Here is a 111,490-nt window from a genome sequence, read left to right on the forward strand (position 1 = left end):
GTTGTTCAGCTGAGCGGCTTCGTTGCTGCCCAGGACAGCATCGCTACCGCCGGCAAGGTCGCACGCGACGTCAAAGGTGTGAAGTCGGTGAAAAACGACATCCGCATGAAATAAGCAACAAGCAATTCAAAGAGGTTCAAGATGAAAACAATCAAGCAACTGGTCATGAGCGCGACACTGGTCACGGTGGCGCTCGGTTTAGGTGGCTGCGCAGGCATGTCGGCCCAGGATAAGAACACGGCCATCGGCGCCGGTGCCGGCGCAGTGGTCGGTGGCGTCCTGACCGGCGGCAGCGCGGTCGGCACCGTTGGCGGCGCAGCCGTCGGCGGCGTGATCGGCAACCAGGTCAAGCCACCGAAATGATCGGTTTGCCTGATTGAGAAAAACCCCGCTTGCGGGGTTTTTTTACGCCTGCTGTTTTATGATGGAGGAAAACGCCTGCCGATGGGAAGTTGTCGATGCTGGCGCGAATGTATCCACGTACCGTCGAGGACCCGGAGATCGAGGTCGCCAGACAGCCGTTATCGATGGGTCGGCATAAGCGCCCCCGCTCCTATGTTTCATCTTTCACGATGGTCATGAACGATAATCTTTTGATCCAACTCAGCCGGGCAGATCTGCAAGCAGTAGCAAGTTATGCGGCGACCTGTGCAGGATATTCCTTAGGAATTTTTGAGCGGGACTTTCCTAAAGATATGCGTCCTCGTTCAGCGATCCAGGCTGCACTGCTGTGGTCAAGTTATTTCGGACACAACGATAGGTTCGCGTACTGCCATTTTCCGTTCGTAGACGGCGGGCGACAGATTGCCCAATGCTGAATTGATGCGTTTGCAGTTGTAAAAGCCGACGATGTAGTCGGTGATGTCGGCCTTGGCCTCGGCATGATTGGCATATTGGCGCTGCCAGACACGCTCCATCTTGAGGTTCAAGAAGAAGCGCTCTGCAACGGCGTTGTCCCAACAATTTCCCTTACGACTCATGCTGCAAACGAAGCCGTGTTCTGCCAGCAGATCCTGGTAAAGCTCGCTCGCGTACTGGCTGCCTCGGTCCGAATGGACGACGAGTCCCGGTGCCGGTTGCCGCTGTTGAATGGCCATGTTCAATGCGTCGCAGACCAGCTTAGCAGGCATGCTCGGTGCCATGGCCCAGCCGACCACCTTGCGCGCGTACAAGTCCAGGACTGTGGCCAGGTACAACCATCCTGCGCCGGTGCGAATGTACGTGATATCGCTGACGTATGCCAGATTTGGGGCCGTTGGATTGAACTGCCGATTGAGCACATTGGCGGCAATAGGCAAGTCGTGCTTGCTGTCTGTCGTGTGAACGAATTTTCGCTTCCAGACGGGCTTCAAGGCCGCCTTACGCATCAAACTGCGCACCTTGTAGCGCCCGATTTGGAAGCCTTCGCCAGCCATGGCCGTGACCAACCGACGGCTGCCGTAGCTCTGATGGCTTGCCATGAACAAAGCCTTCAGGTGCACGGTTTCCTTGCAGACAACTGGCTTGATGGAGCGGCGCTGCGACGCGTAAAAACCGGACCGGCTGACGTCGAGGATGCGGCAGCTGCTCTGAACCGGAATGGCCTCCTTTTGCAGTTGAACAATGAGCTGATGCATCATTTCATTTCGCGGGCAAAGAAGGCCGAGGCCTTTTTTAAGATAGTCACATCCTGTCTCAGCTGCAGATTTTCCGCCTCCAATTGCCGGATCCTCTGCTGCTCGGCAGTGAGTGGCTTGCCGATGCCCGGCTGGCCGCTCTGCTCAGCACCGTACTGGGTCAGCCAGCGGCGAATCGCGGTCTGGCCGATGCTCATGCTCTCGCTGACGTTCTGAATGCTCTGTCCCTGCTCTTTGATCATTCGAACCACTTCCAGCTTCAGGCTGGGATCGAATGTCTTCCGTTTTCTTGTTGCCATGTATTACTCCTCAGATGGTGGATTTTCCACCTATTGAGGTGTCCGGGCAAATTAGACCACAGCAGATATCCTCCCGCGCCTCCCGGTGGGGGACGGGTGGGGGAGCTAATTCGAGCGCTAGACGGATCACTAAGATGATTTATGTACGCTCGTTGGCACCGGCCGAAAACTGACCCCCCTGTACGCATTGTGTCGACCTAAAACTGAGCCGGATCCTACTACTCCCCTGTCTGATCATTAACGGCAACGCTACCGACTTGTTTTACATCTGGTTTTTACCAAGCCGCAGTATAAAGACCATTAAAAATACCATGAACGACGTGCGGCTGAACAAGCGCATCCGAACAGCGTCCGGGCTAACATTGCCCACCTTCCGGAAATTCGTCTTTGTGACGTGTAATAAGACAGGGGGCCACGGCGCTTGCACCTCCCCCTTCGCCAGCGCGCGGGCGGGCGGGCGGGCGGCGGGATTGTCGCCCCCCATCGTCGAGCTGCCCCTGCGCCATGGATGGCAAGCGATAAATACCTCGGCCGGCACTTTCCTGGAGCAAATGCCGGTTCCGGAACAAGGATTGACGCAATGGATGGCGTACCGCAAGCAGGTACTCGGACAGCGGCAAGACCCGTAGGCCGGCGCTGCCCGGCGGGTCAGACGAAAGCGGTGGACAGCGCGCTGGCGCCGGCTTCCTTGACGATCTCGTAGCATTTGCAGGAGGCCGCGGCCAAGCCCTGCACGTCGAGAATTTCGATATTGCCGCGGCTGTAGATGATCAGCCCTTGCTGCTGCAAGGCGCTGGCGGCCTTGGTCACGCCGACCCGGCGCACGCCCAGCGCATGGGCCAGGAATTCGTGCGTAAGGTGGAATTTGTCGGACTTGAGGCGGTCGCGCGTGATGAGCAGCGAGCGCGCCAGGCGTGCTTCGAGCACGTGAAAACGGCTGCACACGGCGATCTGGATCGCCTGCGCCAGCAAGGTATCGGTGTACCGGTACAGCACCCGCTGCAGCGCCGGATTGCGCGCGAACTCGGTGCGGAACTTGGCGCTGTCCATGCGGCTGGCGCACCCGGCGCGCTGCACGATGGCGCGCGTCTGCGCCGTGTCGTGCCCGAGCGCGACGGTGGCGCCCAGCATGCCTTCGCGTCCGACCAGGCCCACTTCGAGCGTCATGCGCCCTTCGGCCACGCCCAGCAGGGAGATCAGGCTATCGTGCGGAAAATAAATAAAGCGCACCGGCTCAGCCGGCTCGTACAGGACCTCGCCCACTTCCACCTGCACCGGTTCGAGCAAGGGAGACAGACGCGCCAGATCGTTATGCGGCAGGGCGGCGAGTAACTGGTTGCCGTTCGGGTGGTCGAGCTCTACGGCGGAAACGTGATTCATCGCTCCCTCCGGCAAGCAAAGCGTGTGGTCGACCATAAGTCAAAACGGATAGCGATCATTAGATAGGTAAGGCCAGGTAAATACTGCGGATACATTTACAAACAATTTCAATCAGCGTAACGGCAATAATAGGCAAAGTATGTACGGTGACGCACGGAAGCACCGCCGCATCCTCGGGAGAATGGCCTGCATCAACCCGACCGTGCAGCAGCGCACATTCAATCCAAAGGAAACACCATGAGTAGTCCCATTTCCCCCGCGGCGCCGAGTGCGCGGCATCCCCTGCTGCTCGCCGCCGCGGTCGCCGTCATCGTGTTTTGCGGCACCGGCACGGCCGCCATCCTGGGCTGGATTCCGTCCTCCATCGGCAGCACGCCCGCCGCGGCCGAACTGAGCGAAATCGACCGCGCCGTGCTCGCCTCCAAACTGCAGGGCACCACGCCGCCCCAGCCGGCCGCGCTCGATCTGCGCGAGCTCGACCACGACGGCGACCGTGAACGCGACCGCGACCGCGCGGCCGATCGCCTCGCCGCGCGCGAACGCGCCGCCGAACGCGCCGCCCTCGACAATGCGGCGCCGCAACGCAAACCGGCCCCGCGCTTGGCCGCGGCCGAACCGGTGAAGGAAAGCGGCTGGTGCGCGCACTGCGGCAATATCGAATCGGTGCGTGAAGTGAGCCAGCGCGCCGAAGGCAGCGGCCTGGGCGCGGCCGGCGGCGCCCTGCTCGGCGGCCTGCTGGGCAACCAGGTCGGCGGCGGCAACGGCCGCAAGCTGGCCACCGTGGCCGGCGCGGTTGGCGGCGCTGTGGTCGGCAATCAGGTCGAAGGCAATATGAAGGCGACCCGCAGCTACGAAATCCGCGTGCGCCTCGACGATGGCGGCGCGCGCACCTTTCATCAGCAGAGCGCCGCCGGCTGGCGCGCGGGCGACCGCGTCAAGATCGTCAACGGGACCTTGCGCTCGGCCGCCTGATCCCGAACAGCAGTACAAAAAAACAACGCCCCTGGCTGAAAAGCAAGGGGCGTTGTGTTTTCTTCTTTGCAATGTGTGCCAGCGAACCGATCTCCTGATGAGCTGGCGGGAGAATGGCTTCACGCCTGCAGCAAACGGCGCGGCAGTATCACCAGAGACGAGGGATTTATCATGAACCGCATGGTTTGGATCGGCATTTTAGCTTGGGGCATTATCGTGACGCTGTTCGGTTTCAGCGCCGCGGGACCTGTCGCGGCGGGCAGCAGCGTCACGATGCAAGCCCAGGATGTGGTGTTCCTGATTGCCGGCGGCCTGGTGGCCTGCCTGATCGGTCTCGTTGGCCTGGCTGGCGTATTGGGATGGTTGCCAGCCTTGCGAAACGAACAAAAAAGTTATTCTTAATGTACGCCAGCGTACGGAGCGGCATGCAAGAGTTCTGCATACTGCAATCACGACATACCAGTCGTCTATAAAAACCCACCGAGGACAATATCATGCTCTATACAATCGCCGTCGTACTTCTTATCCTGTGGCTGCTTGGTTTGGTCACTTCCTATACAATTGGCGGCTTCATCCACATTTTGCTGGTTGTCGCAGTCATCATGATTCTGGTTCGCCTGATCAGCGGCCGAGGTATCTAGCTGACGCATGATCCGGCCATCGACCGATGTCCGATCCGTTTCGCGGTCGCGCCTGGCATAGCCTGGTGTGACAGCGAAACGGATTAATTACTTTTGGAGCCACACTATGAAAAAGAACCTGAGCAAATCCCTGATTGGTATCACCATCGTCGCCATGTTTGCCACCGGTTGCGCCGACATGTCGCCGACCCAGCGCGGCACCGCCACCGGCGCCGGCGTTGGCGCTGGCCTCGGTGCCATCATTGGCGCCTCCGCCGGCAGCGGCGGACGCGCGGGCAAGGGGGCCCTGATCGGTGGCGCCGCCGGCGCGATCATCGGCAATATCTGGTCGAACCGCATGGAACAGCAGAAGCAAGCCATGGAACAAGCCACGCGCGGCACCGGCATCCAGGTCAGCCAGACCCAGGATAACCGCCTGAAGCTCGACGTGCCTGCCGACGTGTCGTTCGACACCGGCCGTTCCGACATCAAATCGAATTTCCGTCCGGTGCTCGAACGCTTCGCCGCGACCCTGCAGGACAATCCTGCGACCACCGTGACCATCATCGGCCACACCGACAGCACCGGCGGCGACGCCGTCAACCAGCCGCTGTCGGTCGACCGCGCCGCCCAGACGCGCGATTATCTCGCCTCGCGCGGCGTCTCGCCGAACCGCATCATGATCGATGGCCGCGGCGAACGCGAACCGGTCGCCTCGAACGATGACGCTTCCGGCCGCGCGCGCAACCGCCGCGTCGAGATCTACGTCGCCGAGCCGAACCGCCAGGGTTAAGCCCCCGCTGCACTACCCCAAAAGCCGGCATCGCGATGCCGGCTTTTTTACGCCGGCGCCACGTGCACCGTCACGCCGAGCGCGCGGTAGCGCCCCAGCAAGGCGTCGTCGGTGCCGTGCGCCACCACCAGCGCGGCAATCTGGTCGGCGCCGGCGATGCGGTAGGGCGAGGCGGTCGCCAGTTTTTCGGGCGAGGCCAGCACCACGGTCTGCGCGGCCGCGCGCAACATGGCGCGCTTGACGGCCGCCTCCTCGACGTCGCCGGTGGACAGGCCGGCATCCGGGTCGATACTGCTCACGCCCAGGAAGCACAGGTCGGCGCGCACCTGGGCGATCGCTTCCAGCGTGGCCGCGCCCACCCCCACCACCGAATGGCGGTACAGGCGCCCGCCGAGCATGATCACCTCCACCTGCTCGTGCTCCAGCAGCGCCAGCGCCACCGAGGGACTGTGGGTGAGCACCGTGGCGCGCAAGTCCGGCGCCAGGGACCGCACCAGGTGGCCTGACGTGGTGCCGCCATCGATGAACACCACCTGTCCCGGCACGATCAGCGCGGCGGCGGCGCGGCCGATAGCCGCCTTGGCGTGCGCCGACATGTGCGCACGGGCGCGGAAGTCGGCCAGCGCCGGCGAGGCGGGCAAGGCCGGCAGCGCACCGCCGTGCACGCGCTGCAGCAAGCCTTCACGCGCCAGCTCGCGCAGGTCGCGCCGGATGGTGTCTTCCGACAAACCCAGTTCCTCGCTCACGGCCTTGGCCACCACCTGCCCGTCGCGCCGCAACAGGTCCATCAGATATTGTTTTCGCTGGGTCGTCAGCATGACTGCTCCTGCACGTATTTTCTTGACATTGCACGATTTTGCACGATATTCTAAAAAACACCAAGCACAATCACGGAGAAGCGCCATGCAAGAAACACGGGTACGCATCGACCAGGAAGAACTGCTCTCTGACAACTGGTACATCTTGAAGCGCCTGACCTTTTCGCTGCGCCGGCGCGACGGCAGCTGGCAGAGCCAGACGCGCGAAGTCTACGACCGCGGCAACGGCGCCGTGATCCTGCTGTACAACCTGCGCCAGCGCACGGTGCTGCTCACGCGCCAGTTCCGCATTCCCGCTTTTGTGAATGGCCACGACGGTTTTCTGATCGAAGCGGCCGCCGGCCTGCTCGACAATGCCAGCCCCGAGCAGCGCATCCGCGCGGAAGCCGAGGAAGAAACCGGTTACCGCATTCACGACGTGAAAAAAATCTATGACCTGTTCATGAGTCCCGGTTCGGTGACCGAACGCCTGCACTTTTTCATCGGTGCCTACGAGCCGGAACACAAGGTGGGCGATGGCGGCGGCCTGGCCGCCGAAGGTGAAGATATCGACGTGCTCGAACTCGGTTTCGACGACGCGCTGGCAATGATGGCCAGCGGCGAGATCATGGATGGCAAGACGGTCCTGCTGTTGCAATATCTCCAGTTGCACCTGATGTCGGCGCAAACCTAGCGCCAGATCAATACATCGGCGTGGGAGGCACGCGATAGTTGCACCTATGAATGCACATACCTCCCTCTCAGAGAACCCGGCAGCGCGCGCCGCGCGGCGCGACACGCTGTGGAACCCGGACGCCGCCGCCTGCTGGAGCCTGCTGCTCACGCCCCTGTTCGGCACTTACCTGATCATCCGCAACTGGGAAGCGCTCGGCGAGCCCGGGCGCGCCGTGCGCGCATGCTGGTGGTTCGCCCTCAGCCTGGTGATGCTCATCCTCAACTTCTACTATTCCTTGCTGTGCGGCGAGTCCTTGCCCATACGCATGAGCAACGTGATTTTCTTGCTGGTCTGGTATATCGCCGAGGCCAGTCCCCAGGAGCGCTTCATCCGCGAGCGCCTGGGCACCGATTATGCGCGCCAGTCCTGGGCCGTCGCCCTGCCCTGCGCGCTGGTGCTGTTCATTGCGTACGTGTTCGGCTACGTCCGGCTGCTCGCCTTGATCACGCAGGTGCATTGAGATGGACGCCGTCCGCATTGGCGTCGCAGTTGGCGGTACCCACTTTTCGCAGGTTGACCACTCGCACAGGAGCACGGTATGAGCACGGAGCGTTTTGCCCATTTTTTGGATTCTCTGCAATCCTGGAGCGCGGAAGCGCCCGCACCGGCCACGGCGCCGGCGACCTCCACCGGCCAGACCAACGCCAACCAGAGCGCGCGCGTGCGCCGCGTCAAGGGTTTGCTGGAAGCGGTTGGATCGGATCCGTCCTGGCGCGCGCGCGGCGACGTCCAGGCCGGCAACGACAGCGCGGCGAACCATGCCGACCAACGCGATGACGAGCTCGACGACCTCGACGAAGAAGGCGACGACGAGTTCAACTGATCGGCTTGCCGGCCGACGGCGGCGGCGCGGCCCGCCGTTCGCCTGCGTGTTCTATTAACAACATCCAGTGCGCGTTTCGCGATAAACTCGCGTATTCACACTGGAGACACCATGAACCCACGCCTTCGCCTGACCGCCCTCGCCATCGTTTCCGCCGCGACCTTGTCGCTCGCGCCCGCCAGCGCCGCCACCCAGAACATGAAGCCCGGTCTCTGGGAAAACACCAGCAAGTCGACCTCGCAAAACGCAGAGATTGCGAAGGCCATGGCAGAGATGCAGAAACAGATGAAATCCATGCCGCCGGAACAGCGCAAGGCGATGGAAAAAGCGATGGGCAACTCCGGTGCGTCGAACTTCAAGCTCAACGACGACGGCAGCGTCACCGTCAAGATGTGCATCACCCAGAAAATGATCGACGATTCGGCCGGCAACCATCTTGGCCAGCTCAACGGCAAGTGCACCCACAAGAAGGGAGCGCTGGTGGGCGGCACGCAAAGTTTCTCTTACACCTGCGTCAACCCGCAAGCCAGCGGCGAGGGCAAGATTTCGTACCAGGCCGACTCCTACAGCTCGACCGTGACGATGACGTCCAGCGCCGCCGGCGCCATGGGAAACATGACCATGGAATCGACGGGCAAGTATTTGGGCGCCAACTGCGGCGACGTCAAGCCGGTCGATCTCAAGCCGGCCGCCGGCAAATAAGGCATCCGGCGGCGCGGCCGGCAGTGCGTTACGCCGCGCCCGAAAACGCCAGGTAGCGCTCGCGCGCCAGGGTCGCCACCGGTCCGATGGCCAAGGTGCGCCCTTCGTAGCGGATGCACGGGGTGACCTTGCCGTAGTTGCCGGTGTTGAAGATTTCCAGCGCCGTTAGCAGCTCGTCCGGGTGCACGCTGCGCTCTTCCACCGCCACGCCGGCCTCGGCCAATAGCCCGATCACCCGGGCGCGCGTAATGCCGGCCAGGAAAGTGCCATTCGGCACCGGCGTCACCACCTTGCCCTCGGGCGTGACCAGGAACAGGTTCGAGGTCGCGAACTCGCCCACATTGCCGTCGCTGTCGACCACCACCGCATTATCGAATCCGCGCGCGCTCGCTTCGCGGATCGCGCGCGTGGTGTTGGCGTACAGGGCCGAGGCCTTGGCATCGGTCGGCGCCATGCTGGCGTCCGGCCGGCACAGGCTCGACAGGCAGGCTGAAAAACCGGTGAACGGCGGCATCGGCGCATCGAACAAGGTCAGCGCGAAACCGCTCTTCTCGGGCACCGGCACCAGGAAACCCTCGGCGCCGAACACCAGCGGGCGTACATACAGTTCTGCATCGGCCGGAAACTTGCCCACCCCTTCGCGCACCAGCGCTTCCATCTCGTCCACCGTCAGCGGACATTGCAAACCGAGCCGCTCGGCCGAGTGAATCACGCGCTGCAAATGCAGGCGCAGATCGGGCAACTGGCCGCGGATGGCGCGCGCGCCATCGAATACCGACGAGCCCAGCCACACGCTATGGTCCATCGCGCCGAACAGCGGCACATTACCTTCGGCCCATTGCCCTTTGAAATAAGTCAAATACATACTTGCCCCTCAGTCATTGTTCTGCGTTCCAGTTTAACCGAACTTAGAGGTGGTGCTCCATCACGGGCCCGGCAATATGCCGGCCTGAACTGTTAGCATTGAGAATGTTGCAAAGATACATTTAACTTAACGCAGTCCAATTCGCGAACGTCATATTGATGAGCCATGCCCACTGATCCTCTTCCTCCCCGGCTTCCCACGCGCTGGATCACCATCGGCCTCGTGCTCGGCCTGCATGCGGCCCTGTTGCTGGCGTGGCGCCATACGCGCGAGAAAGCCCCGCCGCGCGAGGACGACAGCGGCCCGCGCATCCAGTGGATCGAGGCCATCGCCGCCAAGCCCGTCCAGAGCCCGCCGCAGACGCGCGTCAGGCCGGCAGCCAGCGTGACCCCTGCTCCCGTGCGCGCCGCGCGCCAGCGCCCCGACGCACCCGCGCCGCCAGCCCCGTCCGTGCCCGCTCCCCAGCCCGAAGCGCCGGCGATCACCGTGGTGCCGCCCGATCCCTTCGCCGAGCCCGCCCCTGCCGCGCCGCCCGGCGGCGCCGACGCCATCCGCAAACGAGCCATGGCCGACCTGGCCAAAATCGACAAGGACTTGCGCAAGCAATCGCTCAACAAGTTCAGCGTGCCCGACGATTCGCCCCAGAAGCGCCTGATCGCCGGCATCCAGTCGGCCCGGCGCGCGCCCACCCTGCTCGAAAAGGCCGAGGTCGAGGAAATCACCACCGGCAACGCCGATGCCGGCGGGCGCAGATACAAGATCAAGACCGCGCTGGGCACGTATTGCATCACCTACCCCTCGGTCAATGACATCCATGGCAGCCGGGACAAGAAATACACCATCTGCCCCGATTAAGCCCGGCTGGCCCGTGTGTTCGCTAGCGTACAAAGTTTCTGAGCGTCATCAACGTACACTACGCCTTTAGTATCTGTTGCTCCGGCTATTTTTCATGCTTTCAACCTTAGAACGAATCGATCCCCACAGCGACCGCATTGACATCCTGGTCGACCTGGTCGAACAACTGCGCCCGCGGCGCCGCGCCGACATTGCCACCAGCGCCGACCGGGTGCGCACCCTGTGCCAGCTACTGAGGGGCAATCCCGCCCAGGCCTCCGCCCTGCGCAGCTACGTCACGCGCGTGCTCGACAGCCGCCGCCACGCCAGCCTGTACACCGACATCGGGGTGCTGTCCAACGATGGCTTCTTCACCGAATTGAAGCGCCGCATTTCCTACCGTTTCCTGCCGCCCGCGCTGGGTGATGTGTACCTGAGCGACGCCATCGACCAGGTGCTGTACGTCAAAACCGACTACCGCTGGATTCGTACCGTCCCGGCCGCCGACTGGCTGGAACTGTTCGACGTGGTGTCCAATGCCACAGCCGCGCCGCACGCCAGCCCGGCCAACGCGCGCCGCACCACCGCGCTCGGCATGCTCGAAGCGATCCGCACCCTGTCCTGCCGCGTGTGCGCGCTCGGCTTCGAGCCGCGCCTGATCAGCAGCCACGCCGACATCGAAAATTTCGATTCGCCGTTCCTGATGCAAAACATCGAGGTCAACAATTACCTCGACGGCTATGCACGCCTGCTGACCGGCGAAACGGCCAGCATGGACGATGCGCGCCATCTGCTGGTCATGCTCGACCAGTGCGACAGCGTGGTGGCCAAGATCCGCAAGAATGCGCTCAGCCACGGCACCAGCGTCGCCCTCACCTATTTGCTGCTGGCCCTGACCCAGAGCATCGACCGCCTGCGCAAGCTGCTGTTCCTGGTCGACGTCAGCGGCCACTTGCCGGCCGCGCCCAGCGTCGACCTGGAAACGCTGGCTAACGAGGCCACGCCCGACTACGCCCCGCCGACCAGCCTGCGCCGCGCCGGCGCCATCGCCCTGGCGCAGGAACTGGTCGAAGCGCACAACAACAAATACACGGTGCGCGACCTGTTCGCCGACAATATCGACCTGCTGGCCCGCAACGTTACCGAAAACGCCAGCCGCACCGGCGAACACTACATCGCCGACACCCGCGCCCAGCTGGGCGGCATGTTCCTGTCCTCGGCCGGGGCCGGCCTCATCGTCGGCTTCATGGCGCTGTTCAAGATTTTGCTGGGCACACTGCGCGCCGCGCCGCTGGTCGAAGCGTTTTTGTTCAGCCTGAACTACTCGCTCGGCTTCATGCTGATCCACGTGCTGCATTTCACCGTGGCCACCAAGCAACCGGCCATGACCGCCTCGCGCATCGCCGCCGGCCTGTCGAGCAAGGATGGGCGCAATATCGACCTCGACAGCATGGCTGCGCTCATCAACAAGGTATTCCGCACCCAGTGCTTCGCCGTGCTGGGCAACCTGGCCACGGCCATTCCGACCGCCTGGCTGATCGCCATGGGCTACCACTACGCCACCGGCCGCCACCTGGTCACGCCCGACAAGGCCATGCACCTGCTGCACGACATCGACCCGATCCACAGCCTGGCCCTGTTCTACGCCGCCATTGCCGGCGTGTGCCTGTTCGTGGCCGGCCTGATTTCTGGCTACTTCGATAACAAGGCGCTGTACACCCGCATGGCGCAGCGCGTCTACCAGCTGCGCGGCCTGGGCCGCCTGCTGGGGCCGGACCGCCTGCGCCGCCTGTCGATGTACATCGAGAACAACCTGGGCAGCCTGATGGGCAACCTGTATTTCGGCATCCTGCTCGGCACTATCGGCACCCTCGGCTTCCTGTTCGGCCTGCCGCTCGACATCCGCCACGTCACCTTCTCGTCCGCCAACTTCGCCACCGCGCTGGTGGCGCTGGACCACAATATGAGCTGGGAACTGGCGCTGACCTCGATCGGCGGATTTTTATCGATCGGCACGGTCAATCTCGTGGTAAGTTTCGGCTTAGCACTTTTAGTTGCGCTTCGCGCGCGCAAGATTCACTTCGAACACGGTATTCTTCTGTTGAAAGCACTCGGACGGCGTTTCCTGGCCGCCCCCATCGATTTTTTCATCGGGCCCAAGGACATGCCGTCGGAGCCGCTCGAAGCCGTACCAATTAGGGGATCAAAATGACAAAACCACGCGTCGCTGCCTGGCTGGCCGTGCTGGCCCTGGCCGTTGGCCTGGCTTCCTGCACCGCGCTGCCCTCGATGGACGGCCTGACGGATGCCCCGGCGGCGCGCTCCACCCCGACGGTGGCCACCGGCAAGGGCCGGATGGACAAGAAAAAGGCCGCCGACCTGCTGGCGCGGCGCTGGGCCAAGGCCACGCCCGACATGAAGGCGCTGGCGGTGCTGGAAGAAGCGGCCACCGGCGTGCCGCTGGTGGCTGGCAACAAGGTTACCCTGCTGTTCGACGGCCCGGCCACCATGAGAGAAATGATGGCCGCCGCCAGCAGCGCCAAAACCTCGATCAACCTGGAAACATATATTTTCGACCAGGATGAAGTGGGCCTGCAGTTCGCCGACGTGCTGATCGAGAAGCAAAAACAGGGCGTCACCGTCAACGTGCTGTACGACAGCGTCGGCACCCTGGCCACGCCCAAGGAATTCTTCGAGCGCATGAAGCAGGCAGGCATTGCCATGGTGGCCTTCAACCCGGTCAATCCGGCGGCCCGGGTCGGCAAGTGGGAATTGAACAACCGCGACCACCGCAAGCTGATGGTGGTCGACGGCAAGGTCGCGTTCACGGGCGGCATCAACATCAGCAGTACCTACGCCAACAGTTCCTTCTTCCGCTCCAAGCGCAAGCCGGACACGACCGACAGCAAGAAAGTTGGCTGGCGCGATACCCACCTCAAGATCGAGGGCCCGGCGGTGGCCTCGCTGCAGTATCACTTCATCGACGCCTGGGTCAACCAGGATGCGGGCGAATTGCCCGAGCGCGAGTATTTCCCGCCCCTGGTGCCGGTCGGCGACAAGATCGTGCGCGTGCTGGCCACCGATCCCGAGCGCGAGTCGGAGATTTACAAGTCGTTCATGCTGGCGATCCAGGAAGCGAAGAAATCGGTGCACATCACCTCGGCCTATTTTGTGCCGGACCGCCAGTTTGTCGATGCGCTGTGCGCGGCCGCCAAGCGCGGCGTGGACGTGCGCCTGGTGCTGCCCGGCGTGACCGATCACGGCCTGGTGTTCCATGCGGGGCGCGCGTTTTACGATGAGCTGCTCAGGAGCGGGGTCAAGATTCACCAGTTGCAGGTAGCGATTTTGCATGCCAAGACAGCGGTGATCGATGGCACCTGGTCGACCGTCGGCTCGGCCAATATCGACCGCCGCAGTTTTCTGCACAACTACGAATTGAACGTGGTGGTGCTCGACGCCGGTTTCGGCACCGACATGGAAAGCGCGTTTTCGGAAGATATGCGCGACTCCAAGGAGATTACCCTCGAACAGTGGCGCGACCGCCCGTGGAGCGACCGCCTCAAGGAATGGGCGGCACGCCTGACCGAATACTGGATCTGACCCGAATGCCGCCAACTTAAGCTCCGTCATTCCTGCCATTGGCAGAAATGACTTCCCGCGCAGCCTCCAGTTTCTAAGAAACTTCTCCAATCCCTTAGAACGAGGCAAGTCCAAAGACTAATGCCGCTAACGTAAGCTTCGTCATTCCCGCGCCAAGGCGGCACTCGGCGGGAATCCAAGTCCGGCGCTGAGCCGACGGCTACGGAACAAAATTGGATTCCCGCCTGCGCGGGAATGACGGTTCTGAAGTTTGTGGTCAGAAAAACGCTGAACCTAAACGCCATCGAGTCCAGAGACCAGTTCCTGGAGAGGCGGGAATCCAATTCCGTAGCGCAGTCACAGGCGGCTCGACCAACTTGGATTCCCGCCGAGTGCCGCCTTGGCGCGGGAAGTCATTTCTGCCAATGGCAGGAATGACGGTTTTGAAGTTTGTGGTCAGAAAACGGCTTAATTGAGCGGCATGAGGATCTGACCCGCTATCGACCGTACTTCGGTCAATGTGTTGTTACACAATGGGATTCCGGTGTGTGCTGAGCGAAACATCATTTACTTAAAAATAGTGTTTCGCTATATTCAAAGCACATAGGGGTCAGCGCCACTTGAGATAAATCAAGTGAAGCCTTGATTCATCGGGCGCGCGCGAGTTCCTTGCAGGGCGCCTTCACATTCTGTTGCGCACCTGAACCGGGGAACTGATCTCATGGCGAATTTCAATTTTCAAAAAAAACAAATGGCGGTCTTGGTCGCCGGTGCCTGTCTGCTGATGGCCAACGCCTCGGCGATCGGCAACCCTTGTCCGGTTGCCAGCGGCGGCATCATTACGGTGGACAACATCACCATCGATAACACCTGCACGATCGGCGCCGGCGAGAGCCTCGACGTCACCGCCACCGGGGTCATCACCGTCCCGCTGGCCAACACGCCAAACAATGGCGTGCAACTCGCTCCCGGCATCACCGCCGGCTCCATCACCAATGCCGGCACCATCAACCCGGTCGCGGTCGCGCTCAACATCGAAGGCACGCTTACCGGCGGCATCACCAATACCGGCACCATCGCCTCCACCGGGCCATGGGGCGGCGTGACCGAGGAAGGCATCCGCCTGAACGGCGCCACCGTCACCGGCGCCATCAGCAACGGCCCGGCCGGCGTGATCAGCGCCGTCAACGGTACCGCGATCAATATCATCAACAGTACTTTGCAGGGCGGCATCAGCAATGCCGCCGGCGGCGACATCCGCTCGGCCGGCGGCTTCGCCGCGCTCAACATCAGCGGATCGCAGATCGGCGCCAGCATTGTCAACCAGGGACACATCGGCCATACGCCAGGGCAAAACGCACGCGGCATCGCCATGTCGACCGCCACCGTCACCGGCGATATCCTCAACAGCGGCACCATCGACACCCAAGGCGGCAGTCCGGCGCTGTCGCTGGTCGCGAGCACCGTCAGCGGCAAGATCAGCAACAGCGGCACGATGGGCAGCTCCAATTCCAACGCCCTGACGGTACAAGGCAGTTCCACTGTCGGCCAGATCGAAAATACCGCGTCGGGCACCATCAACGGCGGCTTCCTGGCGATCTATTCGAGCAACTCCACCATCAGCGGCGGCATCGTCAATGCCGGCACCCTCAACGCCACCCACGCCATCGGCTTGCAGACGAGCACCATCAGCGGCGGCGGCATCATGAACGATACCGGCGCCGAGACGCATGGCGGCCGCGGGATCGATCTGAACATTTCGCAGATCACCGGCGACATCACCAACCGCGGCCTGCTGGACGGCGCCGAAGGCGGCATCGTGGCGTACAACGGGACCACCATCACCGGCAAGATCGTCAACGCGGGCACGATCAACAGCGGCGGCGATTCGATTTCCGTGAGCAATACCCAGATCAGCGGCCCGGTTATCAGCGGCGCGATTATCAACGCCGGCACGATCACCAGCACTGGCGGCGCCGGCATTCACATGATGGCCGGCGCAACGGCGAACTACATCAGCAACAACGCCTCCGGCATCATCAACAGCGCCAACGGCAACAGCATCCATCTCGATGGCACCGGCACCAGCCTGGCGAGCGGGATCTCTAACAACGGCGCCCTGAACGGCGCGCGCGGCGTGTACGTCGGCAGCGGCGCCAACATCGTGGCCGACGGCATCACTAACCAGGTCGGCGCCACCATCACCGCCACCGATATCGGCATCACCGTGCCCAACGGGGAAGTGCATGGCGGCATCACCAACGATGGCACGATCAGCGGCACCAACACCGGCATCGCGATCACGGGCACAAGCGTTCTCGACGGCGGCATCCTGAACAGCGGCACCGGCGCCATCAGCGGCGCCAATGCGCTCAACTTCACCAACAGCGCCAGCCCGTTCACCGTCACCAACCGCGGCAGCCTGACTGGCGCGGTCGCGCTCGGCATCAATACCCTAACCATCCTGGGCAGCACCGCCAGCGTGACCGGCACCGTCACCGGCGGCACCGGCAGCGTGGTCAATATCGGCACCGGCACGCTCAATACCGGCGCGATGACGGCCGGCGGCGATTTTGCCGGCTTGAGCCAGCTCAATATCAGCGCGGCCAGTACCCTGCGTTCGACCAGTGCGCTGAACATCGGTGCGACGACCATGACCAACAGCGGCATCATGTCGGTCGCCGCCGGCCATACCGTCTCGCTGACGGGCGACTATGTCCAGGCTGCCAGCGGCGTGTTCCGCACCGGCCTGACCAACGCCACGACCTACGGCAAACTGAACGTGACCGGCAATGTCGACCTGTCCGCCAGCAGCAACATCGATGTCGACGTTACCGGCGCGCCGGTCCTTGCCAACGGAACCGTCCTGGCCGATGTGATCAAGGCCAGCGGCACCTTGACCACGGCGTCCACCATTCCCGTGACCGACAACAGCTTCCTGTTCAGCCTGACTGGCGTGAAAAATGGCAAGTCGGTCGATCTGGTGATTGCCTCGGCGCCGACGCCGACGCCAACGCCGACGCCGACGCCAACCCCGACACCTACGCCAACGCCGACGCCAACCCCGACACCTACGCCGACACCGACGCCGGTGCCCACACCAACGCCAGTACCGACCCCGACTCCGGTGCCGACACCCACGCCGGTTCCGACCCCGGTACCGACACCGGTTCCGGTTCCGGTTCCGGTGCCAACGCCGGTCCCGACGCCGGTACCGGTGCCAGTGCCGACACCAGTTCCGGTGCCTGTTCCCACACCGGTGCCAGTGCCGACGCCCGTTCCGGTGCCAGTGCCGACACCGGTGCCAGTGCCGACGCCGGTTCCGGTACCAGTGCCGACACCGGTGCCGGTCCCGCCGCCCGTTCCGACACCTGTACCGACCCCGACGCCGCCGATCACTCCGCCGCCACCGGCCAACACCGCCATCTCGGCCATCGTGGCCACTGGCAATTCGTCCGGGGGCGGTGCGGCGCGCGTGTTCGACACCCTGATCGCCAACAGCACCGGCGGCGACATGGGCCAGGTCATCACCGCGCTGGGCAAGCTGTCGACCGCGAAAGAAGTGTCCGATGCGGTCGGCCAGAGCTTGCCGCTGGCAGCCGGCGGCACCGCCGCCGCGCTGGCCCGTACCATGAACCTGACCGACCGCGTGGTGCAGGCCCGCATCGAATCGAACCGCGGCCTGTCGGCCGGTGACGGCTACGGCAGCGATCGCGCAGTGTGGGCCAAGCCGTTCGGATCCTGGGGACGCCAGAGCGAACGCAATGGCGCCCCCGGCTACGAGGCCGACAGCGGCGGCCTGATCGTCGGAGCGGACGGCGTGGTCAGCAGTGCCGACCGCGTCGGCTTCGCGGTGACCTATGCCAGGACCAGTCTGGACGGCACCGGCGTGAGCGCGCAGACGGCCGATATCGACCTGTTGCAACTGATGACCTACGGCAGCCACAACCTGGACGCCGATACCGACATCAGCTGGCAGCTCGACATGGGCACCAACAAGACCGAGGGCCGCCGGCTCATCAGTTTTGGCGGCCTGACGCGCATGGCCAGCAGCGACTACCGCGGCATGAGCCTGCATGCCGGCACCGGCATCGCCCGTGTGCTGCGCCTGAGCGAGCAAACCAATCTGACGCCATCGATGCGCCTGGACTACACCACTGTCAAGAACAAGGCCTACGCCGAAACCGGTGCCGGCGCCCTGAACTTGCTGGTCAACAGCCAACGCGCCAAGCAGTTCATCCTGTACGGCGACGTCAAGTTCAATCATTCGCCATCGAAGGAGTTGACGTTCTCGGCGAACCTTGGGTTCGGTTATGATTTCCTGGCCGAGCAAACCTCGGTCGTGGCGACCTTTGCCGGTGGCGGACCAGCCTTCACCACCAGCGGCATCGATCCCAAGCCGCTGTTTGCCCGCGCCGGCGCCGGCGTGACGCTGCTGCGCACCGGCAGCACCGAACTGACGGCGCGCTACGACGCTGAAGCGCATCGCGGCTACCGCGCCCAAAGTGTGTCGCTGAAACTGCGCAAGCAGTTCTGAGCGGCGCCTCGACCCTGACACAAGGAGACCGATGTCGAACGACGTACCCGCATGGCGTTTGAAAAGCAGTTTGAGCGGCATCGAGTGGCCGGCCGTCCCGGATGTGCGGGGCAGCCTGGTCTACTCCCTGTTCCGCCAGATGGAAACCGAGCAATGGCTGGCCCCGCGGGATATCGCGGCGCGCCAGTCGGTCCAGCTGGAGCAGATCGTGCGGCATGCCGCGCTGACCGTCCCCTGGTACCGCGAGCACTGGCCGCCCGGCCTGCTTGCGCAATGGTGCGACGGCGCGCCCGTCACTGCGCACGACTTTGCGTGCTTGCCATCCTTGTCCCGGCGCGACCTGCAGGCGCAGTTTGCGCAGCTGCAAAGCGGCGCGGTGCCGTCGGAACACGGCCCGCTCGCCGACGGCAGCAGCTCCGGCTCCACCGGTACCCCGGTGCGCTTTCGCAAAACCTACCTGAACCAGCTGATATGGGAAGCGCTGACCTTGCGCGACCATGCCTGGCACCGGCGCGACTTGCTGCAAACGCTGTGCATCATCCGGCGCGGCGACGCCGACGAGGCCGACAACTGGGGCATGCCGACCCGCATGTTCCACACCGGACCGGCGTATCTGTGCCCGGTCAGCGTGGATGTCGAGGCCCAGCTGGCATGGCTGGTGCAGCGCGCGCCCGGCTATCTGCTGACCTATCCCTCGCTCGCCCTGCAACTGGCCAGCCTGGCGCGCCAGCAAGGCGTGCGCTTGCCGGGCCTGCGCGAGGTGCGCACCTTCGGCGAGCCGCTCGATGCGCAGGTGCGCGATGCCTGCCGCGAGGCGTGGGGCGTGCCGGTCAACGATACCTATTCATCCGAGGAATTCGGCTACCTCGCCATCCGCTGCCCGCACAGCGGCCACTATCATGTGCAGTCCGAAAACGTCTTGCTCGAAGTGCTGGACGACGATGGCAATGTCTGCGCGCCGGGCGCCATCGGACGCGTGGTGGTCACCGGCTTGTTGAATTTTGCGATGCCGCTGATCCGCTACGAACTGGGCGACATGGCCGAAGCCGGCCCGCCCTGCTCCTGCGGGCGCGGCCTGCCGGTTCTGACGCGCATCCTCGGACGGACCCGCAACATGCTGGTGACGGCCGACGCAAAACGCTACTGGCCCACCTTCGGCTTTCGCGACAGTGCCACCGGCGAAGGCAGCGGCGGTCCGCGCATCATCCAGCGCCAGGTGGTCCAGACCGCGCTCGACCAGGTGCAGATCCGCTATGTCAGCGCCAGCGCGCTCTCGCCCGAGGAAGAAACCACGCTCACGGCACAAGTGGCGCAGCGCTTACCGCCCGGCGTGAACGTCACGGCGCAGCGGTTGGACGCCATCGCGCGCAGTGCGAACGGCAAATTCGAGGAGTTCGTCGCGGCCATTGCAACGGCGCCGCAAGCGCCGTGACGGCGTTCAGGCGGCCCGCTGTCCCTGCACCATCCATTTGACGTAGCGGCTTTCCGGCGTGGCAGGCCGGTGCCCGGCCAGGTCCTGCGCCGACAGCGGCTCGCAGCGCACGCCGGTGAGGCCGGCAGCGCGGGCATTGCCGGCCAATTCGTCCACCGAGGCCACCGCATGGGTGATCTTGGCCGCGCAGAAGGCGCGCACGATCGATTCGAGTTCATGGTCGGTGAACATGGCCAGGCGCCGCGCAGCAGTGGCCTGGGCCGCCAGGCTGGCAGCGACCATGCTGTCGACCTGCTGCGGCGAATACGCCAGCAGCGACAAGCCATGCTGCGCGCGCACGCTCTGGTACAGCAGCAAGCTGCCCGCCACGTCCAGCCGCGCCGCCAGATGGCCGACCAGCGCGGCGCGCGCATCCGGCGCAATAAAACTGAGCAGGGAATGGGTCAGCACAAGATCGAACCGGCACCCGTCCGGATCGGGCGCCGCGCACAGGTCGTGCACTTCCAGCGTCACCGCAAAGCCCATCGCGCCCGCGTACTGCCGGCACAGCGCCAGCGGCACCGGAGAGCGGTCGGCGACGCGCACGTCGAGCGCCGCGATGCCCTCGCCGAACGCTTCGTGCAGCACCGACAGCAGGCCGCAATCGGCACTGCCGGCGATGTAGACCGAGGCGATAGGCCGCGCGCGCGCCAGGGCCCGCAGATGGCGCACGATCTGCGCGCGCTCGCTGTCCAGGCCACTGATGATGCCCAGCAGTTGCAGCACGACCCAGCCGGTATGGTAGGGCGATTGCATCGCCAGCAAGGCCGGCAAGGCTTGCAGCAGGAGACCGCGCCGCGCCGCATGGTGGTAGGTAGCGCAGGGCGGCGGCGTCACCGCGCGCGTGCCCGTTCGGCCGACAGATCGGCCGAAGCAAGAGAGAAGCGCGCGATAGCCTCCTCGTTCAGCGTGACCCCGAAGCCGGGACCAGGCGGCAGCCGCGCCTGGCCATCCCGGATATCGATGGTTTCGTTGATGATGTCGCCGACGAAGCGTTCGAGCGCGGAACCGTAGCCCACGAACTCGCCGACAGCGGGATGGGCGGCGGCAAAGTGCAGCAGGGCCGCGCTGCCCACGCCCAGGGTATGTTTCGAGCCCAGGTTGCACTGCAGCCCCCCTGCCTCGGCGATCGCCACGATGGCCGAGGAGGCGCGCAAGCCGCCCGATTTTGCCAGCTTGACCGTGATGATGTCGGCCGCGCGCGCGCGCACCACGCGCATCGCGTCGGCCGGACTCAGGACGCTTTCATCGGCCGCGATGGGCGCATGCGCGCGTTCGGTGATCAGCTGCATGGCCTCGATATCCCACCAGGCGCACGGCTGCTCGATGCATTCGAGCTCGCACTCCTGCAAGGCGGCATCGACGGCCAGCGCCGCCTTGCAGTGCCACGCCTGGTTGGGATCGATTTCGATGCGCGCGCTGGCGCCCACGGCGCGCTGCACGGCGCGCGCCATGCGGATGTCGTGGCGCCAGTCGGCGCTGCCTTTGAGGGTGAGCAGGCGATAGCCCATCTCGGCCAGCGTGCAGGCCGATTGCACCGCCGTGCGTTCGTCCGGCATCGCCATGCTGCGCGAGAGGGCAAAGCGTTCGCGGGTCGCGCCGCCGAGCAGGTCGGCAACCGGGATGCCGAGGTGGCGCGCCTTCAGGTCGTGCAGCGCCAGGTCGATGGCGCACAGGGACGTGGGAAAGGCATGGCGTTCCGAGGACAGGCCCGCCAGGGTCTGCAAGATGGTGACGATGCGCGCGCCGTCCTGGCCCAGCAGGAGCGGGCCGGTGACCTCTGCCAGGCGGCGGAACACCGAGTCGGCGCACTCGCCGTCGCGCGCGGGGAAAATGATCGAGGCCTCGCCCAGGCCCACGGTGCCATCGAGCGCGGTCAGGCGCAGCAGCACCTTCTCGCCCACCTCCAGGCGCCCGCGCGAAGACTGCATGGGCGCGAGATACGGCATGCGCACCTTCCATGCCTCGACCCGCACGATGGTCAGCGGCGCGGCACGCGCACTTTCAGGGGAAAAATCAGCCATGAGCAAATCGCGCCAGTGAGGTCGGGCCATCGGACATCCGCTGCGCCGGCGCGTGCTGCACACCGGCACAGGACTTTTGCATCGGCGCCCGCGGGAGCGGCCGCACAGCCTATTGTACCGTCAAGCCGGCTGACTGCGGAGCGTAAAACGGCTCAGATTCCGCTGGCCATCAAGCCTTCGGTATGGCCCGCCCAGATATTCCCGGACCGCAGGAAGGGCTCGGTTTTCATCAGTGAAAACTGCATGCCTACTTCATCCCAGCCATAGCGGTCCACTTCCACGCGCTGGTGTTCGACCCGCACCACGTTGAACGAGTTCACCTCGCCCCGGCCGCGCGTCGACGTCGCCGTGCCCGCCTGCACCACCAGCGCCGCGTACTCGCTCATCTGGTAACGCTCCGACGTGTTGCCGGCATGGCTGGTATGCATGTGGCCCGACAATAGCAAGTCCACCCCGCAGTCGGCAAACGCCTGCATCGCCGCCGGCGCCCGGTCGACCAGGTCGTCGTCATCCTCGGTCTTGGGCAGGTCGAACGGATGATGGGTCACGATGATGCGCGTGATCGCCGGGTCGAGCCCCTTGAGCTGCTTGCGGATCATCGCCACCTGCTCGTCGTTCACGCGCCCATCCTTGAAGGTCAGCGAGCGCGCGGTGTTCACGCCCAGGACCGCGATTTCTTCATCCACGTAGATCGGATCGAGGTCGTCGGTGATGTAGCGCTTGTAGCGCGTCAGGGGCTGCAGGAAGCGCCGGAACACGTTGTACAGCGAAATGTCGTGATTGCCCGGCACGATGATCTGCGGACCGGGCAAGGTGTCGAGCCAGGCCTTGGCCGCCTCGAATTCCTCGCTCTTGGCGCGCTGGGTCAGGTCGCCCGACACCACCACCACGTCCGGCGCGATGCGTTCGACCAGCTCGCGCAGCGGCGCCAGCAGTTTTTCGTCGACCCGGCCGAAATGCAGGTCTGAAAGATGAACCAAAGTACGCATGCTAACTCCTCAAGTTGGGACAACGACCGTCAGCGCGGCCGGACGAATCCGGTAACGCAGCGGAGTCGTCATGACGGTCACTTCGCCATCGGTGGCCACGCGCAAACGCGTGTGGCGGGTGGCAATTTCCATGTTTTCCACCGTAAGTACATCGAAATCGCGTTCCTGCGCCAGGCTGCCCCACAGGGCGCTCCAGCCCAGCCGAAGCAGACCCAGGCGGCCGGGACGCTGCGCCACGTACAGGCTCAGCTTGCCGGCATCGAGGCGCTGGCGCTCGCCCACGCTCAGGCCCTGCATCGTGTATTCGTTATTGCCGATGAAGACGAACGGCGTGCGCCGTGCATGTTCCTGGTCGCCCACGGTCAGGCGCAGGCTGAGAAACGGATAGCGGCGCAGCGCCGTCACGGTGGCCCAGCAGGCCGCCAGCCACTTGCCGCGGCCGAGCCGGCGCTGCTGCTTTTCGCGGTCGCGCACGATGTCGGGATACAGGCCGAGGCTGGAATTGTTCAGGAAAATCGTGCCGTTCACCTCGCCCACATCGACCTGGGTGCGGCGGCCCTGCGCCACGTTGCGGATCGCCTCGTCGAGCGCCAGCGGAATGCCGAGGTCCTTGGCGAAGTGGTTCAGGGTGCCCATCGGCAGCACGCCGAACGCGACCTCGCTGCCGACCAGCTGCGAGGCGACCGCGTTGATGGTGCCGTCGCCGCCGCCGGCCACCACGATCTGCTTGCCGCTGGCGCGCGCCGCCTTGGCCGCCTCGATCAACTCGCTGCCGCCGCGCGCCAGGGTGACGTCCGCGTCCAGGCCATGGGCGGCGAATTTGTCGCGCAGCTCGGCGGCGCGCTCGTCGTCGTGGCCGCTGCCGGCACTGCCGTTGATGATGACTGCGATCGGGGTCAGGATGGAACTCCTCGGGGTGCGTTGAGAGGGAAAGCGATGGCTTACTCGCTGATGCGCGCCGCGCGCCGCCGGCGCAGGGTCGAGCAGGCGGTGATGCACACCGCCAGCCAGCCGCAGCCTTCGACCATGGCGCCCAGCACGTCGCTCAGGTAATGGGCGCCCAGGTAGACCCGGCTCAGGGCCACCAGGGCGACCATCGTACAGGCGCCCAGCACCACCAGGATGCGCACGCGCCAGCGCGGCACCACGCACACCAGGTAGGCCGCCAGCAGGCCGTAGAACACGGTCGCGCCCAGGGTGTGGCCGCTGGGGAAGCTGTAGGTGGACAAGGTCAGCAGCGGCTCGTCGAAGCTCGGCCGGGCGCGCTGGAAAATATACTTGAGCATGACGTTGAGCAGCTGCCCGCCCGGCACCGCCAGCACCAGGCAAATCAGCCAGTAGCGCGCTTTCTTGAGGTAAAAGTAGAGCCCCAGCGCGGTGGCCATCAGCGACACACCCAGCACGTCGTGGGTATTGGTGATGAACAGCATGGGGCCGGTCCAGATGCTGTCCTTGTATCCGTGGAACCAGTTCGCCAGGACGGCATCGAGCTCGGTGATGTCGTCGTGCGAGACGACGTCGGCCGCCAGGTTGCCGAACAGCGCGGCGGCCAGCATCATCAGGATGGCGCCGATGGTGACGTGCAAGCCGAGCTCGCCTTCGGGACTGAGGCGGGCGGCGACGAAGCTGCGTACGCGGGGATGGAAATTGATCACGATTGAAAGTTGGACGACGGCCGGCACCAGCGGCACGGCAACGTTTGCAATCGTACACGACGCGCCGCCCTTCGCAGCGCACAGACCGCCAAACCGGCGCCCTGCCCGCCGCTATTCCAGCGTATTGACCAGCTCGAGCAGCGCGGCGTGATCGAGCGGCTTGTTCAGGAACGCGGTCGCGCCCTGGCGCAGTGCCCAGACGCGGTCCGAATCCATGTCCTTGCTGGTGAGCAGGATGACCGGGATATGCCAGGTGGTTTCATCGTTGGTGATGGCGCGCGTGGCCTGGAAGCCGTTCAGGTTGGGCATGATGACATCCATGACGATCAGGTCCGGCAGCTCGCTGCGCGCCATCGCCACCGCTTCGACGCCGTCGGTGGCGAGGATGACGCGGTGCCCGTGGGCTTGCAGCAGTTCGGCGACGATCAGGCGCTGTACCAGCGAATCGTCGACGACGAGGATTTTTTGACTAGCCATGACAAATCGATTTCAATGGGCCGACGAGGAAGGCACTGCCTCCTCCTCCGCTGCTGCTTTGCGTTCGGGATGATAGCGCCAGTAAAAGGCGTCGGGGCGCAAGCCGAATTCCTTCTGCAATTCCTGGCAGACGATGGTTTCGGCCAGGTACAGTGCCTTCAGGTTGGTCGTGCGGCTTACCGTCACGTACACGCGCAAGGTCTTGGTCGAGCTGGAGTTATGCAGCTCGAGGGCGGTGACGTCGAGTTCCATGCTTCGCAGCTTGTTTCTGACGTAGCGCGCCACGTCTTTCCGCACGGCGTTATACAGCGCAGAATTGACCGCCTTTGGGTCAGGCATGAATAGAACCCCAATCAATGAACAAGCGCCACAGGCTCCCGCGGGACTGCTGACGCCACACAAAACCGGTTTTACCTGGTCCACCGGGCATGGACGTAATAGTCAATATGATACGTCAGATCATATTGCACTACAGCCAGCTTGCGCGCAGTATCGCCCGCGACTTGCACAGTAGTCAATCAAAATGTTGCTGTGCGCCAAATTTTACACCTGGGCCGGCTCAAGCGGCGGCTTGTTGAGCGAACGCACATGCACGAGCCGAGCCGCGTCAAGCGCCGGCGTGAGGCGGGCTAAGCAAGCCCGACGGATGGACGCGAATCAAACCCGCTAGTGGCGCCTTCTTACAAAATCGGCAGAACAGCAGCGCCCCCATCCCTTCCCGCCGGAGATCCTTGTGCGATTGAACCGATTTGCCACCCTCGTTTTCGCGATGGCCGTCTTCTGGTCCTCCTCCACGCCAGCGTCGCTGCTGACCATCACCCCCGCCGTCCAGACCATCACCGTGGCGTCCGGATCGGCCTGGGATGCCACGGGCACCATCACCAACCTGAGCGGATTCGATCTGCTCAGCACGGAGATATTTCTCGAGTTCAGCGGCTACCCGCACCACATGCTGGCACCCCAGCAACGCCTGGGCGGGATTGAATTTACCATCGGCAACAGGACAATCTCAGGCCTGACCGAACTGTTCCACGTCGACATCGCGCCCGATGCGGTGCGCGGCCTGGCTTATTCCATGGACGTGTTCGCGGCCGACATCCATGGCAATTTCAGCGACGTGACCACGTTTTCCTTCCTCATCGAGGGGCCGGCGGCCGCGGTGCCGGAACCATCCACGGTGCCGCTGGTGACCGCCGGGCTCATTGCGCTGCTGGCCGGCGTGGCCCTGGCCCGGCCCCGGGTCGGACATCCCAACGGCTTGAGGGGCTGACATGGCCAAGCCTGCAGCCGCTACCAAGGTCGTGCTCGGTGAGCCGGGGATTGAGCATGTGAACGGACAAGTGTTCCTCAACCTGCACATCATGAACGTGGGCGAAGCGCCGCTGGGCAATCTGCACATCAGCGCGATGACGCTCGGCAGCGCGCGCCGCGCCAGCCCGCCGGGATTCCCCATCGTGATCGAGCACATCGGCGCCAGCTCCACCGCGCATGTGACGGCGCGTTTTTCCAGCGCGGAGTTGACCGTGGGCGGCAAATACCTGTTTACCCTCGGCGGGACCTACACGGTGGGCGGGCTTGCGTATGGGCTGAGCCTGAACCGCTTCATCCGCCTGCCTGCCGCGACGGCGGCCGCGCTGCCGCGCTTCAAGGCGCGGGTGGAATCGTCGTCCCGGGCGCGCTACTGGAACTACACGCTGTTCAACGACGAGCCGGCCGCCAGCCGCAAGTCGATCGCCACCTTGTCCCTGGCGATCGCCGCGCCGGTGGCCGTGACCGGCATTCCCGCCGGCTGGGCGGTGGAAACCGACGGCCAGACCTTCGTGCTGTGGTACGCCGCCGACGATGCGCCGCCCTACCCGCATCAGCTCGCGCCCGGACAGTCCTTGTCCGGATTTCAATTGATGAGTGCCCGAACGCGGTCGGAAGCCAGCCCGGCCGCGCTGACCTCCTGGAACCACGCCAGCGACGAGGCCGGCCCCGTCGTGTCCGACTACGTGATGACACCGTACCGGTTTGCCTGAATCGATTCAATGCATGTAGGACGCGGGAGGGAAGCATGGAAGCCACTCGTTCGGCCATGTCGGCACTGGGGCGCGCGCTGCGCCGCTGGGTGCGCGCGCAGGTGCGCGTCCCAGCGCCGGCCAGCCCCGCCGGAGACGACACCGGCTTCGACCATTTTTCGCGCTCGCTGGGCAGCCAGGTCGCGCGCCGCGACGTGATGAAAGTGGCGCTGTTCGGCGCGGTCTCGGCGCTGCTCGGCAGCGTCGGCATCAGACAGGCGTGGGCGGCGGCCAACTGCCTGTGCGGACGCCAGCTGTACGACGTGACAACCCAATGCTGCACCCCGGCCGGAGTGCGGCCCAAGCATCCGCTGGCAGACCTGGCCTCGTGCCCCGAGCGGGTCGCGCATCCGGGCTACGTCTGCCGTCCGAACGGCTGCGGCGCCGCCGGCGGACAAGCCTTCCCGGGCGCGTTCGGTGCGGCCCGCTTCGGCGCCTGTTGCGACGGCCACGACTGTTGCTGGGGCGGCTGCAACAGTAACCGGCCACGCTGCGACGGCACTTTCATCGATTGCCTGCGCGACGCCTGCGACGCGGCCTACCCGCCGCGCCTCAATGCGCTCGGCCTGGACAGCAACCGGATCCGGCGGTCCTCGTGCCGCGCCACGGCGCGCGCTTACTTCGAGGGCGTCCAGACCGATACCTGGGGCACCCCGGCTTACCTCGCGGCGCAACAGGCGGCCTGCGACTGCTGCGGCACCCAAATCTGCAAGACCTGCCCCGGCGGCACCTGCGAGGCATTGCCCAGCTGCGAGGATCCCGGCTGCGTGTGCTTCCAGACCATTGAAGGCGCCGGATTTTGCCACCGTCCGCAACCGTGCGCGAGCTTGTCGGGCTGCACCTCCAGCGCCAGCTGCCCTCCCGGATGGGCCTGCGTCAGCCTCACTTGCTGCGGAAGTCACCCTGTTTGCATCCAGCCCTGCTTTGTCGTTGGCGGCGCCCGCCTGTCGCCCTTTGGGGCGGCACCGGCGCCGGGACCAACCACGGCGCGACCGGCCACCGCGCGCAGACACTGACCGCGCCATTCACATTCCAGCCACTGACCGGAGGTAAACAATGGGTATCCTGTTCGTCGTATGCGGCATCGCGGTGGTGCTGGTCCTGACCCTGGCCGGCGTGTCCAAGTTCGGCCGCGCTCCCGAGACCGCCAGCGCCATGCGCGAGTTCGGCGTACCCGCGCGATGGGCGGATTGGGCCGCTCCGGTGCTGCCTGCGGCGGAGCTCGGCATTGCCATCTGCCTGCTGACGCCAGGCGTGGCACGGGCCGGCGCGCTGGCGGCGACCGTGTTCATGGCGCTGGTGACCATGCTAGTGACGGCCGCGCTGCTGCAAAACAAACATCCCAGCTGCAACTGCTTCGGACAGGTGCGTGCCGCGCCGGTCAGCTGGGGCGTCGCCCTGCGCAGCCTGCTGCTGACCCTGTGCGCCGCTTACCTGCTGTGGACCGGGCGCGCACAGCTCGATCAGGGGCTGCTGGCAGAAACCAGCAAACTGGCGGCGACACTTGGCGCGGCCGTGCTGGCGTCGCTGGCCGTGGCCTGCATCTTTCTGCTCCAGGGCTGGCTGTCGCTGAACCTGGTGCGCCAGCAAGGGCGGCTGCTCCTGAAAATCGATAACCTGGAGCAGCGCCTGGCCGCGGCCGGCATCCCGGAACACCAGTCCGCGCCACTGACCGGCCCCCTGCCCGGCAGCGCCGCGCCCGCGTTCAGCGCCGTCACCCTGGCGGGGGCGCCGGTCGCCTCAAATACGCTGTTCGGCCACGGCACACCGTCGCTGCTGCTGTTCGTGAGCGCCGACTGCGCACCGTGCAAGGATTTGCTGACCGACCTGCTGGCATGGCGCGGCGCGCATCATCCCCACGACCGGCTGGTGACCGTCACCAGCGGAACGCCCCAGGCCAACCGCGACAAGCTCGGTGGCCTGATCGGCGCCGATGCCCTGCTGCAAGAGGAACGGGAAATCAACGCCCTGTTCAGGGTGGTGGCCACGCCAAGCGCCTTGCTGCTTGCCGCCGACGGCAGCATCGCGGCACCGATCGCCATCGGCAAGGACCAGATCATGGCGCTGGTCCAGGGCACCCGGGCGCGGGACGGCGCCGGCCTGCACGGGCGGCACATCGCCTATTCCTGACGAGAAAGGGGCCGATGCCGCAAAACGACAAACAACTGTTTATTTATACAGTACCTGTGGATTCATACAGTACTTGTGCTATTCTGGATTCACTCGCTCAACGCAAACCCCAAAGGAATTTGTCATGACTCCACTGAACGGTAACTTCGGCCTCGAATACGCTCCAACCCCATTCCTGATGCGCCTCGGCCGCCGCGAAGTACTGGTGACGCGCGATTTCCGCAAGCGCTTCTACCCGGTCAACCCCATCATCGAATGCGATACCGGCGTCGAGCCGGGCCATGTGGAAGTGCTGCTGCTGCGCCGCTGGCTGCTGATTCTCTCCAAGGCACATTAAACGCATATGCAAAGCTGATTTAATTCGTGTTCTTTCCGGTGGGAGCCATTTATGCTGTTTGTTCCCGCATTTCCCACCGAGAGAGCCCACCATGCTGTTAAAAAAAATAAGCCAGTCCCTGATCGCACTGACCCTGCTGTCACAAGCTGCCATCGCCGCTGACGTTACCTTGCTCAATGTGTCGTACGATCCGACCCGCGAGCTGTACCAGGACGTCAATGCCGCGTTTGCCAAGCAATGGAAGGCCAAGACGGGCGACAACGTCTCGGTCAAGCAATCGCACGGCGGTTCGGGCAAACAAGCCCGTGGCGTCATCGACGGGCTGGAAGCGGACGTGGTCACGCTCGCGCTGGCCTATGACATCGACGCCATCGCCGAGCGCGGCAGCGTGTCGCCCCAGTGGCAAAAGCGCTTGCAGCACAACAGCTCCCCCTACACCTCGACAATCGTGTTTTTGGTCCGCAAAGGCAATCCGAAAGGCATCAAGGATTGGAACGACCTGGTCAAGCCGGGTATCGCCGTGATCACGCCGAACCCCAAGACCTCGGGCGGAGCGCGCTGGAACCACCTTGCGGCCTGGGGCTACGCCCTGCGCCAGCCGGGCGCCACTGAAGCGACAGCCAAGGAATTCATCAGCAAGCTGTACAAGAACGTACCGGTGCTCGATTCGGGCGCGCGCGGTGCGACCACCACGTTTGTGGAACGCGGCATCGGCGACGTGCTGATCGCGTGGGAAAACGAAGCGCTGCTGGCGATCAAGGAACTCGGCCCGGACAAGGTCGACATCGTTGCGCCATCGCTCAGCATCCTGGCCGAGCCGCCGGTGTCGGTGGTGGACAAGGTGGTCGACAAGCGCGGCACGCGCAAGGTGGCGGAAGCCTACCTGCAATTCCTGTACACCGATGAAGGCCAGGAAATCGCGGCCAAGAACTACTACCGTCCGGTGGTGCCGAAGATTGCCGCCAAATACGCCGCGCAGTTCCCCAAGGTCAAGCTGTTCACCGTTGACGAAGTTGCCGGCGGCTGGACCAAGGCCCAGAAGGCCCACTTTGCCGATGGCGGCGTGTTCGACCAGATTTACCTGACCGGCAAGAAGTAACGATGTAGCCCGGTCGGGCAACCGTTACATCGCGGAGCCGTCCCCCCGCCAAGTGCCGTCCCGGCGCGAAGGCGATGGCTGCGCGGAGTGTCGGCCCGGTGCGCGTCGGCGGTACGTTGCGACGCGGCGGCTCCGTGCGAGGCTGCCTCGCGCAGCGTCAGCGCTGTGCCAAACGGGGCGACGGCCCGGAACGACGGCTCCCTGCGAGGCGCCGGCAAATCGCGACGCGCCGTGTTTGCGTGCGCAAGCGCTCATCGCGCGCCCTGCAACAGCGGTCCCTCCGTCATGCCCCTCCATCACACCCCTCCTCCACGCCTGTTTCCCCACGCTGTTCCCGCCCTGCATCCTGCCCTTAACCGGGGTATGATCGGATCGCCACGGAACCATTCACGGCCACACCGAAACTACGAGGAGACGTCAACGATGACACGCATGACCGCTAAAGATTTCGATCCCGAAGTGCTGAAGTTATTCGACCAGTACGTACACGGCCAGCTCGACCGCCGCGGCTTCCTGTCGCAGGCCGGCCGCTACGCGGTCGGCGGCGCCACGGCCGCCAGCATGCTCGCTGCGCTCTCCCCCAGTTTCGCGGCCCAGGTCGTGCCGCCCACCGACCCGCGCATCAAGGCTACCTACGTCGAGTACCCCTCGCCCCAGGGCTACGGCACCTTGCGCGGCTACCTGGTGCAGCCAGCCAACGCCAAAGGCAAGCTGCCCACCGTGCTGGTCGTGCACGAAAACCGCGGCCTCAATCCGCACATCGAAGACATCGCCCGCCGCGTCGCGCTCGAGAACTACATCGCCTTCGCCCCCGACGCCCTGTTCCCGCTCGGCGGCTACCCCGGCGACGAAGACAAGGCGCGCGAACTGTTCGGCAAACTCGACCAGACCAAGACGCGCGCCGATTTCGTCGAAGCCGCCGCCATCCTCAAGGCCATGCCCAATGGTACCGGCAAGGTCGGCGTGGTCGGCTTCTGCTACGGCGGCGGCATCGCCAATTACCTGCCGACCGTGGTCAAGCACCTGGCTGCCTCGGTACCGTTCTACGGCGCCCAGACGCCCGCCGCCGAAGTGCCCAAGATCAAAACGCCGCTGCTGATCCACGACGCCGAAAAGGATGCACGCATCCTGGCCGGCTGGCCCGCGTACGAAGCGGCGCTCAAGGCCAACAAGGTCGATTACCGGCACTACATCTATCCCGGCGTCGAGCACGGCTTCAACAACGACACCACCCCGCGCTACGATGAAGCGGCCGCCAAGCTTGCCTGGCAGCGCACCATGGACTTCTTCAAGAAACACCTGGGCTGACCGGCTCGCCATCCCCGCCAGCGCACAGGCGGGGATGGCTCCCCTGCGCCGGAACGTCAGCACCGGCGCCGGCGAACCAAACACCATCCCGCGCTGTCTGTCCTGTGTGAGCTTATTCACGAAAGGATGCCTGATGAAACCCCGACTCAAACCCCTCAAGGACCAGGTGATGGTGCTCACCGGCGCCACAAGCGGCATCGGCCTGACCACCGCGCGCATGGCGGCCGACGAGGGCGCCAGCCTGGTGCTGGCCGCGCGCGGGCGCGATGCCCTCGAACAGCTGGCCGGCGAGCTCCGCCTGCATGGCGCCCAGGTCGTCGCCGTCACGGCCGACGTGGGCGTGCCGCACGATGTGGCGCGCATTGGCCGCGCCGCGATCGAGCGCTTCGGCCGCATCGATACTTGGATCAACAATGCCGGCGTGGCGATTTTCGGCAAGCTGGAAGACGTCACGCTGCAAGACCACCAGCGCCTGTTCCAGACCAATTTCTGGGGCGTGGTGCACGGCTCGCTCGAAGCGCTCAAGCATGAAGACGCGCGGCGGCGCCGTGATCAACCTGGGAAGCGAAGTGTCGGATGTGGCGGTGCCGCTGCAGGGGATGTATTCGGCATCGAAGCACGCCGTCAAGGGCTTCACCGATGCGCTGCGGGTCGAGCTGGCCCACGATAGCGCGCCGGTGTCGGTCACCCTGATCAAGCCGGCCGCGGTCGACACCCTGTTCACGGTGCACGCGAAAAACTATATGGAGAAAGAACCGGCCCTGCCTCCGCCCATCTATGCGCCCGAGCTGGTGGCGCAAGCGATCCTGTATGCGGCGCGCCATCCGCGCCGCGACATCTACGTGGGCGCCGCGTCCAGGCTGATGTCGCTCGGCGGCTTTCACCTGCCGTCGCTGATGGACCGCTACATGCGGTATGCCCTGTTTCGCAAGCAGATGCGCGAGCCGTCCGCCATGCCGGCCACGCAGACCCGGCGCGACGCCCTGCACGCGCCCGATCCGGCCACCGCCATGCGCGAACGCCAGGGCATGGGCATGGTGGCGCAGGTGGCGGAATCGAGCACCTTCACGGCGCTGTCGATGCGCACCCGGCCCTTGCTGAGTGCCCTGTTAGGGGTGGGCGCCCTTTTTGCCGCCTGGCGCCTGTCCCGGCGGGGCGCTGGCCATGAATGCTAGATCGTCCTCGTCGAGCGGCACCGAGGGAATCGATTCGATGTGGTCGACGTCGATGTCGGCGCCATCGCGCACGGTGGTGTCGCGCCCGGCGGCGGCGCGTTCTCCGGTGCCGCTGGAATCGGTATCGCTGTCGAGGTCAGGGTCGCCGATATCGGGACCGGCGCCGCCGGCCGTGCCCGTTTCCAGGTCGGAGGTGGTGCCGCTGCCGAGGTCCAGCACGTCTTCGCGCGCCAGGCCTGATGCGCCGATCAGGTCGCTGCCGCTGTCGGACGAATCGCTGGGGCCGAGTGCGCCGGTACCATGGCCGGAGCCGAGCTTGCGGTCGGGAGCTTCAGGAAAGTTATCGGGGTCGAGCGTGCTGGTGCCTGTCATGGTGCCTCCGGAAATGATTGGATGGTGTGATGACAGCGTAACCAAAATCGGAGAATTGTGTCGCACGGACAAGGTTGACAAATTGCGTCCGAGGATGAGGAGCGAACTTGGGCCCCCGCCTCCGCGGGGGCGACGACTCTACAGGTAGTGGCCGCCCGCGACGGCTTACGGCTGCGCCATGCGGCATCGACAGGTAATGGCCCCCGGAACGCATAACAGCGCCGCCATGCGGCACCATCGGGGCCCGAAGCGTCAGCCCGCCGTCGTTGCCGGCGGCCGCCAGTTCATGCGCTCGGTGATATCCATCCCGATCCCGCGGTACCCCGTGAAGCGGCTCGACGAATCGAACATTGGCTCGCCGCTCACCTGCAGGTATTGCACCGTGCCGTCGGCGCGCGTGCGCGTGAAAATGAAATCGAGGAACGGCGTGCGGCTGGCGATATTGTCTTGCAGCTCGGCGCGCTCGGCCGGGTTCCAGCCGCCGTCGCTGTCGCTGTCGGCGCCGATGCCCAGCATTTCGCTGACGGGACCGGAAAACCGGGTCAGCTGGCCCTGCGCATCCTGCTCCCAGTACCAGTCCGACGACAGCTCGGTAAAACGCTGGAAACGCGCTTCGCTGGCGCGCAGCTCGGCGGTGCGCTCCAGCACCGTCTGTTCGAGCTGGCGGTTGTAATCGGCCAGGCGGCGGTACAGCAGACGCACTTCCAGCATGTTGTGAATGCGCGTCTGCACCTCGACCAGATCGAATGGCTTGCTGACGAAATCCTTGGCGCCAGCCTTGAGCGCGCGCAGCTTGTGCCCCGGCTGGGCGGTAATGACCAGCACCGGCAGATAGCCGCCCCGCTCGATCAGCTTGAGTCCTTCGATCACCTCGAACCCATCCATGTCCGGCATCTGCAGGTCGAGCAGAATCAGGTCGTAGCTGTGTTCGGCGTGCGCGGCGCACACGGTGCGCGGATCCTGAGTCGTGGAAATGTTGACGTAACCCGCGTTACGCAACATTTGTTCAAGCAGCATCACGTTCGCTTCCTGATCATCGACGATCAGGATGTTGCCGCTCAGGATTTCAGAAGGGTCAAGCATGTCGTTCTTTCAAAGTGGTGCATTGGTGCCGGAGTCGACAGTTTCGGCCAGGCCGTTTTCGGCCGCGTGCTGGATGGCGAGGTCGAGCGCATCCATGAATTCGCGCACGCGGATTGGCTTGGTGAGGTAGCGGAAAAATCCCGCTTCCAAGCCCTTTTCAATGTCGCGCGGCATGGCGTTGGCCGACAGCGCCACCACCGGAATATGCGCGGTGCCGCTGTCTTCGCGCAGGATCTTGAGCGCGCCGTAGCCGCTCATGCCGGGCAGGTTGATGTCCATCAGGATCACGTCGGGCTTGCAGGCGCGCGCCATTTCGACGCCATGGTAGCCATCGACGGCGGTGAGCAGTTGCAGGTCGCCGCGGCGCTCCATCAATTGCTCGACCAGCGCCAGATTGGCGGGGTTGTCTTCCACGTACAGCAAGGTCGGCTGGCGGCCGATCTTGCGCGCGGCGGCTTGGCGGCGGTCGCGCTCGAGGTCGTCATCGTGGTCCATCGCCAGCGCGGGCTCGGCGGCACTGGCGAATTCGACCCAGAACACGGTACCGGAACCGACCGTGCTGTCGACGCCGATGCGGCCATCCATCAGTTCGACCAGGCGCTTGGTGACCACCAGCCCGATGCCGGTGCCTTCTTCGGCACTGTTTTCCTGGCCCAGGCGGTTGAACGGCTGGAACAGCTGCGCCAGCTGCGCCGGCGCCAGGCCCGCGCCGGTATCTTCCACGCTCACGCGCACGCGGCCATCGGCCACCAGTTCACAGGTCACGCTCACCGAGCCGCCTTCGCGGTTGTACTTCATCGCATTCGACAGCAGGTTGATCATCACCTGTTTCACGCGGGTGCGGTCGGCGTGAATGTAAAGCTGCTTGTCGAGGATCGGGAAATGCAGACCGAGGTTGCGGGTGGCGGCCTGCGGGCCGATCATGCCCTGGCAGTCGAGCAGCACGTCGCCCAGCGACATCGATTCCTGCGACATCGTCACCTTGCCCGATTCGACCATGGCCAGGTCGAGGATTTCGTTGATCAGGCGCAGCAGATACCAGCCTCCCTTGAGAATCTGGTCGATCGAGCGCTGCTGGTGCGGGGCCGGCGGCGGCACGTCGGATGCCATCAACTGGGCAAAGCCGAGCACGGCGTTGAGCGGCGTGCGCAGTTCGTGGCTCATCGAGGACAGGAATTCGGACTTGGCGCGGTTGGCCTTGTCGGCCGTGGCGCGTGCGCTTTCCAGCTCGACATTGGTTTCCTGCAGCGCGTGTTCGAACTGCTTGCGCTCGGTCACGTCGCGCGCCGCGGCGAACACACCCTGCAGCTTGCGGTCGCGGTCGTAGAAGGTGCTGGCACTGTACGACACCACCGTCTGCGTGCCGTCGCGCGCCACCGCCGTCAGCTCGTAATTGGTCACCTTGCCCTCGCGCAGCACGCGCGTGACGGCTTCCTGCGCCCGTTCCGGCTCGGAAAAATAGCTTTTGAATGGCGCGCCGATCAGTTCGTCGCGGGTGCAGCCGGTCAGCGCTTCCATCTGCTGGTTGACGTCGCTGATGATGCCGCGCGGGTCGGTGGCGATCAGGGCGTCGGTATTCGATTCGATCAGCGAGCGCGTGTAGAACTGCTGGTCGCGCAGGCGCTGGTCGAGCAGGGCCTGTTCGGCCTCGACCTGCTTGCGGGCGGTATTGTCGCTGCCGATCAGCAGGTAGCCGATCACCCGGCCGGGCGCATCGCGCAGGGCCGTGACCGACACCAGCGCCGGAAAGCGGGTGCCATCCTTGCGGATATAGGTCAGCTCGTAAATATCCTCGATGCCGCGCAATGCCTTGAAGATCATCGATTCGAAGCCGGGAGCGATCGGCTCGCCCATTTCATGGCTCAGTTCAGCGGCGCGCGCTTCCAGCTCCTGGCGGTCGGAAATATCGGCCGGGGTCATCTTATCGACCACCTCGCCGGCGACATAGCCCAGCATGCGCGCGGCGCCGACGTTGAAGATCTGGATCACGCCCTGGGCATCGGTGGCGATGCTGGAGAAATTGGCGCTGTTGAAAATCGCATCTTGCAGCGCGCCGGACTTGAGCAGCGGCACCGCGTGCAGCGCCCGTTCGGCCTCGGTGCGCTGGCTGATGGCGCGCTGCACGCGCACGAACAGCAGCGCCAGGAAAATCAGCAGCAGGATGATGCTGGCCTTGATCAGGTTGACCGCGCCTGCCGAGTCCACCGCATAGTTCAGGGCAATGCCGCCGACCAGCAGCAGCACCGTCAAGGTGGCGCCAAAGCCGATCACCATCAGCCGCTCGACCGAGGTGTTGTGCAAGAAACCGGTGCTCATCCGATGTTTCCCTGGCGGTGACGCACGTCCGACAGCAGACGTCCGAATTCCTTCTTGACGACAGCGTAGCATTCGCACACGTCGTCCTCCAGCCCGGCCCGGTCCAGCACGGTGATGTGTCCGCGCCGGTAGCTGATGTAGCCGTAGCCCTGCAGGCGCCCGGCCGCCTCGGTGACGCCCTCGCGCCGCACGCCAAGCATGTTGGCGATCAATTCCTGGGTCATGGTCAGTTCGTTGGACGGCAGGCGGTCCAGGGTCAGCAGCAGCCAGCGGCACAGTTGCTGCTCCACCGAATGGTGGCGGTTGCACACCGCCGTTTGCGACATTTGCGTCAGCAGGGCCTGGGTGTAGCGCAGCAGCAGGCGCATCACATGGCCGCCGCGGTTGAATTCTTCCATCAGGATCGCGGCCGGCAAGCGGTAGGCATGGCCGCGCGTCTGCACCACGGCGCGGCTGGGCGTGCTGTCGCCGCCCATGAATACCGACACGCCGAGTACGCCTTCATTGCCGACCCCGGCAATTTCGGACGAGCCTCCATTTTCCAGAAGGTAATGGAGCGACACGATCGCCGTCGTGGGGAAGTATAAATGATGCAACTTGTCGCCCGATTCCGACAACACGTCGCCAAGCAACAGGGGAATCAGTTCGAGGTGCGGGGCAAGACGATCGAATTCGGCGTCGAGAAGCGCTGCCAACAAATGGTTCTGGTTAGGGTCGTGCTTACTGGACATTGGAGACAACCTATTCTTCCAGTGAATGGTGCGTTGAGTTAATCCGACAGAATATCACGCGCACATTCCATGGCGCAATGTATGACATTCGGAACCTACTCGTCCGTACGGAAGCGTACATACAAACGACACACTTTGGAGTATCGTAGAGCTACGGCCAGATGTGATCGTCGATCACCCGGACGCGTGCACGCAGGAGGTTCGCTGATGGGGAATTTATTGCGCCGGGTGCGCATTTCGATCTCGGTGTCGGCCATCCTGGCGCTGCTGGTCGGGCTGGCCTTGACTGCGCTGCTGTTCGCTTCGGTGCGACGGGTGGAAACCCAGGCGCGCACCGTGCGCTTCCAGCAGGATGCCATGCTGCGTATTAATGCCGTCTCCGGCGGCCTGTCGGACGCGATCGAGCAGCTAATGGTGGTCAACCAGCTGTTCAATACCTTCGGAGTGGTCACCAGGCAACAGTTCCACAGCTTCACCGCGCCCTTGCTGGCGCGTTATCCGGAACTGCACGCCCTCAGCTTCCAGCGCCTGGTCAGCCATGCCGGGCGCCCGGCCTACGAAGCGCAGCAGCGCCGGCGCATCCCGGGTTTTACCATCACCGATTTCATCGGCGGGCAGCACGGGCCGGCGCCGCGCCGCGCGCACTACAACGTGGTCGAGTATATTGAACCGGGGGCCGGCAATGACACCGCGCTCGGGCTCGACACCTCAGCCGTGACGACCTATGGCGACGCCCGCTCGCGCTCGCGCCGCAACGGCCGCGTCACCGCCACCGGCCTGCTCTCGCTGGTGCAGCAGCGCGGATTTCATACCGGCTTCCTGGTGCTCGCGCCGGTCTACCAGCGCCAGGCTCCGCAAGACACCGTCCGCCAGCGCGAACGCGCCGTGATCGGCGAAACAGCCGCCATATTCCGCGTCGACCACCTGATCCATACCCTGCTCGGCAGCGCCAGGCTGCTCGACCAGCCCGGCATGTCGATCAATATCTACGCATCGGGCTCGGCGCAGGCGGCGCAGCTGGCGTTTTCCAACGGCAAGGCGCCGCGCCGGTCCAGCAGCGTCAGCGCCCTGCTGCCCGTCTGGCTGCTGTACGACCACCCCGCCCCGGTCAACGCGGTGTTCAACGTGGCGGGAGAACCGTGGTTCATCGAAGTGACCCAGGAACCGCGCTCCTTCATGGACACGCACGCCGGATCCTGGTATGCGCTGCTGGGCGGCTTGCTGTCGAGCCTGTTGGCGGCCGGCTATGTCTACAGCCTGGTCTCGCGCCACTCGGCGATCGAGCGCGTCGCCGGCGAACGCACCGCCGCGCTGCAGTTCGCCAACCTGCGCCTGACCGAAGACCTGGCCCTGCGCAAACGCACCGAAAAGGCGCTGCGCCTGCGCGAGAAAGTCATTGAAGTGTCGGCCAACGCCGTCATCATCTGCAATGCCGAAGGCCCCGATTATGCCGTCGAGTACGTCAATCCCGCATTTGAATCAATCACCGGCTACAGCGCCGCCGAAGTCATCGGCAAGAGCCTCAAATTCCTGCAGGGCGCTGGACACGACCAGCAGAACATCGACGAAATCAGCGCCGCCCTGCGCGAACAGCGCGAAGGCCACGCCGTGCTGCGCAACTACCGCAAGGATGGCAGCGGCTACTGGAACGACCTGTTCATTGCTCCGGTGCGCGACGACGCCGGCGCGATCAGCCATTTCGTGGTGGCCCAGTACGACATCAGCGCTGTGATGCGCTTCGAGGCCGAGCTGGAATACCAGGCCAATCATGACGCCCTGACCGGGCTGGCCAACCGCCATTTGCTGGCCGAGCGGCTCTCCAGCGCGATTGCGCAGGCACACCGCGCGGGCACCGAACTGTGGGTCGTGTTCGTCGACCTCGACCGCTTCAAGTTCGTCAACGACACGCTCGGCCATGAAGCCGGCGACGCCATGCTGCGCGTGCTGGGCGAGCGCATCAAGGGTGCCGTGGGCGAGGCCGACACGGTATCGCGCATGGGCGGCGACGAGTTCGTGCTGGTCTTGCCCGGTTATCCAGGCGACGGTGGCGGTTTGCGCGTGCTCCAGCGCATCATGGATGCGGTGGCCGAGCCGCTGCGGATCCAGGCGCATGAATTTTTCGTCACCTGCAGCCTGGGCGTGGCGGTGTACCCGGCCGATGGCGGCAACGCCGACACCCTGACCAAGCATGCCGACATTGCCATGTACCGGGCCAAGGAGCTGGGGCGCAACAGTTACCAGTTCTATTGCCCCGAAATGAACGCGCGCACCCTGGAACGCTTGCAGATCGAGGCCGACCTGCGCCACGCGCTCGAACGCAACGAACTGGTGCTGCACTACCAGCCGCAGATCGATGTGAAGAGCGGCGCCATCGTCGGCATGGAAGCGCTGCTGCGCTGGGAGCATCCGGTGCTGGGCGTGGTCTCGCCGCTGCGTTTCATTGCCCTGGCCGAAGAAATGGGCCTGATCATCCCGATCGGCGCATGGGTGATTCGTACCGCATGCCTTCAGAACATGGCCTGGCAGAAGGCCGGACTGGGCCGGCTGCGCATTGCGGTCAACCTGTCGGCGCGCCAATTCACCGGCAAGGATTTGCTGCAATCGGTTGGCGACGCCCTGGAAGAAAGCGGCCTGGAGGCGCGCTACCTGGAGCTGGAACTGACCGAGAGCATGGTCATGGGCGATGTCGACAACGCCATCACCATCTTGCGCATGCTCAAGCAGCTGGGCGTGCACCTCGCCATCGACGATTTCGGAACCGGCTACTCCAGCCTGTCGTATCTGAGCCGTTTTCCCATCGACGTGCTCAAGATCGACCAGTCGTTCGTGCGCGACATTGCGCTGGACGCCGACGGAGCGGCGATCGTGGTGTCGATCATCTCACTGGCGCACAGCCTGCGCCAGAAAGTGATTGCCGAAGGAGTGGAAACCGCCGAACAGCTGGCCTTCCTGCGCGCGCATGGCTGCGATGAAGTGCAAGGCTATTTCTTCAGCCGCCCGGTGGGTGCGCTGGAATTTGAACACCTGCTGGCGCACGCGCCGTGCACCACCGGCTGAACCGCCTGCGGGCGCGCGCGCCGGCCACCACGCTCAATCAGGAGGGGCTACGTTTAAAACGAGTGGCGCATGCCGATGTTGAGGGCCGACCAGCCTTTGCCGCCGTCCGGCGCCGTCATGGCCATGTAGCCCGGTCCGGTACGGTGTTTTACCAGCGAATACGCGGTATAGAAATCGGTGCGGCGCGAGATTTGATAGGTGGCGCCGAAGGCCAGCATGTCCACATCGCGGTTGGCGCGGTCGCGGTCGTTCTTGCGCACGAACGACACCAGGTAGGTCGTGGCGCGCATCGGCACGGCAATGCCGACCAGTACGTCGCGGCTGTCGGTCGACGGCGTGCTGGCCATGGCGGCGCCGTAGGGATTATCAGGATTCCACAACGGCGAAGCACCCCAGCCGCGGTTGGCGCTGTAAGCGGCGTACGCCTTCATATTGCCCAGGTCGACATTGGCGGCGGCGATGGAATTCTTGGCATCCATGCGGGCGCCGAGCGAGGTTGCCGGTGCGACTTTGGCAACACTCTTGTTCTGGTGCGCGAGGCGCAGGGTGACCGGTCCGCCTGAGATACCGACCGACAGGCCCCAGGCGCGGCTGTTCTGGCGGTCGCGTTCAAAGTTGCTGAGGGCAAAGCGGCGCGGTTCGGTCATGTCCTGCAAGCCCATGCGCTTGCCGGGATAGCCGAATACCTTGGTGGCGGTCTCGGGCGTGCCCGAGTCGAATAGATCGCTGACATCAACCAGCGCCAGCCCCTGTTTGGCATCGGACGGCGTGAGGGCGGCCCGGTACACGGAAGTTTGTGTTTGAGCATTCGCACCCGCGGCGCAGGCGCACAAGGCAACAATGGCAAAAGAAGATGTTTTCATGGCGGTACTCCGTACAATTAATTCTACGCTAGTTACGTTATCCTCCAACCGGAATTTTTGTTCTGTCCGTTACCCCACATAGCAGGCTATCATCGCCGATATCGTATTGACCACCGGCCTGACAGGATGTCCACAGTGAGTAACAGCAGCAGCAAAACCTTCCGTTATCCCAAGATGCCAGGCACCTTGCGCGCCGATGTGCTGGCGGTCTTGCTGGCATCGGACGACATGACCGGCATTGAGAGTATTTTCGACCAAAGAAAGCAAAGCTTGAGCACGGTGATCCGCGCGCTGATCCGCAAGTACGGCTGGCCGATCGAGCGCAGGGACTTTCCGACCAACACAGCCGACGGCCGAGCTGGCTGGGCCTCGGTGTATTGCCTGCCGCAAGAGGTGATCGACGCGGCGCTGGCCGGCGCCGGGCGCGACTGGCTCGAGGGTGTGCGGGCGGCCAGATCGGCCCGCCGGCGCCGCCCGCTGCGTTCGCCGGGGGCTGCCAAAGCCAGGGCGGTCGCCGCGCCAGAGGAAGACGATGGCGAATAGGCACTGCCGGAAACGTTGCCGCAGGTCTAAGAAGGCCTGACAAAATCCCTTGCTTGTCAAAACGGCAACAACATCGTACACTGAGCCAGCGCACCCGGCCGTTATCGGCCCAAGAGCGGCCGTTAGAAAAAAAACCAAGCTTACTCCATGAAAATCGATACTCGACTTGCCTGCACAAGGGACAAGGACACCATTTGGACGCTGTACGAAAGCGCGCTGAGAGCTCACATCGAATCCATCTGGGGATGGGATCCAGTCTGGCAGCGAGACTACTTCAGCAAAGCATATGCTGCTGCAGCAAGCTATATCGTAGAGCTTGACACTAAGCTTTGCGGTTATATCCAACTCGACATCGATGACACCGGCGTCTATCTGCGCATGCTCGTTCTGACGCCAACGGTCAGATCAATGGGCATAGGGGCTTCGTTGTTACAGGAAATCCTGCGATGTACTCATCAAGCAGGTCGTCCTCTGCACTTGCGCGTGTTTCGTGTCAATAGCGCCGCGAAACGGTTCTATGAGCGGGAGGGGTGGGTTGTCGAAGCTGAGGATGAGGCATTTTTTACAATGACGCACCCGCTGAACGAGTTCGCCAGCATGAGTGGCTCTACGGTCGCCCTGGTTCCGGAAAGTTTTGAAGTCCGCATGAACGTATAAGCAGGGTCGATGGAAAGCTCGAGGGGCAATGACCACTTCGGGGCATACTGCTCGGAATCCAACCGATCGTGGCAAACTCGGCTGCAAGCATCACGTGCTGGTCGACCAGCGCGGTTTGCCATTGGTGGCCCGGATCCCGGGTGCGCAGGTACACGATTCACGGATGCTCATACCGCTCGTTGAAGCAATTCCGGCTGTCAAAAAGCTTTCAGGGTTCGCTCACAAACGCCAAGGGAAGTTACACACCGACCGTGCTGATTGCTCGCGAGCGTACCGTGCCCGGCTGCGCCGACGAGGTATCGCCGCACGTCTTGCATGCTACGCCGTCGACTCACGGGAAAGGCTGGGCCGCTGGCATTGGGTTGTTGAGCGGACCGTGGGTGGCTTCATCGCTTTCGTAGACCGCGTGTTCATCACGAACGGCCGGCAGATATTCACCAAGCCTTTCTTTCGCTGGCTTGTTCACTCATCTGTTGGCGGTATGTCGAGAGGTTTTGTCAGGCGTTCCAAGTCAACGCGATAAAAAATAAAGGGTGGTATGGGTCCAGAGATTTACAAGGTCGCCGACATTGGGCGCGGGTGCTTGGCAGTGATGGCAAAACCGGTGGCTGGCGAATGGATTGACGACGAATTTTCCGGCATCGCCAGGTATGGCATTACCGGCATGGTCTCCCTGCTGGAGCGGCACGAAATACACGAGCTCGGGCTGGTCGACGCGCCGACGCTGTGCGCGTCGAACGGTATCGCCTTCACGCATTTCCCCATCGCCGACCGCGGCTTGCCCGCCTCGCCGGGGGTTTTTGCACTGGTACAGGTGCTCGGTCAACGCATTGAGGATGGCGAACATATCGTGATTCATTGCCGGGCAGGCATCGGGCGCACCGGATTGATGGCCGCGGCCGTGCTGGTACGGCACGGCTGGACGCCTGAGGACGCCTTCAGGCAGGTGTCGGCGTCGCGCGGCGTCCAGGTGCCGGATACGCCGGAACAGTATGCCTGGGTAGTGACACATCAGAAGCGTTTGCGCGTGGTCTGACCGGTTCACCGTCCTGGCAAGCCGACCCTGGTTTCCTGTGGGAGCGTCGAGCCATGGGCGGGGATGCGTCTGGCTGAGGAGCGGGGGACGCAATTCGGGTCGCAGCTTGGCGTGGAACGCGGAACTTGGGTTCCCGCCGGCGCGGGAACGACGAATACTGGGCTACGGGTGCTAACTTCCTTGCTCCCGCGCCACGGCGGACGCCGCCAGACCCGAGTCGACGTGAAAGCAAAAGAAGCCAACAACCGGCGTGCTGGTGCCAGGCGACAGGCTACGTCACCGCTTGCGCGGGGCATGGATTGCCACTCGTGACGGAGGAACGCAATGGAACAGCATGGTCGACATAACCGTCCGGCCGCACCACGAGCGCCGCCACGCCGTCCAGTTCCGCTGCCCTCCCCGGCACCAGTGCCGTCACCACATTCACCCAGGCGCCGTCCAGCGCAGGCTGATAATGGCCCTGCACCTCCCCGTCCACCTGCAGTACCAGCCAGCGCCCGCTCGCCAGATGCTCGTACAGCGACGATGCCGTGCCGTCGGCATGTTGAAGAGGCCAATCCGGCAACCTGCGCCCGATCCAGCGCGCGCAGCCATCCCCCTCCGGCGCCCCGGAAAGCAGCGCCGCCGGATAGCGGATGCCGAAACCCGACAAGTCATGCGCCAGCGTCGCGTTGAGTTCCGGTCCCTTCATCAGGTCGCTGAGCGTGGCGCGCAGCGCCTGCCCTGCCGGGTCGAAGGAATCCATCATCAGCGCGCTCTGGGCCAGCGTGTTGCGGTATAGCGCCGCCCCCACCGGATGGCGTTCGCCCTCATAACTGTCGAGCAGCGACGCATCCGCCCTGCCCCGCAGCACGCCAGCGAGCTTCCAGCCCAGGTTCATGGCATCCTGCATGCCGACATTCATTCCCTGCCCGCCCGCCGGCAAATGGATGTGGGCCGCGTCGCCCGCCAAAAAGATCCTCCCTTTACGATAAGACTGCGCCAGACAGGTTTGGTTCGAAAAACGCGACAGCCATTCGGGCGAATGCATGCCGAAATCCTCCCCCGCCACGCGCCTCGTCGCTGCCGACAATCCTTCCAGCGTGACCGGAACCTCCACCGGCACATCGATCTCCTGCGCATCGACCACGATCACGCGGTACAGCTCGCCACCGAGCGGCACCACCATCATCCCACCTGCCGAATTGCCCAGGCTGATGGCCCGCCCCGGCGGCGGCGTATGCAGGCGTACGTCGCCCAGCATGGCCGTTTTGGTGGCCGCCAAGCCATCGAAAGCGATGCCGGCCTGGCGCCGCACCAGGCTGCGCGCTCCGTCCGCACCGACCAGATAGCGCGCCGCCAGCCGGAACGGCGATCCCGCCTGCGTGCCGCCGACCCACACGCCATCCTCATCCTGCCCGGTTGCCTCCACCGTGGCCCCGCGCCGCAAGTCGACGCCCAGTTCGCCAGCCCAGGCTTCGAGCAACTGTTCCGTCACGCTCTGGGGAATGAACAGCGTGAAGGGATAGGTGCTGTCGCAGGCGCTGAAATCGAGCCGGGTCGGCAGGCCGGCGAAGTGGCCGCTGGGAATGGGCATGCCGCGCGCCAGGAAACGCCCGGCCACGCCACGCAGCGCCAGCATTTCCAGCGTGCGCCCGTGCATGGTCAGGGCGCGCGATTGCGGCACCGTCTCGGCGCGCCGTTCGAGCACAGTCACGCGCACGCCGGCCACGGCCAGTTCGCAGGCCAGCAACAGCCCGACCGGCCCGGCGCCGACCACGATTACCTCTGCATTGCTTGTCATCGTCATATAAGCTAACATCGTTAGGGAGGCTTCAAAGATAAACCTAACACCGTTAGACTGTCAAGAAAAAGAGGACATCATGGGAATTTCGCGCGAGGCGGTGATCGCCACGGCACTGGGCTTGCTCGATGAGGTCGGGCTGGAGGGATTGACGATGCGCCGGCTGGCCGACGCGCTCGACATCAAGGCCGCATCGCTCTACTGGCACTTTGCCAACAAACAGGTTTTGATGGACGGCATGGCCGACGCCCTGATGGCAGGCGTGGCGCAGGAAGCGGCGCCTGCCTCATGGCGCGACGCCGTCGGCGCCACGGCGCGGGCGGTGCGCGCCGCCCTGATGGCCCGGCGCGACGGCGCGCGCGTGTTCGCGGGCACCTACGTGGTCACCGACAACGTGCTGCGCGTGGCCGAGTCGATGATCGGCCCGCTGCGCACGGCGGGCGCCAGCACACGCATGGCGGGCTGGGGCGCGTTTTCCATCCTGTACTACGTGCTCGGGTTCGTGATGGAGGAACAGGCGCTCGATCCGGCAGCCGCCGCGCCCATCGATGCGGCCAGCCGGCGCGGTCCGTTCGAGGAACTGGCGGCGCAACGCTATCCGCACGTGCTGGCGGCCATGGACGACCTGTTCGACATGGACTTCGAGGCCCGCTTCGAGGCAGGTCTGGACCTGATTCTCACCGGGCTCGACGTCAAGATGAAGGCGGACGCCGGCTAGAACTCTTCCCACTCGTCGGCCTGGGTAGCCGGCTTGGCGGTCCGGGTCGCGGCTGGGGCTGGCGCCTTGGCGGCCGCCTTCGCCACTGGCTTGGCCACCACCCTGGCGCGCGCCGGCGCGGCAACGGCAGTGCGCATCGGTGCGCGCAGCGGCGTTCCCTGCGCATCGTCGCCATGTAGCTTGAACACGCTGACCGCCTCGGCCAGCTGCACCGCCTGCCCCTGCATGCTCGCCGCCGCCGCGGCGGCCTCCTCGACCAGGGCCGCGTTTTGTTGCGTGGCATTGTCCATCGCCACGATGGCCACATTCACCTGCCCGATTCCGGCGCTCTGCTCGGCGCTGGCGGCGGCGATCTCGCCCATTATGTCGGCCACCTGACGCACCGAACCCATGATCTGCTGCATCGTTTCGCCCGCCTGATTGACCAGGGCGCTGCCATTTTCGACCTTGCCCACCGAATCGTCGATCAGCGCCTTGATTTCCTTGGCGGCGCTGGCCGAACGCTGCGCCAGGTTGCGCACCTCGGACGCCACCACCGCGAAGCCGCGCCCCTGCTCGCCGGCACGGGCCGCCTCGACCGCCGCGTTCAGCGCCAGGATGTTGGTCTGGAAAGCGATGCCATCGATCACGCTGATGATGTCGACGATCTTGCCGGAACTTTCCCTGATCGCACCCATCGTTTCAACCACTTCACTGACCACGCGGCCACCCTTGTTGGCGTGCTCGGCGGCGGAAACCACAAGGGTGTTGGCCTGGCGCGCATTGTCGGCGTTCTGGCTGACGATGGACGTCAGTTCTTCCATCGACGACGCCGTTTCTTCCAGGCTGGCGGCCTGGTTTTCGGTGCGCGAGGCCAGGTCCATATTGCCGGCGGCGATTTCGGAGGACGCGGTCGTGATCGTGTCGGTGCTGCTGCGCACGGCGCCGACGGTGCGGGTCAGGCCATCCACCATATCCTTCAACGCCGTCAGCAGGCGCCCGGTTTCATCCTGGCGAGTCACGTCGATGCGGGTGGTCAGGTCGCCGCGGGCGACCGTCTCGGCCAGCGTCACGGCCTCGCCGATGGGAACGGTTACGGACCGGGTGATCAGAAAGCCTGCAACGGCCGAGATCGCGCTGGCCAGCGCCAGCAGCATCAACATCATCAGCGCCGCCGAGCTGGACGCGTCCGCCGCTTCCTTGCCGTCGCGCGCCATCAGCGCGGTCTGGTACTTGAGCACGGCGTCGAGCCGGCCGAAGTAGGCGTTCTGTATCGGAATGACTTCCTTGAACAGGAATTGGACGGCGTCGTCGCGCTCGCCCGCCTCGAAACGCTTGACCGCTTGCGAACGCAACTGGAAATAGGCATCGAAGGCCTTGGCCTGATCCTGGAATAATTGTTTCGCTTCATCGGCGACCATCATCGCGCCCAGCTTGGCGGATGCCTCGGCGCCGGTGCGGTCGGCATCGAGCATGCCGGTCATCAAGGTTTGGGATTGGGCCGGATCGGGCGCCAGCATGGCGTTGCGCAGCGACTGGGCGCCGCGGTTGGCGTAGCTGCGCATGACATTGGTCAGCTCGACCTGGACGTAACGGTCGTTGACGATATGGTCGGTCAGGGAACTGGTGTAGCGGATGCGGCTGATCCCGAACAGGGACATCACCAGCAGGATGCAGATCGTCAAGCCAAAACCGATTGCAAGGCGTGCACCAATTTTCAGATCAGAAAACATCACGACAATCCTCCTTGACGAGCGTTCACATGGCTAACCGATGAGAACGATTGTAAGCCTGCTTCATGCAACGCAGTCAAGGAGTGTTGTTAAGCGGCACACTGCGGCCGCATCGGTCTAGCGCTGGGCCGGCACGAACTCCTGCAGCACGGCCTGGCGCAGCAGCGCAGGCGGCACCAGCCCCTGCGCCAGCACGAAGTCGTTGAAGGCCTGGCGGTTGAACTTTTTACGCAGGGCAACCTCGGCCGCCTGGCGCGTTTCCATCAGGCGCTGGTAGCCGTAGAAATACGAGGTCGCCTGGCCCGGCGCGCGGAAGGTGTAGCGCTGCATTTCCTGGGTGGCCATGCCTTCCGACAGCCCCACCTCATCCATCAGGAAAGCCTTGACACCCTCGGGCGTGATCTCGCCCAGGTTGACCATGGGATCGAGGAAGGCGCGGGCGGCGCGCTGCATGCGGGCTTGCAGCGCGAACAACTGGCCGTCGAGCGGCTCGTAGGGCTGCATTTCCGCTTCCGCGTACAGGGCCCATCCTTCGACGTTGACGCTGTTAAACGCAAACACCGCGCGCGCGGTCGAGACGCCGGTTTCGATCATCTTGGCGAATTGCAGCTCGTGCCCGGGGCGCGCTTCGTGTGCGGTCAGCGTCCAGGTCGCCGCTTCGTGGGTGAAGTCGTCGAAGGCCAGCGTCTTGCCCTTGGCGTCGGGCGGCATGCCGGCGGTCAGCACGAATTCGCCATATTCACCCGTGTTGCCGATCAGGCGCGGCGGGTTCATGTGCGGCGCCGGCTGCGCTGCGCTCTCGGCGGTGCTGGCCATGCGGATGACCGCCTTGCGCGCCGGCAGCGACACGATATTTTGCGCGCGCACGGCCGCTTCGATCTGGACCAGGCGGTCGGCGTACAAAGGCATGACCTGGTCGGGCGCGATCTGCTGCTTTTTCAGCTCGGCCATCACGGCGCGGTAATCGGGATTGGCCAGCTTGCGCTCGCGCGCGATCAGGCCGGCGGTGATATTCATCTGGTTGCGGATTTCGGCGAACGAGGTCAGCGCCTTGGCGATCAACTCCTGCGGACTGATATCGACCCCGAACTGGCGCAGGTTATTGGCATAGACCTCGGCCGGCAAACGGTGGTGGCTGCGCGCGCGCGGCAGGATCTGCTTTTTCACGTGCTCGTTGTAGGCCGTCAGCTGCGTTTCGAGCGCGGCGAAACTTGGCTCCCAGCCTTGCAGGTCGCTCTTGCTCAGCAACTCCTTGATGCCCTTGATCAGGGTCGGGCTGTCGTTGATCGCCTGCTCCACTTCATCCTTGAAAGGACCGATCAGGTTCTTGTTCGCTTTCAGGCGCTCCTGCAGGCGTTCGACCGCCAGTTCGGTGGACGGGCGATATCCCTTGGCCAGGCCGGCATATTTTTGCAGCCGGACCAGCAGCGTCTTCTGGCGCTCCTTGGGAATGCGCGGGTCGAGCGTCTGGCGTACCACGCCGAACAATTGATCGGCCAGCTTATCGAAGGGGATAAAATGCTTGCGCTCCAGAGCGGCCGAGCGCATCTGGTCTTCGGCGCTGCCGATCAGGATATCGATATCCTGGCGGATCTTGGCGTCGGTCTCGGTTTTGCGGCGTTTTTGCAGTTCCGCGATCACGGCGCGGGTATCTTTATTGGTCTGCTCAAAATGGTCGCGCGACAGGTCGGTGATTTGCTCGTCGTAACCGTCGACACCGAGGCCGCTGGCGCCTTCGGGTGCATATTTGGCCATCACGTTAAGCACAAGCTTGGCGTTGGCATTACTTTTGGTGACCCACGCCGGTTCGGCGGCGGAAACAGCGGCGCACAGCGACAGCATGGCCAGGGCGACGGCGGCGCGGATAGTGCGGATGGTGGTGTGAGGCTTCGACATGACGCTCCTTGTAGTTATACATATGCGGCCTGACCGGAAAGCGGCCGGATGCGCGGACCACTGTTTTACCAGATACCGGCCGATTGATCAAAGCTTCCCTTGTCACTCATCGGAGTACACCCTGAATTCAATCGCGATGCCCTGCTTTTCGCATTCAGGCAAGAGCCGCTCGACTTCATCATCGACGAATTCGCCAAGCTTCCATACCAGCTTCTTGTCCAGGAATTGCCGTTCCAGGTTCCATTGCCTGTACCGCTCGCAGCCGTGCAGCAAGCGCTTCATTTTCAGATAGTTTTTGGTCGCATCGCGCGGGTCTGGAAGCGTATAAGTTCCCGAAAATAGAACACTCATCGGAAAGTCCGGGCCGGCTGAAAAAGGTAGTGGACGTGCACTCCATATTCGTGGCCACAAGACTGGCACGTCCAGATCTCCATAGCACACGGTGTGGATGGCCGATCCGCTTTTTCGCTATTGCAAATGGGGCAACTCATAGGGGCCTCTCAAACCATCCAACTGACATGCACGCGGCACGAACAGCGCGATTTTACAGCCTGCCGAATCGCTGCTCGAATGCGGCGAACGTGCCGCTGTCTTTACGATCGAGCACCGCAAACGTCACATGGCTGAACGCGTTCTTGTAGCGCGGGTTATGCAGCAAATGCGCGGCGAACCAGCCCGCCATTTCCTCGGGCAGGTTGCCGAACACACCGCAGCCCCGCGCACCCCTGCGCGGGTTTCTGATTTCCATTTTGCAACTTTTCCCAACGAGCGTGCACGGCCATACCCCTGGTGAAAAATTTTTAAAATGACAAGGCAATATGCTATCGTAAGCCGCAGGTGCGACAACGAGAAAATGGAAAAAGGACGCGGTAAGCCGGGTGCTGTTTTTTGTTTTTGCGGACTTGCTGGTGGTATATGGTACCGCTGCCGGTGGTGCCGGCCCGTCTCGGCTTACGTTCCAAAATCGAAATTCCGGTAAGTCGCCGTCGGCGCGGCGCGGCGCGGCCGTACGGTGCATGGAACAAAGAAGGGAACATCAATGGCCAAGCCTGAAAAGCCCGGTAGCAACGAGAAAGACGTTTCCCCAAGCGATACGGCGCGTCCGAAAAGGGGAGCCATTCCGACTCCAAAGGCGGAAATCGAGCGCGCGCCGCGTTATGTTCCCGGAGCAATTCCGGTCGACGAAGACCTTCCCGACACGCGCAATGCGACTTCGGATTCCAACGAGGAGGGCAGCACCAACGACTAACCACTCCCAAGGCCTTCTTTGGTATCAGATGAACCACCTATCAATGAATCGAGGAGAAACACCCATGCCTGTAAGGTCTCACAAACGCGGCGCAATTCCATCACCGCGAAGTGTGCTAGCTGCCGCCACGCCGCACGTCGCACGCGTCGATCCACTCCCGAACTACCTTGTCGTGCCGAGTCAGATCTCCTATTGGGGCAATGATGAATACGGTGATTGCGTCAGCGCCGAAGAAGCCTTCGCCAAGGCCTGCAACAGTCCGGAAATATTTATCCCCTCGAGCACAGTCGTGAACTGGGCGAAGGGGAACGGACTGCTCCACGGCGCTTACCTCACGGACGTGTTGAATTTAATGCACACCGCCGGCTTCACCTACTCCGGGTGCACCTATAAAGATGGACCGCACACCTCTGTCGACTGGACCAATCCCGCCACCATCCAAAGCGCGATCACCCAGGGACCGGTCAAGCTCGGCGTGGCAGCCGACCAGATCGAGACGGCCTGCAATGGCAGGATGGGATGGTTTGGACTCGGCTTCACAGTTGACGACAGGACTGACCACTGCGTCTCGCTGTGCGGTTACGGCTCCCTTAGCTGGCTGGCGCAGCAACTGAACGTGACTGTTCCGGCTAGCGTTGATGGCGAAATGCTTGGCTATGCCATGTTCACCTGGTGCACCATTGGTATCGTCGACGCGGCGTCGATGGTCAACGTCACCCAAGAGGCGTGGCTGAGGAGCCCAACGACAATGACAGTGGGGGTTCACGGTTTGTATGTCCTGCACCAAGGTACTGCGAACGATCTGCGGTACATCCTCTGGGATGGTCAAAATTGGTATGGCGACCAAATAGTGAGCAATGTGAGCATGGCGGAGAGTCCATCTGCCGTTCTTTTTGGCGGCCAGCTGTATGCATTTCACCAAGACACTAGCAGTGTCTTGCGTTATAGCGTATTCGATGGCGTCAGCTGGGGAACCGACATCCCACTTAACAATGTCGGCATCGTGGGAAGCCCAGCTGCCGTCGTGTACAACAATCAGCTGTATGTCTTTCACCAGGGTACCGGGAACGATTTGTGGTTCAAGCAGTTTGATGGCACCAATTGGTCGGACGATACGAACGTACCCTACGTGGGCGTTCAAGGTAGCCCATCTGCGGTGGTGTATAACAACTTGCTCTATGTATTCCATCAGGGCATGGCGCAAGACCTCCGGTTCAGTGTGTTCAATGGCACTACTTGGTCGACCGATACGCAGGTAGACAACGTGAACAGTCCAGGCAGCCCGTCCGCAGTGGTGGCGGACGGCGCGCTCTATGTCTTTCACCAGGGAAGCGACGGGGTTGGCAATATATGGTACAGCGTGTTCGACGGCGCGACTTGGGCGCCTGACACGACCATCCCGAATCTGACTGGCGCGGCGGGGCAGTCTGCTATCGTGACAAATGGTGAGCTCGATGTGTTTTACGAGTCCGATAATGTTCTTCTGTATGCGACGTTCGTGTTCATAGACGAAACGTGGTTGTTAAACGGGAGTCTTCCCTATTCCAAAATGGTGAATGCACCGTCAGCGGTGTATTGGGTATAGGTCCATCGTCGGGTCTGTCGCGCTTGCGAAGGGCAGCCGGCTGACTGGATGGATGTAAGCGATTAACCCACATCCCGGGCCAGCTCGACCAGCCTTGATCGGCGCTTCATCCATCGCAATAACGCGCGAGCGCCGCACCGGCTCCAGCTGGGGCGCAAGTGTCGGACGTCATCGACGCGATGAAGGTGCATCGCATGCGCCTGGCAAAGGATCAGGGCTTGCGGTAGCCGCGTTCCATTGCCGGCATCACAGGTCCGACAGGCGCTCGCGCGGCACCCATCCCTGAACTTTCCTTCCGCTTTTGGGATTGGTGTAGTTGACATATACGTAGCCGTCGGAGGCCAGGCTGGCGGTCACGCTGTCGCCCGGCACCACGAACACGCCGTGCATAGCGCAGTTGGTATCGGGTGCGCTCAGCAATTGCAAGCGTCCGGGGCCCTTGACGCGGCTGGCAAGCGGCGCCTTCACCGGCGCGGCATTTTTCTGGGCCAGAAACCCGGCTGCGCCGCACAGGGTGGGCGATTCAAACACCAGGATGACGTCATCGCCCTCCCATTGATAGGTTTCGACGCCGGCTTCCGGATCCACCCGACTGTTCAGATGCACCACCGGCTCGGCCCCGGCCATCCCGGCGCCGCCAAGGTCGAGGCATTCTCCGAATTCCTTCGACACCTTCGGCGCACTATCCGACAATGCCAGCAGCCGATACGAGTATTGGCAATGCAAACCAGGGCGACTGCCTTGCACGACGATGTATTCTCGCTCCGTCACGGCGGGGATGCGAAACAGGGATGCACCGCCTGCGCCGATGGTTGCGATTTTCTTGCCAGCGACAAGGAGGTGCGTGGCATCCGTGTCCGCGCTTACGTCTACCCTGCCATGGCGCGTCTCGATACTGGTCTTGGTGTCCGGCGCCGCCGCGAAGGCCAGCAGCGGAACGAACAGGATCGCGGTCGTCAGTTCTTTGATGTTTGTATAGGTCATATGCGCGCCAAAAAGGACATCGTATTCTATCAGCCATGCGAATGCCGGCCGGCGGCCGGTTCGGTTGCGTATCCCAACGCACGCACCTGGGTCATCGGATAGATTATGATGGGGCTATAAAAATTATCGAATTCATATGCAAACTCCTATGCACGAATACACCCTCCAGCAAAAATCGTTTCTGCTCCTTCTCGCCCTGGTCACCATCGGCTTCGGCTGGATCCTGGCGCCGTATGCCGGTGCCGTGTTCTGGGGCGTGGTGCTGGCGATCCTGTTTGCGCCGCTGAACCGCTGGCTGCTCAAGAAGACCAATCACAAACCCAATCTCGCTGCCTTGCTGACCCTGATGTCGATCGTGGTCATGGTGATTTTGCCGCTGTCGCTGATCGCGGTGTCCCTGGTCGACCAGGCCGCCACCGTGTACGAAATGGTCCGTTCCGGCGATCTGAGCGTGGGCAGCTACTTCAAGAAAATCATGGCTGCCCTGCCGCAGTGGGCCGTCAATTTGCTGGAACGTTTCGACCTGACCACCCTGTCGAAGCTGCAGCAGAAAATGACGGAAGGCGCGTCGCAGGTCAGCCAGACCGTCGCGCGCCAGGCCATTCATGTGGGCAGCTACACCTTCGATCTGATGGTCAGCATGTGCATCATGCTGTACCTGCTGTATTTCCTGCTGCGCGATGGCCAGGCGCTCGCTGCGCGGATCAAGAGTGCCGTTCCGCTGAGCCGCAAATATAAACAGCGCCTGTTCAGCAATTTCACCGCCGTCACCCGCGCTACCGTCAAGGGCAATATCCTGGTCGCAGTGGCGCAAGGCGCGCTCGGCGGCCTGATATTCTGGTTTCTGGACGTGCAGGCGCCGGTGCTGTGGGCCGTGGTGATGGCGTTCCTGTCGCTGCTGCCGGCAATTGGCGCGGCGCTGGTGTGGGCACCGGTCGCCGTCTATTTCCTGGTCACCGGATCGGTCTGGGAAGGCGTGGTGCTGAGTATCTTTGGCGTGGTCGTGATCGGACTGGTCGACAATATCCTGCGTCCTATTTTGGTGGGCAAGGACACCAAAATGCCGGACTACGTGGTGCTGCTCTCCACCGTCGGCGGCATGGCGCTGTTCGGCCTGAATGGCTTTGTGATCGGGCCGGTGGTGGCGGCGCTGTTCATCGCGGCCTGGGATCTGTTTGCCTCGGCCACCGAGTTTCACACCGACTAGGTTACATGCTGCAACCCGTGGACGGCGCTCGCACGCATCAGTCGTCCGACTTCGGGTGCCAGCGCTGCAGCGGCGGCTCCGGCGACGTGAGCGCTTGCAGACGCTTGTACAGCAGGCTGGTTTCCAGCAGATTGCAGATGCGCAGCATCGTCTCGATCAGGTCGAACGGCTTGGTCAGGAAATCCTTGGCCCCCAGGGACAGCGCACGTCGCCGGGCTTCCTGGGTCACGTCGGCGCTGATCACCATGACCGGACGAAACTCATTGGGCGGCGTGCGGCGCGCCAGTTGCTCCAGAACCGCATAACCGTCCAGGTCCGGCATCATCAGGTCGAGCAGTACCAGGTCGGGATCGAAAGCCGATACCAGGTCGAGCGTGCGGCGCGGATCGGTGGTGCTGACGACGTTGCGAAACCCTTCTCCCGTCAGCATGTCTTCGAGGATGTTGACGTTCTCGATTTTGTCGTCGACGATCAGGAGCCGCATGGCATGCAGGTCGGATATATTCATGGCATCAATCGGTCCAAAGTAGCAAAAAACAGGCTCACGTCGAGCGGCTTGGTCAGGTAGTCGGCGGCGCCGGCGGCCAGTGCGCCGGCTATGGTCGCAGGCAAGGCGTCGGCGCTGACCACCACCACCGGCGTCTGGCTCAACCCGGGCGTGGCGTGCAGCTGCGCGAGCACGTCGAGTCCGGATACGTCGGGCAGGTGCAGGTCCAGCAGCACCAGATCGGGCCCATGCCGTTGCGCCAGCGCCAGGCCTTCGCTTCCGGTGGATGCGCTCAGCAGGGTGATGTTGGCGCGCTTCGCCAGCAGGATCTCGACCAGCGCCAGGTTGGAGGACTGATCCTCGATATAGAGCACGGTACAGGCGCGCTGCGATGGCGGCGCCGCAATGCTGGCCGGCTGCGCAGCGTGCGCATGGCCGGCCGCAGCGCTCAGCGGCAGCTCGACGCGGAAGGTGCTGCCCTTCCCCACCGTGCTTTCCATGCCGATGTCACCGCCCATGGCGCGCACCATCTGCAGCGACACCGCCAGCCCCAGGCCAGTGCCCTCGCCGGGACGATGCTCGGCGCCCAGCCGGTCGAACGGCCTGAACAGGCGCGCTTGCAAGGATGGATCGATGCCCGGGCCGTTGTCGCTCACGCCGATGCGCGCGCGTTCGGCGTCGGCCTCGACGCGCAGCGATACAGTCCCGTTCGGATGGTTGTACTTGACCGCGTTCGATAGCAGATTGAGCATCACCTGCAGCAAGCGCTTGCGGTCGGCCAGCACGTGCACGCCGGACGATGGCGCTTGGGCGGCCAGGGTCACGCCGCGCTCGCCCGCCATCGGGGCGATTAGTGCCAGCGCTTCGCGCAGCAGGCTGTCCACCTCGACCGGCTCCGGCTCCAGGTCCATATGGCCGGTTTCGATGCGGGCGATATCGAGTACTTCGTTGATCAGCGCCAGCAGGTGACGGCCGCCTTTCAGGATATGGCCGACGTGCTCGCGCTCGGCGGGCATCTTGAGATCACGTTCGAGCAACTGGGCAAAACCCAGAATCGCGTTGAGCGGCGTGCGCAGTTCATGGCTGGTGCGCGACAGAAATTCGGTCTTGGCCTTGCTGGCGCGTTCGGCTTCGCGATAGGCTTGCTCGGCGTCGGCGCTGCGGGCCGCCAGCAGCATGCTGGCATGCTCCATCCGCGCCGCCAGCTGGCCCAGCTCATCGGTTGCCGGTGCGATCGGCGCCAGCGGCGCGCCGCGCGCCAGCCGCTCCGCGTTATCGGCCAGATCGCGCACGCGCCGCCCGATGCCGGTTGAAAACAGCAGCACCACGATGACCGCGCCCAGCACCCCGGCCGCGCTGGCGACGCCGGTGGCGACCATGGTGCGCATGTAGACCTGGTCGGCGAAACGCTCGCTCTCGCGCCGCAGCACGTCTTCTCGCGCCAGCATGGCGTCGATGTGGCCGCGCAGCTCATCCAGCACCACCTTGTTCGATACCAGAATCGGCACCAGCGTTGCCGCCGGCGTGGTGTTGCCGAGGGCGACCAGTTCGCTCAAGCCCTCGCTTTTTCTCGCGGCCAGGGAGGCGACCTGGTCGAGCAAGGCATTCTGCTGCGGATCGCGAATCTGCACGCGCAGCCGGCGCAAGGTGCGCGGCAGCTCGGTTTCGGCAATCCGGTAGCGCTCCAGGAAATTCGCCCGCCCTGTCAACAGATAGCCGCGCACGCCAGTGGCGGCCTCGGCCAGCAAGGTATGCACTTCCTGGATGTCGTGCTGGATCTGCAAGGTGCGCTGCACGCCCTGCTGGGCGCGGCGGCTTTCGGCCCCCATCAGATAGCCGGAGGCGAGCGCGCCCAGCAGGATCACCAGCGGCACCGCGATCAGCACCAGCCCCTTCACGCGCAAGGAGCGGTTCGACCACCATTGGGACCAGCTCGCCAGCACGCTCATGGATTGGTCGCGCCGGAATGGCCGAAGCCGAGTTCGACCGCGCGGGCGGCGACCTGGGTGCGGTCGGCCAGGCCGAACTTGTGGATGATGCGCTCTACATGCACCTTCACCGTGCCGGGCGCGATGCCCAGGCGCAGGGCGATGTCGGCATTGGTCAATCCGTGCGGCAGCAGACCCAGCACCTCGCGCTCGCGCGGCGTGAGCGGAGTGAGCAGCTTGGCCGATTGCGCGGCTGGCACCGCAGGCCGCGCGGCGCCTTGCGGCAAGGCCGAGGCCAGCATGCTCGCCAGGGTGGACAAGGCGGCCAGGTCGGCCTCGCCGGGGACCGGCAGCGGGCGGCGGCTGGCCAGTTGCAGCACGCCCAGCGCGCGCCCCGCTGACCGCAGGGGAAACAGCAGTTCGATGCCGGCCATCGCCCCGGCCGGCAGCAGCATCTGGCTGACGCTGTTGCGCCGGACCAGCACGCCCGCCTCATCCTTCAAACCCGCAGCTAGGGCGCCTTGCGCGGGAAAACGCATGCCCGCGGGCAGAACCTCGCCCCGCGCCGCCTGCACGCGCAGCGCGCCGTTGTCGCCGGCCAGCACGCTGCCGCAGTCGAAGGCGGAAAACGCCAGGGCAAAACCAAGCATCGCGTCGAGCGCGGTGGCGGCCTCGCGCGCGGCGAGCGCCTGGCCAGCTTCGTGCAGCAGACGCAGGCGGGCGGTATTGGCTTGCTGCTCGCGGTAGTGCTCGCGCAGGGTTTGGGCGGAGGGAGATGAGGTACGGGGCATACGCGCAGTATATGCCGAACGGCAGAGCTTGGGCTAGGCCTGGCGGCGGACGCCAAGGCGCTGGCGAGGGGCGATAGTGTGTCTGTCGCAGCAAACAATGCGCCATCCACTTTGACTTAACAGGAGAATTTCATGAATAAACTGATCCTTGCCGCTTCCCTCTTCGCTTGCAGCGTTGCGTATGCCAAGGAGCCGCCGCGGGTGTACGGCAACGAAGCCGTCGCGCCGACCGCCAAGCAGGATCGCGAGATTGCCGGCCTGTTCGACCGCTGGAACGCCGCGCTGGGCACCGGGAAGCCGGCCGAAGTGGTCAAGCTGTATCACCCGAAGGCGGTGTTGCAGCCGACCGTGTCGAACCACGTGAGGCCGACGCCGGCGGAAATCGAGGACTATTTCGTGCATTTTCTGGAACTGAAGCCGCACGGCGTGATCAATTCGCGTCATATTCAGATGCTGAGCAAGGATAGCGCGGTCGACAGTGGCGTGTACACCTTTGACATCGTCAAGGATGGCAAGCCGGCCAAGGTGCAGGCGCGGTACACCTTCGTGTACAAAAAGCTGGGGAAGGAATGGCTGATTCTGAAGCACCATTCGTCGGCGATGCCGGAGCAGGTGGCGTTGAACTGAGACGGGGGACGCTGCGGGCGTGAGGAAGATAGGCCCGTTGCCGGGTCTACGGAATGACCGTGAGCATAAGCGTCTCTGAAGCAGGCGTCAAAGTTGCTTCTACCAACCGATTAGCTGACATGCTGCCTGAGCTCGTGCCAGCTAGGTACTCGGCCACAAACTCAGGAGTCGATTGTACACTGGCGCGGTGGTGGAAAAATAGCGTATATCGTCCGTGTAGGAGCGCAAGGTGGCTTTTGATTGCGCTGCTGAGGCGTATGCGGCTGCCAGCACGGCCAAGTTGCCAGGAGCGGTTCTAAGCGGTCTGGTTGTTGGCGAGTACATTGGAAAGGGGATGGTGAAACGATTTCGAACGTGTTGAAGTTTTCATGGGTCGTTCGGCGGCCGACAATATTTCATTAGAGGAATCTGGCCGAATTAAAAAAGCGGGACACATCGGCCGCCGATCATCGATAAGTCGGATGAGAATTGTTCAATACACATCTGGCGGCAACAGTGTTGTGGACGCGAGGTCTGCTTCAATGATGATCGCAAACCACTCGACGCCAATATGCGCGTACCGTGCTCGATGGCTTCCGTGTTGGCTCGGGCATCGTCGTCGCTGACGGTACCAAAGTCACCGCGCTCATGCCTGTTGAGCAATGTATCAGAATTCACGCCCGTACGGTCCAACCGCTCGAGTGTTCAGGTGTGACGCCGAGAGCCACCAGTGGGACCAGCGCCTTGGCCACTATCAGCGTGGCATTGCTGGTTGTTGGGGACATTTTTTTTTGCTGCATTCTACTTCAGTATTAAAGGATGGATCACGATGGTACGGTCGAATTCTCGATCCGCGTCGTAGGTGTCTATCGCGATGCACAGTTCGGCGCTGGCGCTGATCTTCGTCACTTCCTTCCAGACGCAAAGATCGAGCCGTAGGTTTCGCCTAGGCTTTGCTAGGAAATCGCCGTCGCCCCTATTCCAATACGGACCAGTCTTCGGCAAGCCAAGCGCTTCACCGTTCTTGACTACGTCCTCCAAGGTAGTGCCGCTAAGGAAGGCGATACACGCCAATGCGCATGCGTGGCGATCATTTCTGGGCCAACGTGGGCAAATACTGGTTCAAATCCGGCCGTTGTTGACTTTAGGGTATTTGGAATGGTGGACATGAAAAGGCTCCAGATGTTATAAGAGAATACGCACAGCGACACCGGCCAAGCCAAATATGCAGTAGCGAAATACGTTCGTACTTTTGCTTGCTGGAAGAGCGGTTGTACTTAAACTTCCGGGCCAGCCACTTCAAGAGGAGCGCTGCTTCACGTTCGATCAAACAGAGCCGGCTGGTTGCGGTGTCGCTTCTTGATGCTATATTACCGCTCAAAAAATTACCATAAAACAATAAATTAAGGTTGTACCAAGCGATCATTTCACACTCCGTGAACAAATGTAGCGACGCCAGATGCCCTACGGGTCGCATCTCTGCAGATTCCCCCACCAACGCCAACAAACATTGACAAACGGCAAATAATTTGTGACATTACCAATCCGAACACAACCTTGGTGGGCCAGATGGATATATCGCAAGCGAAAATCCGAGGTTTCATTACGCACTCGGTCGGGAACAAGTTACGTGATGAAGCATTTGTTCTGTCTAATGAAACTGCGAAGCTCGATGAGAACGTTTCGTCAATAATTCTGAAGAACTACCTTGGCGGGCTAAAAAATTCTGACTCGTATAGGTTCTTTCACGAATCAGATACGAATCTCAATGAAATAAGAGTCTTCTCAAATGAGATCTTTAATGGATCAAAAAATTTTGTGGAAGCATCTAATAAGATAGCTAAGCATTTATATAGTAAATCCACTCACCCGAGTGTCCCAGCGGGCGATCTCTTTATAGTCTTGTTCTCTAATCTGACTATTGACGGACAAGAAGTAGATGCACTTGGAATATTTAAGACAGAGACAAAAGAAGATTTTCTATCTGTCTATGAAGAAAATGGCGCGCTGAACGTTCGCGGCAGTCTAGGGATCGATCCGCGCAACTTGCAAAAGGCAGCAATTATCCCCGCTGGTCAAGACATGCTTTTCGCTTTTGAACGCGGATCTTCAACCGCTTATTGGCTTGACGATTTCTTGAAGGTCGAAAAACTAGCAACGAAAAAATCAACAGCGGCTTACGTTGCCCGATTGATTAAGGAAACCGTTAAAGAGATAGGCGAACCGCAAGCTGTGGCTGGCTATCAGGATGAGATCCACCGAGTACTATCCGTTGAAGCACCTACAGTCAGAGACATACTCGATGCTGGGCGGCCGTTTGTCGGTGACGATCAATCGATTAACCTGCGTGGTTCAGTGGACCTCGCCACTGGCCTTACTTTAGATCCAGATCACATACTTGAAGCGAAATTGGTGCAACGAGCAGCCACGAACGCCTTTAAACGCATCCCTATCACCCGTGGCATTCATTTAGTGCTTTCAGGCAAAGGTTTGACGGGAGCGATAAACACGGAATTCTCCGATGACCGTCGATTTGTGACAATTACGATCGAAATGAAAGAGACGAAATGAGCGGAGAAAAATCGAAAAGTTCAGGCGAACACGGTGAAAAGCTTGGGCTTAGCTTCTTAGAAATGATCGTGTGGAGTTCAAGTCTGAAGTCTGTTAGTATCAAATGCAATAACGGAAAACATCGGACTCCCAACGACAACCAAAAAGGCAGTCACGGTGACGATCGGGGATACATTTACAACAATCCATTTTATGACAATAGAACAGATGTTGTGCATATCTCCATCAAGAATAACCTAGACGGGTATTCCGAGCGTGATTCTGAACTCAAAAGTCAGTTCAAGGGTCATCTCGAGGAAGCAAATGAAATTATCGCTTGCGCGCAGTATGATGCAACGTTGTTAGACCAGCTTTCAAGTTTCAATGGCAGACGGCATAAAGAACACTCAGGATTGCTTATTTGGACCAGCACTGATTTAAAGTCTGCTGATCGTAACATTCTGTCAGTTATAAAGAATGTAAGGCTAGATGAAACTTGCACAAAAAATGTCTATTTTTTCGATGGCGCACGAATCGACTTTTTCAAAAAAATCATCGACCATTCCAACACAGCATCAAAGGGGAACTACGAATTTTTGTATCCGGAAACGGGGAATCTTGTCAACAGATTAGACGAACGCCACGGAAAAGTATTACCGTTAGAAATGATTATTGCAGACGTCATTCCGATGAAGGTTGTCATAGACGGGCAAGAGACATTGTTTGTTTATGTCAATCAAGCATTCGAACGCGATGCATACCGTCGAGTGCTTTCCTTAGCCCTCGGCATAGCAGGCGCGTGGCCGCGCGAAGTACGCATCGGCTTTCCCGATTTCAACGTGGCGCATCATGGTAACGAAGCACGCAGTTCAGAATTGCCATTTGTAGCGCGGGAAAAAAAATTCATTCCCTTTTGCTTTATTCCATCCAACTTGGATTCTCTGACAAATGACTGATAGCATTCAAACCAGAGTTGAGGCGGATAATTGGTTACCGCACGGCGAGCAGCTCCGAATTCTGCTCGGTAGCGATCATATCAGCTACGGCGAGGTGGCAAATACATTACGGGCAAAAGGTGTATTCTCAGCAAATACCCATAAAGAAGATACCATCCCAATACTTTCGTCTACTTTGTTGCGTCCCGATGAATTCCTGACTTTACTCGAAACTTCTATCTCGCGGGAGACGAAGCCCAAGGAACAACCTCAAGAAATCAAGTTAGTATCTGGGGATGCTGACTGGCAGTCGTCAATTCGCGAACTAAGCACTCGCCTCGTCGACCTTGTTGATCTCGATAAAATTCATGGCGTAAGATTCACATCAAACCCGACTTTATCTTTTGATGGGACACACACCGCCTCTATTGACTACAAAATAAATCGGCAAGATTACAGTCAAGACTTGCTAGGTCGAGACCTTGATTTTTCCGGAAAAATAGTTATTAGACAACAAGATGGAAATCTACGACTTGAAATCTTATCGCAAGTTTCCTCCAAAGAAACGCAAAAGGTTAATGATCAGATTTTGCGATCCGTCGCTTCAACATTTAAACTTGCCGGCATCTGCACCGAAGCAGAACCATTAAAAATTCTTTTTGGATCTTTCGAAAACAAAAATCGAATACTTTTTCTATTAAGATTGGCGGGGAAGTTTGATGTAAGTAAAGAGCCAGGAACCATCGTAGACGTAACCATACGAAGAAATGAACAAATTAAGTCACTGCCAGATGCTCCAGGCATTAAATGGATGGAAGGCGCTTTTCGGAATCTCAAGATTGACGGCGATAAGCTAAACGACATTGCTCTATTCGCAACTGAAGATCATTACGAATATTTTTTTATCACCAAATTAGTGGTCGATTATATATTTGAATTTGCTCAGAATAAGGTTCTCTGCACCGTTATCTATAATTTTGACCGTATAAAAACCGCCGAACGGATTATGTCCGCACCTTTCATGTATTCAGTAGATCGATTGACGTCAATCGGAAATTCCAACGTCAAAGCGAGCTCCGGCATTCGCCAACAGGTCGCAGACGTAGTGCGAGCCAAAGTAAATATTCTATTTGAAGATCTTTGCATAAAAACGGAAAACGCTGTAGGTTCCCAGCCCGTAGTGGCGTAAATCAAAAGTAAGCTTACCCAGGAAATCTATGCCTTCACTTGATTTTGAATTAGAAAAATACGAGTTCAGAGAATTCTACGAAGCTAATCGAGGACTCTTGGAGGATGCGAAAAACTCATTTATCACTCTAACAAATGCTCTTACCCGCCATACGGGGAATATATCCATTTCTAAAATTGAAGGTAGAGTCAAGGATAAAGAGGAGTGCGTAAAAAAGTTTAACATGAAATATAGGTCAAATTTGGAGACAGACTAAAACCATACAACATTAAAGACCAAATAACCGATTTGATTGGCTTAAGAGTAGTCTGCTTATATGAAGACGATATTGATAAGATTAAAAAATGCTTAGAGGAGCATTTTGACGTAATAGATATAACCGACAAGATTGCAATAATTGAAAATACGGAAGGATCTTTTGGTTATAAAGGCCTTCACCTTGATTTGAAGCTCAACGGTCAAAGAAAACCGCTTCCTGAGTATTTTGTTTACTCAGAGTTCCGGTTTGAGGTTCAAATCAGAACTATCATACAAGACTCTTGGAGCGTCCTCGACCATAAAATTCAATACAAGAAGGAAATTCCAAACAAGCTTCGAAGAAGAATTAATACACTTGCGGCGCTTTTCGAACTTGCAGACAGGGAGTTTCGCGAAATACGGAATTCCACCTATGATGAGATAGAAAAGGCAGAGAAGGAAGAGATTGAAGAGGTAGACGCTGTCCCAACACTGCAAAGAATTGTAGGTGAGGCGGATCAGGACCGAGTCAATTCGCAAAATGGAAAATTGAACGTTTTCAGTTTTCTAAAAATCGCAAAACATTTCTTTGATGGATTTGAATTCGAGTCACATAAAGTTGACGGTTTTACACAAGAAATAGTTAGCTTGATGCATGACGTTACTCGAAAGAAATTTAACTTTTATATGAAGGAAAACATAGCAAAAGTAAAAAAGTATCAGGTGCACTTTGAAATAGAGAATATTAGCGACAAGCTAAATCCGTACACTATTATTCGACATTGCCTTTACTTAGGAGATAAGTCCGTTTTTTCAAAACTCTTAACAAATCTCGCAAAAAATAATTTTGAAGCCTGGCTTAAGGAAAACGGATAATCCTGCACGATATACCAACCTTAATTTCTGCTCAAAAACGAGTACATCTGAAAAGTCGCCTCAGTCGCTTAGGCCACGTCAGTAAGCGCCCTAAAATGGATTACCAATTACGTAGTCAAGAAAGATAACTTTCGGCGCTACGGTGCGATAGCCACTCGGCGTATACCTCGGCCAAAAATGCTTTTACTGGAAAAATTGGCTATATTCAAGAATTTGACAATATTTGAGCAATACCGACTACCCACCAGTTCGCACATATCAGATATGCCGATTATCGCGCACATTGGACGGTTGCGTAGCTACATTGCGAGTCGAACGCAACCCAGCGCGGGGAAATTTGTACTGAGTAAGAAGACCAGCGGGTAGACAAAGCCAAAGTGTGAGGATATCGCCCTCATACATTCGTCGCTCCTCACTTTTAGCGTGCTTCACGCGAGGCCGACACGCGTTTGATAATTAATGCTAAAGTCGTCAACAGCTATATAGAAAAATACCTTGAAAAACAAGGGCTTAACTATATATTTTGGCGGAAGCGGTGTCCGTCAAATCGTAGTCCGCTCAAAGCCGCTTAATCCCGCTACGCCCTTGATTCGCCCCAGAAACTTGATGAAATTGTTCGCATGAGTTCGCACAATCACGCTAAAATCCGCTTCTTACATGTGGGTACAAATGGGGGTAGAGAAATGGCGCGTACAGTCGAAAAGCTCAGCGCTTTGGCGGTCAACAAGACCACAAAGCCAGGATACTATGGTGATGGCGCTGGCCTCTACCTACAGGTATCAAAGTCAGGCACTAAGAGCTGGATATTCCGCTTCACGTTTGCGGCGAGGCAGCGTGAAATGGGCCTCGGCCCTCTCCATACAGTAGGCCTTGCGGATGCCCGTGTCAAGGCGCGCGAGTGCAGGACGATTCTGCTTGCAGGAAAAGATCCACTTGAAGCACGCAGTGCCACCAAGCTCGCGGAAGCACTGGATCGGGCGAAGATGATCACGTTCGATCAATGCGCCAGCGCGTATATAGCTGCCCACCGCGGCAGCTGGAAGAATGCGAAGCATGCGAGTCAATGGGAGAATACCTTGGAGACCTATGCCGGGCCGATCATCGGTGCAATGCCCGTCGCATCAGTCGACACGGCGCTCGTCGTCAAGGTGCTGAATCCGATTTGGCAGGAGAAGACAGAAACAGCCACCAGGCTGCGCGGTCGGATCGAAAGTATTCTGGACTGGGCGACGGTGAGCAAATACCGAGTTGGCGAAAATCCAGCGCGCTGGCGCGGCCATCTTGAAAATCTCTTGGCAGATCCGAACAAACTCGGACGAGTCGAACACCACCCGGCTTTGCCGTGGCAGGAACTGGTGGAGTTCATGGTCAAATTGCGGTCGCGGGAAGGCGTCGCAGCGCGCGCGGTAGATTTTGCAATTCTGACGGCATGTCGTTCTGGCGAGGTGCGGGGCGCCACCTGGGCCGAAATCGATATCGAAGGGGCGCTGTGGACGATCCCATCTGAACGCATGAAAGCTGGCCGCGAACATCGTGTCCCATTATCCAGTTCGGCGGTTGACATCCTCATGCGCATGCCACAGGTTGATGATCTTGTGTTTCCTGGGCGGCGACAGGGTACAGCGCTGTCGGATATGAGCTTGACGGCTGTGCTGCGTCGTATGAGCCGGCCAGATATCACGGTACACGGCTTTCGATCAACCTTCCGCGACTGGTGTGCCGAGTCTGTAGCGAACTCGTTCCCTCGGGAAGTGTGCGAGCACGCCTTGGCCCACAGTTTGCCAGACAAGGTGGAAGCCGCTTACCGACGCGGTGACTTGCTCGTCAAACGCACGATGCTCATGCAGACGTGGGCCGATTTCTGCGCCGGGAAAATAACGGGTTAGTGCCGCGCCTGCCAACAAAGAACAGGAACGGGTTCTCTAACTATCCATCAGCCCGTGTCCGTTTAGTAGCGCTGACCTTGTCTCTCTATCTCCTCTATGCTGATTTGCTGCTTGAGATTCGAAAATACTTCGGCGAAGTCTACCAAGAACCGCTCTGCCGAGAATGCGGGAATGCTATATTCCCCAACTATCTTCGGGACCTCTACTAGCAGCGAATCAATAACCATGGTTTTTCGCGACACAGCTTCTGCATTTACGAAGCCCTCCAGCGGCAGCATAATATCCATATAAAGCTTTTTCTCTTTTTTAGAAAGACGTATACGTCGCTTAAACTTAAGAATGGGATCGCGGCATATCAATACAACCGAAACACCACAAAGACCATCGCCGTAATCTTGATCGGAGAAAAACTGTCGATAACTGGTGCTGGATAGCCAGTTGAGAACTAAGTCAACTCTACTCTCCCAATTAGCGTCCGACACGATATTCAATCTCATTAGCGCCTCTCCTTGTTGCCCGGAGGCAGATGGCCACTTTGCATAATATAGTTGAGCAACTGGCTTATGTATAACGATATGCGCCTATGTGTCGAGCAAGACTTCCTCCCATTCGACTTCCGATAGTATCCATTCCAGCGCATGCCTTCGCTGCTGCACCGAAAGCAAAGTCGGCGTGGAGTTGCCCTGATCAATTTGGCCGCATATATGCAGTTCAGTTTTTGCCGAAGCCAAGCAGTAAAGAAGATCTAGCTCACGAAGAATATCGTCGGTGGATCTGAGCCTAACACGTTGTCGAAATTCAGTGGTTGACTCTGATTTTGAAATACTGGGGAACAACGAGACGAAATCATCTGGCAAAGGGTCCAAGATCGAAACCTGAGTTAAATTAGACGCCCATGCGAGTGCAAACAACGCCTCAACGCGCCACCGCATACTTCCTGCCAGCCCTCCGCTGTTGAACACAAATTTGGACTCTAAGGGGCTCAAGTAATGGGACAATTGCTCATTTTTAAGCCAGGTCCTAATCGCATTTTTCCTCTCATCCCAACCGAATGCGAGGGCGACGACTGCATGAAGACCAAGCAAGCGGCCACCAATTGAATCGCTGTCGCCTCGGATCTCACAATCACCCAGAAACGGCAATGTAGGGGATACTTGGTAGCCGTGGCTACTTAAAATATCCAGTGAACGGCCTCGAACCTCTACAAAAATAGACATTTAAACTTATCTCATTAAGGAAAATTTTGACTATATCCGCCGGCCCCACCAGGCAGCGGGTGTAACAAATCTCTGAATGCTGGATTTTGGTGATCACACTGCCTTATTAGCCAAATTTCTTGGGGACGGTGTACCGGATGGTGCCAGGCGAAGCCAGCGGGATTGCGTAAAGCACCATCACGATAACCGGTCATCTGATTTCTTATCCCGGCGGCAGAGTAGCTGCCAATGCTGCCAGAACCTAGCGAGGTCAAATGTTCATAGAGCTGGTCGTTAGCGCCGCTCCTATGTTGAGGTCGGGTGTTTCCGCCCGCCGTGGATGCAACATAGTAAACCTGCATACAAGGACCACATTGGCGGGAAGAATTTTGTGAATAGGTAAACGGATATGGAGAAACCGTAGGGCCAAGGCTCGGATAAAATCTACCGCCAACCCAAGATCCCGGCCTTCCGCTATATGTGGGCCCTGACGGGCGCGGATTGCCTCCCCTGCGTTGTAACCCGTCTTCATCGGTCCCATTAAGGGGACCGTTCTCAACGTATGAATAAGTATTAATGCCACCGTCTAGGCCGATCGGATCGGATTGGATATACCGCCCGGTCTGCGGATCATAGTCCCTGTGGTAGTTGTAAAATAGGTTTGTGTTCCGGTCGTAGTACTGGCCTGGCATCCGTAAATTGAACGTAAATGTACCTGATCCGTTAAAGTATTCGGTCGGCGGTGTCAGCCCGAACGGATCGCCATTGTCCCAGCGCCAGACGATCTTGTTGTCGAGCGTACGTGTGATCATTCGTGGCGTTCCCAAATGATCCGGATGAATATGGAACACGTTAATCGCCGTGTTTTGGGCAGGTGCCGTACCCGTCACTGTCTGCGTCAGCACAGCCACCGGCAGGTTGCCCAAGTACACCGTCTCGCGCGTCGCCTTGCCGTTTACATAGTTGTACTCACCTACCAACTGTCCTTGCTCATCGTAGACGAATATACCACCGCCGTTAGTCTGGAATACACGCTGTTCCAAGCCGTTGAACAGCTGGTGGGCGGTGACAGCACCATTCTGGATACGGTATGGCCGAGCCCGACCGCTATAAGTAACCACGAGCGTGCCATCAGTGGCCAGATTACCGGCGCCGTCGTATTGATTTGTCTTCGCCGGTCCCGGGCCGGTGGTCGCGCTCAGCTTATTACTAAGAGGATCAATGGTGTTCGTGTAGCTGTTCGCCCCAAATCCAGCCTTGATGCGATTCCCGCTGGCATCGTAGGCGTAGGTCTGGCTGGTGCCGTTGGCGCTGTAGCTGGTCAGGCGATTCAACTCGTCATAGCCAAAGGTCTGGTTCAGGCTGGCAGGGCTGGGCGCCGTTCCTGTGCCGGCATGGGTGTATCCCTTGATACGGCTGGCGGGGTCGTAATTGACCGTGCGTACCACACCGTTCGCTGAAGGGCTTCCCAAGGTGTAGCTGCTGATCCGGCCATCGAGGTCGTAGGCGCGCACATGCGCATACTGGTTTGCTGGAACGCTACTACCCCACTTCCAACCGGTGGTTCCGCCAAACGGTGCGTAGGTGATATTGTTCAGCAAAACAATGCTGCCGGTGCTCGTGCCGGTACCGTTGGCTAGCACCGGGTTCAGCGTGATGCTGGTGACCTGGCCCGCCTGGTTGTAGCCATAGTTAACGCGGTTCCCGCTCGGGTAGGTCATGCTCACCAGCCGGCCATGCGCATCGTACGCATAGGCAAGCGTATGCGTGTTGGTGTAGCTCCCCAAGCCAGTCGTGGTCTGGGCTTTGGTGGCGAGCCGCCCGAATGCGTCATAGGTATAGGCCGTATAACCCGATTCATCCGTCATCCGCGTTATTTTGCCAGCGGCAGTCGGCGTCAGCTTCGCGTCGCCGTCATACTCGAACGTGGTGCCGATGGTGCCCGTATAGTCGATCCGGGTCAGACGGTTGAGCGCATCATAAAAATAGGTATTCGTTTTACCGCGGCCGTCGATACGCGTTTTCAGATTGCCGGCGGCATCATAGGTCGACTTGGTCAGGCCCGTGTCTGGGCTTCCCAACTCGCTGCGGTTACCAAGGCCGTCGACGGCGTAACGCGTCTCCAAGTTGCGCGGATCGGTCACCGTCGCCACTTGGTCTATGCCGTCGTAACCGTACTTGATGGTCGGGCGTGCGCCGTTGGTCAGCGGCTGTTCCACCTGCTTTACACGGTCGAGTGGATCGTAAGTAAGGTTCGTCACCCGTCCCAGCGGATCGGTTACCTCCTTGAGGTTGCCTACCAGGTCGTACTTGTAGCTGGTGGCCGCTTCCGGCACTGACTGCGCCGATGCGAGGGTGCCGGTATAGGCACCCAGCAGCGGGGTGTACGTCATGACAACAACTAGTGCGCCGGACGTCAAACGGCTGAGAATACGGCGGGTCATCGTGCAGCTCCGATTTGGCTCGTCAGACGGCCGGTTTTGTCAAAGGTACGGGTAACCTGGCGCACAAGGTTTCCTTTGTGGTCGCGCACTTCTTCCTTGATCCGGTTGCCGGTGAGGTCGAGTGTATAAATGATGCTTTCGGTGCTCTCGTCAGGACCGCTGACGACGGAGGTCAGCCGGTGGGCTGCATCGTAGGTGTACTTCGTCACGCTGTTGTCGGGAAACGTGACCATCTCGATCTGACCTGAAGGCGTGTAGGAGTATGTGGTCGTCTGCGAAGGCTTATTTTCGTCTATGCCGCTTGATACGATTTTCGACTTGACCCATCCGCGCTCGGTGTAGTCCAGCTTTGTCGTGACGCCGTCAGGCGCGCGTATCGTGTGAACCCGGCCGTGGGCGTCATAGCCCCCGTAAGTCGTCGCTTTGCCGACGGCGTTCGTTACTGTGACCAAGTCGCCCGTCTTCGAGTCATAGTCGTACTTGGTGACGTCGGCGATGTCGGTACGCGGACCGGTCACGGTAGTCAATTGCCCTTTATCGTATGTGTATGCCCATTTCCGGACGCTTCCCGTCAGAGGCGCGTTCACTCCCTGCGCCCCTGTCAGGTCGGTGGTGGCCTGCTCGGTCTTGGTCAGTACATTGCCGGTTTTTACGTCGTACTGGTATTTTGTTATACGCTTGGGTTCGGCGATGGTCTCCGGCATGCTAAGTTCCGCGTGCCATTTGGTCGTGGTTTTACGTGCTGGCGAAGCAAGTGTCTGCGCGCCAAGCAGCGATTTACAATCAGAAGTCGACGCGCCTTCAACGCGCGACGTTTCAAGATTGCGCCCAACCACATATTCGAAGCAGCTGTAATTGTTGTTGAAATCCTTCGTCATTGCGACGTTTCCAATCGCGTCATATTTACGTTCGGCGATCGTGCCGCATTCCACGCATGGCTCGTAAATAGTGGTGGTTTTAGCAACTCCAAGCACATAATCCTTTTCAAAGTAGCTCACCGACGTAACCGGTTTTTCCTTCGGCCCCACATAGTGGCTCACAATTGCCAATGGCGGCCCCCCTGTATCAGGCTTAGCGACATAGGCAACCGTGACCTTGTCGATCTCTTCGCCGAGTTGCGAGGACGTCGCCCGCCCGGCGCAGTCGTACGTCCAGCTGATGTGGCGCTCTTCATTTTCATCGACCAGGCCAGTCATCAGGTTTCTGAAAGCCGTGGGGCCAAAACCATTTCCGGTTACTTTGGTCAGGAATTTGCATTCCGCGTCGTCATTGGTTTGGATTTTGCTCGCTTCGTTATACCAATACGTCTGGCTTTTTCCGTCAGGGTAGGTCACCTTGGTCAGATTGTTCGCCTTGCAGGCGACGGTGGATTCATTGCCTGGGATGCAGCCGCCGGAGGCCCCGTCGTATTCATAAAGAATGGACTTACCCGCCGGATCGATCATTTCGGTAATGCGGCCTTTCACGTCATACCTGAACTGGAGCTGGCGTCCCCAGTTGTTCGTTACGCAGAGCAGGCGGCCAGCTGGGAGTACGTCATCCGGATGTACGCTGGCGCACGCGGGTGCGGCTGCTGGGAAATGGCTGACGCTGGTGTTATTGCTGACGCCGTCGCTATACGTGAATACTTGCTTGAGTCCGCTGCGTTCCGTTACGGACAACAGCAAACCCTTAGCGTCGAAACGTTCCGTGCGGTCATGCTGCGCACTCGTAAGAATCCATTCTTTTACGGCCAAGTTATCCGCCGCCATGACTGGCGACAGTCTGTCGCACACATCGGCCGAACTGGTGTATTTGCCGTCGGCGGCACGCTTAAACATCGTTTGCTTGCCGTCAGGGTGGCTGATGGAGACTCTGCCGGGGATAGGTTCATCGCTCCGGAAACCGGACGAGCATTCAAAGGAACCGTCTTCGGCGACGCGCCAGCAAGTGTTGCCATTGGCGTATTGTTTTTCTGGCCTGAGCGATTTGTTATACGAATGGGTCCAGCGTACGCCAAATCCACGAATCACAGCCGGGTCCGGATAGGTGGGCGCACTGTTATAGATACGGCTCAGCGTCAAACTACTCGCGCTTTTCGACGCCTGGTAATCCGTGATGACGTGCCACATATTGCCGGTGGCGGGTTGAATCGGTTGGCCGACGGTCGGTCCTTTCGTGGGTGGACATCCCTCTCCGATGTTTTTCCCGTCCGAGTCTTTGTTGGACTCAGGTTTGTCCTCGACGCATGCATTTTTCTCAGCTGAATAACGCAACTTGTCCGCTGCGCTGCATCTCACTCGCTCGCGCTTCATAGTAAATATACCGGGTCCGTATTTCGTCACATTGGTGCATGCGCCATGGTCCATAGTATAGTAGTAAGCGTCTATCGGCTTGCTTGAATAGGCGGCGTTTCCGGAGGAACTGATAGTTTCAGGTCCATAAATTGATGACACAGGTGGTATAAAATCCACCTTACAAAGGACCTTATTCACGTCCGGGTCTCGTACAAACTTAATCGCCGTTTTTATTGCACCTTCCTCATCCAAGTCACTACTTCCACCAAAAATAGTATATTTATACGGACCAAAGGTGTCGGGCGCAGGTGCAGGCTCAGCGGCCGGCGCATGGAGCGTGATGCACAGAAGAATTACACTGATCATTGCGAAAAAAATGCGGTGGGGCGATAGGCGCAATACAAATGTAGTGCTTGGGAAAGGAAAAGCCATCTCATACCTTTGATTTTTTAAAGTTGCAAAATTATCTCATGGCATGTCAATACCTATATACAGTCACCAATATATATTTGTTAACGTTGTAATTTTGCACTACCCTACCCTCAACTGTCGCCGCTGGCCGCAATAGAAGCTTTCGCCATATTCTTGAAATTTAGAGTGGGCCTGTGCATGCAGGACGACGGTGAGTTGACTCGTCCACGCTTCTGACGGACCGCCGATCCGGCACATCTCAAGGAACAGCGGCCGGCCCCGTCGCTCACAAGCACCCCGCGATCACGGCTTCAAGCGTTTCCTCGTACTTGAGGTGCAGCGGGAGGTCGCGTGCCAGGGCGAGCACCTTCTCGCCGTCGCTGGCATCAGGCGCGAGTGTGCGCGTGGCGAACGTCGGCCGGTCCGGCACCGCCGTCACGCATGCGCGGTACACCGGCACCTTCACCTCTTGGACGCCCGGCGGCGCGGCGCAGGCGGTGAGCAGCACCAGGATCAAAAGCACGGGCCTCATCGCACGGAGTCCAGGATCAGGTTCACGGTCGGCATGGCCTCGTCGCAAGTGGTCGCGCGCGCGCTCGCGACCTTAGCTAGCGCGGATCGAGGCGCCGGCCATTGGCTGCAGCCTGCTGCTGAGCGGCCTTGCCGCGTACCTCGGCCAACAGCTTGGCGTCGCCGGCGGCCTCGACCGCCCGATTCTGTTCGCGGATGGAGGTGCGCAACGCCTCGCTGACGACCTTCTCGGCGGCCAGGTCGGCCAGCGCCTGGTCTCGCGCGCTGGCGATCATCCACCAGCCGGTACCGCCAGCGGACAGAACCGCGATCAGCACCGCCACCAGCAAGATGGCCGCGATCTGCCACAGCCCGCCCTTGACGCTGGCGGCCAGCGTGCCCAGGGCGCTCATTGAGCCGCCACGCACTGCGCATGCGAGCGCTGACGATCCGTCCACAGTCCAGCACAGCGCCGGTTACCAGGCGTCGAGCAGTCATAGCCAGCGGCGAAGCGGTACATCAGGATCCCGTCGCACGCGCCCCGGTAGTCGCCCACATTCAGGCGCTTAACGATGGTGCTGTTGCAGAACGCGGTCGACCCGATGTTGTAGGTCAGATCGACGTACACGTCGTATTCCGCCTGGGTCAGGGGCGCGCGCACGCATTGCTTTACTGCGCCTTCGTACTTGCCGACGTCGAGCAGCGCCCGCTGCGCCGCCTTGACCGGCGTGGTGCGGTCGCCGGCCTTGACGCCGCCAGTGGTGCCGAAGCCGATTGTCGGCACATCGCCCTTGGTCGGTATTACGACGCCGTCCGTGTATCCCTCGCGCGTCAGGACGCCCACGAAAGCCGCCGCGCTCAGCACGAGCCCGGCGATTCCCATGCGGACTTTATTTGTCGTTGCCATGTAATTCCTTCTGCGCCATCAGGCGCGACACGTTTGCGAAAATGGAGACAGCCGCGGCGCCTCCAGCGAATACCCCGTTCGGCACGCCCTCCGGCTGCCAGATGGCCACGGCCACCTCGGCCGCGCCGAACATGGTGGCGGCCACGTTGAATTTCACGCTCCAGGCTTTGCGCAGCACCGTGCGCCAGTCGTCGATGAGCCTCATTGCTTCACCGTGATCTTCAGTGCCTGCCACATGGCCAGCGCTACCCAGCCGGCGCCGGCCAGCGCGCCCGCCTGGGTGACCTTGATCAGGGCCTCGCGCACCAGCCTGTTGCGCAGCTCGCGCCACTCGATCACCGCCTCGTGGTAGCGCCGATGCCCATCGGTATCCCCAGAGGGGAACGCTGTCAGGATTTGCTCGGTCTTGCGGGTGTTGTCGGCGAGCGCCGTCTTGATCGACACCAGCATGTTGTCGCGCTCTTGATCGTTCATCATTCGTGGCCTTAAATAAAGAAAGGCCACCCGAAGGCAGCCATGGTTTGCAGGAGTGCGGAGGGCTTACTGGTAGTAGTTGATCGTCACCGATCCGCCTGGCGGCACCACGATGGAGTATCCGTTGCCAGGAGTGACGGCGATGTTGTAGTGCGTGGAAGTCGGCGCAACGCCGCCGCTGATGCCGCCGGCAAAGGTGTAGCCGAGCGCGGTACTATCGCTGCCGTTCGTCGGCGAGCCGTAGTAGTTCCAGCTGACCGTGGCCGACCAGTTTTGCGAAGACCCGCCGCCAGCGATATTTCCGCTGCTCAGCCAGCCGGTTTCATACACAATCGTGGCCGATCCCGCGACCACGCCCGACAGTGAGTAGCCAGCAGTGGCAACCGTGTACGTGTTGTTTGAATGCTGGCTGATGTTGTAGAAGGTGTAGCTCGGGCTGCCGCCGGCGTTGATCGCGTTACGCTGGGAAATTGCCGAATTCGTTGCTGATGCCCAGTCATAGTTGCCGGAATTTGTGCCACCACTGCCGATGTACCAGAACACCGTTGCTACCGTCGTGCTTGCGCTGAGCAGGGGCGCCGCGCCGCCGTTACTGCCTTTGCCGACCAGGCTGTCAAGCATCGCGGTCGACGCCGGCGCCGTCCAGGTGCCGCTGCTGGTGAAGGTTTGCGTGACGGGCGTGCGTGCGCGCCTCCCATAAAACGCTGCCCGGCGCGCGTCGATAGGCGTCATCATTAACCCCGCTGGACCGAAACAATAAGCGTCGTGCCGCCGTCACGGGTCGATACCATCACGTAATCGGTACCGCTCGACAGCCAAGCAATATTCGCTGCGGCAGCCGTTGTCTGAAGCACTCCGTCATACCGAATGAAGCGAGTACCGCCGGGCCATGTCGGCGTGCCGCCCAGTCCAATGTTCACCAGTTCGAGGAATTGACTTGCCTGCTTACCACTGGCGGGCCAGTTAGTGAAGGTAAGCGCCTTCGCCCCAGAGGGTGGTGCAACGCGCTGGGTACCGCCGTTGTTGTAATTGACTGCCGGGCTGGTCCCATTATCGTAGAAGGTCATCGACCGAACGAATTCTTGCAGGTCGGAGAGGAGTGCGATAGTGCCGCCGGCGGCGGGTACCGTCAACGGGACCACTGTGCCCGTTGGGATCAGCGTGTCGCATTCGAAGCGCACTTGTTTCGATGCGTCGGAGCTCCCCTTCGCAATCGAGTTAGAGTCGACGAAGGCCACGATTCCGCTGGCCATGGCCGCGCTCCCAGCCGCAGCGTCACGGGCCTGCTCGGCAAGACCCTTGGCAATCTCCGCAAGGCCCTTCGCGGTCTGGGCAGCGTCGCGCGCGGTTTCCGCCGCGCCCTTGGCTAAGTTTGCGTTGGTCAGCGATGTGCCTGCGCTGGTCGCGCTGGCAGCAGCGTCGGTGGCGTTGCCAAAAACGTTGCTGGCAAGGGCGCCAAACTGCGTAACTGCCAAAATGAGCCAGGTGACGAAGGCGTCCACTCGGTTGGAAAATGTCGTACGATCGTTGCGTTGAATTACAGGCGTCGGTACGGGCGTGATTGTTGGAGGGGGAACAACAGCCATTAGATAAATCCTTTCACATCAAGGGAAACGGTACAGAGGTCGGGGCCGTCGAACGATAGGGTTGGGGTCGGCAATCCGAAGACACGAAGAGGCGAGTAATCCACGAGATCAGTCGCGATTACAACGCAAGGAACCGACTGGACCTCTTTCAACGTTGCGTATACAGCTGCGGCCTCCGCGATTCCGAGCTTGGCCGTCAACGTCATATCTGTCGTGTTGGCCCCAGGGGTGATCGTGGTTCTTCCGAATCTGTCGACATCGATAAAGCTGTAAGAATTTGGCGTTACCTTCGCTCCGTACTCCGTCAGCCCGATAGACTTCATATCCCCAAGCGCAAGCAGCCCACACTTAGCAAGGCCAGTAACCCGGGTCAGCGTTACCATTATTTCCGCGTTGTTAAAAGCGGCCAGGTCAGTCGCCACGAAATCGGTTTGGGGCTTGAACCGATCAAAGAAATATTCGTAGTAGTCGCCTGGCGCCGATCCTTCCAGATCATCGGCATAGCTGTAAATCACGTTGCCGCCCGGTGCGTCGCGCACCGTGATGCTCAGCCCGTCCGCCTCCAGCCCGAACAGTGCAACGGAATTAAACGAGCCCGGGCGCAGGGTTATAGACAAGGGCGATGCCGCGCTTTTCGTCGAGACGTAGCCGTCGAACATCGCCCACAAGTTAGTCGGTCCTTGGTCGACCCACCACGGGACTGAGCCGAACTGATTGATGAGGTCGCTTGGGTCGTGGCCCACGTTGGACGACGCGGAAACACTTTCGTATATCCGGTGCGTCACGGTACTGATGCACCGCTCACCCAGGGTGTACGCTTTCAGCATCGAAAACGTAGCGTAATCGGTTTCCGGTACGGTCGAGCTTACGATCATGGCGCCGGTAATGGCTACCGGCGCCAGAATGCTGCAGGGTTGGCTCATGCGGGAATCACTTTCACTCTAACTACGTTTCCGCCGGCGCTGACGTTGTTGAACTGCTTCGCCAACTGGTCAGTGCTGCCGGCGGACTTGCCAGTGGCCACGGCGGTCTGTTCCATTGGCACGCGCAGCTCAGCGAGTTCGCGCCGCACCTCGCGCAGCTCCGCGACGACATCGGCGTTACCCCCACCGCCCAGCATCGAGCGGGTCTGATCTGCGTTGAAGATTCGCGCCGGCCCGGTCGCCTCAAGTTCAGGGCCGCGCTCGCCCACCAAGCGCAGGCCACCGCCGAAGTCGCCGCCATTGGCATACCCAGGAACGCCGTGCGTGCGCAGAAATTCAGCCAAAGTGCCGTTCTTGCGCGCATCGAGTTCCGGCCGCGCCGCCTTCATAAAGTCGGCCAGCTCGGTGTTGTCGACAGATTCGCCGTACGCTTTTTTCCAAAAGTCGATACCGCTCTGCTGCCCTTTGCGACCCAGTACCTTTTCGAACAGCCCTTCAACGGAAAGCGGTGCGGGGGTGTCCTTCACGCTCTGCACAGCGATCCCGAACGCACGAAGCGCATCAGCGATCGACAAGAGGGTCGTATTCTGTCCGCGCGCCTGGTCGAGCTGCGCCTGGGCAGTCGTGATGATGCTGTCCTGCGCCGCCATCGCCGCCTTGTGCTGATCTGCCATGATCCGGAGCTGCGCCTCGCCCCCGGCCTGCGCAGCACCTGCGGCTTTGTTGATGGAGTCGACTGTCAGCGCAGCAAAGTCGATCTCGGCCGCAGCGTTTGCCTTGAGCGCGGCGATGTTGCTGCCGGTACGGGCCTGATCACGCGCCCATTCTTCAAAACTCCCGAACAGTTGCTGCGATGGTTTGGCGATGGTGGCCAGCGCCTCGTCCAGGCCCTGAATATCGGCCGTGCCACCGCCGCGCGTGGTGATCGCCGCGCGCGCCAGCAGCTCTTGCGCCGAGCGGCGTTGCGCACGGTCGAAGAAGGTCGTTTCGATGACAGTCGACGCCAGAGCATCGTTCAGTTTGCCGAGGACTCCCCGCACTGCATCAGCGCGCGCGTTGATTGCGCTGATCTGTTCCTTCGTTCCGTCCGCCACAGCTTTCAGGTCCTCGACCTTTCGCTGATACTCCGCCTCGAGGAATCCCTTGTCGCGTTCCACTGCGGCCTTGACATTGCCCAGGGCGGTGTTGGCGCCGGCGACGGCGCTGTCCGCCGCAGCCGCCTGGTCCTGCAGCGCGTTCCGGTTCCTGATGAGCGCCGCCGTCAAGGCGCCCAAGCCGACCAGCTCGTCTGCCCGCGCGGCAGCCACAGCACCGAGCTTGTTGCCGCTCAGCTCCATGATCTGGATCTCGATCTTTCTGTCCGTGGCAGCCAACGCTGCAGCAGCGGCCTCATCCTGCAATGCGTTGCGTCGCTTGATGATTTTGGCAGTGAGTGGATCTAAGCCAGCGATCTCGTCGGCACGCGTTGCAGCCAAGGCGCCGACCTTATCACCAGCTAATTCCATGTTCTGGATTTCCAGCGCCCGGTGCTTGTTCGCCAGTTCAAGCTTGCCCACTTCGTCGTAGACATCCCAGTTCGATGCATCGACTTTGCCCCGGCTCTTCGTTGCCAGTTTCTCCGGGCTCATCGTCAGTTCGTCACGCCGATCGATCAGGCTTTCGCGCTCGCTCAGCTTATCGGCGGCCGTCTTCGTTTTCTCAAGCTCTGGCACCACCGCAGCAAATGCTTCCTGCAGGGCCATCAATCCGGTGTACGTTTCCGATCCTGCCTTTGTGGCAAGCGCGCCGCTCTCGGACAGCCCAAGCACGGCCGCCTTGAAATCGTCACGCGTTTTGATGCCGGCCCGTCCAAGCCGCGCCAACTCGTCGGTCACGTATTTTTGAACAGGGGCCAGGCGTTCCGCGTCGCTGAGGAAGTTGGTTGCGAAAGCGTTGGTCTGCTCGGACAACTTGTCAATGCCCCCGGCCATAGCGATCAGATTCTCGCGCGCAGCCAGGCTACCAACGCCAGTCGCGCCAAACGTCATGCCAATCGAGGATAGCGTATTGTCCAGTGTCGCGTAGTTCGAAGACAAGCGAACAATCGTCTCGGTGTACCCTTCGCCGACCTGACGGAAAGCCTCCATGTCTGGAAACACTGCAGCGCTCATTTCGTCCATCGCCTTCGAGAGCGAGGCATTCAGCGCTTCGGTCAGCGCGCTCCCCGTCAAGCCCTTGATGGAAATCTTCGTCATGTCGATGTTTAAGGCGTCGAGGGTCTTGGTCACGTGATCAGCTCCGATGCCAAGCACCACGGCAGCCTCTGAAAGCTCAGTTTCGACATCCTTGAAGATCAGGCCAAACTGCGCCGGAAGCTCACCGCCCAACGCAGCGGTTTGCGGGGTATTTGTCGTGCTCTTTTTCAGCCCAAAGAAGCTCGATTTCGTAACATCGACGCTGGCGTACTGATCGAATCCCCTGCCGCCTTGCAGGTCGCGCACGTTGCCGCCGAACTGGATGCCGCTGTCCACGATGCTCGATTTCGTTTTCCCCCACAAGTTATTGACGAAGCCGGCGATCCTGTCGCCCAGGCCCGGCCCGAACACGCCCTTCGTGACTTCGGTCATTACAGTAGAAATTCCATCGACCGGTTTGCCGATGTTGAGTTGGCCGGTCTGGATGCCAAGATTGGTGCCGTTGGCGACGCCTGGCGCGCGCACGATGAGGTTCGTCAGTCCTTTCATTGACGCCTCGATCGCGCGCAACGCAGCGAGCATGCCTCGGTTGATCGGGACCAAGCTGCCGCTGTGATCCTCCAGCATTTGCAGCGAGCGTGCGATCGATTCCGACTTCCCATCGGTATCGCCGAAAACCGACCCGGTACCCTGGAGTTTTTGCGCATCCGCGGCGGACTGCCCGCCGCCACTGCCGCCGCCTCCGGCGACTGCAAAGCCCAGTGAGGCCATCAGTGCGGCCATGGCAGCCATACGCGCCCACGCCGTGTATGGTTCGCCCTGCGCCTGCGTTGCGACGCCCACTGCCGCTGCGGCAGCGCCCTTTGTCATCGATGCCGCCACGTCGGGGGCGACGCTGGCCACCGTCGCCGCTGTTTCAGTGGCCTTACTGGTGACGAACATGCTCGTGAACGCTGTCAACAGCCCGCTCTTCGTCAGCATATTTTTTATTGCAAGCGCCATTTCGTAAGCACGGAAAGCCTTTTCGGCGCCGTGCAATACCTTGTAACCCACCGTGTTCTCCTTGAAGAACCCCTTCGCGGCGCTGGCCATGTCGCCATACGAACGCACCTGCAGTTGCGCTGACCGCTGCGCTGCGAGCGCGTTGGCGCGTTGAATCATGGCCTGGTCGCCGCCGGCATCCTTGGTCGATTTTTTCAGCTCAGCATCGATGGCAGCCTGAGCGCGCGCGTAGCCAGAAAGCGCCGTCGTCAGCCCACCAATGGCCGTGCCGACGCGGCCAAACGACTCGGCCATTCCCGCTGCGGCCGACTTGGTTACCTCGTCGATCGCAGTCATGATTTCGAGCAGATCCTTGGCCGCCGCAACGCCGCCGGCGCCCCGGTCGAGCGCGACCTTCTTGCCGGTGAGTTCCTTGATTTTTTCCAGCTTCGCAATCTGATCGTTCAGGGCGAACAGTTCGGCGTATGTGGCCGGGCCGGCGTCGAGCGCCGCCTGGGCTTTTGCAATCGCCAGGTCGACGACGGCAACTTCGGTCAGGCCGTATGCGTCGATCTGTTGCTGAAGCGCCTTGGTCTGGTCTTCTAGCGCCTTCTTTTCGCTCTTGATACGGTCGAACATTTCATCATCCGATTTCTCCGATGCCCTCGCAACGCCTTCTTTCAGTGCCAAGGACTGTGCCTGTGCGGCGATGGCGTCCTCCTGCAGCGACATCATGGCGATCTCTGCACGTGCACCCTGAATCGAGGCTTTCGACAGCGCACTTTTCCCGGTCTTGATCTCGGCGTTCAGCTTGATCGTCATCTTCTGCGATTCGGACAGTCTGTTGTTGCCGTCCAGTTCGAGTTTGTTGGCGGCGATTTTCTCCGCGATCGACGTCATCAGATTCTGGTACGCCGTCGCTTCCGCTTTGATCGCTGCCACGTTGCCTTTGTCAGCGTACTTATCCCGAATGCGCTTGACCATCATGTCGTATTCTGCTGTTTTTCCCTTGAGGTCTTCGATCGCCTTCAGTTCGGCCCTCATTTGCTCGTCCTTGGTCGCGTACTCCTTTTTGAATGCGGCCACGCGCTCGCTGGCCGATTGGGCCGCCACAGCGGCGCCAGTCTGCTCAGCTTTCTGCATTTTCTGGGTCAGCTCCGCGATATTCGCCATCGTCTTTTCGCGTTCGCGGTCGATAGCGTTGTTGCTCATCCCCGTCTTATTAGGATCGAACTCGCCCGTGCGCGTGTTCAGGGCATTCAAGCGCCTCGATGCGGCGCCTAGTTGCTCAGTCACCGGGATGGCCTTTTCGGCGCCGGCGGTGCTCATACCGAGATTCTTCAGGCGCAGCAGTTTTTCGTTCTTGTCGATCTGTTCGTCGAGGCCCTTGACGATGCGCGCGTGGGCATCGTCAAACGACTCAAGCGCGGTTTCGTTGGATTCCTTGGCATCCTTGCCCCACTTCGACCAAGCAAGAGCGCCTGCGCTGAGGGCGATGATGATCGCGCCAATGGGGCCGCCCACGAGTGCCAGGCCGCCGCGCAACAGGCCCATTGCACGCGTGGCCAGGGTAGCCGCGCCCGCCTGCGCGGTAATAGCAGCGGTATTGGCGATTGACGCCGTGGTGGCGCCGCCTGCGGCGACGGCCTGCGCCGCGAGTGCGACGGCATGCGCCTCGGCGGCAGCGGCAGCGCGTGCCTGCGCCGGGATCAACCCGTTCTGCGCAATAGCTAACTGGGTCGCACCGGCTGCGCCCAGTACGGCAGCGCGCAGCTCGGTCACGCGTGCTGTCGTGAGGGCGGCGGCGCTCGCCGTGGCCTGTACGTTGGCCTGAGCTTCCGCCAGCTTTGCGGCTGCCGCGACCGCTGCCGCCTGGGTGGTTGCGACGGCGGTTTGCAGGGTGGCTGCGGCCATCGCTCGCTTGGCCGCAGCGGCCGCGTACGCATCGGTGGCCAGACCGACGATCCAGTTTGTAGCCTTGATCGCAATCATGGTCGACATGGCCCACGCCACGCCTGCGAGATTGCTGGACAGCAGACCTATCGCACCGGTGAGCCCGGCCACCGCGCCACTGGCATTGGCCTGCATGCCGACCAGTTCCATGATGTTGTTCTTGAGCACGGTGAATGCGCCGCCGATGGTTTGCACCTGGGCCGCTTCCACCCGCAGTTTCTCAAGGGCGTCGGGCAGAACGGTTGCCATGACCTTTGAAGTGATTTGCCCTTCCTCGGCCATCTTTTTCAGGGCACCGACCGGCAGCCCCATACCGTCGGCAAGCGCCTTCATCAGCCGGGGCGCCGCCTCGTTCACAGCATTGAATTCCTCGCCCCGCAGCGTCCCGGAAGCGAACGCTTGGGCCAGTTGCAGCTGCGCCGATGCCGATTCGGTGGCAGTCGCTCCGGAGACCTTGAGGGACATGTTCACGACTTCGGTGATGGCGGCGACCTGCTTCTGGGAGGTGCCCAGCTCACGCGTGCCGTTGGCGATCCTGGCATACAGCACACCGGTTTCCCCGAGCGCCTGCTGGGATGCTGTCGCAATCCGCTTGACGTCAGCGTACGCCGCTCCATATTCGCGCGCCGACGCTGACGCCAGGCGTAGCTGCGCCGTAAACTTTGCATACGCGTCGGACATTTGAATGAGCTGGGACAAGCCGGCTCCAGCAGCGATACCGGCGAGTGCTGCCTTCGCCATGTCAGCAGCGCGGCTGATGCTCGTGGTGGCGTCGCCGACCACGCGGCGCGCGCTGTCCATGTCGCGCTGCAGCCGGGCGATGTCTGCCCTCAACCGGATTTCCATATCGCCGACGATCATGCTTTTCCTTTAATTTTTGGGCAAAGAAAAGGCCAGCGCGAAGCTGGCCTATCCGTCGAGGAAACTCCTCATTTTTCGCTGATGCTCAGCGCGTCTTACCTGCTCCCCTTCCGTCGATTCGGCAAACGGCGGCTTGCAATCACGCTTTGTCGCGCGATGTGATTCTCCGAAATACTCGCGCGAAAGCTTGATAAGCGTCTCGGCCTCCCATGCGGACAGCTCGATACCGGTGTTTATCTGGCAGTAGCTGATCTCTTGATGCGTAAGCGGGGAATCGCCCATGCTGCCGCACATGGTTGGCCCCCAACTCCACAGCAGGCTGACCAGATGCTCGCCGCAGTCAAGCGGCGGCATCGCCGGCTCGAAATCGTCGCCGAACCTCACCCGCAGCACTTGCAGTCGGGACTTGCCCGGCTCCTTCGATTTGTCGCTTTCTTCCCGTTCGAGCACCGCGCCGAGCCAAGCCGAGTGCCGAACGTAGAGACTTAGGCAGTCGGCGACGCCTTTGTAAAATTTGCGGTATCGCTCAGCAGCTTATCCAGTTGTGCCGGGATGAAGCACAGTTCGAGATCGGTATAGACCGCCATGTGTAGCGCCTTGTCCGTCAGCTCGTCAACCTCGACGTTTTCCAGGCGGTCCGTGCAGGCCGCCAGAAATTCGGCGGTGTCGTTGGTCTGGTCCTCGGCGGTCAAGTCCGACTTACCCTTCTTTTTGTAGCGGTCCATGTTGCGGTTCGACTGGGCGGCCTTCGCCTTCGCGTAGACCTTGGTGCCGGGGCCGAACATGTGAGCACGCATCGGCTTCGATTCATCGGGCTGGCCGTTCGGGCCGTCTGCGTACATCAGTTCGTCGTTGCCGTCGCGCAGGTGGTGAACAGCGGTAGGAACGAGTGCGTATTTTTTGAGGTTGGTCATGGTGATTCCTTTGCGTGGGTAATAAAAATGCCCATGCCAGCGACTGCTCCCACGAAGGAGACAGGCGACAGCCGGTGCTAGTGATGGCCAGGTGGCCGTGATGGTTAAACGGTGACGGTATCGGTCTGGCGCAGCAGGGTCGTACTGCCCTTCAGTGCGTCATTACTCGTGCCGCCATTGCGCTTGAAGGTGCTGACCTGCGCGGTGAAATAGTTGATCCCCAAGTCCTGATCGACGAGCTTGAACGAAGGCACCGTGTAGTTTTTTGAAGCTGCTTTTGCGAGAATTTGCCCGGCGTCGTCCGGCAGCCATGCAAATTCAAATTCTGCGTTTGGCAATTTGAACGAGCCCTTCTTCTCGCGGTCCTGAGCATCGCCAACGGTGGAAAGCGTCGCCATTGAATACTCGCGCCCTTCCACGCTGCCGATGCTTGTCAGGCCGGAGAACTCGACCCAGGTGAGCAGTGCGAATGCCGCTGCGGCGCCCGCGCCCTCTGTTACGGTTGGAGCGCCGTCCGCAATGTAGAGCTTCGTCCCGGCGATAGTGTCAAAATCAATGCCTGCCATGATGTAGAACCTTTCAATGAAAAAAGCCCGCTCGCTGGATTGCGAAACGGGCGGGCTGATAAAACTGTGAACCTGCTGGATAGATCAGATTGGCTCGATGTACGTGACCATGAAATCGCGGCTCTGCTCGAACGTCGGGATCGCGTCGTCTCCCATGTCAGGGCCAATCAGGTCGCGCAGTACGCTGCGTACCGCGCACCCGGCGATCGGCCCCGTGTGCACGCCGGCGCCAAGCTTGGCGGCTTTGAGCACGGCCTTCTGCTGCGGATAGGACGACGCATACACGGTGACCTGAACGCGCGAGGTGACCAGGCTGTTCCCGGCGCGCGCCACCGTGTCATGTTCGTTGCCGCCGACCTCCGTGATGCCGATCGCCGGTAACGCGCCAGCGGGGACCGTGCCGGCGACGATGCGCGCGGCGGGAACCAGGGCGAGGATGGGCTCGTGGGCGAGCAACAGCGCCCGAACGATTGCAACCGCGCTCATTTCTTGCGCGATGCCTGTTTCGGTTCCGGCGCCAGCACCGATCCAGTGCGGCCCAGGGCCGGAACTGCGACACCCTGCTTGATGTGGTACTTCGCCAGGCGATCGCCACGCGGGCTGTCAACAGTGTCGTACTCGGTTCCCGCTTTCAGCTCATGCACGGTTACGCCGTCAAGCGAGCCTTGTACGGTTTTCATCATCAGAATTTTCATGATTACCCTGCGTCTGGAAGGTTGATGCCTTTGGCAGTCAGCCGCGAACGGATTTCTGTGCCCACGGCGGTTGCCGCGCGCGCTGCCCTGGCGTCGAATGCCGGGCGCGCGAACGGGCGCGGCCGGGCACCAGGGTGGTCGGCGTCGGCAACGACATAACCAGCGATTCGGAGCGCCTTGGCGCCGCGTGGCGTGATCTTGTGCGCGCGAGTGCCAAACTCAACCATCTGTGCGTACCAAGCCTTCTTGTTGCCGATCTTGACCGACGCAGTTACGCGGCCGCCCTTGGCATTTGTAGTGACCCGTACACTGCGCCGCAGTGCGCCGCTGTCGACCGGTATGTTGGCCTTCACTTCTTCCTTGAACTCGTTCGCGCCAACACGCAGCGCGCCACGCATGACTTTCTTTTCAAACTTGGCCGAGAACTGCTGCAAAAATGCATCCAGCTCCCGGCCGCCGGTAATATTTTGATCAGCCATTTGCATATCCCTCCAGTTGAAACTCTGTGTGAACCCGGTCATCCAACAGCGCCGGCCCAGCGATGATCTGCATTACGCGGTCACCACGGCTGTGCAAGATGACGCGCATGTCGCCAGTGACGGTGTGGGCGCCCTGCATGCGCAGCCGGGTGCGTTGGACCGATTTACCGAGCCCGTTTTTTGTCGTTTCCGCGCGGCTCGGCAATTCGTCCTGCACATTGGCCCAGTAGCGCACCAGCATCGGAACCCATGTTTTCGTTTCGGTGCCGTACACCGGGTCAGGCTCTCCGACAAGCTGCTCGATCGTGACCTTTTCGTCGCACTTGAAAGGAGCGGCCATCAGCTGTGCACCTTCAAACAGTCGAGCCCTCGGATAAGGTGCGGTGATTCTGGCGTCCCAGCCGGCGCAAAATACTCGCGCACCTTCGCTAAGATGAAGCCCTTGAACGCCGCCGGCGTGGTGGTCTCGTCGGGTCCGTATCCGCAGATCACCGTCAGAATCACAGCCTGGGGATGCGCCCTCGTCGCCGGCCAGCTCGCGCCAGCTGCGAGCGCGACGAATCCCGGCTCGATATCACGCTCGATGACATAGGCGTCTTCGCTCAGCGTTTGCGTGGCGCCGTCGACGTCCAAGTATTCCAAGCTGACCACTTCCACCAGCGGCGAGGACGGCAGCGGAATTACCCCCGCGAAGCCTGGCGCCGTCACCGCATACGTGCGGTTAATGATCGAGCGGCCGGTGAAGTGCTCGGCCTCGGCGGTCACCGCGCGCACGCGGATTTCGATTTCCGCGTCGTGGTCGGCCCCATTGGCACGCGCGCTCGCGCTCGCATCGGCCATGGACACCGCCAGCGCGATATCAGGGGTAAGCAGTCGGATTGCCATCGTTGGTCATGCAATAGAGTTCAAATACGCGGTCAGCACCGGCGCGAGGATCGTTTCGATTGCCAGGTCATTCGGATGGATGCCGTCCGCTAAGTGGTTGTATGCCGCCGCCCAACGCTCAGGCACAGCGCCATCACCAAGGCCAGGGAACGACAAGGTGGTAACGCCCGGAATAGTGGTCAGCCACGAATTGAACTCGACCCGGTATTCTTCTTGCGCAACGGTGTTCGTGTTGTAAGGAAACAGCGGAATAAAAGCGAGGTTGTTGATGCCATTTGCGCGAGCGAATCGCACGATCTCCAACGCGCGCGCCTTGTGATCACTGAAAAGCCGCGCCAGGTTCGCCTGCAAGTACCCATCATTGACCGATGCCGGGCTGATCACCAGCACGTCAGGGACGATGCCAGCGGCGACGAGTTCCTGCGTACGAAGCCAATACTCGGGCGCGCCTTTCGAGCTTGCCCCCATGTTCACGTAGTTGACTGGACGGGCAGGCGTCGAGGCGTCCGCGCAACCACGGAAGCCCCAGGACGTGAACACATCGGCTACCAGCGCATCGTCTTGGGTAATCGAATCGCCAGCCACCACGACAGTCAGCGATGGCACCGCGTAGTGAAAGATCGGGAAGACCAGATGCGACTCGGCGCTGAAACCCAGGTTGTTATTGGGGTTGGTTACAGCATCGGCACCGTAGTTGAACGACTGAATGACACGGCCGCGGTTCGCAGCGTTTGCGGTGCGCATGCTGGCTGGCATCGGACAAAATGTGTACTTCCCGCCCGTTACAGGGTCGTGATCAAGGCGCATGATCCACGCAGGCAGCGCGCCAGGCACATCGACACGCGGCACGGAAGCGAGCGGAATGATGTCTGATACCGCTACTTGCGCCGATGTCACAGAAGCCGGAATTGTTGGCGAGGCCGCGCCAGCGAACGTCACTGCACGGAAGCCGTTGATGCTTCCCGCCGGCGCCATCTGGCCGTAAGTAACGCCCCCAATAACAGGCTTGCAACGATTCGCCGCAACATCTGTCGCAATACTTTCGGTGACACCAACAATTGCTCGCAGGCCCGTGATCGGGTTATTACACAGGTTGACGTACACCAGTTGCACGGCGAAGAAAGGCGCTTCAGCCACCGTGGTCAGGCCCCACGTCGCGCGATATGCCCCACCGTTCGCAACCGGGCCGGCGAACGTGATGCCAGCAATCGCCGCGCCGAACCATTTGCACGCACCCTTGATGCTGCCCATCGGAAAACGGCGAGCACGCGACCCGAAGTCGAGCGACACAGCAAGGCCACCCGCGCTGCTCGAAACCAGGGCGTTTGCGCGCGGCTGCACCGGCGCGGGGGACGACGTGCGAACCCCGCCGGTGAGATCGAGCGTCGCATTCACGCCGCCAGCAAGCAACGCATTTGCGGTTGCGTCGTCCAACGTGATAATGGTTTGAGGAGGATTGCCCTTGTATGTGGAAAGTAGGCGAATGGTCTTCATTATTTCGCCTTCGCTTTACTGGACTTGTTCGTTGGCGCGTCGATCATTTTGTTTTCGGGCGCGTCCGACATCTTTGCGCCTTCATCGGGGCGGTTGTCGGCCGCTTCGCGATCTAGCTCAGCGGGCGGCCCGGTGACTATGGCGATCAGCCCGACTGCTTGCAGTTCAGCAGCCTCCGGCCTCGTCAACTCGAACTCTTGGCCGACGTGCGTGTTCAGGGCGCCGTGCGAAAAACTGGTGATCGCTGTGACTTTGATTTTCATGTCTACCTCCTGATTGTTGAGGAAGCGGCGCCTCGCGGCGCCGCCCATAACGCCGTTACGCTGGCGTGATGTCGCCCTTGACGAATGCTTCGGGGCGGTACACGGCCAGTGCTAGACGTTCCTCGGCCAGGATGGTCAGCAAGTTGTTCACGAAATCGTCCTCGTTCTCCGTGGCGATGGTGACGGCGGCTTGCTGGCGGTCGAACACCTGGGCGCCCATGCGGAATGCGCCGACCAGGAACTGATCGACGGTCATCGCCTGGGTGGCCACCACAGGGCGACCCCACAGACCAGGCTGAGCCAGGGATTGCGGGTTGGCGAAGATGTAGGCGCCGGTCGTGTCCTTCAGAAGCTCGATTGCCGCCCAGTCGGTTGGGTGCAGACAAATACCGGTCGATGGGTATTCGGCCAGCTCGGCCTGCAGAAGGGCCAGGCGCAGCACGTCGATGCGCGTGGGCGATGCGATGACGATCGGCGGCACGTAACCAGTGGCTTGGGTATAGATGCCGTTCAGGTTGTTGCCCACGCCAGAGCCCTTGAGCAGCTGCGCTTCCTCGGCCAGCATCAGGCCATAGCGCAGCTTCTCGTCGATAACCGACTGCAGCGCCGGGAAGTCGGACAGGATCTCGCTCGAAGCCTTGATGAAGTGCGGGATCTTGACGACCTGTGCATTTTTCAGGACGAAGTTGATAGATGATTCAGGCTTGCGCACGCCCTCGGCGGTGGTTGCCGCCGCGTTGGTGAAGCCGCTTTCTTGCAGGTACTGATACAGGTTCGATGCGGTGGTACCTGGCGAGATCAGATCACGCACGGTCATGCGTCGTTGCGGCCCAAGCTGTACTCCAGGGGCGCGGTCAGCCACTACACCAGTCCCTGCGCTGGCGTTCAGGCTGGTGATCGCCTTCATGCTGACGGTAATTTTGCTGTTCTTGCTCCAGCCGCCGTCCATCTGCTCCTTCAGTCCGGTTGAGCCGATGACCAGCTCGCCGGCGGTCTTGACGCGGCCCTCGTCGTCGGTGCCGCCGCGCCGGGCCATCTTTTGCTGGATTTCCAGCAGCTGGGCCTGCAATTCGCCCTGCTTGACCAGCAGCTCGTCAACACGGCCCTTGGTTTCAGTCGACATGTCGCCAGCCTTCTTGGCTTCGAACATGGCCTTTTCGCCCTGTTCCTTAACCTGGTCGCTGATTTTCGCCAGTTCCTGCTTTACTTCGATTTCGGTAGCCATCTTTGTTCCTAAAATAGAAAAAGCCCGCAAGTGGCGGGCCTTAATGAGGGAGGGTGAAACGCGGATTACAGAATGCTGAAACCCTTCAACGCGGCAAGCGTGTCGCCAAGATCGCCCTCGGCCTCGCACCGAGTAAGCAGTTTCGACAGGCCACTGCCGGCGATGGCTTTAGCCTGCGTTCGTGAAAAGCCACCTGCATCGCACAGGAACTTTTCGAATTCGGGAAGGGTTGGCATGCGGCCGGCCTCGATCAAACTCTTGACGTCGGCCACACGCGCGTCATCGTTCATCGGGTTGGTGACCACGCTGATTTCGACCAGATCGAGCTTTTGCAGCGTGTAGACGCCCGTGTCCTTGTTGACGCTGTAGTCCTTGACGCGGTACCCGATCGACAGGCCGGTGATCGTCTTGGTGCTCATGCCCTTGTGCGCCAGACGTGCGTATGGCGCGTCGTCGAGCCACAGCGACGCCTCCCCCAGCAGCCCGTGGTCGTCCTCTTTTAGGTCTTCCCATGCACCAATCGGCTGATCCGACTGGTGCTGCCACAGCACTGGAACTGTGCGGCCCGACTTCTGCCACTTGCTCAGGCTTTCCGCGAACGCGCCAGAAGCAACGATATCGCCGCCCTTGTCGACCACGTTGAACACCGAGCCGTAGCCGGAAAAGCTGCCCTTGTCGGTCAGGCTTTTCAGCTCCAAATCAATCGATTTGTGGAGGATTTGCATCGTTGTTTTCCTTGATTCCAAGCCATGACAGCACGGCCGACTTGGCCGCCTGGGCCGTGTTGGTGATTTTTCCCAGCAGCGAGAGCGGGATCAGATTGCTTTGCACGGTCAGCTCGTCGCCGCCTGGCAGCGGCGGGTCGTTCTCCAGCGCGCGGCATTCGTTGCGGGTTTTCAGGCCGTTCGACGTCGCTGTCGCGTACACTTGGAACCGGGTCACGCTGTCCCCGCGCAGCAAGCCTTCGACGCTGTATTCCGAGAAGTAGCGCGCGCGTTCGGCAGGCTTCATCAGCGATTTTTTAATGCCTTGCTCGATCCGTACCATGTATGCGCGCAGCACGTACTGGATCAGGTTCAGATTGATCTGCTCGCGCCCGGTGCCCCAGTTCGATACGGCGGTGCCGTGGCCGATCATTGACGGCGGCATGCCGAACCAGCGGCAAAGGTCTTCCACGCTGAACGAGCGCGTTTCCAGCATCTGTGCGTCGGCTGGGTGCATCGAAAGTTGCGTGAACTCGGCGCCGCCTTCGAGCAGCTGCAGCTGGCCTGTGCGGGCGTCGCCAAAAACGGCGCCCATCACCTTCGTTTTCATCTGCGCACGCTGCTCGATGGTGAGAAATTCGTTTACCGACACCACGCCCTGCGTGCGCATGTTGTTGGTGAAGGTGCTGGCCGATGCGTTCTCGGTCGCCGTGGCGCCGGACATCGACCGCCAGCCGGCCGTTATTGGGGAAATCCCCATCAGGCCATCGGTGCCGAAGCCTTTAATGTGCCAGATTTCGCCCTCGGTGAACTCTTTCTGCCCGCGCGGATCGGCGTACAGGTAGCGCACGCCACCATCCGGGTTGCGGCGGACAGCCATCAGGGCCGGATTTAGCGGGTCCAGCGCGACGATGCGGCCGGCGGCGCCGTAGCTTTTCAGACAGTACGCGTTCCCCCACAGGCAAATTTGCGATACGACCGCCTCCCAAAATTCGACGGCGGTCATATCCGCATTCGGCGAATCATGCAACAGGTAATAGAGTGGGTGATCGCGCGCCACCACGCGAATTTCGCGCCCATTCACCACCTTGCGTTCGTACGTGATCAGCGGCAGCGTCGCGATTGTTTCCGCAATCAAGCGCACGCAGGACCAGACCACCGACAGCTGGAGCGCCGCGTTCACGCCTGGCGTGCCGTTGCGCACGTCGCCATAGTTGAGCGTTACATCCTTGTTTGCGTCGCGCACGCCGCGATAGGCCACTGCGTCCCGGATCGAAAAGTAAATACTCTTCAACGCCAAGCCGGTGGCCGCTGCCTTGCTGAATAATTTCATGCGCTATTGGTCCAAAAGGTAATCGTCAAGGGAGCCGCTTTTTGTTTCGGCCTGGGGCATGACGCCCACCGCCATGGCCAGCGCCACCATGCCGTCGATGCGTCCGCGCGCCGTGCGCTTGTCGAACTTTCTTGCGCCGCTGTCGCCCACCACCTTGGCGTTCGCGCAGCACATGTTGAGCACAGGGTGTGAGCCGTGGCGCAGCTGCGCATTCAGCAGCCGCACCTCCAAGTCGCGCAGCGCCGGGGTCATGCTGGCCGTGCCCTGGCCGAACTCGACAAACCGTTCCAACTCCGCCTCCGAAAAACCCGCTTTCACGAGCCAGGGCTTCAAAAATTTCATGTTGTAGCGGTCGAATCCGATCGCCTGGACGTCGAAGCGGTCGAAAAAACCGCGCAGATACTCCGCCACAAACTCGTATTCGATGGCCTTCCCAGGCGTCGCGTTGAGAAAACCCTGCTTTTCCCACAGGTCGTACGGCACTTTGTCCTTGCGCGACTTCTCGGCAAGACCATGTTTTGGCACCCAAAATGCCGAGTGCACGCCACCGGATTCGTCGACGCCCACCAGGGCGGTCAGATCGTTGACGCTGGACAGGTCGAGGCCGGCCCACACCTTCATTCCGGCAGCGTCACCTGGCGCGCCATTGTTCGATTCCCAGGTCGACCGCGCGACGAATGGCGAAACCGCCTCGACGCGCTGGTTCAGGATCAGGTTCCGGAACTCCGACTCGTTGGCCGGCATGTCCATCGCTTGCTTACATTGCTTACGCACATCCTCAAGGGACCGGAAGATGCCGAGCGCTGGATTCGCCGCCGCCCACGCCGTCGGGTCGTCAAGCTGGCAATCGGCCGGCGCCGCGTAGACGTGACACACAACTCTCGGGTCCGGCGCGCTCGCCTGCGCATCGATCCAAGTCGAAAACAGATCGGCATCCGTCGGCGCCTGCGTGCTGATCGCAATCAGCAGCGGGTTGCTGTATGCGCCCTGGGCCGACGTGATGGCCGAAACGAACTTGTCGGTAGGCCCGATGATTTGCCCGACCTCATCGAGAATCGCCAGGATCGGCGACAGCCCGTGAGCCGTCTTCCCCTCAGCGGATAACGCCTTGTACAGGACGTTGCGTGCCAGGCCGATCAGGCGCTTGCCGCTTGGCTGAACGCGGACCAGCTTCGACAGCACCTCGCTCATCTCGATCATCTTGCGGGCCAGCTCGAACACCACTGCCGCCTGTTCTTTCGACTGGGCGCCGCTGATGATCTGGCTGTTGCGTACAGCCTCAGGCCCGACCAGATGCGCCAGGAGGATCGCGCCGATCAGCGCGGTCTTGCCGTTCTTCCGTGCGATCGATAGGTAAGCGCTGTGCGTGCCGAACGGGTTGTCGTAGATTTCTAGGATAAATCGGCGCTGGAACGGCTCAAGCCGGATCGGTTTCCCGATGTGGTCGCCCTCAGGCGCCAGGCAATACCGCTCGACGAATGCACAGACTTTTTCGCCTCGGGTGAGCGGCTTCTTGGTGCAGTATTTTTCGTCGGTGTCGATCTCGATGGGCTTGGCTGCTTTCGCCTTACGTGGCGAGGAGCCCATCGTCCTCTTCTTCCAGCTCGTCGCGCAGCTTCCGTGACTCGCGCTCGACCTTGCGCTTGCCGGCCTGGTCGCGCGAGTCACCGGCGACCCGGCCACCCATACGCAACGTCCGCATCAGCGCCATTTCGCGCCGGGCCAGCTGCTCCATCACAATCGTGCGCGGGTTCATCACCGGCGTGCCGCGATCGTTCATGATCACGCGCCCCTCGACGCGCAACGCTTGGTCTTCCTCGGCAATGTCGGCTTGGCACTGCGCCAGCTGCGCCGCCACCACCAAATCCACGTCGGTCCACTCGTCTCGCGCGCGCGCCCGCACAACTCCGGTCCAAAAAGGCACCGCCGAAGCAGTCAGCGTCACGTAGTTCGGCACTTCGATGTCGGGTTTGGCGGCGTCGACCATGGCCTTGACGGCACTGGCGGCAGAGTCGGCCCTCGTCCGTTTGGTCTTGGTCGTCATATTTTCCCTGGCGTTTTGTGGGTTAGCGTTAAATCGAAGGGAGAGCGCGGTCCTGTGTGGGCCAAGTCCCCCTAGTTTGGGGATGCCCCCACGGCAACATTTCCTGGTAGAATGTTGCTGAAGATGAATGTTTCTCGCCGCGCATCATTCGGAGACGGGCCAGCCATCGGCGCCGATCGTCACCACCCGCCGCTTGGTCTTCCCCTGCTCGGCTTCGGTCTTCACCTCGTGGCACGGTCCGCAGATTGCCTGGAGATTGCTAGGGTCGTCTGTGCGTGCGTCAGACCAGCGCAGCGCCGCGCACTTGGCCTTGCTCACCACGTGGTCGACTGCGTACGCGATGACGCCGTAGCGGCCCGCCTTGAGGCACACCTGACACAGGCCGCCGTCGCGCTCCATCACCACCTTGCGGACTCGGTCCCATGCTGCGCCGTAGCCGCGCTCCTGGCGGGATTGCTTGGACCAGGCCATCGCTATGCGTGCGCCTGGGGATCGTGATCCACAACACGGTCGACCAGCGCCTCCACGCGAGCACGCATTTGATTCTTGATGTGCGTACAGCGCATATCGGAAACGAACGTGTGCATACTGGTGAACGTTGGATTGATGCCGAGCTTGTTGAGCTCGGCCTCGATCGCGCGGCGTAACGGCTCCAATGCCTCCTTCTCACTGCGTTCTACATCCGCCTGGATACGTTGCTCGATCATGCTGGTTACGCTGGTTCCCGTGTTATCGCACATGGCCTATTCCTTGGTTAGTTGTGTAAGTGCGCTGCCGGCGATCAGTGAATGCGACTGGCGGCGGCCGTTACACCCTTGTCGATCACGCGCTTCACCCTGTTCATGTTCGGTTCCATGCCAGTGACCGCGCAGATAAACGCAAGCGTGCGCAGGTAGGGCATCAGCCACCAGGCGACGCGCACGTTCAACGCGCATGTGATCGTGCGTGCCGGCTGCTCCGGCAATTCGGTTGCTGTCGTCATGGCTGCTCGTTCATGTCGTCGTTGTTATGCGGGATGAGGCCCCAGCCTAGCTCTCGGCGAATGTCGGCGGGCGTGGGCGGCGGGTCGTCCTGCTCGGGATGCGTGCGGCGGTCCATGTAATCGCGCACCTGGCGCTTGTCGGGCTTGGTGGTCTGCGTCATGGTAGCCTCACGGTGTACTGGCGGTAGCTGTAGGATTCGAACCTACGCAGCCTTTCGACTGTACGGGTTAGCAACCCGTTGCCTTCGGCCACTCGGCCAAGCTACCTGTGATCTGGCGGAAGATGAAGGAATCGAACCATCAGCGTTGCCACTGGCACGGTTTTCAAGACCGCTTTGCGCCCTGCGCGCCATCTTCCAATGCAAAAAGCCCCGCTGACCTTTCGGTGCGGGGCTTCTCTGTGCCTAGTTGCTATCTGCAAGCTGGGCGGGCAAATTTCGGTGGTCGGCGTGCTTTGCGATCAGCACGGCGGAAAGTACATCGGCGCCCGGAACTCACCTAGACGATCGACGTGACGCCTTCCAAATTAGTATGTTCCAGATACTCGAACTCGTTCATCAGCGTTGCGATGAGCTCGTGGCCAGGCTTCCTGTCACCCTGTGCTGCGGCTTCAACAACATTTGCTATACGCGCTAACAACCTGTGCTTTTGAGCAGAGGTGAATACCACGAAGCCATTGGTTTCGCGCGAATCATCGTCTTTCGTTCCCTTCAGATTATCATCCCGGATAGTCTCAAATGCCGAATAGAACCCTTCAGGAACACTTTTCGCTCGTGTCAACGCGTCAATAATAAAGCCGATAGCCTCATCCTTGTTGGGCGCCTCAACCTCTGCCCGCAACAGGATATCGTACACAACTGGAAAACGCATTCTGGCCTCCTCAAATATAAAGCGACCAGTATAGCCTTCTGAAATAAAAAAAGCCCGCTGACCTTCTGGTGCGGGCTTTATTTCCGGGCGCAAAAAGTCCCGATGGCAGCTATTCTACTATCGCTCGTAGCGATGTCAATGAATTGTGGAAATATATTTTCAAATTAACCGTTTCGGAATCGGCGCGCGCCGCGTATCTGGTGCCCCACTTGCCGGTGCTAATCGCTGCTGCAACTGCTGCCGCCACTATCGGATGAACTCGACGAGCTGGACGAACTCGAACTACCAGACGACGAGCACGACGAACTGCTGCCCCAATCGCCGGAGGCACCGCCCCCATCGAACGTGCCGCCCTGGCCATGACACGAACTGCGCGACGCAGGGCTGTACGAAGCCGCCGATGGGAACGTAGGGACGTCATGCACGACATACCCGTTGTCGCTGCTATGTGGTGAATCGCGGCGACGCGGCGGTGCGGCAGCTGGAACCGGAGATTGCGGTCTCGCCAATTTCGGCGAGACCTCGTTCTTCGGTCCCGGCGCAGGCAAAGCGTGAGGCCCTGGCGCCGATGGGCGGCCTGTCTCGCAGTATGGCGTTGCTTCGCCCTGCTCAACAGCGCCGATTGCATTCTCGGTAAAAACCGCAGGTGGTGGCGGTGGCGGCTGGTGCGCTGGGGTATTGCGCCTCGCCGAGAGCTGGCGGACAAATCGGTTGTGCTTGCGGTTGAGAGCCCAGAACAAAATCACAACAAACGCCAATACACACGTCCAGATTGCTAAGTAGATCATGAATGCCTTTCGTTGTGCCGCCCGGATCGCGGGGCGGCCGGCGCGTTATTTCGTTTGCTGCGCTGGGCTGGTGTCGCCCCGGGATGGCGTGCTGCGCAGGTAGGTGATCAGATCGGCGAAACTCGGGCACAACTCTTCCGCGCGGAATGTTCCGCCGCTGTCCATTTCCCGACGTATTGCAGAGACCAAATCTTTCGGTGTGTTCCCGGCGATCTGTTTGGCCGTTGCCTTCGCTTTCCCCTGGAGCCGCGCCGCCTCGACGTGCTCAGCGATGACGGCGCCGGCGCGTCCGCCGCTCTGGCGCACGATCTTCGCTGCGTTGCTCGCGCTGATCTGCTTTTCAGTAACAGCGAGCTTCACATCGCTGTTTGCGTCCGCGAGCACCAGGGCATCACTGACGTTCTGCACAGAGCGCCCGACCGCCTCTGCGATTGCGGCCGGCGTCCAGCCCCAGCCGACGAGCTTGCGATACTGCGCCGAACGCTCCAGTGGCGTGAGGCCGAGGCCCTGCGAGCTGGTGATCAGGTGGATGACCCGCTCCGCATCGCCGCCGCGAAACTGCTTGGCGCCCAGCTGGAAGCCTCCGTCAGGTTCGCGGACGCCAGGCTCGGCCAGCCATTCAACCGCGGCTGTGACCCGATGGTGCCCGTCTACCGCAATGATCGCGCCCTCCTCGATACGGACCTTGATGTCGTCAAGCTCGTGCCCGGCACGCAACGAGGTTTTGATCGACTCCACATGCTCGCGGTTAATCGGCCGGTTGAAGCCAGGCTCGAACTGCACCAGGCGCGGATCGACGCCCCAGCTTTTCACGGTCGACACGCCAGGCGTGCCGCGCTCTTTCATGACCTTGAGCGAAACTGCTGGCTTCTCGCTGCGCTGATTCGTTGGCGCTGACTCATTCACTTGACCCATCTTTGTTCTCCCATTTTTATGGCGGAATGCGCCGCCTCGCTGTGCTGAATAATCTGTGTGCTCTAACCAGTTCGACGCCATAAGCTCCACTCTTGCGCCCCTTTTTGGTAGCTCTGGTAACTGCTATATTCGTAGCAGTTACCAGAGCGTCGCAGAGAGTTATCGGGCCGAATCAACAGGCCACGCGGCCCCTGAGCGTCTTGAAGAGGCTGTCGACCGCCTGATCGAACAACTTGGCGAAATCCGCGCGCCAGACACCGCGTGTCTTGAGGCCGTAATGCGTCATAACTGCCTCGCGCTCGATGACCTGCAGCTCCCAGACGGCCGTATGGACTTCGCGCACCAGGCGCTTGTTGACCTCGATCTCCATATCTTCGAAGCTGTGTATCCGAGCGTCCGGCGCGCCAAGGCACTGCCGGGGCGCGCCCTCGGCAATTGGCTCGCCCGTTCTGATCCATTCGGCCCATCCGTCGAGCAGGCGCACCACGTTCTGGTAATGTTCTTGCTCCACGGTGTTGCGCACCAATGGCGGCAGTGTGGCAACGCGTACAGGCTTGAGCGCTGGCGGCGTGCTGTCTTCGGTCACGTCAACGAAAACGATGTCCGGTACCGACGCGGTCTTGACGGGCCAGCGCAGTGTGAGTGTCGGGCGCTTGCTCATGGGCGCACCTCGACTGCGCGCGCGGCTGCGGCTTCGGTTGCGATCCGCACCAGCGCCGTGTCGTGGCAGGCCACCAGGATGGCGTGCCAGTCGCCGCGGCGAGCCCAGTAGGTCGTGCGGCACCAGTTCACTTCTTGCATATCGAACTCCTTCATTTTCAGTAACTCCATCAGGCGCTGCTCAATTTTTGCGGGAATCGGGCGGTCGCTTTTCGTCATGCTTTTCTCTCGGCCATAGTGGTCATTTAGAGGGGTTGGTTGGAACCCCTCCGCAGTTGTTAGGTATGAGGGTTAGGTGTCCCTGGCCCCCGAGCAAAATCAGCAAAAACTTGTATCGAAAGTGACGTATTCACGGATGGTCAGTTCCGCTACGGCTCGCCCAGGCCGCCCCCTCGCTCTTTCGATTGGCGCACTCTGGTAAATGCGCCTGCCGAACGAGCCAAGCATTCCAACTCTGTACCTCTGTTCGCTCCGGCCTGTGCTCTCAGGCCTCGGCAAGGCCCCCTCTGCGCCTTGTTCGTGCTGTGCCCTGGTGCTCGACGGTGCCGTCGGTCTTTTTGCGGTGTGGGCCGATTCAGGCCCTTGCACGTTTTTTCTGGTGTCGTCCGCTCCACCTGGTCCGCGTTTCAAACGCGCCCCTTCGTCTTGCCTCGATTTCAAATCCGCCCAAGCCGACGAAATTCGTCGAACTGGTACTGCATTCGGCTTCGAACGAAATTCGGACGAAGTCGAATACAGGCTGCTGCCCTACTTCGCGCGCAGCAGCCGCGCTTCCCGCATGACCTTCAGCTTGATGTCGGCGAACACGCTCGCCTGCACCTGGAGCACCGTGCGCTTGCGGGTGAAACTGAACGCTTGGCCTTCTAGCGCCAGCTCCATCTGCTCCATCAAGTAGTCGTTCCAGTCAGTGCCCTTGCAGGCCGGCGCCGCGACGCCTACGCCCAGCAGCTCGGCGGCGGCGTGCGCAGCATCAAGGCCAGGGTTACGGCCAATGCGCGCGGCAGTCTCGTGGTCGTTGTCGGCGCACACGACGCCCATACCGGAGCGGTCCATGCGATCCGCGACGACGGGAAGATTTCCGGCGTTGAACGCAACGATGACGCGGCAATTCGGGATGGCTTGGAAGACAGTCAGGCCGGTGGCGAAACCCTCGACGAGAACTGTGACGGCAGCACCGGCCCGCTCGATGGCGTAATACGCACTCTTAGTCGTGGCGCCGAAGTGGAATTTCTTCTCGCCGTCCGGCGAAATGCGCTGCAGGCTGAGAATCTTGCCGTTGTAGAGCATCGGGACAACCAGCCAGCCGTCGGCGTCGACGCGCAGGCCGACGCAGCCGGCCACGCCCAAGCCCTTGCCCACCAGGTACGGGTGGCTGTCGCGCAGCGGCGCACACTTCGCGTAGAAGGCGCGCGCGCCAAGGGTGGCTTCGCACAGCGCGGCCCGGCGTTCAGCCTGGCGGCGTGCGATGGCGGCGCGGTCGATTGGCGCGGCCAGCGCAGCGGCGTCATCACTGGCGCGCCACATCACCGGCTCGGCGTGCACGGCGTAATCTTGGCACCAGCCGACCAGGCCGTCGTCGGCCAGCTTGATGCTGCCGTTCTTCTTGCGCGGGTGGCTCTCGGTCCGGCAACGGATCCAGCGGCCAGGCGTGAACGTATCCGGCACGATGATGCCGTTCGCCTGGACGAATTGGTAAAAATCGCTCATGCGCCCTTTGCCTTCGCCTTGGCGTAAGCCATATTGCGCGACTGAATCCACCGCAGCACTTCAGGCGAAGGTGGCGCCGGGGGCACATTGCCGTTCGCTGGCCATTCATTGAATTTTTCGCGGAATTTGGCCAGCGCCCATTTGTCGGTCTTCTGCTTGTCAGTTGCGTACTGGCGCAGTTGGGCGTAGAAATCGCGCTTCACCTCGGGAGTTGGCGGGGCTTTTTTAGTACCCTTGACCTCTTTCAGCACTCCAGACACCTGCTCGATGATTGCGGATTTCTTGTACACCGCGCCGCAGGCCGGGCAGGCAGGTGCGGCATCGTGGACATGGAAGCAGGTCGGGCACCTTGCAGGCTTCTTCTCGGTCTTCGCGGCGGGCGCTTTCGACTCCTTCGGCTTGCCACCGTCCAGCTCGTCGATGCCGTTTTCGAAGAAATCCTGAACCTCGGTCCAGAAACGCATGCAGTTGCCGCTGTGGTCCAGTACGATCGCCTCGGTCTTGCCGGTGGACTTCGAGCAGCGCAGCACGCGGCCCAACATCTGGATATGCACGGCCAGGGCCTTGCGTAGCGGGCGCGCCAGGATCAGCACCTCGATGTCGGGCACGTCGAAACCGCGTGTCAGGCTCTCGATGCTGATCAGGCCGCGAATATAGCTGTCGGGCTTGCGGAACTCGGCTACAGACGCGTCGCGCTCCTCGTCGGACTGCTGATAGGTGTACAGGTTAGCCACCACGCCAGCGGCCATGAATTGGCGCTGTAATTCTTCCGCGTGTACGACCGACGAAGCGAAGGCGATAAATTTCTTTCCTTGCCCGTGTTCCTTGTAGCCTTCGATCACGTCGCCGATGATCGGCAGCGCGCGCGATTCGGCTTCCTTCTCCGACCATTCGCCCGCCACCACTTTCGCCCCGGTCATATCGGGCTCCGACGCGGCGAACACACGATACGGCACCAGCTTGTCGTCGGCGATCAGCTGGTTCGTAGTGGCCGCATTGATGACGTGATCGAAGTACTTGCCCAACCCCTTCGTAAAAGGGGTCGCGGTCAAGCCGATGGTGAAGCACTTTCGCTTTTCCAGCCGCTTTTTAAGCGAATTCGGCAGCACATGGCACTCGTCGACCACCAGCAGCTGGACGTCCAGCGGGTCATCCTTCAGCGTCTGGAGACTGACAATCTGGATAGGGTTAGCACGATCAAGCCGCTCATTCTGCGCCTGCAAAATGCCGTGATCCAGGCCGTACTTGTCGAAGCGCTCGGACGCCTGATTGACCAGGGCAATGCGGTCCATGATGAAGGCGCCGCGCTTATAGTTCTTCTTCACCGTGGCGAGAATGGCGGTGGCCAGCTCGGTTTTACCAAAGCCGCACGGAGCTTGAATCAGGATGTTTCGGTATAGAGGAAAAGCGTGATGGAGCGCATCAATCACGGCGGTCTGTAGCGGATAGAGTCGGAGTTCTTCGGCCATTACGCCTCCTTCGAAATCGGGGTGATGCACGACAGGATGTCGCTGTATTTTTCAACGCCGGCAGCCTTGCGCATTTTGTCCAGCAGCTTCGTGTAGTCGACCACCTTCTTGTTCGCCTTAATGAAGTCGTCGAAGCGTGTAGCGGACAAACTCATCATTGCGTCGCGTTCCAGCGCCAGCGCCTCAATACGCGCCGCTTGGTCGCTATCTCCGAGAAACTTGATACGCTCTTGAAGTGCCGCGTTTTCTGCCTCAAGTGCAGCTACCTTCGCTTCTTCTGCGCGCAGAAGATCGAGGAAATCGGGCGTGTCATCGTTGTCGGGGTAGTCGCCAGCGTGGGCGAATTCGGACACCTGGTGCGCGCCTGCGGCCAACGTGCTGAAATCCGGGGCGTCTTCGTTCAGCGCCGGCGGCTCGGGTGACTTGGCCGGCGCCGCGGCTGCTGTTGTTGGTGCTGGCGCCGGCTTGGCCAAGGTGGCCAGCACCGCTTTGGCCGACACCGGTTTGCCTGCATCCTTGTGCTTGGCGATCAGCGCCTCGACATCGGCCAGTGGGATGGTGGCCAGTTTTTCGTACCGGTTTGCCGTTGAGGTGGAAATGCCCGCGTCGGCCAGCACCTCAGCCTTATGCTTCCCACCGGAGGGAACTATGCCGAAGCCACCGCTTTGTTTGGCAATCCCGGCGCTGATTTCACCGATCGCACGTTGGGCACGCAGCTTGATCTCGGCGGCCCACTGCTCCAGCTCGGTGTCGTTGGCCTGCTTGGCGTACAGGCGCATCGCCTCTGACTTATCGCGGATATCCTTGATGTCGTCGACGTTGCGGCAGGCGGCCAGTGCTTGGCGCGCCTGGTCGTATTTGATCAGGGCGCTCATGCAGCTACCGCCCCGGCCAGTGCTTGCTTCTTGGCCAGCGCCTGAATGTACGTGCGCAGCGGGCCTTCGTTGCGGAACCACTCTCCGTCGGCCCGCACGCGTTGCGCGGCGAAGCGGCGATGCAGCACGAATTCTTCTTTGATGCCGCCCGGCTCATGCGCGGCCAGCGTCATCGGATACGGGCAACCGGTTTGCAGGCCGGCTATTCTGCTGCCTGGCTGCCCGGTCGTCTTACCGATTTTGACGAATGCACCAGCGGTCACGAAGTAGACGAATTCCTGGGTCACATATTTGCCAGCGGTGCCATCGCGGCGCGGCGAGTGCCTCATCCGGGTCCACGTTAGTTCGCCAGCAGTACTGCCGTGGTTTTTGAGAATCAGGTCTATGGCCATCCCGACCCAATGCGGCGCAAAGGCACGCTTGGAATAAGTCTCAAATCCGCCGGGCATCGCCACGCAGCAATAGTGAACAAATCCCGAATCGTTCGCACTAGGCCACGTCTCAACGAGGATTAGCCCGCTGGTGCGGCTTGGCCGGCTGAGCCCAGTCCAACCGTGCGCGAGCAGATCGGACGGCGCCAGCGGCAGCGTCGATTCGAATCCTTCCTCGGCTGTGAAGGCAGACGGCAATGGCGGCGCAACGTCCATCACGCGCCCCACAATTGAAAGCGATTGAATGCACGGATGACGGTCGAGCCCTTGATCAGCTCGAGGCAGTACAGCTGCATGACAGTGCGTTTGATGATGGTTTTCATAGCGCTCCCCGGAATTTGGGCGACAGTTACCCCTGCGCCGACCGGGAGCCCGGTAGCGTTGCGAATGATTTTCATGGAAAGTCCTTAGGTTGCCGTCGGTTCAGCGACTCGGGCAAAGCACGTTTGATGCAGCGCGCAGATAGCCTTGAACGTCGAGATTTTGCAGTCGTCTTGACCGTTCAAAATGCGGTTGACGGTAGGCTGGGTAGTTCCGAGCTCGGCTGCGAGTCGAACTTCGGTCCAGTCTTGCTGTGTCTTGATTTCCCTCAAGAGGGTTGAGATATTTTTGTCCATGCACACATTCTATTCATGAATGAGTAGTTTTGCAATGCATTCGTTAATAAATTTCTTGCACTGAGCTATGCGCGTATGTATCATGCACGCATGGACATCTCAAAACGACTAGAAGAAGCTATGCGCGACGCCGGATTCGCGTCCCAAAGCGCGCTTTCGCGCGCCTCCGGTGTACCCCAGCCCACAATCAATCGAATTGCACGTGGCGCTGGATCAAAAGGCCCAGAAGCACACACACTCACCCTCCTGGCGGAAGCGTGCAATGTCAACTTCCAATGGTTGCATGAGGGGACAGGGCCGAAATTCCGCTTGGCGCCTAATGAACTGCATGAAGATTTCCTAAAAGTTACGGTATTGGCAGAGGGCGAAGAAGACCCGCGCTTTGTCTCGATCCCAATGGTGACCCTGCGCCTTTCTGCTGGCGTTACCGGCTTCCAGGCCGAGCCCGACTATAGGGACGGCGGCAGCGTGTTGGTGTCTGTTGACTGGATGGAAAAATGCCAGTTTTCTTCGACGCGTTTAGTATCTATGAAGGTTCGCGGGGAGAGTATGGAGCCGTCTCTGTACGAGGACGACATCGTGATCATCAACACTGCCGATACCAAGCCAGTCGACGGGCATGTGTATGCCGTGAACTATGAAGGCGAGGCCGTAGTAAAACGGCTTTCGCGTGACGCCGGCATGTGGTGGCTGGAATCAGACAATCCGGATAAGAGGAAGTACCACCGGAAGCTGTGCCAGGGCGAGGGCTGCATCATTGTGGGCCGCGTGGTGAGAAAGGACAGCCAGCATATCTAGATGAAGAGACGTAGGAACGCAGCACATTACCCCGCCCTGAGCGGGATTTTTTTTGCCGAACTATTCGCGTACTAATTATCTATTCGTTCTAGTATTGCAAATAACTAGTCATTCAAGTATACTTGATTCCAGTCAAGTTAACGAGATATCACGTGCCGTCCAGCAATAAATTCAACTTCTTTTGGTGTTCTTGCGCAATGCGATTTGCTTCGTCAGAACTGACGCTCAATCGCTTCGTTAATTTTCTCAATTGCTTGAGATTCGCCTTTAGCTCCGGGCGGCCCTCAATCACCTCAGGGGGTATTGCGGGAACGATATCCTGCACGAGTTCCAAGAGGTCAATAACATCGAGGCGTCGTACGAGTGTAATCAGCTCAAGCATTGCAGTCTGTCGCGGCACGTCCAAATCGAGCAGTTCGCTTTGTGCAGCAGGCGCAAACGTTGTGTCGAGTCGCTGAATGATCTCGGCATTCATTGAGCGCCCAGACAACTTGGCAGCTTCGGTAACCCGATCGCGCATGCCTGGCGGGAACCTGACAATGTACTTGTCGGCATCCCGAGAAGGTGAGTTTTGGGGTGGCTTGTCCATGGGCCTGATGATACTGGCATTAGGCCATTTCGCAAAATGATGGCCTAAGGCCATAAAAACACCTTGCATTTGATGGCCTAAGGCCATAATATGAAGTATGGCCTTAGGCCATCAACCGGAGCCGAGTCAATGTCCCTACCAGTAGCAAAAACAAAGTCCAAAAACGATGCAAAGGATCGTTTCATTATCCGATTCCACGACGAACATCACCGCGAGCAGTTCAAGCTGCGCGCGGCGAAAAATCACAGAACGATGAACGCAGAAATTCTATGCCTTCTTGAGGCAGGATTGCGGGCTATGAGCCCATCCTCTGAAAAAACGCATGAATAAAATTAGGAAGGAAAAGTCCACCGCATCCGAAGCTTTCACAAGCCTCGCATTGCATTTATCACCAGCTCTAGGGTGATCTAGCGGATTAAAAACTACTGGATGAGGCGGGCCGGCAAGCCCTCCCCATCCTACAACCGACCTGGCGGAACCAGGTAAGTGACATCAGATGTTCAAGCATCTGGGGTCATATGGAGCAGAGCGCACTTTTTTGGAGAGACCCAAATGCACAAAACGAATGTTAACACCGAGGTTTTAGATACGCAAGCGGATATTTTGGCGAAGTCACAGTCAATCGCTAGCGATGTCCACCAACAGTCACAAGATATCGAGACGCAAATTCTCGACGCCAAAATTCTCATCGAGGCGATCTTCTCGACAATCGATCGTATGCACGGCTTGTCATCGGCAGCGATGCACAGCATCAACACGATCAACTGCTTTGCCACTTGCGCATTGCGTAACTTGGAGCTGGTTGCCGAGGCGAACAGCGCAGTATTGACCATGACCGCCGGAGGTGCAGCATGAGCGCCGGTAACCCACACTTCCACCACATCGAGCGCGCCCCGTATGAATTCGGCCACCTCATTCGCCAGCTGGCTGGCGACTTCCATGGCCATGTGATGTCGAGCGACGAGCGCCAACAGGCGAAGGCTGCGATCAACCACGCGCACAACGCAAATTACACCTTGATGAACGGCATCGAGGCGATTGGACACCTGCTGTTCACGGCCGGGAACAACGCCGATTATCCGACCGAAGTGGGTGTACTTGAAAACATCGGTATGTTGATCAAGCACATCGGCGTCGAGGCGCAGTTCCTCCAGGAGCAGCAGGCCGACCTCCAAGCGACGCTTGATCGCGATGACCGGCAAGCCGCGGCCTCGCAACTGCGTCAGAAAGCCGTCGCAAAAGTGGCACCGGCGGAAAGCGCAGGTGCGGCATGAAAAAGCACTTCCAAAAACACGGCGACGAATATCTGCTCTCCCCTGCTGCGACCCTATTTATGGTTGCGGACGCCATTAACTGTCCGGATGCGGGGCCGCAAGGAAAAGTCAGAGCAAGTCGCGTTTTAAACGCGACCATGGCAGCTGCGCGCGCGGCCAGATTCGAACAAGCCGACATCCTGGAGACGATGCTGCTGTCTGGCGCGGATGCTGCGCGCGTGCTGCCGATGTGCGATGCGCTGGTGCAGCGCCTTGGCGCCGAGGTAGTGATCAAGATCATACGCATCGGTCTGGACGATGTATCACCGGGGGATGCGTCATAAGCGGGCTTCAATCGAACCAGCTGGGCCTCGGCCCGCAGTAACCCTACCCGGCCACCAACAATCGAAAAAAGAAGGCCGCCCGACGCGCAGACGCCGGATGGCCTATCACAGCCAAAATTTTGAAAGCGTGCTATGAACGACCAGAACGATATCACAACACCGCCTGTGCGGACGCGTACTCCAGGCGCCCGGTTGGCGACAATCACCGCCGTGCCGGCGCTGACGCGCGACGAGAAGCACATCCTGGAGCTGTTCCGCGAGACAACCGATCAGAAGCTTCTGCTGAGCACAGCAGCGGTTTGCGTGAGCCACAATCCGCGTCACCAGCGCCCCGTCCTGCATCTGGTGCGTGGGGGTGGAGCATGAGCGCCAGCGTCGATGAAGTAGCTATCCGCCGCCTGGCGGGCCTGACCAACGTGGTCAGCGCCCTGCTTGCGGCAATTCCGATCTTGCAGCCCGAGAGCCAGGCGGGCGCACTGCAAACCTGCGCCAGCATGGCGGCCGATGTTGCCGATGAGCTGGATGCCATTACCCGATTCGAAACAGAAAGCGAAGAATGAACCAACCAAAAAAATTCCTGCGACTCCCCGCCGTAATCGACATTGTGGGCATTCAACGCACAGCCATTTACGAGCGCATAAAGGCCGGGAATTTTCCGAAGCCTATCAGCTTGGGCCCGCGTGCAGTGGTGTGGGATTCGACGGAAATAGCCAGCTGGCAAGAGGACTGCATCGCATCAGCGAGGTCGCCTACCCCCACTTAGCCATGTGGGTAGAAATGTGGGTAGAGGATATTAAAAAAGCCCCATCATAGGGGCTTTTTCTATTAACTGGCGGAAGCGGTGAGATTCGAACTCACGAACGGCTCACACCGTCGCCAGTTTTCAAGACTGGTGCCTTCAACCGCTCGGCCACGCTTCCTGCAGAACGCGATTATACAGAAAACCCCCGTTCTTGGGCAGTAACACCTTATCCGATGCCCGATTCCATGGTCGCCACCCCCACCAGGCCCGGCTCCCCCAGCACCCCAGCCGGCGCCGTGGTGATCAGGTTCTCGGGCGTCAGCGTCGTCGCCACCACCCCTTGCAGCGCCATCATCGTCCTGAACCCCCACGCGGCACCCGCCGCACCATCGGCATCGAACTGGACCAGCGTATCGGCGCCGCTTTGCAGATAACGCAGCACCCCGCTGGCGAACGGGTCGCCCGGCGGCATCTCCCCGCCAACAGGGCAGACACGTCGATACGGTCGCCGCCCGCCCCCACCGCAAAATCCTGTACCGTGAACGTGCTCGTTCCCAAGGTACCGGCCACGCCGAAGCGGTCCACGCCCGCCCCGCCAATGGCGCTGATCTCATTCGAGTTTTGCGTCTCGCGCAGCAGGACGATGGCGTCGTCGCCATCCCCACCGTTGGCCACCACCCGCCCGCGCGCAAGGTAATCGTTGGCGTTGATCTCGATCAGGTCGTTGCCGCTGCCGCCGAACGCGCCCACGTCGCCGTCGCTCTGCACCTTGAGGATGTCGTTGCCGCTGCCGCCGTTGAGCAAGCCGGACATGTCGACGGCGCGCATCAGATCGTCGCCCGCCCCGCCATCAAGCACATCGTTGCCACGGTAACCCGACATCGTGTCATTGCCGCTACCGCCGTTGAAGACGTCGTTGCCGCCGTCGCCGAACATCAGGTCGTCGCCCTCGCCACCGAACAGCTGGTCGTCGCCTTCGTGGCCCGACAACAGGTCGTTGCCGCGCCCGCCCGTGAGCGTGTCGTTGCCATCCTGCCCGTTCAGGTAATCCCCGCCCGCGCCGCCGTCGATCACATCGTTGCCCGAGTAACCGTTCAAATCGTCGTTGCCGTCGCCGCCGCTGAGGAGGTCGTCGCCGAGTTGGCCCCACAGCTGGTCGTTGCCCGCGCCGCCGTAGATGGAGTCGTTGAGCACGCCAGCGAATATCTGGTCGTCCCCACTGGTTCCGTACACCGTCATGCCATTGTTCGAGCCATCCGGGTTATAGCCTTCAAAGAAGTTATTCGGCAGCACATCCTGCGCGCGCACGCCAGTCAGCGTCGCGATCGTATGGAAAGTGCTGGCCGTGCCGGCCGCCCCGTCCTCGTCGAGCTGCAGCAGCGTGTCGTTACCCTGCTGCACCAGGCGCGCGATGCCGGCCGCCCCGAAGGGATTGGTGAAGGATGATTCGAACAGTTGTCCCAGGCTGAACCTGTCGCCGCCGGCGCCCGGCACAAAATCGTCGATGATGATGTTTTCCGCGTGCACACGGTCGTAAAAAATGAACAGATCGCTGCCGCTGCCGCCCGTCGCATGCACGGTCAGGGCCGCCGTTCCGGTGCCGAAGTTGATGCGGTCCTCGCCATCGCCGCCGGACACCAGCACGTCGCTGACCACCACCCCGCCGCCGGCCATGGAGGCGACGAAGAGGCTATCCCTGCCCGTGCCGCCGTACAGGCTGTCGTTGCCCTCGCCGCCGGACAGCACGTCGTCGTCGGCGCCGCCATCGAGGCGGTCCGCCCCGGTGCCGAACGCGTCGAGCGAGTTGGTGCCCGGGCCGCCGACGAGGATATTGTTGCCGCTGTCATCGCGCAGCACGTCGCCGCCTTCGCCGCCACGCAGCAGGTCGTCGCCCTCGCCGCCGTTGATCCGGTCCCAGCCGGCATCGCCATCGATCAGGTCGTTGCCTTGCTCGCCGGCGATGGTGTCGTTGCCGGTGCCGCCGAATATGCTGTCGGCACCGTCGCCGCCGAAGATGCGGTCGCCATCGCCCTCCTCCTCGTCGCCGCCGTCGATGTAGTCGCTGCCACCCTCCCCGAACAGCAGGTCGCCGTTGCCCAGGCCGAACAGTTGGTCGTCCAGCTCGCCGCCTTGCAGAAAATCACTGTTCTCGGTGCCGGTCAGGGTCAGTCCGGTCACCAGAAAATTGGCGGGACGGCGCGGCCCGCCGTCGGGATCGGACATCATGAAAAATGTTGGCATGGAGATTCCTCAGGAAAGGCTGAATCGAGGCAAGCGAGCGCGCACGCGAACGCGGATGCCCATCGTGCGCCCTTGCGTGGCGCGTGTCGAGATCGGGATGCCCGCCAATTTTTCCTGTCTGGAACAAGGACGTGTGCCCGGCACCCGCCCTTTCCCTGCGCCTGCTTAGCCGATCATGAACTCCATGGGCGCCATGCCCACCAGTGGCACCAGTGCCCCGGCAGCAGCCGCGCCAACCACGTTGTCGTCGCTCAGGCTGGTGGCGACGACATTCTGCAAGGTCATCAGCGTTTCCGCGCTCAACGGGCCGTCGGCGCCGTCGGCGTCGAAGCGCACCAGGGTCGAGGTACCGCTCTGCACGAACTGCAGCACGCCGGCCGGCGCCGCCAGGCCGCTCACATCGATGCGGTCGCCGCCCGCGCCGGCCGTGAAGTCCGTCACGGTCAGGCTGCCCAGGCGCCCTTCCCCGCGCAGCATGTAGGTGTCGATGCCCGCGCCGCCGCTGGCGTTGACCGCCGTGTTCTCGCCCGCGCCGCGCGTGAAGATGATGGTGTCGGCCTCGTCGCCGCCGTAGGCCACCACGCGCCCCGCCAGCGCCTGCTGCGTGCCGCGAATGTCAATGATGTCGGCCCCGCGCCCGCCGAACAGGCCGCTGTAGCCCCCGCCCGTCACTTTGAGCAGGTCGTTGCCGTTGCCGCCGTTGAGCTGCGCGTCGCCGCTGCCGCCGTCAAGGGTGTCGTCGCCCGCGCCGCCGTCGAGCACGTCGGCGCCCGCGTCGGCATACAGCGCGTCGTTGCCGCTGCCGCCATTGACGACATCGTCGCCGGCGCCACCGCGCAGGACGTCGTTGCCGTCGCCGCCAGTCAGGCCGTCATTGCCGGCGCCGCCGTCGAGGCTATCGTCGCCGATGCCGGCGCGCAGGATGTCGGCGCCGTCCCCGCCGCCCAGCGTGTCGTTGCCCGCGCCGCCGTCAAGCGTGTCGTCGCCCAGGCCGCCCTGCAGCAGGTCGAGGCCGTTCGCGCCCTGGAGCACATCCTGATCGGCGCCGCCGTCGAGCGCGTCGTTGCCCTCGCCGCCCAGCAGGGTGTCGGCGCCGGCCTCGCCCAGCAGCTTGTCGTTGTCGTCCTCGCCTTCCAGCAGGTCGTTGCCCGCGCCGCCGACCAGCGTATCGTTATGACGGTCGCCCCTGAGCACATCGTTGCCCTGGAAACCGTTCAGCACATCGTCGCCCTGCCCACCGTCGAGCACATCGTTGCTGCGCCCGCCGTCAATTCGCTCGTCGTAGTGCAGGCCGTCCAGCTTGATGCCCACCTCGGAGCCATCCGGATTCATGCCGCCGGCCACATGGTTGGCGCTGAGCTGGGATGGCAGGATGTTGCTGAGGGTGAGAATGGTGCGGAAGCTGGCGGCGCTGCCGGCGGCGCCGTCCTCGTCGAGCTGGAACACGGTATCGTTGCCGCTCTGGAGCACGCGCAGGTAGCCGAGCGCGCCGAACGGATTGCTGACGTAGTTGGCGGCCACCTGGGGCACCAGCGCGTCGAGGTCGATCACGTCGTTGCGGTAGCCGAGATGGAAGTCGCCGATGACCACGCGCTCGGCGTGCGCCCCGGCCCCGAACACAAAGGTGTCCAGGCTCTCGCCGCCGCTCGCCAGCACGCTTTGCGTGGCCAGTCCGGGGCCGAAAGTGAGGATGTCGTCGCCCCAGCCGCCGGACATGACGACGGTGCCGTCCGCGGCGCTGCCCTTGAGCTCGGCTGTCAGCTGGTCGTCGCTGCCGCCGCCGAACAGCGTATCGTTGGCGCCGCCGGTCAGGGTGTCGTCGCCGTCGCCGCCGTCGACCTTGTCGCTGCCGCTGCCGGTGGTGAGGATGGTGTCGGTGCCGAAGCCGCCGCTCAGCACGTTGTTGCCCTGGACATCGGTGAGAATGTCGTTATCCTGGTCGCCGCTCAGGTGGTCGTCGCCGGCGCCGCCGGTCAGGGTGTCGTTGCCGTTGCCGCCGGAAACGGTGTCGTTGCCGTCGTCGCCCCCGGCCACGTCGGCGCCCGCGCCGCCGTAGACGCTGTCGTTGCCGGCGCCGCCGCCGAGCACGTCGCCGGCGCCGCTCTCATCGCCCCCTTCGACCAGATCGTTGCCGCCGCCGCCGAGCAGCGTGTCGCTGCCGCCCAGGCCGATGAGGTGCTCGGCCCGCGTATCGCCGCTGATGCTGTCGGCGCCCTCGGTGCCGGTCAGCACGCGGCTGAAAAAGGCGGCCGAGGGATCGTAGCCCAGCTTGAAACTGGCGCTGGTCAGGCTGGTGGCCGTCACGTTGCGCAAGGTCATCACGTCGTGCATGGTGTAGGTGCTGCCGGCCACGCCG

Annotated in this window: 116 protein-coding genes, 3 tRNA genes and 1 pseudogene (2 of these 120 running past the window's edge); 46 read left to right on the forward strand and 74 right to left on the reverse strand. The window is 61.3% G+C overall.

Annotated elements, in window-relative coordinates; all coding sequences use genetic code 11:
- Positions 1-114, forward strand: partial view of a BON domain-containing protein gene (locus CR152_RS29750; RefSeq protein WP_099881028.1) — the 3' portion only. It extends 198 nt beyond the left edge of the window; only the last 114 of its 312 coding nucleotides appear in the window; its start codon lies off the left edge, out of view; it ends in the stop codon at positions 112-114.
- Positions 115-141: 27 nt separating this feature from the next.
- Complete coding sequence (locus CR152_RS29755) at positions 142-363, forward strand: YMGG-like glycine zipper-containing protein (RefSeq protein ID WP_099881030.1); 222 nt, start codon at positions 142-144, stop codon at positions 361-363.
- 371 nt (positions 364-734) lie between these two features.
- Here CR152_RS29755 and CR152_RS29760 read toward each other — a convergent pair.
- Both CR152_RS29760 and CR152_RS29775 read right to left on the reverse strand, forming a co-directional pair.
- Positions 735-1,915, reverse strand: a protein-coding gene (locus CR152_RS29760) for an IS3 family transposase (RefSeq protein WP_208640061.1) whose coding sequence is annotated in 2 segments (ribosomal slippage) — positions 735-1,666 and positions 1,666-1,915 — 1,182 coding nt in all. Because the reading frame shifts where the segments join, the coding sequence is not laid out codon by codon here.
- Between the two features lie 648 nt (positions 1,916-2,563).
- Positions 2,564-3,295, reverse strand: a complete 732-nt coding sequence (locus tag CR152_RS29775) for a Crp/Fnr family transcriptional regulator (protein WP_099881034.1) — start codon at positions 3,293-3,295, stop codon at positions 2,564-2,566.
- A gap of 237 nt (positions 3,296-3,532) precedes the next feature.
- Between CR152_RS29775 and CR152_RS29780 the strand changes: the two genes are divergently transcribed.
- The 4 genes from CR152_RS29780 to CR152_RS29790 all read left to right on the forward strand — a co-directional run bounded on the left by CR152_RS29780 (position 3,533) and on the right by CR152_RS29790 (position 5,680).
- Entirely contained in the window at positions 3,533-4,267 is a 735-nt protein-coding gene (locus tag CR152_RS29780) for a glycine zipper 2TM domain-containing protein (protein ID WP_099881036.1), read from the forward strand.
- A gap of 171 nt (positions 4,268-4,438) precedes the next feature.
- The gene (locus CR152_RS29785; RefSeq protein ID WP_099881037.1) at positions 4,439-4,669 is read left to right on the forward strand and encodes a hypothetical protein; all 231 of its coding nucleotides are present in this window, start codon (positions 4,439-4,441) and stop codon (positions 4,667-4,669) included.
- Positions 4,670-4,761: 92 nt separating this feature from the next.
- Complete coding sequence (locus tag CR152_RS33445; RefSeq protein WP_103170603.1) at positions 4,762-4,908, forward strand: lmo0937 family membrane protein; 147 nt, start codon at positions 4,762-4,764, stop codon at positions 4,906-4,908.
- Between the two features lie 106 nt (positions 4,909-5,014).
- Positions 5,015-5,680, forward strand: coding sequence for a YiaD family glycine zipper/OmpA-like lipoprotein (locus CR152_RS29790; RefSeq protein ID WP_099881038.1), 666 nt, complete (start codon positions 5,015-5,017; stop codon positions 5,678-5,680).
- A gap of 47 nt (positions 5,681-5,727) precedes the next feature.
- Here the strand turns inward: CR152_RS29790 and CR152_RS29795 are convergent, their stop codons facing one another.
- Positions 5,728-6,498 (reverse strand): DeoR/GlpR family DNA-binding transcription regulator, encoded by a 771-nt coding sequence (locus tag CR152_RS29795; protein WP_099881040.1) that lies wholly within the window; start codon positions 6,496-6,498, stop codon positions 5,728-5,730.
- 85 nt (positions 6,499-6,583) lie between these two features.
- Between CR152_RS29795 and CR152_RS29800 the strand changes: the two genes are divergently transcribed.
- The 4 genes from CR152_RS29800 (at position 6,584) to CR152_RS29815 (ending at position 8,738) form a co-directional block, all read left to right on the forward strand.
- Positions 6,584-7,171 (forward strand): NUDIX domain-containing protein, encoded by a 588-nt coding sequence (locus tag CR152_RS29800; protein ID WP_099881042.1) that lies wholly within the window; start codon positions 6,584-6,586, stop codon positions 7,169-7,171.
- Between the two features lie 46 nt (positions 7,172-7,217).
- Positions 7,218-7,673, forward strand: a complete 456-nt coding sequence (locus tag CR152_RS29805; RefSeq protein WP_099881044.1) for a hypothetical protein — start codon at positions 7,218-7,220, stop codon at positions 7,671-7,673.
- Between the two features lie 78 nt (positions 7,674-7,751).
- Positions 7,752-8,036, forward strand: a complete 285-nt coding sequence (locus tag CR152_RS29810) for a hypothetical protein (RefSeq protein WP_099881046.1) — start codon at positions 7,752-7,754, stop codon at positions 8,034-8,036.
- A gap of 111 nt (positions 8,037-8,147) precedes the next feature.
- Complete coding sequence (locus CR152_RS29815) at positions 8,148-8,738, forward strand: DUF3617 domain-containing protein (RefSeq protein ID WP_099881047.1); 591 nt, start codon at positions 8,148-8,150, stop codon at positions 8,736-8,738.
- A gap of 28 nt (positions 8,739-8,766) precedes the next feature.
- Here the strand turns inward: CR152_RS29815 and CR152_RS29820 are convergent, their stop codons facing one another.
- Positions 8,767-9,603, reverse strand: a complete 837-nt coding sequence (locus CR152_RS29820) for a branched-chain amino acid aminotransferase (protein WP_099881049.1) — start codon at positions 9,601-9,603, stop codon at positions 8,767-8,769.
- A gap of 165 nt (positions 9,604-9,768) precedes the next feature.
- On the opposite strand from CR152_RS29820, the gene CR152_RS29825 reads away from it, so the two are divergent.
- The 5 genes from CR152_RS29825 (at position 9,769) to CR152_RS29845 (ending at position 19,985) form a co-directional block, all read left to right on the forward strand.
- Positions 9,769-10,458, forward strand: a complete 690-nt coding sequence (locus CR152_RS29825; protein ID WP_099881051.1) for a hypothetical protein — start codon at positions 9,769-9,771, stop codon at positions 10,456-10,458.
- A 94-nt stretch (positions 10,459-10,552) separates the two neighbouring features.
- A complete protein-coding gene (locus tag CR152_RS29830; protein WP_099881053.1) occupies positions 10,553-12,649 on the forward strand; it encodes a site-specific recombinase in 2,097 nt (698 codons plus the stop codon).
- Positions 12,646-14,037, forward strand: coding sequence for a cardiolipin synthase (gene cls, locus CR152_RS29835; RefSeq protein WP_099881055.1), 1,392 nt, complete (start codon positions 12,646-12,648; stop codon positions 14,035-14,037). Before CR152_RS29830 ends, cls begins: the two co-directional genes overlap by 4 nt.
- A 730-nt stretch (positions 14,038-14,767) precedes the next feature.
- Complete coding sequence (locus CR152_RS29840) at positions 14,768-18,553, forward strand: autotransporter outer membrane beta-barrel domain-containing protein (protein ID WP_157778826.1); 3,786 nt, start codon at positions 14,768-14,770, stop codon at positions 18,551-18,553.
- A 31-nt stretch (positions 18,554-18,584) separates the two neighbouring features.
- Positions 18,585-19,985, forward strand: coding sequence for a phenylacetate--CoA ligase family protein (locus CR152_RS29845; RefSeq protein WP_099881059.1), 1,401 nt, complete (start codon positions 18,585-18,587; stop codon positions 19,983-19,985).
- A gap of 6 nt (positions 19,986-19,991) precedes the next feature.
- Here the strand turns inward: CR152_RS29845 and CR152_RS29850 are convergent, their stop codons facing one another.
- The 7 genes from CR152_RS29850 to CR152_RS29880 all read right to left on the reverse strand — a co-directional run bounded on the left by CR152_RS29850 (position 19,992) and on the right by CR152_RS29880 (position 25,508).
- Positions 19,992-20,861, reverse strand: coding sequence for a class I SAM-dependent methyltransferase (locus tag CR152_RS29850; protein WP_099881061.1), 870 nt, complete (start codon positions 20,859-20,861; stop codon positions 19,992-19,994).
- Positions 20,858-22,048, reverse strand: coding sequence for a mandelate racemase/muconate lactonizing enzyme family protein (locus CR152_RS29855; protein WP_167399974.1), 1,191 nt, complete (start codon positions 22,046-22,048; stop codon positions 20,858-20,860). The genes CR152_RS29850 and CR152_RS29855 overlap by 4 nt, the downstream gene beginning before the upstream one ends.
- A gap of 152 nt (positions 22,049-22,200) precedes the next feature.
- Positions 22,201-23,037, reverse strand: a complete 837-nt coding sequence (locus CR152_RS29860; RefSeq protein WP_099881065.1) for a metallophosphoesterase family protein — start codon at positions 23,035-23,037, stop codon at positions 22,201-22,203.
- A 9-nt stretch (positions 23,038-23,046) separates the two neighbouring features.
- Positions 23,047-23,937 carry a diacylglycerol/lipid kinase family protein gene (locus CR152_RS29865; protein WP_099882928.1) on the reverse strand — a complete coding sequence of 297 codons (891 nt, stop codon included), beginning with the start codon at positions 23,935-23,937 and terminating at the stop codon, positions 23,047-23,049.
- 41 nt (positions 23,938-23,978) lie between these two features.
- Positions 23,979-24,692 (reverse strand): phosphatase PAP2 family protein, encoded by a 714-nt coding sequence (locus CR152_RS29870; RefSeq protein ID WP_229413700.1) that lies wholly within the window; start codon positions 24,690-24,692, stop codon positions 23,979-23,981.
- 111 nt (positions 24,693-24,803) lie between these two features.
- Entirely contained in the window at positions 24,804-25,169 is a 366-nt protein-coding gene (locus CR152_RS29875) for a response regulator (RefSeq protein ID WP_099881066.1), read from the reverse strand.
- 12 nt (positions 25,170-25,181) lie between these two features.
- Positions 25,182-25,508 carry a hypothetical protein gene (locus CR152_RS29880; RefSeq protein WP_099881068.1) on the reverse strand — a complete coding sequence of 109 codons (327 nt, stop codon included), beginning with the start codon at positions 25,506-25,508 and terminating at the stop codon, positions 25,182-25,184.
- Positions 25,509-25,902: 394 nt separating this feature from the next.
- Here CR152_RS29880 and CR152_RS29885 point away from each other — a divergent pair, with 394 nt between their 5' ends.
- From CR152_RS29885 to CR152_RS29920, 8 genes and pseudogenes are all read left to right on the forward strand, one after another.
- The gene (locus CR152_RS29885; protein WP_157778827.1) at positions 25,903-26,439 is read left to right on the forward strand and encodes a hypothetical protein; all 537 of its coding nucleotides are present in this window, start codon (positions 25,903-25,905) and stop codon (positions 26,437-26,439) included.
- 1 nt (position 26,440) lies between these two features.
- Positions 26,441-27,190 (forward strand): hypothetical protein, encoded by a 750-nt coding sequence (locus CR152_RS29890; RefSeq protein WP_099881072.1) that lies wholly within the window; start codon positions 26,441-26,443, stop codon positions 27,188-27,190.
- Positions 27,191-27,225: 35 nt separating this feature from the next.
- Positions 27,226-28,245 (forward strand): phospholipase A2 family protein, encoded by a 1,020-nt coding sequence (locus CR152_RS29895; protein WP_099881074.1) that lies wholly within the window; start codon positions 27,226-27,228, stop codon positions 28,243-28,245.
- A 40-nt stretch (positions 28,246-28,285) separates the two neighbouring features.
- Positions 28,286-29,359: a TlpA family protein disulfide reductase gene (locus CR152_RS29900; protein WP_099881077.1), complete on the forward strand. Its 1,074-nt coding sequence runs from the start codon at positions 28,286-28,288 to the stop codon at positions 29,357-29,359.
- Positions 29,360-29,483: 124 nt separating this feature from the next.
- Positions 29,484-29,696 (forward strand): hypothetical protein, encoded by a 213-nt coding sequence (locus CR152_RS29905; RefSeq protein ID WP_099881079.1) that lies wholly within the window; start codon positions 29,484-29,486, stop codon positions 29,694-29,696.
- Between the two features lie 91 nt (positions 29,697-29,787).
- Positions 29,788-30,795, forward strand: a complete 1,008-nt coding sequence (locus CR152_RS29910) for a sulfate ABC transporter substrate-binding protein (RefSeq protein ID WP_099881081.1) — start codon at positions 29,788-29,790, stop codon at positions 30,793-30,795.
- 423 nt (positions 30,796-31,218) lie between these two features.
- Positions 31,219-32,103 carry a dienelactone hydrolase family protein gene (locus CR152_RS29915; RefSeq protein ID WP_099881083.1) on the forward strand — a complete coding sequence of 295 codons (885 nt, stop codon included), beginning with the start codon at positions 31,219-31,221 and terminating at the stop codon, positions 32,101-32,103.
- A 133-nt stretch (positions 32,104-32,236) separates the two neighbouring features.
- A pseudogene (locus CR152_RS29920) lies at positions 32,237-33,278 on the forward strand (SDR family oxidoreductase).
- Here CR152_RS29920 and CR152_RS29925 read toward each other — a convergent pair.
- The 4 genes from CR152_RS29925 to CR152_RS29940 form a co-directional block, all read right to left on the reverse strand.
- Complete coding sequence (locus CR152_RS29925) at positions 33,213-33,650, reverse strand: hypothetical protein (RefSeq protein WP_099881085.1); 438 nt, start codon at positions 33,648-33,650, stop codon at positions 33,213-33,215. The pseudogene CR152_RS29920 and the gene CR152_RS29925 overlap by 66 nt on opposite strands.
- A 252-nt stretch (positions 33,651-33,902) precedes the next feature.
- On the reverse strand, positions 33,903-34,733 hold the full coding sequence (locus CR152_RS29930; RefSeq protein WP_099881088.1) for a response regulator: 831 nt from the start codon (positions 34,731-34,733) through the stop codon (positions 33,903-33,905).
- A gap of 9 nt (positions 34,734-34,742) precedes the next feature.
- Positions 34,743-37,049, reverse strand: coding sequence for a PAS domain-containing hybrid sensor histidine kinase/response regulator (locus tag CR152_RS29935; RefSeq protein WP_229413701.1), 2,307 nt, complete (start codon positions 37,047-37,049; stop codon positions 34,743-34,745).
- Positions 37,046-37,780, reverse strand: coding sequence for a Crp/Fnr family transcriptional regulator (locus CR152_RS29940; protein WP_099881090.1), 735 nt, complete (start codon positions 37,778-37,780; stop codon positions 37,046-37,048). Before CR152_RS29940 ends, CR152_RS29935 begins: the two co-directional genes overlap by 4 nt.
- 207 nt (positions 37,781-37,987) lie before the next feature.
- Here CR152_RS29940 and CR152_RS29945 point away from each other — a divergent pair, with 207 nt between their 5' ends.
- The gene (locus tag CR152_RS29945; RefSeq protein WP_099881092.1) at positions 37,988-40,837 is read left to right on the forward strand and encodes a bifunctional diguanylate cyclase/phosphodiesterase; all 2,850 of its coding nucleotides are present in this window, start codon (positions 37,988-37,990) and stop codon (positions 40,835-40,837) included.
- A gap of 53 nt (positions 40,838-40,890) precedes the next feature.
- On the opposite strand, the gene CR152_RS29950 is transcribed toward CR152_RS29945, so the two are convergent.
- Positions 40,891-41,700 (reverse strand): porin, encoded by an 810-nt coding sequence (locus tag CR152_RS29950; protein WP_099881094.1) that lies wholly within the window; start codon positions 41,698-41,700, stop codon positions 40,891-40,893.
- 135 nt (positions 41,701-41,835) lie between these two features.
- Here CR152_RS29950 and CR152_RS29955 point away from each other — a divergent pair, with 135 nt between their 5' ends.
- The 4 genes from CR152_RS29955 (at position 41,836) to CR152_RS29965 (ending at position 43,936) form a co-directional block, all read left to right on the forward strand.
- Entirely contained in the window at positions 41,836-42,243 is a 408-nt protein-coding gene (locus CR152_RS29955; protein ID WP_229413702.1) for a hypothetical protein, read from the forward strand.
- Between the two features lie 147 nt (positions 42,244-42,390).
- Positions 42,391-42,900, forward strand: coding sequence for a GNAT family N-acetyltransferase (locus CR152_RS29960; RefSeq protein WP_099881096.1), 510 nt, complete (start codon positions 42,391-42,393; stop codon positions 42,898-42,900).
- Positions 42,901-42,928: 28 nt separating this feature from the next.
- A complete protein-coding gene (locus CR152_RS35130) occupies positions 42,929-43,423 on the forward strand; it encodes a transposase (protein ID WP_157778828.1) in 495 nt (164 codons plus the stop codon).
- A gap of 15 nt (positions 43,424-43,438) precedes the next feature.
- Positions 43,439-43,936 (forward strand): protein-tyrosine phosphatase family protein, encoded by a 498-nt coding sequence (locus tag CR152_RS29965; RefSeq protein WP_099881098.1) that lies wholly within the window; start codon positions 43,439-43,441, stop codon positions 43,934-43,936.
- 271 nt (positions 43,937-44,207) lie between these two features.
- Here the strand turns inward: CR152_RS29965 and CR152_RS29970 are convergent, their stop codons facing one another.
- Entirely contained in the window at positions 44,208-45,725 is a 1,518-nt protein-coding gene (locus tag CR152_RS29970) for an FAD-dependent monooxygenase (protein WP_208640226.1), read from the reverse strand.
- A 73-nt stretch (positions 45,726-45,798) separates the two neighbouring features.
- On the opposite strand from CR152_RS29970, the gene CR152_RS29975 reads away from it, so the two are divergent.
- Positions 45,799-46,437 carry a TetR/AcrR family transcriptional regulator C-terminal domain-containing protein gene (locus tag CR152_RS29975; RefSeq protein ID WP_099881100.1) on the forward strand — a complete coding sequence of 213 codons (639 nt, stop codon included), beginning with the start codon at positions 45,799-45,801 and terminating at the stop codon, positions 46,435-46,437.
- Here CR152_RS29975 and CR152_RS34915 read toward each other — a convergent pair.
- From CR152_RS34915 to CR152_RS33460, 4 genes are all read right to left on the reverse strand, one after another.
- Complete coding sequence (locus CR152_RS34915) at positions 46,434-48,149, reverse strand: methyl-accepting chemotaxis protein (RefSeq protein WP_099881102.1); 1,716 nt, start codon at positions 48,147-48,149, stop codon at positions 46,434-46,436. The two genes, CR152_RS29975 and CR152_RS34915, sit on opposite strands and share 4 nt — an antisense overlap.
- Before the next feature lie 117 nt (positions 48,150-48,266).
- The gene (locus tag CR152_RS29985) at positions 48,267-50,045 is read right to left on the reverse strand and encodes a DUF885 domain-containing protein (protein WP_208640227.1); all 1,779 of its coding nucleotides are present in this window, start codon (positions 50,043-50,045) and stop codon (positions 48,267-48,269) included.
- A gap of 102 nt (positions 50,046-50,147) precedes the next feature.
- Positions 50,148-50,396 (reverse strand): hypothetical protein, encoded by a 249-nt coding sequence (locus CR152_RS33455; protein ID WP_157778829.1) that lies wholly within the window; start codon positions 50,394-50,396, stop codon positions 50,148-50,150.
- 193 nt (positions 50,397-50,589) lie between these two features.
- A complete protein-coding gene (locus tag CR152_RS33460; RefSeq protein ID WP_157778830.1) occupies positions 50,590-50,793 on the reverse strand; it encodes a poly(ADP-ribose) glycohydrolase catalytic domain-containing protein in 204 nt (67 codons plus the stop codon).
- Between the two features lie 291 nt (positions 50,794-51,084).
- Between CR152_RS33460 and CR152_RS29990 the strand changes: the two genes are divergently transcribed.
- The gene (locus CR152_RS29990) at positions 51,085-51,294 is read left to right on the forward strand and encodes a hypothetical protein (RefSeq protein ID WP_099881104.1); all 210 of its coding nucleotides are present in this window, start codon (positions 51,085-51,087) and stop codon (positions 51,292-51,294) included.
- Between the two features lie 112 nt (positions 51,295-51,406).
- A complete protein-coding gene (locus CR152_RS29995; RefSeq protein ID WP_099881106.1) occupies positions 51,407-52,879 on the forward strand; it encodes a PLL family lectin in 1,473 nt (490 codons plus the stop codon).
- Between the two features lie 246 nt (positions 52,880-53,125).
- Here CR152_RS29995 and CR152_RS30000 read toward each other — a convergent pair whose 3' ends face one another.
- On the reverse strand, positions 53,126-53,863 hold the full coding sequence (locus CR152_RS30000) for a hypothetical protein (RefSeq protein WP_099881107.1): 738 nt from the start codon (positions 53,861-53,863) through the stop codon (positions 53,126-53,128).
- Positions 53,864-54,011: 148 nt separating this feature from the next.
- Here CR152_RS30000 and CR152_RS30005 point away from each other — a divergent pair, with 148 nt between their 5' ends.
- A complete protein-coding gene (locus tag CR152_RS30005; RefSeq protein ID WP_099881109.1) occupies positions 54,012-55,070 on the forward strand; it encodes an AI-2E family transporter in 1,059 nt (352 codons plus the stop codon).
- Between the two features lie 37 nt (positions 55,071-55,107).
- On the opposite strand, the gene CR152_RS30010 is transcribed toward CR152_RS30005, so the two are convergent.
- From CR152_RS30010 to CR152_RS30020, 3 genes are read right to left on the reverse strand one after another with little or no spacing between them, the layout of a single operon-like run.
- Positions 55,108-55,578 carry a response regulator gene (locus tag CR152_RS30010; protein WP_099881111.1) on the reverse strand — a complete coding sequence of 157 codons (471 nt, stop codon included), beginning with the start codon at positions 55,576-55,578 and terminating at the stop codon, positions 55,108-55,110.
- On the reverse strand, positions 55,575-57,506 hold the full coding sequence (locus tag CR152_RS30015; RefSeq protein WP_099881113.1) for an ATP-binding protein: 1,932 nt from the start codon (positions 57,504-57,506) through the stop codon (positions 55,575-55,577). The genes CR152_RS30010 and CR152_RS30015 overlap by 4 nt, the downstream gene beginning before the upstream one ends.
- A complete protein-coding gene (locus CR152_RS30020; protein WP_099881115.1) occupies positions 57,503-58,276 on the reverse strand; it encodes a LuxR C-terminal-related transcriptional regulator in 774 nt (257 codons plus the stop codon). Before CR152_RS30020 ends, CR152_RS30015 begins: the two co-directional genes overlap by 4 nt.
- 132 nt (positions 58,277-58,408) lie before the next feature.
- Between CR152_RS30020 and CR152_RS30025 the strand changes: the two genes are divergently transcribed.
- The 6 genes from CR152_RS30025 to CR152_RS30055 all read left to right on the forward strand — a co-directional run bounded on the left by CR152_RS30025 (position 58,409) and on the right by CR152_RS30055 (position 66,555).
- Positions 58,409-58,903, forward strand: coding sequence for an SgcJ/EcaC family oxidoreductase (locus tag CR152_RS30025; protein ID WP_099881116.1), 495 nt, complete (start codon positions 58,409-58,411; stop codon positions 58,901-58,903).
- Positions 58,904-60,451: 1,548 nt separating this feature from the next.
- Entirely contained in the window at positions 60,452-61,453 is a 1,002-nt protein-coding gene (locus tag CR152_RS30040) for a nucleoid-associated protein (RefSeq protein ID WP_157778832.1), read from the forward strand.
- A complete protein-coding gene (locus tag CR152_RS33465; RefSeq protein WP_157778833.1) occupies positions 61,450-62,388 on the forward strand; it encodes a PD-(D/E)XK nuclease domain-containing protein in 939 nt (312 codons plus the stop codon). The genes CR152_RS30040 and CR152_RS33465 overlap by 4 nt, the downstream gene beginning before the upstream one ends.
- On the forward strand, positions 62,381-63,556 hold the full coding sequence (gapS4b, locus tag CR152_RS33470; protein WP_157778834.1) for a GapS4b family protein: 1,176 nt from the start codon (positions 62,381-62,383) through the stop codon (positions 63,554-63,556). The genes CR152_RS33465 and gapS4b overlap by 8 nt, the downstream gene beginning before the upstream one ends.
- A 288-nt stretch (positions 63,557-63,844) precedes the next feature.
- On the forward strand, positions 63,845-64,669 hold the full coding sequence (locus tag CR152_RS30050; protein WP_307718600.1) for a GTP pyrophosphokinase: 825 nt from the start codon (positions 63,845-63,847) through the stop codon (positions 64,667-64,669).
- A gap of 620 nt (positions 64,670-65,289) precedes the next feature.
- Positions 65,290-66,555 carry a tyrosine-type recombinase/integrase gene (locus tag CR152_RS30055; protein ID WP_307718601.1) on the forward strand — a complete coding sequence of 422 codons (1,266 nt, stop codon included), beginning with the start codon at positions 65,290-65,292 and terminating at the stop codon, positions 66,553-66,555.
- A 62-nt stretch (positions 66,556-66,617) separates the two neighbouring features.
- On the opposite strand, the gene CR152_RS30060 is transcribed toward CR152_RS30055, so the two are convergent.
- From CR152_RS30060 to CR152_RS30270, 44 genes are all read right to left on the reverse strand, one after another.
- The gene (locus tag CR152_RS30060; protein WP_099881126.1) at positions 66,618-67,052 is read right to left on the reverse strand and encodes an Imm44 family immunity protein; all 435 of its coding nucleotides are present in this window, start codon (positions 67,050-67,052) and stop codon (positions 66,618-66,620) included.
- A gap of 84 nt (positions 67,053-67,136) precedes the next feature.
- Positions 67,137-67,772 carry a DUF4272 domain-containing protein gene (locus tag CR152_RS30065; protein ID WP_099881129.1) on the reverse strand — a complete coding sequence of 212 codons (636 nt, stop codon included), beginning with the start codon at positions 67,770-67,772 and terminating at the stop codon, positions 67,137-67,139.
- Between the two features lie 14 nt (positions 67,773-67,786).
- Complete coding sequence (locus CR152_RS30070; RefSeq protein WP_099881131.1) at positions 67,787-70,195, reverse strand: RHS repeat-associated core domain-containing protein; 2,409 nt, start codon at positions 70,193-70,195, stop codon at positions 67,787-67,789.
- Positions 70,192-72,903, reverse strand: coding sequence for a DUF6531 domain-containing protein (locus tag CR152_RS30075; protein ID WP_099881133.1), 2,712 nt, complete (start codon positions 72,901-72,903; stop codon positions 70,192-70,194). The genes CR152_RS30070 and CR152_RS30075 overlap by 4 nt, the downstream gene beginning before the upstream one ends.
- Before the next feature lie 265 nt (positions 72,904-73,168).
- Positions 73,169-73,405, reverse strand: coding sequence for a hypothetical protein (locus CR152_RS30080; protein ID WP_370663840.1), 237 nt, complete (start codon positions 73,403-73,405; stop codon positions 73,169-73,171).
- A gap of 85 nt (positions 73,406-73,490) precedes the next feature.
- Positions 73,491-73,805 carry a hypothetical protein gene (locus CR152_RS30085; RefSeq protein WP_229413706.1) on the reverse strand — a complete coding sequence of 105 codons (315 nt, stop codon included), beginning with the start codon at positions 73,803-73,805 and terminating at the stop codon, positions 73,491-73,493.
- Positions 73,802-74,299, reverse strand: a complete 498-nt coding sequence (locus CR152_RS30090) for a lysozyme (protein WP_099881136.1) — start codon at positions 74,297-74,299, stop codon at positions 73,802-73,804. Before CR152_RS30090 ends, CR152_RS30085 begins: the two co-directional genes overlap by 4 nt.
- Entirely contained in the window at positions 74,283-74,504 is a 222-nt protein-coding gene (locus tag CR152_RS30095; RefSeq protein WP_099881138.1) for a DUF7940 domain-containing protein, read from the reverse strand. Before CR152_RS30095 ends, CR152_RS30090 begins: the two co-directional genes overlap by 17 nt.
- The gene (locus tag CR152_RS30100) at positions 74,501-74,776 is read right to left on the reverse strand and encodes a hypothetical protein (protein WP_099881140.1); all 276 of its coding nucleotides are present in this window, start codon (positions 74,774-74,776) and stop codon (positions 74,501-74,503) included. The genes CR152_RS30095 and CR152_RS30100 overlap by 4 nt, the downstream gene beginning before the upstream one ends.
- 63 nt (positions 74,777-74,839) lie before the next feature.
- The gene (locus CR152_RS30105; protein ID WP_099881142.1) at positions 74,840-75,508 is read right to left on the reverse strand and encodes a hypothetical protein; all 669 of its coding nucleotides are present in this window, start codon (positions 75,506-75,508) and stop codon (positions 74,840-74,842) included.
- Complete coding sequence (locus tag CR152_RS30110) at positions 75,508-76,359, reverse strand: hypothetical protein (protein WP_157778835.1); 852 nt, start codon at positions 76,357-76,359, stop codon at positions 75,508-75,510. Before CR152_RS30110 ends, CR152_RS30105 begins: the two co-directional genes overlap by 1 nt.
- The gene (locus CR152_RS30115) at positions 76,359-77,282 is read right to left on the reverse strand and encodes a hypothetical protein (RefSeq protein WP_099881147.1); all 924 of its coding nucleotides are present in this window, start codon (positions 77,280-77,282) and stop codon (positions 76,359-76,361) included. The genes CR152_RS30110 and CR152_RS30115 overlap by 1 nt, the downstream gene beginning before the upstream one ends.
- Entirely contained in the window at positions 77,279-83,251 is a 5,973-nt protein-coding gene (locus CR152_RS30120) for a tape measure protein (protein ID WP_099881149.1), read from the reverse strand. Before CR152_RS30120 ends, CR152_RS30115 begins: the two co-directional genes overlap by 4 nt.
- A gap of 48 nt (positions 83,252-83,299) precedes the next feature.
- Entirely contained in the window at positions 83,300-83,701 is a 402-nt protein-coding gene (locus tag CR152_RS30125) for a hypothetical protein (RefSeq protein WP_157778836.1), read from the reverse strand.
- Positions 83,702-83,736: 35 nt separating this feature from the next.
- Positions 83,737-84,165: a hypothetical protein gene (locus CR152_RS30130; protein ID WP_099881153.1), complete on the reverse strand. Its 429-nt coding sequence runs from the start codon at positions 84,163-84,165 to the stop codon at positions 83,737-83,739.
- A 104-nt stretch (positions 84,166-84,269) separates the two neighbouring features.
- Positions 84,270-84,731 (reverse strand): hypothetical protein, encoded by a 462-nt coding sequence (locus tag CR152_RS30135; RefSeq protein WP_099881155.1) that lies wholly within the window; start codon positions 84,729-84,731, stop codon positions 84,270-84,272.
- Positions 84,732-84,815: 84 nt separating this feature from the next.
- Complete coding sequence (locus CR152_RS30140; protein WP_099881157.1) at positions 84,816-85,217, reverse strand: hypothetical protein; 402 nt, start codon at positions 85,215-85,217, stop codon at positions 84,816-84,818.
- Positions 85,214-85,426 carry a hypothetical protein gene (locus CR152_RS30145; RefSeq protein ID WP_099881159.1) on the reverse strand — a complete coding sequence of 71 codons (213 nt, stop codon included), beginning with the start codon at positions 85,424-85,426 and terminating at the stop codon, positions 85,214-85,216. Before CR152_RS30145 ends, CR152_RS30140 begins: the two co-directional genes overlap by 4 nt.
- A 2-nt stretch (positions 85,427-85,428) precedes the next feature.
- Entirely contained in the window at positions 85,429-85,905 is a 477-nt protein-coding gene (locus CR152_RS30150) for an HK97-gp10 family putative phage morphogenesis protein (protein WP_157778838.1), read from the reverse strand.
- Positions 85,898-86,245: a phage head completion protein gene (locus CR152_RS30155; RefSeq protein ID WP_099881163.1), complete on the reverse strand. Its 348-nt coding sequence runs from the start codon at positions 86,243-86,245 to the stop codon at positions 85,898-85,900. The genes CR152_RS30150 and CR152_RS30155 overlap by 8 nt, the downstream gene beginning before the upstream one ends.
- Complete coding sequence (locus CR152_RS30160; protein WP_099881165.1) at positions 86,245-86,790, reverse strand: head-tail connector protein; 546 nt, start codon at positions 86,788-86,790, stop codon at positions 86,245-86,247. The genes CR152_RS30155 and CR152_RS30160 overlap by 1 nt, the downstream gene beginning before the upstream one ends.
- Before the next feature lie 6 nt (positions 86,791-86,796).
- Positions 86,797-88,284, reverse strand: coding sequence for an SGNH/GDSL hydrolase family protein (locus tag CR152_RS30165; protein ID WP_099881167.1), 1,488 nt, complete (start codon positions 88,282-88,284; stop codon positions 86,797-86,799).
- Positions 88,284-88,547, reverse strand: a complete 264-nt coding sequence (locus CR152_RS30170) for a hypothetical protein (protein ID WP_157778839.1) — start codon at positions 88,545-88,547, stop codon at positions 88,284-88,286. The genes CR152_RS30165 and CR152_RS30170 overlap by 1 nt, the downstream gene beginning before the upstream one ends.
- 55 nt (positions 88,548-88,602) lie before the next feature.
- Positions 88,603-89,772, reverse strand: coding sequence for a phage major capsid protein (locus CR152_RS30175; protein WP_099881171.1), 1,170 nt, complete (start codon positions 89,770-89,772; stop codon positions 88,603-88,605).
- 65 nt (positions 89,773-89,837) lie between these two features.
- Complete coding sequence (locus CR152_RS30180) at positions 89,838-90,497, reverse strand: HK97 family phage prohead protease (RefSeq protein ID WP_208640228.1); 660 nt, start codon at positions 90,495-90,497, stop codon at positions 89,838-89,840.
- On the reverse strand, positions 90,472-91,809 hold the full coding sequence (locus tag CR152_RS30185; protein WP_099881175.1) for a phage portal protein: 1,338 nt from the start codon (positions 91,807-91,809) through the stop codon (positions 90,472-90,474). The genes CR152_RS30180 and CR152_RS30185 overlap by 26 nt, the downstream gene beginning before the upstream one ends.
- A gap of 3 nt (positions 91,810-91,812) precedes the next feature.
- Positions 91,813-93,396, reverse strand: a complete 1,584-nt coding sequence (locus CR152_RS30190) for a terminase large subunit (protein WP_099881176.1) — start codon at positions 93,394-93,396, stop codon at positions 91,813-91,815.
- Entirely contained in the window at positions 93,377-93,853 is a 477-nt protein-coding gene (locus CR152_RS30195; protein ID WP_099881178.1) for a phage terminase small subunit, hendrixvirinae-type, read from the reverse strand. Before CR152_RS30195 ends, CR152_RS30190 begins: the two co-directional genes overlap by 20 nt.
- Before the next feature lie 144 nt (positions 93,854-93,997).
- Positions 93,998-94,324 carry an HNH endonuclease gene (locus CR152_RS30200; protein ID WP_099881180.1) on the reverse strand — a complete coding sequence of 109 codons (327 nt, stop codon included), beginning with the start codon at positions 94,322-94,324 and terminating at the stop codon, positions 93,998-94,000.
- 2 nt (positions 94,325-94,326) lie between these two features.
- The gene (locus tag CR152_RS30205) at positions 94,327-94,593 is read right to left on the reverse strand and encodes a hypothetical protein (protein WP_099881182.1); all 267 of its coding nucleotides are present in this window, start codon (positions 94,591-94,593) and stop codon (positions 94,327-94,329) included.
- A 41-nt stretch (positions 94,594-94,634) separates the two neighbouring features.
- Positions 94,635-94,835, reverse strand: a complete 201-nt coding sequence (locus CR152_RS30210; protein WP_099881184.1) for a hypothetical protein — start codon at positions 94,833-94,835, stop codon at positions 94,635-94,637.
- Positions 94,832-94,996, reverse strand: a complete 165-nt coding sequence (locus CR152_RS33710) for a hypothetical protein (RefSeq protein ID WP_167399975.1) — start codon at positions 94,994-94,996, stop codon at positions 94,832-94,834. The genes CR152_RS30210 and CR152_RS33710 overlap by 4 nt, the downstream gene beginning before the upstream one ends.
- 18 nt (positions 94,997-95,014) lie before the next feature.
- A tRNA-Ser gene (locus tag CR152_RS30215) sits at positions 95,015-95,102 on the reverse strand.
- 7 nt (positions 95,103-95,109) lie between these two features.
- Positions 95,110-95,193 (reverse strand) — tRNA-OTHER (locus tag CR152_RS33475).
- A 140-nt stretch (positions 95,194-95,333) separates the two neighbouring features.
- Positions 95,334-95,705: a hypothetical protein gene (locus tag CR152_RS30220; protein ID WP_099881186.1), complete on the reverse strand. Its 372-nt coding sequence runs from the start codon at positions 95,703-95,705 to the stop codon at positions 95,334-95,336.
- Between the two features lie 833 nt (positions 95,706-96,538).
- Positions 96,539-97,408, reverse strand: coding sequence for a ParB/RepB/Spo0J family partition protein (locus CR152_RS30230; protein ID WP_157778840.1), 870 nt, complete (start codon positions 97,406-97,408; stop codon positions 96,539-96,541).
- Between the two features lie 172 nt (positions 97,409-97,580).
- Complete coding sequence (locus CR152_RS30235) at positions 97,581-98,069, reverse strand: hypothetical protein (RefSeq protein ID WP_099881192.1); 489 nt, start codon at positions 98,067-98,069, stop codon at positions 97,581-97,583.
- Positions 98,066-98,287 carry a hypothetical protein gene (locus CR152_RS30240; protein WP_099881194.1) on the reverse strand — a complete coding sequence of 74 codons (222 nt, stop codon included), beginning with the start codon at positions 98,285-98,287 and terminating at the stop codon, positions 98,066-98,068. Before CR152_RS30240 ends, CR152_RS30235 begins: the two co-directional genes overlap by 4 nt.
- A gap of 528 nt (positions 98,288-98,815) precedes the next feature.
- Complete coding sequence (locus tag CR152_RS30245; RefSeq protein WP_099881196.1) at positions 98,816-99,775, reverse strand: toprim domain-containing protein; 960 nt, start codon at positions 99,773-99,775, stop codon at positions 98,816-98,818.
- Positions 99,772-101,244: a DEAD/DEAH box helicase gene (locus CR152_RS30250; RefSeq protein WP_099881198.1), complete on the reverse strand. Its 1,473-nt coding sequence runs from the start codon at positions 101,242-101,244 to the stop codon at positions 99,772-99,774. The genes CR152_RS30245 and CR152_RS30250 overlap by 4 nt, the downstream gene beginning before the upstream one ends.
- Positions 101,244-102,119, reverse strand: coding sequence for a hypothetical protein (locus CR152_RS30255; RefSeq protein WP_099881200.1), 876 nt, complete (start codon positions 102,117-102,119; stop codon positions 101,244-101,246). Before CR152_RS30255 ends, CR152_RS30250 begins: the two co-directional genes overlap by 1 nt.
- Positions 102,116-102,766 (reverse strand): GIY-YIG nuclease family protein, encoded by a 651-nt coding sequence (locus CR152_RS30260; RefSeq protein ID WP_099881202.1) that lies wholly within the window; start codon positions 102,764-102,766, stop codon positions 102,116-102,118. The genes CR152_RS30255 and CR152_RS30260 overlap by 4 nt, the downstream gene beginning before the upstream one ends.
- On the reverse strand, positions 102,766-102,948 hold the full coding sequence (locus CR152_RS30265) for a hypothetical protein (protein ID WP_099881204.1): 183 nt from the start codon (positions 102,946-102,948) through the stop codon (positions 102,766-102,768). Before CR152_RS30265 ends, CR152_RS30260 begins: the two co-directional genes overlap by 1 nt.
- Positions 102,949-102,957: 9 nt before the next feature.
- Positions 102,958-103,167 carry a helix-turn-helix transcriptional regulator gene (locus CR152_RS30270; protein ID WP_099881207.1) on the reverse strand — a complete coding sequence of 70 codons (210 nt, stop codon included), beginning with the start codon at positions 103,165-103,167 and terminating at the stop codon, positions 102,958-102,960.
- Between the two features lie 90 nt (positions 103,168-103,257).
- Between CR152_RS30270 and CR152_RS34505 the strand changes: the two genes are divergently transcribed.
- Entirely contained in the window at positions 103,258-103,965 is a 708-nt protein-coding gene (locus tag CR152_RS34505) for an XRE family transcriptional regulator (RefSeq protein WP_167399976.1), read from the forward strand.
- A gap of 148 nt (positions 103,966-104,113) precedes the next feature.
- On the opposite strand, the gene CR152_RS30280 is transcribed toward CR152_RS34505, so the two are convergent.
- Positions 104,114-104,554: an Arc family DNA-binding protein gene (locus tag CR152_RS30280; RefSeq protein ID WP_099882941.1), complete on the reverse strand. Its 441-nt coding sequence runs from the start codon at positions 104,552-104,554 to the stop codon at positions 104,114-104,116.
- Positions 104,555-104,683: 129 nt separating this feature from the next.
- Between CR152_RS30280 and CR152_RS30285 the strand changes: the two genes are divergently transcribed.
- The 7 genes from CR152_RS30285 (at position 104,684) to CR152_RS30315 (ending at position 106,914) form a co-directional block, all read left to right on the forward strand.
- Positions 104,684-104,884, forward strand: coding sequence for an Arc family DNA-binding protein (locus CR152_RS30285; RefSeq protein ID WP_157778841.1), 201 nt, complete (start codon positions 104,684-104,686; stop codon positions 104,882-104,884).
- Between the two features lie 222 nt (positions 104,885-105,106).
- Entirely contained in the window at positions 105,107-105,409 is a 303-nt protein-coding gene (locus CR152_RS30290) for a hypothetical protein (RefSeq protein WP_099881214.1), read from the forward strand.
- A complete protein-coding gene (locus CR152_RS30295) occupies positions 105,406-105,828 on the forward strand; it encodes a hypothetical protein (RefSeq protein WP_099881216.1) in 423 nt (140 codons plus the stop codon). Before CR152_RS30290 ends, CR152_RS30295 begins: the two co-directional genes overlap by 4 nt.
- On the forward strand, positions 105,825-106,151 hold the full coding sequence (locus CR152_RS33480) for a hypothetical protein (RefSeq protein WP_157778842.1): 327 nt from the start codon (positions 105,825-105,827) through the stop codon (positions 106,149-106,151). Before CR152_RS30295 ends, CR152_RS33480 begins: the two co-directional genes overlap by 4 nt.
- A 132-nt stretch (positions 106,152-106,283) precedes the next feature.
- Positions 106,284-106,517 (forward strand): hypothetical protein, encoded by a 234-nt coding sequence (locus CR152_RS30305; protein ID WP_099881220.1) that lies wholly within the window; start codon positions 106,284-106,286, stop codon positions 106,515-106,517.
- Positions 106,514-106,711 carry a hypothetical protein gene (locus CR152_RS30310; RefSeq protein ID WP_099881222.1) on the forward strand — a complete coding sequence of 66 codons (198 nt, stop codon included), beginning with the start codon at positions 106,514-106,516 and terminating at the stop codon, positions 106,709-106,711. Before CR152_RS30305 ends, CR152_RS30310 begins: the two co-directional genes overlap by 4 nt.
- Entirely contained in the window at positions 106,708-106,914 is a 207-nt protein-coding gene (locus CR152_RS30315; RefSeq protein WP_099881224.1) for a helix-turn-helix transcriptional regulator, read from the forward strand. Before CR152_RS30310 ends, CR152_RS30315 begins: the two co-directional genes overlap by 4 nt.
- 67 nt (positions 106,915-106,981) lie before the next feature.
- On the opposite strand, the gene CR152_RS30320 is transcribed toward CR152_RS30315, so the two are convergent.
- The 4 genes from CR152_RS30320 to CR152_RS34760 all read right to left on the reverse strand — a co-directional run.
- A tRNA-Ser gene (locus CR152_RS30320) sits at positions 106,982-107,071 on the reverse strand.
- A 48-nt stretch (positions 107,072-107,119) separates the two neighbouring features.
- Positions 107,120-107,248, reverse strand: a complete 129-nt coding sequence (locus CR152_RS34755; RefSeq protein ID WP_267876254.1) for a hypothetical protein — start codon at positions 107,246-107,248, stop codon at positions 107,120-107,122.
- Positions 107,245-109,134, reverse strand: coding sequence for a calcium-binding protein (locus CR152_RS30325; protein WP_099881226.1), 1,890 nt, complete (start codon positions 109,132-109,134; stop codon positions 107,245-107,247). The genes CR152_RS34755 and CR152_RS30325 overlap by 4 nt, the downstream gene beginning before the upstream one ends.
- Positions 109,135-109,299: 165 nt before the next feature.
- Positions 109,300-111,490, reverse strand: partial view of a calcium-binding protein gene (locus CR152_RS34760; protein WP_099881228.1) — the 3' portion only. 1,688 nt of this gene lie beyond the right edge of the window; 2,191 of the gene's 3,879 nt are visible here — the last part of the coding sequence; the start codon falls outside the window, past its right edge — the gene reads right to left on this strand; the stop codon is at positions 109,300-109,302.

The sequence above is a fragment of the Massilia violaceinigra genome, from assembly GCF_002752675.1.
In the GTDB taxonomy this organism is placed as follows: domain Bacteria; phylum Pseudomonadota; class Gammaproteobacteria; order Burkholderiales; family Burkholderiaceae_D; genus Telluria_A; species Telluria_A violaceinigra.

What these genes read in the sequence shown, in the direction of transcription:
- CR152_RS29755 (WP_099881030.1), top strand. Translation starts at nt 142, where the DNA reads ATGAAAACAATCAAGCAACTGGTCATGAGCGCGACACTGGTCACGGTG.
- CR152_RS29775 (WP_099881034.1), bottom strand. Translation starts at nt 3,295, where the DNA reads ATGAATCACGTTTCCGCCGTAGAGCTCGACCACCCGAACGGCAACCAG.
- CR152_RS29780 (WP_099881036.1), top strand. Translation starts at nt 3,533, where the DNA reads ATGAGTAGTCCCATTTCCCCCGCGGCGCCGAGTGCGCGGCATCCCCTG.
- CR152_RS29785 (WP_099881037.1), top strand. Translation starts at nt 4,439, where the DNA reads ATGAACCGCATGGTTTGGATCGGCATTTTAGCTTGGGGCATTATCGTG.
- CR152_RS33445 (WP_103170603.1), top strand. Translation starts at nt 4,762, where the DNA reads ATGCTCTATACAATCGCCGTCGTACTTCTTATCCTGTGGCTGCTTGGT.
- CR152_RS29790 (WP_099881038.1), top strand. Translation starts at nt 5,015, where the DNA reads ATGAAAAAGAACCTGAGCAAATCCCTGATTGGTATCACCATCGTCGCC.
- CR152_RS29795 (WP_099881040.1), bottom strand. Translation starts at nt 6,498, where the DNA reads ATGCTGACGACCCAGCGAAAACAATATCTGATGGACCTGTTGCGGCGC.
- CR152_RS29800 (WP_099881042.1), top strand. Translation starts at nt 6,584, where the DNA reads ATGCAAGAAACACGGGTACGCATCGACCAGGAAGAACTGCTCTCTGAC.
- CR152_RS29805 (WP_099881044.1), top strand. Translation starts at nt 7,218, where the DNA reads ATGAATGCACATACCTCCCTCTCAGAGAACCCGGCAGCGCGCGCCGCG.
- CR152_RS29810 (WP_099881046.1), top strand. Translation starts at nt 7,752, where the DNA reads ATGAGCACGGAGCGTTTTGCCCATTTTTTGGATTCTCTGCAATCCTGG.
- CR152_RS29815 (WP_099881047.1), top strand. Translation starts at nt 8,148, where the DNA reads ATGAACCCACGCCTTCGCCTGACCGCCCTCGCCATCGTTTCCGCCGCG.
- CR152_RS29820 (WP_099881049.1), bottom strand. Translation starts at nt 9,603, where the DNA reads ATGTATTTGACTTATTTCAAAGGGCAATGGGCCGAAGGTAATGTGCCG.
- CR152_RS29825 (WP_099881051.1), top strand. Translation starts at nt 9,769, where the DNA reads ATGCCCACTGATCCTCTTCCTCCCCGGCTTCCCACGCGCTGGATCACC.
- CR152_RS29830 (WP_099881053.1), top strand. Translation starts at nt 10,553, where the DNA reads ATGCTTTCAACCTTAGAACGAATCGATCCCCACAGCGACCGCATTGAC.
- cls (WP_099881055.1), top strand. Translation starts at nt 12,646, where the DNA reads ATGACAAAACCACGCGTCGCTGCCTGGCTGGCCGTGCTGGCCCTGGCC.
- CR152_RS29840 (WP_157778826.1), top strand. Translation starts at nt 14,768, where the DNA reads ATGGCGGTCTTGGTCGCCGGTGCCTGTCTGCTGATGGCCAACGCCTCG.
- CR152_RS29845 (WP_099881059.1), top strand. Translation starts at nt 18,585, where the DNA reads ATGTCGAACGACGTACCCGCATGGCGTTTGAAAAGCAGTTTGAGCGGC.
- CR152_RS29855 (WP_167399974.1), bottom strand. Translation starts at nt 22,048, where the DNA reads ATGGCTGATTTTTCCCCTGAAAGTGCGCGTGCCGCGCCGCTGACCATC.
- CR152_RS29860 (WP_099881065.1), bottom strand. Translation starts at nt 23,037, where the DNA reads ATGCGTACTTTGGTTCATCTTTCAGACCTGCATTTCGGCCGGGTCGAC.
- CR152_RS29875 (WP_099881066.1), bottom strand. Translation starts at nt 25,169, where the DNA reads ATGGCTAGTCAAAAAATCCTCGTCGTCGACGATTCGCTGGTACAGCGC.
- CR152_RS29880 (WP_099881068.1), bottom strand. Translation starts at nt 25,508, where the DNA reads ATGCCTGACCCAAAGGCGGTCAATTCTGCGCTGTATAACGCCGTGCGG.
- CR152_RS29890 (WP_099881072.1), top strand. Translation starts at nt 26,441, where the DNA reads ATGGCCAAGCCTGCAGCCGCTACCAAGGTCGTGCTCGGTGAGCCGGGG.
- CR152_RS29895 (WP_099881074.1), top strand. Translation starts at nt 27,226, where the DNA reads ATGGAAGCCACTCGTTCGGCCATGTCGGCACTGGGGCGCGCGCTGCGC.
- CR152_RS29900 (WP_099881077.1), top strand. Translation starts at nt 28,286, where the DNA reads ATGGGTATCCTGTTCGTCGTATGCGGCATCGCGGTGGTGCTGGTCCTG.
- CR152_RS29905 (WP_099881079.1), top strand. Translation starts at nt 29,484, where the DNA reads ATGACTCCACTGAACGGTAACTTCGGCCTCGAATACGCTCCAACCCCA.
- CR152_RS29910 (WP_099881081.1), top strand. Translation starts at nt 29,788, where the DNA reads ATGCTGTTAAAAAAAATAAGCCAGTCCCTGATCGCACTGACCCTGCTG.
- CR152_RS29915 (WP_099881083.1), top strand. Translation starts at nt 31,219, where the DNA reads ATGACACGCATGACCGCTAAAGATTTCGATCCCGAAGTGCTGAAGTTA.
- CR152_RS29925 (WP_099881085.1), bottom strand. Translation starts at nt 33,650, where the DNA reads ATGACAGGCACCAGCACGCTCGACCCCGATAACTTTCCTGAAGCTCCC.
- CR152_RS29930 (WP_099881088.1), bottom strand. Translation starts at nt 34,733, where the DNA reads ATGCTTGACCCTTCTGAAATCCTGAGCGGCAACATCCTGATCGTCGAT.
- CR152_RS29935 (WP_229413701.1), bottom strand. Translation starts at nt 37,049, where the DNA reads ATGAGCACCGGTTTCTTGCACAACACCTCGGTCGAGCGGCTGATGGTG.
- CR152_RS29940 (WP_099881090.1), bottom strand. Translation starts at nt 37,780, where the DNA reads ATGTCCAGTAAGCACGACCCTAACCAGAACCATTTGTTGGCAGCGCTT.
- CR152_RS29945 (WP_099881092.1), top strand. Translation starts at nt 37,988, where the DNA reads ATGGGGAATTTATTGCGCCGGGTGCGCATTTCGATCTCGGTGTCGGCC.
- CR152_RS29950 (WP_099881094.1), bottom strand. Translation starts at nt 41,700, where the DNA reads ATGAAAACATCTTCTTTTGCCATTGTTGCCTTGTGCGCCTGCGCCGCG.
- CR152_RS29960 (WP_099881096.1), top strand. Translation starts at nt 42,391, where the DNA reads ATGAAAATCGATACTCGACTTGCCTGCACAAGGGACAAGGACACCATT.
- CR152_RS35130 (WP_157778828.1), top strand. Translation starts at nt 42,929, where the DNA reads ATGACCACTTCGGGGCATACTGCTCGGAATCCAACCGATCGTGGCAAA.
- CR152_RS29965 (WP_099881098.1), top strand. Translation starts at nt 43,439, where the DNA reads ATGGGTCCAGAGATTTACAAGGTCGCCGACATTGGGCGCGGGTGCTTG.
- CR152_RS29970 (WP_208640226.1), bottom strand. Translation starts at nt 45,725, where the DNA reads ATGACGATGACAAGCAATGCAGAGGTAATCGTGGTCGGCGCCGGGCCG.
- CR152_RS29975 (WP_099881100.1), top strand. Translation starts at nt 45,799, where the DNA reads ATGGGAATTTCGCGCGAGGCGGTGATCGCCACGGCACTGGGCTTGCTC.
- CR152_RS34915 (WP_099881102.1), bottom strand. Translation starts at nt 48,149, where the DNA reads ATGTTTTCTGATCTGAAAATTGGTGCACGCCTTGCAATCGGTTTTGGC.
- CR152_RS29985 (WP_208640227.1), bottom strand. Translation starts at nt 50,045, where the DNA reads ATGTCGAAGCCTCACACCACCATCCGCACTATCCGCGCCGCCGTCGCC.
- CR152_RS33455 (WP_157778829.1), bottom strand. Translation starts at nt 50,396, where the DNA reads ATGAGTGTTCTATTTTCGGGAACTTATACGCTTCCAGACCCGCGCGAT.
- CR152_RS33460 (WP_157778830.1), bottom strand. Translation starts at nt 50,793, where the DNA reads ATGGAAATCAGAAACCCGCGCAGGGGTGCGCGGGGCTGCGGTGTGTTC.
- CR152_RS29990 (WP_099881104.1), top strand. Translation starts at nt 51,085, where the DNA reads ATGGCCAAGCCTGAAAAGCCCGGTAGCAACGAGAAAGACGTTTCCCCA.
- CR152_RS30000 (WP_099881107.1), bottom strand. Translation starts at nt 53,863, where the DNA reads ATGACCTATACAAACATCAAAGAACTGACGACCGCGATCCTGTTCGTT.
- CR152_RS30005 (WP_099881109.1), top strand. Translation starts at nt 54,012, where the DNA reads ATGCACGAATACACCCTCCAGCAAAAATCGTTTCTGCTCCTTCTCGCC.
- CR152_RS30010 (WP_099881111.1), bottom strand. Translation starts at nt 55,578, where the DNA reads ATGAATATATCCGACCTGCATGCCATGCGGCTCCTGATCGTCGACGAC.
- CR152_RS30015 (WP_099881113.1), bottom strand. Translation starts at nt 57,506, where the DNA reads ATGAGCGTGCTGGCGAGCTGGTCCCAATGGTGGTCGAACCGCTCCTTG.
- CR152_RS30020 (WP_099881115.1), bottom strand. Translation starts at nt 58,276, where the DNA reads ATGCCCCGTACCTCATCTCCCTCCGCCCAAACCCTGCGCGAGCACTAC.
- CR152_RS30025 (WP_099881116.1), top strand. Translation starts at nt 58,409, where the DNA reads ATGAATAAACTGATCCTTGCCGCTTCCCTCTTCGCTTGCAGCGTTGCG.
- CR152_RS30040 (WP_157778832.1), top strand. Translation starts at nt 60,452, where the DNA reads ATGGATATATCGCAAGCGAAAATCCGAGGTTTCATTACGCACTCGGTC.
- CR152_RS33465 (WP_157778833.1), top strand. Translation starts at nt 61,450, where the DNA reads ATGAGCGGAGAAAAATCGAAAAGTTCAGGCGAACACGGTGAAAAGCTT.
- gapS4b (WP_157778834.1), top strand. Translation starts at nt 62,381, where the DNA reads ATGACTGATAGCATTCAAACCAGAGTTGAGGCGGATAATTGGTTACCG.
- CR152_RS30055 (WP_307718601.1), top strand. Translation starts at nt 65,290, where the DNA reads ATGAGTTCGCACAATCACGCTAAAATCCGCTTCTTACATGTGGGTACA.
- CR152_RS30060 (WP_099881126.1), bottom strand. Translation starts at nt 67,052, where the DNA reads ATGAGATTGAATATCGTGTCGGACGCTAATTGGGAGAGTAGAGTTGAC.
- CR152_RS30065 (WP_099881129.1), bottom strand. Translation starts at nt 67,772, where the DNA reads ATGTCTATTTTTGTAGAGGTTCGAGGCCGTTCACTGGATATTTTAAGT.
- CR152_RS30070 (WP_099881131.1), bottom strand. Translation starts at nt 70,195, where the DNA reads ATGACCCGCCGTATTCTCAGCCGTTTGACGTCCGGCGCACTAGTTGTT.
- CR152_RS30075 (WP_099881133.1), bottom strand. Translation starts at nt 72,903, where the DNA reads ATGGCTTTTCCTTTCCCAAGCACTACATTTGTATTGCGCCTATCGCCC.
- CR152_RS30085 (WP_229413706.1), bottom strand. Translation starts at nt 73,805, where the DNA reads ATGAGCGCCCTGGGCACGCTGGCCGCCAGCGTCAAGGGCGGGCTGTGG.
- CR152_RS30090 (WP_099881136.1), bottom strand. Translation starts at nt 74,299, where the DNA reads ATGGCAACGACAAATAAAGTCCGCATGGGAATCGCCGGGCTCGTGCTG.
- CR152_RS30095 (WP_099881138.1), bottom strand. Translation starts at nt 74,504, where the DNA reads ATGAGGCTCATCGACGACTGGCGCACGGTGCTGCGCAAAGCCTGGAGC.
- CR152_RS30100 (WP_099881140.1), bottom strand. Translation starts at nt 74,776, where the DNA reads ATGATGAACGATCAAGAGCGCGACAACATGCTGGTGTCGATCAAGACG.
- CR152_RS30105 (WP_099881142.1), bottom strand. Translation starts at nt 75,508, where the DNA reads ATGATGACGCCTATCGACGCGCGCCGGGCAGCGTTTTATGGGAGGCGC.
- CR152_RS30110 (WP_157778835.1), bottom strand. Translation starts at nt 76,359, where the DNA reads ATGGCTGTTGTTCCCCCTCCAACAATCACGCCCGTACCGACGCCTGTA.
- CR152_RS30115 (WP_099881147.1), bottom strand. Translation starts at nt 77,282, where the DNA reads ATGAGCCAACCCTGCAGCATTCTGGCGCCGGTAGCCATTACCGGCGCC.
- CR152_RS30120 (WP_099881149.1), bottom strand. Translation starts at nt 83,251, where the DNA reads ATGATCGTCGGCGATATGGAAATCCGGTTGAGGGCAGACATCGCCCGG.
- CR152_RS30130 (WP_099881153.1), bottom strand. Translation starts at nt 84,165, where the DNA reads ATGACCAACCTCAAAAAATACGCACTCGTTCCTACCGCTGTTCACCAC.
- CR152_RS30135 (WP_099881155.1), bottom strand. Translation starts at nt 84,731, where the DNA reads ATGGCAGGCATTGATTTTGACACTATCGCCGGGACGAAGCTCTACATT.
- CR152_RS30140 (WP_099881157.1), bottom strand. Translation starts at nt 85,217, where the DNA reads ATGAGCGCGGTTGCAATCGTTCGGGCGCTGTTGCTCGCCCACGAGCCC.
- CR152_RS30145 (WP_099881159.1), bottom strand. Translation starts at nt 85,426, where the DNA reads ATGAAAATTCTGATGATGAAAACCGTACAAGGCTCGCTTGACGGCGTA.
- CR152_RS30150 (WP_157778838.1), bottom strand. Translation starts at nt 85,905, where the DNA reads ATGGCTGATCAAAATATTACCGGCGGCCGGGAGCTGGATGCATTTTTG.
- CR152_RS30155 (WP_099881163.1), bottom strand. Translation starts at nt 86,245, where the DNA reads ATGGCCGCTCCTTTCAAGTGCGACGAAAAGGTCACGATCGAGCAGCTT.
- CR152_RS30160 (WP_099881165.1), bottom strand. Translation starts at nt 86,790, where the DNA reads ATGGCAATCCGACTGCTTACCCCTGATATCGCGCTGGCGGTGTCCATG.
- CR152_RS30165 (WP_099881167.1), bottom strand. Translation starts at nt 88,284, where the DNA reads ATGAAGACCATTCGCCTACTTTCCACATACAAGGGCAATCCTCCTCAA.
- CR152_RS30170 (WP_157778839.1), bottom strand. Translation starts at nt 88,547, where the DNA reads ATGAAAATCAAAGTCACAGCGATCACCAGTTTTTCGCACGGCGCCCTG.
- CR152_RS30175 (WP_099881171.1), bottom strand. Translation starts at nt 89,772, where the DNA reads ATGGCTACCGAAATCGAAGTAAAGCAGGAACTGGCGAAAATCAGCGAC.
- CR152_RS30180 (WP_208640228.1), bottom strand. Translation starts at nt 90,497, where the DNA reads ATGCAAATCCTCCACAAATCGATTGATTTGGAGCTGAAAAGCCTGACC.
- CR152_RS30185 (WP_099881175.1), bottom strand. Translation starts at nt 91,809, where the DNA reads ATGAAATTATTCAGCAAGGCAGCGGCCACCGGCTTGGCGTTGAAGAGT.
- CR152_RS30190 (WP_099881176.1), bottom strand. Translation starts at nt 93,396, where the DNA reads ATGGGCTCCTCGCCACGTAAGGCGAAAGCAGCCAAGCCCATCGAGATC.
- CR152_RS30195 (WP_099881178.1), bottom strand. Translation starts at nt 93,853, where the DNA reads ATGACGACCAAGACCAAACGGACGAGGGCCGACTCTGCCGCCAGTGCC.
- CR152_RS30200 (WP_099881180.1), bottom strand. Translation starts at nt 94,324, where the DNA reads ATGGCCTGGTCCAAGCAATCCCGCCAGGAGCGCGGCTACGGCGCAGCA.
- CR152_RS30205 (WP_099881182.1), bottom strand. Translation starts at nt 94,593, where the DNA reads ATGTGCGATAACACGGGAACCAGCGTAACCAGCATGATCGAGCAACGT.
- CR152_RS30210 (WP_099881184.1), bottom strand. Translation starts at nt 94,835, where the DNA reads ATGACGACAGCAACCGAATTGCCGGAGCAGCCGGCACGCACGATCACA.
- CR152_RS33710 (WP_167399975.1), bottom strand. Translation starts at nt 94,996, where the DNA reads ATGACGCAGACCACCAAGCCCGACAAGCGCCAGGTGCGCGATTACATG.
- CR152_RS30220 (WP_099881186.1), bottom strand. Translation starts at nt 95,705, where the DNA reads ATGCGTTTTCCAGTTGTGTACGATATCCTGTTGCGGGCAGAGGTTGAG.
- CR152_RS30230 (WP_157778840.1), bottom strand. Translation starts at nt 97,408, where the DNA reads ATGGGTCAAGTGAATGAGTCAGCGCCAACGAATCAGCGCAGCGAGAAG.
- CR152_RS30235 (WP_099881192.1), bottom strand. Translation starts at nt 98,069, where the DNA reads ATGAGCAAGCGCCCGACACTCACACTGCGCTGGCCCGTCAAGACCGCG.
- CR152_RS30240 (WP_099881194.1), bottom strand. Translation starts at nt 98,287, where the DNA reads ATGACGAAAAGCGACCGCCCGATTCCCGCAAAAATTGAGCAGCGCCTG.
- CR152_RS30245 (WP_099881196.1), bottom strand. Translation starts at nt 99,775, where the DNA reads ATGAGCGATTTTTACCAATTCGTCCAGGCGAACGGCATCATCGTGCCG.
- CR152_RS30250 (WP_099881198.1), bottom strand. Translation starts at nt 101,244, where the DNA reads ATGGCCGAAGAACTCCGACTCTATCCGCTACAGACCGCCGTGATTGAT.
- CR152_RS30255 (WP_099881200.1), bottom strand. Translation starts at nt 102,119, where the DNA reads ATGAGCGCCCTGATCAAATACGACCAGGCGCGCCAAGCACTGGCCGCC.
- CR152_RS30260 (WP_099881202.1), bottom strand. Translation starts at nt 102,766, where the DNA reads ATGGACGTTGCGCCGCCATTGCCGTCTGCCTTCACAGCCGAGGAAGGA.
- CR152_RS30265 (WP_099881204.1), bottom strand. Translation starts at nt 102,948, where the DNA reads ATGAAAATCATTCGCAACGCTACCGGGCTCCCGGTCGGCGCAGGGGTA.
- CR152_RS30270 (WP_099881207.1), bottom strand. Translation starts at nt 103,167, where the DNA reads ATGGACAAAAATATCTCAACCCTCTTGAGGGAAATCAAGACACAGCAA.
- CR152_RS34505 (WP_167399976.1), top strand. Translation starts at nt 103,258, where the DNA reads ATGGACATCTCAAAACGACTAGAAGAAGCTATGCGCGACGCCGGATTC.
- CR152_RS30280 (WP_099882941.1), bottom strand. Translation starts at nt 104,554, where the DNA reads ATGGACAAGCCACCCCAAAACTCACCTTCTCGGGATGCCGACAAGTAC.
- CR152_RS30285 (WP_157778841.1), top strand. Translation starts at nt 104,684, where the DNA reads ATGTCCCTACCAGTAGCAAAAACAAAGTCCAAAAACGATGCAAAGGAT.
- CR152_RS30290 (WP_099881214.1), top strand. Translation starts at nt 105,107, where the DNA reads ATGCACAAAACGAATGTTAACACCGAGGTTTTAGATACGCAAGCGGAT.
- CR152_RS30295 (WP_099881216.1), top strand. Translation starts at nt 105,406, where the DNA reads ATGAGCGCCGGTAACCCACACTTCCACCACATCGAGCGCGCCCCGTAT.
- CR152_RS33480 (WP_157778842.1), top strand. Translation starts at nt 105,825, where the DNA reads ATGAAAAAGCACTTCCAAAAACACGGCGACGAATATCTGCTCTCCCCT.
- CR152_RS30305 (WP_099881220.1), top strand. Translation starts at nt 106,284, where the DNA reads ATGAACGACCAGAACGATATCACAACACCGCCTGTGCGGACGCGTACT.
- CR152_RS30310 (WP_099881222.1), top strand. Translation starts at nt 106,514, where the DNA reads ATGAGCGCCAGCGTCGATGAAGTAGCTATCCGCCGCCTGGCGGGCCTG.
- CR152_RS30315 (WP_099881224.1), top strand. Translation starts at nt 106,708, where the DNA reads ATGAACCAACCAAAAAAATTCCTGCGACTCCCCGCCGTAATCGACATT.
- CR152_RS34755 (WP_267876254.1), bottom strand. Translation starts at nt 107,248, where the DNA reads ATGATGGCGCTGCAAGGGGTGGTGGCGACGACGCTGACGCCCGAGAAC.
- CR152_RS30325 (WP_099881226.1), bottom strand. Translation starts at nt 109,134, where the DNA reads ATGCCAACATTTTTCATGATGTCCGATCCCGACGGCGGGCCGCGCCGT.